At 53.3% G+C, this 111,634-nt stretch carries 123 protein-coding genes, 1 tRNA gene and 1 pseudogene (2 of these 125 only partly in view); 61 read left to right on the top strand and 64 right to left on the bottom strand.

The window, feature by feature from the left end:
- The 5 genes from ACUVOF_RS09525 to ACUVOF_RS09505 form a co-directional block, all read left to right on the top strand.
- Window positions 1-1,598, top strand: the 3' portion of a protein-coding gene (locus tag ACUVOF_RS09525) for a ribonucleoside triphosphate reductase (RefSeq protein ID WP_447044133.1). Its footprint begins 145 nt before the window's first position; only the last 1,598 of its 1,743 coding nucleotides appear in the window; the start codon falls outside the window, past its left edge; it ends in the stop codon at window positions 1,596-1,598.
- 44 nt (window positions 1,599-1,642) lie between these two features.
- Complete coding sequence (gene nrdD / locus ACUVOF_RS09520) at window positions 1,643-1,807, top strand: anaerobic ribonucleoside-triphosphate reductase (RefSeq protein ID WP_447044132.1); 165 nt, start codon at window positions 1,643-1,645, stop codon at window positions 1,805-1,807.
- Between the two features lie 64 nt (window positions 1,808-1,871).
- Complete coding sequence (locus tag ACUVOF_RS09515; protein ID WP_447044131.1) at window positions 1,872-2,621, top strand: anaerobic ribonucleoside-triphosphate reductase activating protein; 750 nt, start codon at window positions 1,872-1,874, stop codon at window positions 2,619-2,621.
- A gap of 115 nt (window positions 2,622-2,736) precedes the next feature.
- A complete protein-coding gene (locus tag ACUVOF_RS09510; protein WP_447044130.1) occupies window positions 2,737-3,183 on the top strand; it encodes an Rrf2 family transcriptional regulator in 447 nt (148 codons plus the stop codon).
- A gap of 145 nt (window positions 3,184-3,328) precedes the next feature.
- Window positions 3,329-3,811 carry a DUF4870 family protein gene (locus ACUVOF_RS09505; protein ID WP_447044129.1) on the top strand — a complete coding sequence of 161 codons (483 nt, stop codon included), beginning with the start codon at window positions 3,329-3,331 and terminating at the stop codon, window positions 3,809-3,811.
- Window positions 3,812-3,878: 67 nt separating this feature from the next.
- On the opposite strand, the gene ACUVOF_RS09500 is transcribed toward ACUVOF_RS09505, so the two are convergent.
- Complete coding sequence (locus ACUVOF_RS09500; RefSeq protein ID WP_447044128.1) at window positions 3,879-5,090, bottom strand: NnrS family protein; 1,212 nt, start codon at window positions 5,088-5,090, stop codon at window positions 3,879-3,881.
- 230 nt (window positions 5,091-5,320) lie between these two features.
- Here ACUVOF_RS09500 and ACUVOF_RS09495 point away from each other — a divergent pair, with 230 nt between their 5' ends.
- Window positions 5,321-5,782 (top strand): hypothetical protein, encoded by a 462-nt coding sequence (locus ACUVOF_RS09495; protein ID WP_447044127.1) that lies wholly within the window; start codon window positions 5,321-5,323, stop codon window positions 5,780-5,782.
- A gap of 200 nt (window positions 5,783-5,982) precedes the next feature.
- Here the strand turns inward: ACUVOF_RS09495 and ubiT are convergent, their stop codons facing one another.
- Entirely contained in the window at window positions 5,983-6,480 is a 498-nt protein-coding gene (gene ubiT, locus ACUVOF_RS09490; RefSeq protein WP_447044126.1) for a ubiquinone anaerobic biosynthesis accessory factor UbiT, read from the bottom strand.
- Between the two features lie 206 nt (window positions 6,481-6,686).
- Here ubiT and ACUVOF_RS09485 point away from each other — a divergent pair, with 206 nt between their 5' ends.
- Together ACUVOF_RS09485 and ACUVOF_RS09480 are read left to right on the top strand one after the other, a co-directional pair.
- On the top strand, window positions 6,687-7,253 hold the full coding sequence (locus ACUVOF_RS09485; RefSeq protein WP_447044125.1) for a cytochrome c oxidase subunit 3 family protein: 567 nt from the start codon (window positions 6,687-6,689) through the stop codon (window positions 7,251-7,253).
- A gap of 17 nt (window positions 7,254-7,270) precedes the next feature.
- Window positions 7,271-7,573 (top strand): cytochrome C oxidase subunit IV family protein, encoded by a 303-nt coding sequence (locus tag ACUVOF_RS09480; RefSeq protein ID WP_447044124.1) that lies wholly within the window; start codon window positions 7,271-7,273, stop codon window positions 7,571-7,573.
- 16 nt (window positions 7,574-7,589) lie between these two features.
- Here ACUVOF_RS09480 and ACUVOF_RS09475 read toward each other — a convergent pair whose 3' ends face one another.
- The 5 genes from ACUVOF_RS09475 to ACUVOF_RS09455 form a co-directional block, all read right to left on the bottom strand.
- Window positions 7,590-7,820 carry a hypothetical protein gene (locus ACUVOF_RS09475; RefSeq protein WP_447044123.1) on the bottom strand — a complete coding sequence of 77 codons (231 nt, stop codon included), beginning with the start codon at window positions 7,818-7,820 and terminating at the stop codon, window positions 7,590-7,592.
- A gap of 11 nt (window positions 7,821-7,831) precedes the next feature.
- Window positions 7,832-9,772, bottom strand: coding sequence for a VWA domain-containing protein (locus tag ACUVOF_RS09470; protein WP_447044122.1), 1,941 nt, complete (start codon window positions 9,770-9,772; stop codon window positions 7,832-7,834).
- Between the two features lie 9 nt (window positions 9,773-9,781).
- Window positions 9,782-10,594 carry an AAA family ATPase gene (locus ACUVOF_RS09465; protein ID WP_447044121.1) on the bottom strand — a complete coding sequence of 271 codons (813 nt, stop codon included), beginning with the start codon at window positions 10,592-10,594 and terminating at the stop codon, window positions 9,782-9,784.
- A gap of 89 nt (window positions 10,595-10,683) precedes the next feature.
- The gene (locus tag ACUVOF_RS09460) at window positions 10,684-12,039 is read right to left on the bottom strand and encodes a cbb3-type cytochrome c oxidase subunit I (protein WP_447044120.1); all 1,356 of its coding nucleotides are present in this window, start codon (window positions 12,037-12,039) and stop codon (window positions 10,684-10,686) included.
- A gap of 37 nt (window positions 12,040-12,076) precedes the next feature.
- A complete protein-coding gene (locus ACUVOF_RS09455; RefSeq protein WP_447044119.1) occupies window positions 12,077-12,529 on the bottom strand; it encodes a c-type cytochrome in 453 nt (150 codons plus the stop codon).
- A gap of 745 nt (window positions 12,530-13,274) precedes the next feature.
- Between ACUVOF_RS09455 and ACUVOF_RS09450 the strand changes: the two genes are divergently transcribed.
- Window positions 13,275-14,438, top strand: coding sequence for an NnrS family protein (locus ACUVOF_RS09450; protein WP_447044118.1), 1,164 nt, complete (start codon window positions 13,275-13,277; stop codon window positions 14,436-14,438).
- Window positions 14,439-14,466: 28 nt separating this feature from the next.
- Here the strand turns inward: ACUVOF_RS09450 and ACUVOF_RS09445 are convergent, their stop codons facing one another.
- Window positions 14,467-15,633: a cytochrome P450 gene (locus tag ACUVOF_RS09445; protein WP_447044117.1), complete on the bottom strand. Its 1,167-nt coding sequence runs from the start codon at window positions 15,631-15,633 to the stop codon at window positions 14,467-14,469.
- Window positions 15,634-15,930: 297 nt separating this feature from the next.
- On the opposite strand from ACUVOF_RS09445, the gene ACUVOF_RS09440 reads away from it, so the two are divergent.
- The 9 genes from ACUVOF_RS09440 to ACUVOF_RS09400 all read left to right on the top strand — a co-directional run bounded on the left by ACUVOF_RS09440 (window position 15,931) and on the right by ACUVOF_RS09400 (window position 25,247).
- Window positions 15,931-16,497 (top strand): Yip1 family protein, encoded by a 567-nt coding sequence (locus ACUVOF_RS09440; RefSeq protein ID WP_447044116.1) that lies wholly within the window; start codon window positions 15,931-15,933, stop codon window positions 16,495-16,497.
- 69 nt (window positions 16,498-16,566) lie between these two features.
- The gene (locus tag ACUVOF_RS09435) at window positions 16,567-16,917 is read left to right on the top strand and encodes a DUF488 domain-containing protein (RefSeq protein WP_447044115.1); all 351 of its coding nucleotides are present in this window, start codon (window positions 16,567-16,569) and stop codon (window positions 16,915-16,917) included.
- A gap of 311 nt (window positions 16,918-17,228) precedes the next feature.
- Window positions 17,229-17,531, top strand: coding sequence for a c-type cytochrome (locus ACUVOF_RS09430; protein WP_447044114.1), 303 nt, complete (start codon window positions 17,229-17,231; stop codon window positions 17,529-17,531).
- A 27-nt stretch (window positions 17,532-17,558) separates the two neighbouring features.
- A complete protein-coding gene (gene nosR, locus ACUVOF_RS09425; RefSeq protein WP_447044113.1) occupies window positions 17,559-19,700 on the top strand; it encodes a transcriptional regulator NosR in 2,142 nt (713 codons plus the stop codon).
- A 4-nt stretch (window positions 19,701-19,704) separates the two neighbouring features.
- Window positions 19,705-21,582 carry a TAT-dependent nitrous-oxide reductase gene (gene nosZ / locus ACUVOF_RS09420; protein WP_447044112.1) on the top strand — a complete coding sequence of 626 codons (1,878 nt, stop codon included), beginning with the start codon at window positions 19,705-19,707 and terminating at the stop codon, window positions 21,580-21,582.
- 69 nt (window positions 21,583-21,651) lie between these two features.
- Entirely contained in the window at window positions 21,652-22,950 is a 1,299-nt protein-coding gene (locus tag ACUVOF_RS09415; RefSeq protein WP_447044111.1) for a nitrous oxide reductase family maturation protein NosD, read from the top strand.
- Entirely contained in the window at window positions 22,947-23,879 is a 933-nt protein-coding gene (locus ACUVOF_RS09410; protein ID WP_447044110.1) for an ABC transporter ATP-binding protein, read from the top strand. The genes ACUVOF_RS09415 and ACUVOF_RS09410 overlap by 4 nt, the downstream gene beginning before the upstream one ends.
- Window positions 23,876-24,700, top strand: coding sequence for an ABC transporter permease (locus ACUVOF_RS09405; RefSeq protein WP_447044109.1), 825 nt, complete (start codon window positions 23,876-23,878; stop codon window positions 24,698-24,700). Before ACUVOF_RS09410 ends, ACUVOF_RS09405 begins: the two co-directional genes overlap by 4 nt.
- A gap of 22 nt (window positions 24,701-24,722) precedes the next feature.
- A complete protein-coding gene (locus tag ACUVOF_RS09400; protein WP_447044108.1) occupies window positions 24,723-25,247 on the top strand; it encodes a nitrous oxide reductase accessory protein NosL in 525 nt (174 codons plus the stop codon).
- A gap of 34 nt (window positions 25,248-25,281) precedes the next feature.
- Here ACUVOF_RS09400 and ACUVOF_RS09395 read toward each other — a convergent pair whose 3' ends face one another.
- From ACUVOF_RS09395 to ACUVOF_RS09385, 3 genes are all read right to left on the bottom strand, one after another.
- The gene (locus tag ACUVOF_RS09395; protein WP_447044107.1) at window positions 25,282-25,668 is read right to left on the bottom strand and encodes a SirB2 family protein; all 387 of its coding nucleotides are present in this window, start codon (window positions 25,666-25,668) and stop codon (window positions 25,282-25,284) included.
- Between the two features lie 13 nt (window positions 25,669-25,681).
- On the bottom strand, window positions 25,682-26,074 hold the full coding sequence (locus tag ACUVOF_RS09390; protein ID WP_447044106.1) for a ribonucleotide reductase subunit alpha: 393 nt from the start codon (window positions 26,072-26,074) through the stop codon (window positions 25,682-25,684).
- A 74-nt stretch (window positions 26,075-26,148) separates the two neighbouring features.
- Window positions 26,149-26,784 carry a hypothetical protein gene (locus ACUVOF_RS09385; protein WP_447044105.1) on the bottom strand — a complete coding sequence of 212 codons (636 nt, stop codon included), beginning with the start codon at window positions 26,782-26,784 and terminating at the stop codon, window positions 26,149-26,151.
- 176 nt (window positions 26,785-26,960) lie between these two features.
- On the opposite strand from ACUVOF_RS09385, the gene ACUVOF_RS09380 reads away from it, so the two are divergent.
- The 5 genes from ACUVOF_RS09380 to ACUVOF_RS09360 all read left to right on the top strand — a co-directional run bounded on the left by ACUVOF_RS09380 (window position 26,961) and on the right by ACUVOF_RS09360 (window position 33,435).
- The gene (locus ACUVOF_RS09380; protein WP_447044104.1) at window positions 26,961-28,853 is read left to right on the top strand and encodes a type IV pili methyl-accepting chemotaxis transducer N-terminal domain-containing protein; all 1,893 of its coding nucleotides are present in this window, start codon (window positions 26,961-26,963) and stop codon (window positions 28,851-28,853) included.
- A complete protein-coding gene (narL, locus tag ACUVOF_RS09375; protein WP_447044103.1) occupies window positions 28,853-29,521 on the top strand; it encodes a two-component system response regulator NarL in 669 nt (222 codons plus the stop codon). The genes ACUVOF_RS09380 and narL overlap by 1 nt, the downstream gene beginning before the upstream one ends.
- Window positions 29,522-29,760: 239 nt before the next feature.
- Window positions 29,761-31,353, top strand: coding sequence for an antiporter (locus ACUVOF_RS09370; RefSeq protein ID WP_447044102.1), 1,593 nt, complete (start codon window positions 29,761-29,763; stop codon window positions 31,351-31,353).
- A 73-nt stretch (window positions 31,354-31,426) separates the two neighbouring features.
- A complete protein-coding gene (locus ACUVOF_RS09365) occupies window positions 31,427-31,885 on the top strand; it encodes a universal stress protein (RefSeq protein WP_447044101.1) in 459 nt (152 codons plus the stop codon).
- A 56-nt stretch (window positions 31,886-31,941) separates the two neighbouring features.
- Window positions 31,942-33,435 carry an MFS transporter gene (locus tag ACUVOF_RS09360; protein ID WP_447044100.1) on the top strand — a complete coding sequence of 498 codons (1,494 nt, stop codon included), beginning with the start codon at window positions 31,942-31,944 and terminating at the stop codon, window positions 33,433-33,435.
- 103 nt (window positions 33,436-33,538) lie between these two features.
- Here the strand turns inward: ACUVOF_RS09360 and ACUVOF_RS09355 are convergent, their stop codons facing one another.
- Window positions 33,539-33,859 carry a carboxymuconolactone decarboxylase family protein gene (locus tag ACUVOF_RS09355; RefSeq protein ID WP_447044099.1) on the bottom strand — a complete coding sequence of 107 codons (321 nt, stop codon included), beginning with the start codon at window positions 33,857-33,859 and terminating at the stop codon, window positions 33,539-33,541.
- Between the two features lie 161 nt (window positions 33,860-34,020).
- Window positions 34,021-34,437 (bottom strand): MarR family winged helix-turn-helix transcriptional regulator, encoded by a 417-nt coding sequence (locus ACUVOF_RS09350; RefSeq protein ID WP_447044098.1) that lies wholly within the window; start codon window positions 34,435-34,437, stop codon window positions 34,021-34,023.
- Between the two features lie 128 nt (window positions 34,438-34,565).
- Between ACUVOF_RS09350 and ACUVOF_RS09345 the strand changes: the two genes are divergently transcribed.
- On the top strand, window positions 34,566-35,132 hold the full coding sequence (locus ACUVOF_RS09345; RefSeq protein ID WP_447044097.1) for a YIP1 family protein: 567 nt from the start codon (window positions 34,566-34,568) through the stop codon (window positions 35,130-35,132).
- Between the two features lie 66 nt (window positions 35,133-35,198).
- Here the strand turns inward: ACUVOF_RS09345 and ACUVOF_RS09340 are convergent, their stop codons facing one another.
- Window positions 35,199-35,630, bottom strand: coding sequence for a DUF488 domain-containing protein (locus tag ACUVOF_RS09340; protein WP_447044096.1), 432 nt, complete (start codon window positions 35,628-35,630; stop codon window positions 35,199-35,201).
- Between the two features lie 307 nt (window positions 35,631-35,937).
- Between ACUVOF_RS09340 and ACUVOF_RS09335 the strand changes: the two genes are divergently transcribed.
- A complete protein-coding gene (locus tag ACUVOF_RS09335; protein ID WP_447044095.1) occupies window positions 35,938-36,957 on the top strand; it encodes an SDR family oxidoreductase in 1,020 nt (339 codons plus the stop codon).
- 1,435 nt (window positions 36,958-38,392) lie between these two features.
- On the opposite strand, the gene ACUVOF_RS09330 is transcribed toward ACUVOF_RS09335, so the two are convergent.
- Window positions 38,393-38,986 (bottom strand): hypothetical protein, encoded by a 594-nt coding sequence (locus tag ACUVOF_RS09330; protein WP_447044094.1) that lies wholly within the window; start codon window positions 38,984-38,986, stop codon window positions 38,393-38,395.
- 275 nt (window positions 38,987-39,261) lie between these two features.
- A complete protein-coding gene (locus tag ACUVOF_RS09325) occupies window positions 39,262-40,011 on the bottom strand; it encodes an SOS response-associated peptidase (RefSeq protein WP_447044093.1) in 750 nt (249 codons plus the stop codon).
- A 75-nt stretch (window positions 40,012-40,086) separates the two neighbouring features.
- Here ACUVOF_RS09325 and ACUVOF_RS09320 point away from each other — a divergent pair, with 75 nt between their 5' ends.
- From ACUVOF_RS09320 to ACUVOF_RS09310, 3 genes are read left to right on the top strand one after another with little or no spacing between them, the layout of a single operon-like run.
- The gene (locus ACUVOF_RS09320; RefSeq protein WP_447044092.1) at window positions 40,087-40,317 is read left to right on the top strand and encodes a DUF1654 domain-containing protein; all 231 of its coding nucleotides are present in this window, start codon (window positions 40,087-40,089) and stop codon (window positions 40,315-40,317) included.
- Window positions 40,314-40,763: a LexA family protein gene (locus ACUVOF_RS09315; RefSeq protein ID WP_447044091.1), complete on the top strand. Its 450-nt coding sequence runs from the start codon at window positions 40,314-40,316 to the stop codon at window positions 40,761-40,763. Before ACUVOF_RS09320 ends, ACUVOF_RS09315 begins: the two co-directional genes overlap by 4 nt.
- Complete coding sequence (locus tag ACUVOF_RS09310; protein WP_447044090.1) at window positions 40,760-42,034, top strand: Y-family DNA polymerase; 1,275 nt, start codon at window positions 40,760-40,762, stop codon at window positions 42,032-42,034. The genes ACUVOF_RS09315 and ACUVOF_RS09310 overlap by 4 nt, the downstream gene beginning before the upstream one ends.
- Window positions 42,035-42,040: 6 nt before the next feature.
- Here ACUVOF_RS09310 and ACUVOF_RS09305 read toward each other — a convergent pair whose 3' ends face one another.
- On the bottom strand, window positions 42,041-42,781 hold the full coding sequence (locus tag ACUVOF_RS09305; protein WP_447044089.1) for a Crp/Fnr family transcriptional regulator: 741 nt from the start codon (window positions 42,779-42,781) through the stop codon (window positions 42,041-42,043).
- Between the two features lie 800 nt (window positions 42,782-43,581).
- Between ACUVOF_RS09305 and ACUVOF_RS09300 the strand changes: the two are divergent.
- A pseudogene (locus tag ACUVOF_RS09300) lies at window positions 43,582-43,647 on the top strand (DUF4113 domain-containing protein); the annotation flags it as partial.
- 200 nt (window positions 43,648-43,847) lie between these two features.
- Window positions 43,848-44,117, top strand: a complete 270-nt coding sequence (locus tag ACUVOF_RS09295; RefSeq protein WP_447044088.1) for a hypothetical protein — start codon at window positions 43,848-43,850, stop codon at window positions 44,115-44,117.
- 257 nt (window positions 44,118-44,374) lie between these two features.
- Here the strand turns inward: ACUVOF_RS09295 and ACUVOF_RS09290 are convergent, their stop codons facing one another.
- From ACUVOF_RS09290 to ACUVOF_RS09180, 23 genes are all read right to left on the bottom strand, one after another.
- Window positions 44,375-45,820: a hypothetical protein gene (locus tag ACUVOF_RS09290; RefSeq protein WP_447044087.1), complete on the bottom strand. Its 1,446-nt coding sequence runs from the start codon at window positions 45,818-45,820 to the stop codon at window positions 44,375-44,377.
- Window positions 45,813-46,529 (bottom strand): hypothetical protein, encoded by a 717-nt coding sequence (locus tag ACUVOF_RS09285; RefSeq protein WP_447044086.1) that lies wholly within the window; start codon window positions 46,527-46,529, stop codon window positions 45,813-45,815. The genes ACUVOF_RS09290 and ACUVOF_RS09285 overlap by 8 nt, the downstream gene beginning before the upstream one ends.
- Window positions 46,530-46,532: 3 nt before the next feature.
- Window positions 46,533-48,149 carry a hypothetical protein gene (locus ACUVOF_RS09280; RefSeq protein WP_447044085.1) on the bottom strand — a complete coding sequence of 539 codons (1,617 nt, stop codon included), beginning with the start codon at window positions 48,147-48,149 and terminating at the stop codon, window positions 46,533-46,535.
- Between the two features lies 1 nt (window position 48,150).
- Window positions 48,151-48,495: a hypothetical protein gene (locus ACUVOF_RS09275; protein ID WP_447044084.1), complete on the bottom strand. Its 345-nt coding sequence runs from the start codon at window positions 48,493-48,495 to the stop codon at window positions 48,151-48,153.
- A gap of 67 nt (window positions 48,496-48,562) precedes the next feature.
- Window positions 48,563-51,379 carry a phage tail tape measure protein gene (locus ACUVOF_RS09270; RefSeq protein ID WP_447044083.1) on the bottom strand — a complete coding sequence of 939 codons (2,817 nt, stop codon included), beginning with the start codon at window positions 51,377-51,379 and terminating at the stop codon, window positions 48,563-48,565.
- A gap of 67 nt (window positions 51,380-51,446) precedes the next feature.
- Window positions 51,447-52,022 (bottom strand): hypothetical protein, encoded by a 576-nt coding sequence (locus ACUVOF_RS09265; RefSeq protein ID WP_447044082.1) that lies wholly within the window; start codon window positions 52,020-52,022, stop codon window positions 51,447-51,449.
- 1 nt (window position 52,023) lies between these two features.
- Window positions 52,024-52,740, bottom strand: a complete 717-nt coding sequence (locus ACUVOF_RS09260; RefSeq protein WP_447044081.1) for a hypothetical protein — start codon at window positions 52,738-52,740, stop codon at window positions 52,024-52,026.
- A gap of 247 nt (window positions 52,741-52,987) precedes the next feature.
- A complete protein-coding gene (locus ACUVOF_RS09255) occupies window positions 52,988-53,485 on the bottom strand; it encodes a hypothetical protein (protein WP_447044080.1) in 498 nt (165 codons plus the stop codon).
- A 73-nt stretch (window positions 53,486-53,558) separates the two neighbouring features.
- Entirely contained in the window at window positions 53,559-54,551 is a 993-nt protein-coding gene (locus tag ACUVOF_RS09250; RefSeq protein WP_447044079.1) for a hypothetical protein, read from the bottom strand.
- Between the two features lie 89 nt (window positions 54,552-54,640).
- Entirely contained in the window at window positions 54,641-55,051 is a 411-nt protein-coding gene (locus ACUVOF_RS09245) for a hypothetical protein (protein WP_447044078.1), read from the bottom strand.
- Between the two features lies 1 nt (window position 55,052).
- A complete protein-coding gene (locus ACUVOF_RS09240; protein WP_447044077.1) occupies window positions 55,053-55,625 on the bottom strand; it encodes a phage tail protein in 573 nt (190 codons plus the stop codon).
- Complete coding sequence (locus ACUVOF_RS09235; protein WP_447044076.1) at window positions 55,622-55,942, bottom strand: head-tail joining protein; 321 nt, start codon at window positions 55,940-55,942, stop codon at window positions 55,622-55,624. The genes ACUVOF_RS09240 and ACUVOF_RS09235 overlap by 4 nt, the downstream gene beginning before the upstream one ends.
- Complete coding sequence (locus ACUVOF_RS09230; protein ID WP_447044075.1) at window positions 55,942-56,148, bottom strand: hypothetical protein; 207 nt, start codon at window positions 56,146-56,148, stop codon at window positions 55,942-55,944. Before ACUVOF_RS09230 ends, ACUVOF_RS09235 begins: the two co-directional genes overlap by 1 nt.
- Window positions 56,149-56,202: 54 nt before the next feature.
- Window positions 56,203-57,228, bottom strand: a complete 1,026-nt coding sequence (locus ACUVOF_RS09225; protein ID WP_447044074.1) for a major capsid protein — start codon at window positions 57,226-57,228, stop codon at window positions 56,203-56,205.
- Between the two features lie 58 nt (window positions 57,229-57,286).
- Window positions 57,287-57,640 (bottom strand): head decoration protein, encoded by a 354-nt coding sequence (locus ACUVOF_RS09220; protein WP_447044073.1) that lies wholly within the window; start codon window positions 57,638-57,640, stop codon window positions 57,287-57,289.
- 51 nt (window positions 57,641-57,691) lie between these two features.
- A complete protein-coding gene (locus ACUVOF_RS09215) occupies window positions 57,692-58,921 on the bottom strand; it encodes a S49 family peptidase (RefSeq protein ID WP_447044072.1) in 1,230 nt (409 codons plus the stop codon).
- A 13-nt stretch (window positions 58,922-58,934) separates the two neighbouring features.
- Entirely contained in the window at window positions 58,935-60,587 is a 1,653-nt protein-coding gene (locus tag ACUVOF_RS09210) for a phage portal protein (protein ID WP_447044071.1), read from the bottom strand.
- 2 nt (window positions 60,588-60,589) lie between these two features.
- On the bottom strand, window positions 60,590-60,811 hold the full coding sequence (locus ACUVOF_RS09205) for a hypothetical protein (protein WP_447044070.1): 222 nt from the start codon (window positions 60,809-60,811) through the stop codon (window positions 60,590-60,592).
- On the bottom strand, window positions 60,808-62,733 hold the full coding sequence (locus ACUVOF_RS09200) for a phage terminase large subunit family protein (RefSeq protein ID WP_447044069.1): 1,926 nt from the start codon (window positions 62,731-62,733) through the stop codon (window positions 60,808-60,810). Before ACUVOF_RS09200 ends, ACUVOF_RS09205 begins: the two co-directional genes overlap by 4 nt.
- Window positions 62,699-63,259, bottom strand: a complete 561-nt coding sequence (locus tag ACUVOF_RS09195) for a terminase small subunit (RefSeq protein ID WP_447044068.1) — start codon at window positions 63,257-63,259, stop codon at window positions 62,699-62,701. Before ACUVOF_RS09195 ends, ACUVOF_RS09200 begins: the two co-directional genes overlap by 35 nt.
- Before the next feature lie 295 nt (window positions 63,260-63,554).
- Window positions 63,555-63,971, bottom strand: coding sequence for a hypothetical protein (locus tag ACUVOF_RS09190; protein ID WP_447044067.1), 417 nt, complete (start codon window positions 63,969-63,971; stop codon window positions 63,555-63,557).
- Entirely contained in the window at window positions 63,968-64,321 is a 354-nt protein-coding gene (locus ACUVOF_RS09185) for a phage holin family protein (protein WP_447044066.1), read from the bottom strand. Before ACUVOF_RS09185 ends, ACUVOF_RS09190 begins: the two co-directional genes overlap by 4 nt.
- A gap of 28 nt (window positions 64,322-64,349) precedes the next feature.
- Window positions 64,350-64,880, bottom strand: coding sequence for a glycoside hydrolase family 24 protein (locus ACUVOF_RS09180; RefSeq protein ID WP_447044065.1), 531 nt, complete (start codon window positions 64,878-64,880; stop codon window positions 64,350-64,352).
- 505 nt (window positions 64,881-65,385) lie between these two features.
- Between ACUVOF_RS09180 and ACUVOF_RS09175 the strand changes: the two genes are divergently transcribed.
- Together ACUVOF_RS09175 and ACUVOF_RS09170 are read left to right on the top strand one after the other, a co-directional pair.
- On the top strand, window positions 65,386-67,938 hold the full coding sequence (locus ACUVOF_RS09175; RefSeq protein WP_447044064.1) for a bifunctional diguanylate cyclase/phosphodiesterase: 2,553 nt from the start codon (window positions 65,386-65,388) through the stop codon (window positions 67,936-67,938).
- 392 nt (window positions 67,939-68,330) lie between these two features.
- A complete protein-coding gene (locus ACUVOF_RS09170) occupies window positions 68,331-69,437 on the top strand; it encodes a GGDEF domain-containing protein (RefSeq protein ID WP_447044063.1) in 1,107 nt (368 codons plus the stop codon).
- Between the two features lie 84 nt (window positions 69,438-69,521).
- On the opposite strand, the gene ACUVOF_RS09165 is transcribed toward ACUVOF_RS09170, so the two are convergent.
- The 9 genes from ACUVOF_RS09165 to ACUVOF_RS09125 form a co-directional block, all read right to left on the bottom strand.
- Entirely contained in the window at window positions 69,522-71,765 is a 2,244-nt protein-coding gene (locus ACUVOF_RS09165) for a putative bifunctional diguanylate cyclase/phosphodiesterase (protein ID WP_447044062.1), read from the bottom strand.
- Between the two features lie 218 nt (window positions 71,766-71,983).
- A complete protein-coding gene (locus tag ACUVOF_RS09160; RefSeq protein ID WP_447044061.1) occupies window positions 71,984-72,583 on the bottom strand; it encodes a hypothetical protein in 600 nt (199 codons plus the stop codon).
- Window positions 72,583-73,104, bottom strand: coding sequence for a VRR-NUC domain-containing protein (locus ACUVOF_RS09155; RefSeq protein WP_447044060.1), 522 nt, complete (start codon window positions 73,102-73,104; stop codon window positions 72,583-72,585). The genes ACUVOF_RS09160 and ACUVOF_RS09155 overlap by 1 nt, the downstream gene beginning before the upstream one ends.
- The gene (locus tag ACUVOF_RS09150; protein WP_447044059.1) at window positions 73,101-73,760 is read right to left on the bottom strand and encodes a metallophosphoesterase; all 660 of its coding nucleotides are present in this window, start codon (window positions 73,758-73,760) and stop codon (window positions 73,101-73,103) included. The genes ACUVOF_RS09155 and ACUVOF_RS09150 overlap by 4 nt, the downstream gene beginning before the upstream one ends.
- 78 nt (window positions 73,761-73,838) lie before the next feature.
- A complete protein-coding gene (locus tag ACUVOF_RS09145; protein ID WP_447044058.1) occupies window positions 73,839-74,150 on the bottom strand; it encodes a hypothetical protein in 312 nt (103 codons plus the stop codon).
- The gene (locus ACUVOF_RS09140; protein ID WP_447044057.1) at window positions 74,143-74,271 is read right to left on the bottom strand and encodes a hypothetical protein; all 129 of its coding nucleotides are present in this window, start codon (window positions 74,269-74,271) and stop codon (window positions 74,143-74,145) included. The genes ACUVOF_RS09145 and ACUVOF_RS09140 overlap by 8 nt, the downstream gene beginning before the upstream one ends.
- Window positions 74,259-74,417, bottom strand: coding sequence for a hypothetical protein (locus ACUVOF_RS09135; protein WP_447044056.1), 159 nt, complete (start codon window positions 74,415-74,417; stop codon window positions 74,259-74,261). Before ACUVOF_RS09135 ends, ACUVOF_RS09140 begins: the two co-directional genes overlap by 13 nt.
- Window positions 74,418-74,419: 2 nt before the next feature.
- Window positions 74,420-75,148, bottom strand: a complete 729-nt coding sequence (locus tag ACUVOF_RS09130; RefSeq protein WP_447044055.1) for a hypothetical protein — start codon at window positions 75,146-75,148, stop codon at window positions 74,420-74,422.
- On the bottom strand, window positions 75,142-76,200 hold the full coding sequence (locus ACUVOF_RS09125) for a helix-turn-helix domain-containing protein (protein WP_447044054.1): 1,059 nt from the start codon (window positions 76,198-76,200) through the stop codon (window positions 75,142-75,144). The genes ACUVOF_RS09130 and ACUVOF_RS09125 overlap by 7 nt, the downstream gene beginning before the upstream one ends.
- 86 nt (window positions 76,201-76,286) lie before the next feature.
- On the opposite strand from ACUVOF_RS09125, the gene ACUVOF_RS09120 reads away from it, so the two are divergent.
- Window positions 76,287-76,565, top strand: coding sequence for a hypothetical protein (locus ACUVOF_RS09120; protein ID WP_447044053.1), 279 nt, complete (start codon window positions 76,287-76,289; stop codon window positions 76,563-76,565).
- A 180-nt stretch (window positions 76,566-76,745) separates the two neighbouring features.
- Window positions 76,746-77,159 (top strand): hypothetical protein, encoded by a 414-nt coding sequence (locus ACUVOF_RS09115; protein ID WP_447044052.1) that lies wholly within the window; start codon window positions 76,746-76,748, stop codon window positions 77,157-77,159.
- Between the two features lie 275 nt (window positions 77,160-77,434).
- Here ACUVOF_RS09115 and ACUVOF_RS09110 read toward each other — a convergent pair whose 3' ends face one another.
- On the bottom strand, window positions 77,435-77,665 hold the full coding sequence (locus ACUVOF_RS09110; RefSeq protein ID WP_447044051.1) for a hypothetical protein: 231 nt from the start codon (window positions 77,663-77,665) through the stop codon (window positions 77,435-77,437).
- A 95-nt stretch (window positions 77,666-77,760) separates the two neighbouring features.
- Here ACUVOF_RS09110 and ACUVOF_RS09105 point away from each other — a divergent pair, with 95 nt between their 5' ends.
- From ACUVOF_RS09105 to ACUVOF_RS09045, 13 genes are all read left to right on the top strand, one after another.
- Window positions 77,761-78,453, top strand: coding sequence for a LexA family protein (locus ACUVOF_RS09105; protein ID WP_447044050.1), 693 nt, complete (start codon window positions 77,761-77,763; stop codon window positions 78,451-78,453).
- Window positions 78,454-78,576: 123 nt separating this feature from the next.
- On the top strand, window positions 78,577-78,816 hold the full coding sequence (locus ACUVOF_RS09100) for a type II toxin-antitoxin system HicA family toxin (RefSeq protein WP_447044049.1): 240 nt from the start codon (window positions 78,577-78,579) through the stop codon (window positions 78,814-78,816).
- Entirely contained in the window at window positions 78,813-79,286 is a 474-nt protein-coding gene (locus ACUVOF_RS09095; protein WP_447044048.1) for a type II toxin-antitoxin system HicB family antitoxin, read from the top strand. The genes ACUVOF_RS09100 and ACUVOF_RS09095 overlap by 4 nt, the downstream gene beginning before the upstream one ends.
- The gene (locus tag ACUVOF_RS09090) at window positions 79,283-79,708 is read left to right on the top strand and encodes a hypothetical protein (protein WP_447044047.1); all 426 of its coding nucleotides are present in this window, start codon (window positions 79,283-79,285) and stop codon (window positions 79,706-79,708) included. Before ACUVOF_RS09095 ends, ACUVOF_RS09090 begins: the two co-directional genes overlap by 4 nt.
- Before the next feature lie 161 nt (window positions 79,709-79,869).
- On the top strand, window positions 79,870-80,283 hold the full coding sequence (locus tag ACUVOF_RS09085; RefSeq protein WP_447044046.1) for a helix-turn-helix transcriptional regulator: 414 nt from the start codon (window positions 79,870-79,872) through the stop codon (window positions 80,281-80,283).
- Window positions 80,280-80,591: a hypothetical protein gene (locus tag ACUVOF_RS09080; RefSeq protein WP_447044045.1), complete on the top strand. Its 312-nt coding sequence runs from the start codon at window positions 80,280-80,282 to the stop codon at window positions 80,589-80,591. The genes ACUVOF_RS09085 and ACUVOF_RS09080 overlap by 4 nt, the downstream gene beginning before the upstream one ends.
- Window positions 80,588-80,911, top strand: a complete 324-nt coding sequence (locus tag ACUVOF_RS09075; protein ID WP_447044044.1) for a hypothetical protein — start codon at window positions 80,588-80,590, stop codon at window positions 80,909-80,911. The genes ACUVOF_RS09080 and ACUVOF_RS09075 overlap by 4 nt, the downstream gene beginning before the upstream one ends.
- A gap of 12 nt (window positions 80,912-80,923) precedes the next feature.
- The gene (locus ACUVOF_RS09070) at window positions 80,924-81,238 is read left to right on the top strand and encodes a hypothetical protein (RefSeq protein WP_447044043.1); all 315 of its coding nucleotides are present in this window, start codon (window positions 80,924-80,926) and stop codon (window positions 81,236-81,238) included.
- Window positions 81,239-81,342: 104 nt separating this feature from the next.
- Window positions 81,343-81,621, top strand: coding sequence for a hypothetical protein (locus tag ACUVOF_RS09065; RefSeq protein WP_447044042.1), 279 nt, complete (start codon window positions 81,343-81,345; stop codon window positions 81,619-81,621).
- The gene (locus tag ACUVOF_RS09060) at window positions 81,614-81,853 is read left to right on the top strand and encodes a hypothetical protein (protein ID WP_447044041.1); all 240 of its coding nucleotides are present in this window, start codon (window positions 81,614-81,616) and stop codon (window positions 81,851-81,853) included. The genes ACUVOF_RS09065 and ACUVOF_RS09060 overlap by 8 nt, the downstream gene beginning before the upstream one ends.
- Complete coding sequence (locus ACUVOF_RS09055; RefSeq protein ID WP_447044040.1) at window positions 81,846-82,463, top strand: HNH endonuclease signature motif containing protein; 618 nt, start codon at window positions 81,846-81,848, stop codon at window positions 82,461-82,463. Before ACUVOF_RS09060 ends, ACUVOF_RS09055 begins: the two co-directional genes overlap by 8 nt.
- A complete protein-coding gene (locus tag ACUVOF_RS09050; RefSeq protein ID WP_447044039.1) occupies window positions 82,460-82,723 on the top strand; it encodes a hypothetical protein in 264 nt (87 codons plus the stop codon). The genes ACUVOF_RS09055 and ACUVOF_RS09050 overlap by 4 nt, the downstream gene beginning before the upstream one ends.
- Complete coding sequence (locus tag ACUVOF_RS09045) at window positions 82,720-83,187, top strand: hypothetical protein (RefSeq protein ID WP_447044038.1); 468 nt, start codon at window positions 82,720-82,722, stop codon at window positions 83,185-83,187. The genes ACUVOF_RS09050 and ACUVOF_RS09045 overlap by 4 nt, the downstream gene beginning before the upstream one ends.
- Window positions 83,188-83,239: 52 nt before the next feature.
- Here ACUVOF_RS09045 and ACUVOF_RS09040 read toward each other — a convergent pair whose 3' ends face one another.
- Window positions 83,240-83,455 carry a hypothetical protein gene (locus ACUVOF_RS09040; RefSeq protein WP_447044037.1) on the bottom strand — a complete coding sequence of 72 codons (216 nt, stop codon included), beginning with the start codon at window positions 83,453-83,455 and terminating at the stop codon, window positions 83,240-83,242.
- Window positions 83,456-83,533: 78 nt separating this feature from the next.
- Here ACUVOF_RS09040 and ACUVOF_RS09035 point away from each other — a divergent pair, with 78 nt between their 5' ends.
- The 3 genes from ACUVOF_RS09035 to ACUVOF_RS09025 are packed head-to-tail and all read left to right on the top strand — an operon-like array spanning window position 83,534 to window position 85,396.
- A complete protein-coding gene (locus ACUVOF_RS09035) occupies window positions 83,534-84,049 on the top strand; it encodes a hypothetical protein (RefSeq protein ID WP_447044036.1) in 516 nt (171 codons plus the stop codon).
- Between the two features lie 2 nt (window positions 84,050-84,051).
- Window positions 84,052-84,255 carry an excisionase gene (locus tag ACUVOF_RS09030; RefSeq protein ID WP_447044035.1) on the top strand — a complete coding sequence of 68 codons (204 nt, stop codon included), beginning with the start codon at window positions 84,052-84,054 and terminating at the stop codon, window positions 84,253-84,255.
- Between the two features lies 1 nt (window position 84,256).
- Window positions 84,257-85,396 (top strand): tyrosine-type recombinase/integrase, encoded by a 1,140-nt coding sequence (locus tag ACUVOF_RS09025; RefSeq protein WP_447044034.1) that lies wholly within the window; start codon window positions 84,257-84,259, stop codon window positions 85,394-85,396.
- Window positions 85,397-85,505: 109 nt separating this feature from the next.
- Here ACUVOF_RS09025 and ACUVOF_RS09020 read toward each other — a convergent pair.
- From ACUVOF_RS09020 to ACUVOF_RS09005, 4 genes are all read right to left on the bottom strand, one after another.
- Window positions 85,506-85,582: transfer RNA gene (locus ACUVOF_RS09020), tRNA-Pro, on the bottom strand.
- Between the two features lie 136 nt (window positions 85,583-85,718).
- Window positions 85,719-86,534, bottom strand: a complete 816-nt coding sequence (locus ACUVOF_RS09015; RefSeq protein WP_447044033.1) for an inositol monophosphatase family protein — start codon at window positions 86,532-86,534, stop codon at window positions 85,719-85,721.
- A 94-nt stretch (window positions 86,535-86,628) separates the two neighbouring features.
- Complete coding sequence (locus ACUVOF_RS09010; RefSeq protein ID WP_447044032.1) at window positions 86,629-87,057, bottom strand: anti-virulence regulator CigR family protein; 429 nt, start codon at window positions 87,055-87,057, stop codon at window positions 86,629-86,631.
- Between the two features lie 108 nt (window positions 87,058-87,165).
- Window positions 87,166-87,663, bottom strand: coding sequence for a pilin (locus tag ACUVOF_RS09005; RefSeq protein ID WP_447044031.1), 498 nt, complete (start codon window positions 87,661-87,663; stop codon window positions 87,166-87,168).
- 239 nt (window positions 87,664-87,902) lie between these two features.
- On the opposite strand from ACUVOF_RS09005, the gene pilB reads away from it, so the two are divergent.
- The 6 genes from pilB (at window position 87,903) to ACUVOF_RS08975 (ending at window position 93,652) form a co-directional block, all read left to right on the top strand.
- Window positions 87,903-89,657: a type IV-A pilus assembly ATPase PilB gene (pilB, locus tag ACUVOF_RS09000; RefSeq protein WP_447044030.1), complete on the top strand. Its 1,755-nt coding sequence runs from the start codon at window positions 87,903-87,905 to the stop codon at window positions 89,655-89,657.
- Between the two features lie 3 nt (window positions 89,658-89,660).
- A complete protein-coding gene (locus ACUVOF_RS08995; protein WP_447044029.1) occupies window positions 89,661-90,893 on the top strand; it encodes a type II secretion system F family protein in 1,233 nt (410 codons plus the stop codon).
- Window positions 90,894-90,927: 34 nt separating this feature from the next.
- Window positions 90,928-91,773 (top strand): prepilin peptidase, encoded by an 846-nt coding sequence (locus ACUVOF_RS08990; protein ID WP_447044028.1) that lies wholly within the window; start codon window positions 90,928-90,930, stop codon window positions 91,771-91,773.
- Window positions 91,774-91,840: 67 nt separating this feature from the next.
- Window positions 91,841-92,443, top strand: a complete 603-nt coding sequence (gene coaE, locus ACUVOF_RS08985) for a dephospho-CoA kinase (RefSeq protein WP_447044027.1) — start codon at window positions 91,841-91,843, stop codon at window positions 92,441-92,443.
- 32 nt (window positions 92,444-92,475) lie between these two features.
- The gene (yacG, locus tag ACUVOF_RS08980; protein ID WP_447044026.1) at window positions 92,476-92,709 is read left to right on the top strand and encodes a DNA gyrase inhibitor YacG; all 234 of its coding nucleotides are present in this window, start codon (window positions 92,476-92,478) and stop codon (window positions 92,707-92,709) included.
- Between the two features lie 67 nt (window positions 92,710-92,776).
- Entirely contained in the window at window positions 92,777-93,652 is an 876-nt protein-coding gene (locus ACUVOF_RS08975) for a DNA replication terminus site-binding protein (RefSeq protein WP_447044025.1), read from the top strand.
- Window positions 93,653-93,683: 31 nt separating this feature from the next.
- On the opposite strand, the gene ACUVOF_RS08970 is transcribed toward ACUVOF_RS08975, so the two are convergent.
- From ACUVOF_RS08970 to ACUVOF_RS08930, 9 genes are all read right to left on the bottom strand, one after another.
- Window positions 93,684-94,025, bottom strand: coding sequence for a hypothetical protein (locus tag ACUVOF_RS08970; RefSeq protein WP_447044024.1), 342 nt, complete (start codon window positions 94,023-94,025; stop codon window positions 93,684-93,686).
- A gap of 1,270 nt (window positions 94,026-95,295) precedes the next feature.
- Entirely contained in the window at window positions 95,296-95,670 is a 375-nt protein-coding gene (locus ACUVOF_RS08965; protein ID WP_447044023.1) for a histone-like nucleoid-structuring protein, MvaT/MvaU family, read from the bottom strand.
- 306 nt (window positions 95,671-95,976) lie between these two features.
- A complete protein-coding gene (gene rpsA / locus ACUVOF_RS08960) occupies window positions 95,977-97,656 on the bottom strand; it encodes a 30S ribosomal protein S1 (protein ID WP_113267942.1) in 1,680 nt (559 codons plus the stop codon).
- A 183-nt stretch (window positions 97,657-97,839) separates the two neighbouring features.
- Window positions 97,840-98,544 carry a (d)CMP kinase gene (gene cmk, locus ACUVOF_RS08955; protein ID WP_447044022.1) on the bottom strand — a complete coding sequence of 235 codons (705 nt, stop codon included), beginning with the start codon at window positions 98,542-98,544 and terminating at the stop codon, window positions 97,840-97,842.
- Complete coding sequence (locus ACUVOF_RS08950; protein ID WP_447044349.1) at window positions 98,537-100,816, bottom strand: bifunctional prephenate dehydrogenase/3-phosphoshikimate 1-carboxyvinyltransferase; 2,280 nt, start codon at window positions 100,814-100,816, stop codon at window positions 98,537-98,539. Before ACUVOF_RS08950 ends, cmk begins: the two co-directional genes overlap by 8 nt.
- 5 nt (window positions 100,817-100,821) lie before the next feature.
- Complete coding sequence (gene pheA / locus ACUVOF_RS08945) at window positions 100,822-101,913, bottom strand: prephenate dehydratase (RefSeq protein ID WP_447044021.1); 1,092 nt, start codon at window positions 101,911-101,913, stop codon at window positions 100,822-100,824.
- Between the two features lie 6 nt (window positions 101,914-101,919).
- Window positions 101,920-103,023, bottom strand: coding sequence for a 3-phosphoserine/phosphohydroxythreonine transaminase (gene serC / locus ACUVOF_RS08940; RefSeq protein ID WP_447044020.1), 1,104 nt, complete (start codon window positions 103,021-103,023; stop codon window positions 101,920-101,922).
- A complete protein-coding gene (gene gyrA / locus ACUVOF_RS08935) occupies window positions 103,007-105,733 on the bottom strand; it encodes a DNA gyrase subunit A (protein WP_447044019.1) in 2,727 nt (908 codons plus the stop codon). Before gyrA ends, serC begins: the two co-directional genes overlap by 17 nt.
- A gap of 152 nt (window positions 105,734-105,885) precedes the next feature.
- Entirely contained in the window at window positions 105,886-106,320 is a 435-nt protein-coding gene (locus tag ACUVOF_RS08930) for an acyl-CoA thioesterase (protein ID WP_447044018.1), read from the bottom strand.
- Between the two features lie 195 nt (window positions 106,321-106,515).
- Between ACUVOF_RS08930 and ACUVOF_RS08925 the strand changes: the two genes are divergently transcribed.
- The 5 genes from ACUVOF_RS08925 to ACUVOF_RS08905 form a co-directional block, all read left to right on the top strand.
- Window positions 106,516-107,445, top strand: coding sequence for a recombination-associated protein RdgC (locus ACUVOF_RS08925; RefSeq protein WP_447044017.1), 930 nt, complete (start codon window positions 106,516-106,518; stop codon window positions 107,443-107,445).
- Between the two features lie 81 nt (window positions 107,446-107,526).
- The gene (locus ACUVOF_RS08920) at window positions 107,527-108,708 is read left to right on the top strand and encodes a 1-acyl-sn-glycerol-3-phosphate acyltransferase (protein WP_447044016.1); all 1,182 of its coding nucleotides are present in this window, start codon (window positions 107,527-107,529) and stop codon (window positions 108,706-108,708) included.
- A gap of 141 nt (window positions 108,709-108,849) precedes the next feature.
- A complete protein-coding gene (locus ACUVOF_RS08915; RefSeq protein WP_447044015.1) occupies window positions 108,850-109,131 on the top strand; it encodes a hypothetical protein in 282 nt (93 codons plus the stop codon).
- A 126-nt stretch (window positions 109,132-109,257) separates the two neighbouring features.
- Entirely contained in the window at window positions 109,258-111,294 is a 2,037-nt protein-coding gene (gene metG / locus ACUVOF_RS08910; RefSeq protein WP_447044014.1) for a methionine--tRNA ligase, read from the top strand.
- A gap of 165 nt (window positions 111,295-111,459) precedes the next feature.
- Window positions 111,460-111,634, top strand: partial view of a sensor domain-containing diguanylate cyclase gene (locus ACUVOF_RS08905; protein WP_447044013.1) — the start only. The gene runs 1,364 nt beyond the window's last position; the window shows 175 of its 1,539 coding nt (coding positions 1-175); it begins with the start codon at window positions 111,460-111,462; its stop codon lies off the right edge, out of view.

Here is a 111,634-nt window from a genome sequence, read left to right as displayed (position 1 = left end):
CTGGCAAACTGATCGCCAACTACTGGCTAGATGAGGTTTACCCACACGCCATAGGTGAAGCCCACCGGGAAGGTGACCTGCATATTCATGATCTGGACATGCTGTGCGGCTATTGCGCCGGTTGGTCGCTGCGTACTCTGCTACTTGAGGGTTTCAATGGTGTGCCGGGTCGTGCCGAAAGCCACCCACCCCGACACCTTTCCAGCGCTTTGGGGCAGATGGTCAACTTTCTCGGCACTTTGCAGAACGAGTGGGCCGGAGCGCAAGCCTTCAGCTCTTTCGATACCTATCTGGCACCCTACGTGCGCAAGGACAGCCTATCCTACGCACAGGTCAAGCAGGCGCTCCAAGAGTTTATTTACAATCTTAACGTACCGTCGCGCTGGGGTAGTCAGACACCGTTCACCAACTTGACCTTCGATTGGGTCTGCCCCGACGACTTGCGTCAGCAGGTACCGGTTATCGGCGGCGAGGAACAGCCGTTTAGCTACGGTGAGCTGCAGGTTGAAATGGACTTAATCAACCGCGCCTACTTGGAAATCATGGAGGCTGGCGACCGCCATGGGCGGGTGTTTACGTTCCCTATCCCCACTTATAACATCACCCATGATTTCGACTGGGAAAGCGACAACGCCGAACGGCTTTTTGCCCTGACCGCCAAGTATGGCCTGCCCTACTTTCAGAACTTTCTAAATTCGGACCTGGAACCCCACATGGTGCGTTCCATGTGCTGCCGCCTGCAGCTTGATTTGAGTGAGCTGCTCAAACGCGGGAACGGCTTGTTCGGTAGCGCAGAGCAAACCGGCTCGTTAGGAGTGGTGACGATTAACTGCGCTCGGCTTGGCTACCGCTTCGCAGGTGACCGAGCCGGGCTGTTCAACGAGCTGGATCGCCTGCTGATACTCGGGCGCGATAGCCTCGAGCTCAAGCGCGAGCGTATTCAACAACTGATGGATCAGGGACTGTATCCCTTCACCCAGCGCTATCTGGGCACACTACGCAATCATTTCTCCACCTTGGGTGTGAATGGACTCAACGAAATGGTGCGTAACTTCACTGATGATCACTGCGATATCGCCGCCCCCCAAGGGCTGCAACTGGCGCTTGACCTTCTTGATCACGTCCGGGAGCGGATGCGCGAATTTCAGGAACAGACTGGCCATATGTACAACCTCGAAGCCACACCGGCGGAAGGCACGACGCACCGGTTCGCCAGGGAGGACCAAGCCCGATTTCCGACTATTCTCCAGGCTGGCACACCCAAGGCGCCCTATTACACCAATTCCAGCCAATTGCCCGTGGGCCACACCGATGATCCCTTTGAGGCGCTTAGCCACCAGGATCCCTTACAGACGCGTTATACCGGCGGCACAGTACTGCATCTCTATATGCGCGAAAGGATTACCTCGGCCGCCGCCTGCCGCAAGCTGGTAAAAACGGCACTCTCTCACTTTCGCTTACCTTACCTCACAGTCACACCCACTTTTTCGATCTGCCCGGTACATGGCTACCTAGCCGGTGAACACGAGTTCTGCCCCAAGTGCGATGAAGCACTATGGGCGCAAACGGCGAGCGCAACCGTCGTCGCCACGGCATGAGGCATTTGCCTCAATTTTATCAACTCGTTTTAAGGAACACACGAATGCAAACCACTCGATACACTAGTTTGCCTACTGAACAGCGCCAGCGCTGCGAAGTCTGGACCCGTGTCATGGGCTATCACCGGCCAGTGAGCCAGTTCAATATCGGCAAGCGTGCCGAACACCGGGAGCGCCGCCATTTTATTGAGGGCGCTGCCGCTCGGTAGCTAACCCTTTCTTTCTCTCACGACGACTGGGTGCCGGCGACAGGCACCCAGTAGGATAATCACGATGTCTCTTATAACGATCCTCGACGATGCCAGCGCTGAGACCAGCTCGGTTAGGCTGCCGGTCGCCGGTCTTGTCCCCATGACGACCCTGGACTACCCTGGCCATCTGGCGTGCGTGGTCTTTCTGCAAGGGTGCCCACTGCGGTGTGGCTATTGCCACAATTCCAACATGATCGACCCGCGACGCGGTGAGCCCCATGAGTGGCAGACAGTGCTTGAATTTTTGGCCTCTCGCCAAGGCCTGCTGGAAGCCGTGGTTTTTAGCGGTGGCGAGCCAACCTTGAACCTCGGTTTGCCAGCAGCAGTGAAGGAAGTAAAAGCACTGGGCTTTAAGGTAGGGCTGCATACCGCTGGCGTTTATCCCAACCGCCTAACGCGGCTATTGCCGCACCTTGATTGGGTGGGCCTGGACGTAAAAGGTCATGGAAAAGCGTTTGACCGCATCTGCGGCCGCCCCAACATTTGGCAGCGGCATGCCTGCAGCTTGGAGGCCCTCATTGACAGCGGCGTCAGCTTCGAGTGCCGCACCACTATCCACTGGCAGGACTTTCAACTTGGCGACGTGGAGCGCTTGGCACTGACTCTTGCCGACTGCGGAGTAAGCCACTACGCGCTACAAATAGCGCGCACCGAGCAATGTCTTGACCCCAGCTATGCTCAGCCTGTCGCCAATGCTCCCTCTTCATCTGAATTAAAAGAGCTGGTCAAACACTTGGAACCGCATTTTGAACGTCTAGAAATCCGTCAATAAAGTTTCCCTTTTCATCGATTCCAGCGATATTTCAACTATTTTTTGTTGCACGCCAATAAACATTCATACAATATACTTTTTAAAGCAGCATCACATTCGGAACAGTAGAATCTCCATGCATCTCACCCGATTTACCGACTATTCGATACGTGTGTTGATCTTTCTTGCTGCCAAGCGAGAGGAGCGTTCAACCATTAATGAGATTGCCGAAACCTTTAATGTTTCACGCAATCATTTGATGAAAGTCGTTCAGGAACTTAGCCATAAAAACTACGTTACCGCTATCCGCGGCAAGAATGGCGGCCTACTGCTAACTCGTGACCCCGCCACAATCGTGCTGGGTAAGCTCATACGCGAGATGGAACATGGCATGGAGCTAGTCGAGTGTTTTCAAAGCAACAACGCTTGCATTATTACATCTGCTTGCCAGTTGCAATCGATCCTTAGCGATGCGTTGTCGGCTTTTCTGGGGGTACTCGACGGTTATACGTTGGCGGATTTATTAGGGAGCCAACAACCCCAACTGGCGCGGCTAATGCGTATCCCCGCCGTAAGCGTTTAATGTTCGCTCATGGTCGATTAGCTCCAACTGGGACGCCTTTTATAGCGCACTGTATTAAAAGCATACTGTAATAAAAAATTAGCAACAGCTTACTGATGGCTAACAATGCATCACTAACCACATCTATTTGTCGAATGAGGTATTTATGGCTACCTTGCCTTCGTCCACGTCAGCCCCTTCTACTACTCATCCAGAGCCACCTACCGAGGTAGGCACACCCAACCCTCTCAAGAAAAGTCGCGGGCGAGGTACGGCTATCGTCGTTTATATGCTCTTCCTGGGTAGCGTATTGGCTGTTATCACAGCCCCCATCGGGGTGCTCATCGCGCATATGAAGAAAAATAACGCCGATGAGTGGGTAGCTTCCCATTTGCAGTTTCAGATCCGAACCTTCTGGCTAGGTCTACTAGGAGGGGTATTGTTTGCTGTAATTTGGCAACTACTAGGCTGGTTTGGGCTACCCGCTATGGCACCTTGGGCGCTAGGCTATGTGTATTTCACTGTCTGCCTGATCTGGATGGTGGGCCGTTGCGGGGTGGGCATCACCCATCTCACCAACAATCGCCCAGTCGCTAATCCACGCAGCCTTGCTTTCGGTGGCGCTCGGGTAACGCTTAATGATCATTAACTAACTGTTAGCTAACTAGGGCGGCCCTACTTACATTGGGCCGCTGTTTTATTGCCTTGCCTATCACTCAACCATCTTGCCCGTCGACTCGCGCCTGCATTAACGGCCATGTGTAGTGCACTAGGAATATGGCATAGGCTAAGCACCAGAAGATGATGCTCAAAGTGTAAGTCCAATGGGTGATCTGAGGAAACAATACCAAGACGGGTGAGCGTACCAATGCAGCTATCAGCATCAATCCCAGCGCCACGCCTATTCCCGGTAAGGTGCGGATGGGTCGCCCGGTATGACCTAGCGAAACCCTAGCCATCATTGCCAGCATCATAGTGCCGATCCCTCCAATAGTCAGTGCATGCACGGCTAGCTCGGCGCGCATCAATCCCATGAGTGCCAATGCCCACATAAGTAATCCCAAAGGAATACAAGCGTAACTACCGTGCAGCCCCCAAAGCAACGGTTCGCGCCAACTATGTAACCCACCCCAGCGCACCATGCGAATAATATTAGCCAACGCCGCCAAGACCATCATTCCCCCCAACAATGCAGGCGAAATCATGATTCCCAGCATTATGGCCAGCTGCAGTAGCACTACGCTGGCCGTAGCAGCCAGAGTAATGGCTTCAAGTACTGGGATAGGCGCAGGCTTGGCACGCCCCAACCGGTTCGCGGTAAACATGGCAATCACCCTGCCCCCAACCACTGTCATCATCAGGGTAATCAACAGCACGGCTAGGTAGGCAGCTTGGCGAATCAACTCGGCATCGCCGTTCATAACCCCGAGGTGCATGGCGAGATTAGCAATCGCAAACAGCGCTAATACAGGAATAAAGATCAAGTTGCGCCAACGCTTCGCGGTAATGACCAGGCGCGCCATTACAGTAGCGACCACCGGCAAAAACGCAACGTCAACCACTAGCAGTAGCCAGCTCGGTAAAGCCATGGGAAAGGCCATCAGCACCCTACCCAGCAGCCATAACACCACTAACCCCAGTAGTGGTCCGCCGTTCAAGCTTGGCAACCCGGTCCAATTGCGTACTGCGGTGAGCAGGAAGCCTGCCACCACTGCTGCAGCAAAACCAAACAACATTTCATGTTGATGCCAAAAAACCAAGCCGCCGTATGGGCGTAGCAAAATATTGCCGTGCCAAAACGCTAACCACACCAACAGAGATATAACACTGAACAACGCGGCCAGCAGAAAGAATGGACGAAAAGCCAGACGCATCAACGGTAGATGCCTAAGCTTTGCTGCAGGTTGAGAGGAGGTGATGACCGACATTGCTTAATACCCCGCTGATTTACATAAAAAGGCATTGTGCGGCAAGCCGATAACAAAAACCATGACAAGTATCAATAATGCATCTTTAAGCCTTGAGTAAGCTAGACTCTTACCAATGGCAGGCACTTTTCAAAGTTGCCACCGGCCACGAGCTGGGAATCGAGCCTAATACAGAAGAAAAAAGTGTTTGTTCACATCCCTTAATTTAATTTTAACTAGCGAGGTAACCTATGCCTATTCCATCTTTTATGACTCGTCCAGTTGCTGCAACTTGGCTACTACTTCCTTTATGCCTCGCCGTCCCACAAGCGCAGGCAAATGAAAGCTATGACCTGACATTTCAAGGCGATGGCACCTTTTTGATCCCACATCAAGGTAATAGTGTTCACGCCGCCATTGTGGATGTCCATGCCAACGAAGTGGTGGCCAAGCAGTCAGCGACTATTTCAGGGACCGAGGAGCCTGCCTTCGTTTTTCAGTTTTCGGACATACTTGAAGCAGGAAAGCTCTATGACGTTCATTATTGGATAGATTCTAATTTTGGTGAGAGTAACGGCAGCGAAGGGGTGTGTGATCCGATTAATGTTGATCACCAATGGCGTTTTGCCTTCGCCGAAATCAGCGACAATATGAATGAGGTAGTACAACTTACTCCGGAAGACCAAGCGCCCGTTTGTGCCACCTTTGAATGACCTAGGGTTTACTTGGTGTCATTTGTACGAATACTGGCTCTCATTGATGCACCTAGAAAATCATTAAGTCCTTATTGCCATAGGTGCATCGTAACGAACACTTCTACCCAACGCGTACTCGGTACATCTTAATAATGGCTGGCTTCGGCGCTTATGCCGGAGCTGGCGATTAAATGCCATGGCTGCTGGGTGTGTTCAAATTACTTTCTCCTCGTCAGGCTTTCTAGCCCGAGTAATAGTTCACCCAAACGCCCCTGGGCAAGGCCTTCTTCGCAACCATCCAATAGATTCTTTAGCGTCAATCCCAGCTCGGTGTCCCCTTCGATTATTAAGCGACGCTGAAAAAAAAGGCTATCGGGATCCTCACGGCGCGTAGCAAGGCACAGAAATTCACGCCAACCGCCTCGAATGGTCGCCTCGCCCTCTTCAGAACATAATATTAAGCGCCTAGCCTCTAGTGTCAGGCTTAGCGTCACTCCTAAATCGTCGATAACCAGAGTGATACGCCGCCCTTCTAAAGCATCGAATTCGCCCTCCTTGAGAGGTGTGGCAAAAGTACGGTTGAGCATGGGTTCGACTAAGTGTTGTTTTAAAACAAAAGGAACCCGAGGGTCTACAAGACGAATAAAGCGACTAGGCGTAGCAGAAAGAGGCAATGCAGCAGACGGCAGAGAAACAGGAAAAGGTGGCAGCGGCATGACGAACTCTCCAAGGTAAAGGTAACAGGGGCAAATTTCATCCAACATATGCTAAGCGCAGCGATGGCGCTTCGTACTGACATATATCAAGGAGACAAAATATTGATTCGATATTAACATGTATATAATATACAACTTAATAGATTGATATTTTTCAGCCCGAGATCCATGTGAAACCCGGCCAGTGCTACCAGCGTGGAGAATTAATGAATCGCGAACTGCCCAACCCTGGATGGGGGCCCCTATCAGCACTGCCCGGCAACCCATTAATGTGGGTCTTGATTCTGAGCGAAATGTTGGTTTTTACTGCTTTTTTTGCGCTCTACGCCGGTCAACGCGCCCTTGACCCCGCGCTATTCAATGCCTCACAACAGCAGCTTGATCCGGTATTGGGCGGCCTCAACACCCTGGTGCTATTGACCAGTGGACTCTTCGTGGCCTTTGCCGTTGAGGCAATAAGCGCCGAACGACGACAGCGCAGCCGACAGTGGTTAGGTGCCGCGATACTGCTAGGTACACTATTCTGTGTGATCAAGGTTTTTGAATATACGAGTAAGTTTAGTGCTGGACTAACGCCAGAAACGAATGCCTTTTTTGGTTTTTATTATGGATTGACCGCTTTTCACTTCGCCCATGTGGTGTTCGGGTTGTTGCTGCTGGGTTTGGTGAGCTGGCGGACTTCCACCGAGAACGTGGAAACGGCAGCAGCTTTCTGGCATATGGTTGATCTTATTTGGATCCTGCTTTATCCGCTGATCTATCTACTTAGATGATAGTAAAAGAGGTAACGATGACAGCACTACCCGGCACACGACGCCTACTCATTACTTGGGCCATGCTAATGGTATTGACCGGCGTTTCCATGGTTTCAGCCCGGTTAGACCAAACCGGTGATTGGCAGGCACTTCCCCTATGGTCAGTTGCTCTGGTATTAGTGGCAACCGGTTTCAAAGCCCACCGTGTACTAATGGTCTATCTTAATTTGCGCGCTGCTACGCCTGCCTGGAAAGGCATTTTCATTGCCCTGACGCTACTAACGCTAACATTGATTGCAGCAGGCTATTTGGCCGGCCGCTTTAAGCTAGTGGGTTAGCCCTGGCAGGATAGAATTAGCGCAGCGTAGAATCGGAGCCTGGCATATCATGGGGGCGAGTTGCCGCATTCGCCCAAGCCTCCAGCAATCGACCCAAGCGCATTAAGCCATAAACGACGAAGGGCACTAACAGCATCAGCCCTACCCCCCAGTCACGGTTATTGATAAGCCATACCAGCGGTACAACTATTGCCAATGCAGCCAAAGACCACAGGCCTATCGCTAGTACGATCCGCAAACGAGACATAGGAAACCTCCTTAGGTAGCAATGATCTGACGATAGATTCCCGGTAGTGCCAAGGAAAGATGCTCCGGTCGTTGCACAATGGCGTAACCACCCCGCCCGAACAGATGAGGGATATAGCGCCCCGCCTCGCGATCAATGGTCACGCCGAACACCTTAACTTCTTCCCGCCGTGCCTCAAGCACTGCTTTACGCGTATCTTCAATACCGTAACGTCCTTCATAGTAGTCGGTATCGTTTGGCTTTCCGTCGGTGAGCAGTAACAGTAATCGATGGCGATTGGGCCGCTTGGCAAGCTCCTTGGAAAGATGCCGGATAGCGGGCCCCATACGCGTATAGTGGCCTGGTTTAAGCGCTGCAATGCGCCGTGATACACGTTCGCCCATAGGCTCGTCGAAGCTCTTTAGCGTATTGACCCATACTCGGTGACGACGGCGTGAGGTAAAACTGTGAATGGCATACTCATCGCCACAGCCAGCGAGGCCATGGCCTAATACCAACAGTGCCTCTTTAGCCACATCCAACACACGTCGATCCTCCAACCAAGCCTCGGTTGAGAGCGATACATCGACCAGGATTGACACCGCCAAATCCCTCGCCTGGGTTCGGCTTGCTTGATAGAGACGGTCACTAGCCTCGCCGGTAGCGGCGAGATCGCAACGTGATCGTATCACCGCGTCCATATCCAACTCACTGCCATCCAATTGGCCCCGTATCGTCTCACGACGCGGCCTAAGCGCTTCGAATTCGCGCCGGACGCGCCGAATACGCCGACGAGTCGTTTCATCCGGCTGCCAATTCTCCCCTTCTTCACTCTGCACATCGCTAAGAACCACACAATGGTCCGGCATATACACTTGTTTGCGATGGTTCCATTCAGGGTAGGTATGACGGCCCTGCAGCTTTCCGCCGCTGACTTCATCGGGCACCAGGTCAAGGTCAAGCTTTAATTTGGATGCAGCCTTCTTAAGATTGGCGCTGAGCACAATCTCGTCGATTTGATCAGCAGCTTGTTTGGCCTCGTCATCGTCATCATCTATATCGCGATTGAGGTTGACCATCTCCGCCCAGGAAAGCATTTTTTCGGAAGCGTTCAGCATCAAGGGGTCATCACGGTCGGCCTGATCCTGCTCACGTCGATCAGCCTTTCGCTTGCCGTGTTCATCTTCGGACGAATCTTTGCCAGCAACCGGCGCTTCATCGTCTTCTTGCTCGGTTCGAGCTTCTTTATTGGTACCCAGGGTCACTGCATGCCCCCATAATGGAACTGGCAACGGCGGCCTGTATCCACGAGGCGCATGGAAATCGCTTAGGGCGACTGTTTCGTCATCAACGGCACGGTACATATCGCTAGCCCAGCCCTGATTCGGTACCGGGCCGCCAAGCAGAGCACACAATACCGTCTCCAGTGCGGCCTCCATAGGCGGCAATCGCCTGCGTTGCGGCCGGACAGCCAGCAATTCCGCACATAATTTGGCATGGCGTGACCCTATCCCCGGAAAATGCGCAAGTGCAGCCCGGGTTGCTCGGTTCGCTTCACGTAACTGAAGCAGGTCATTCTGGAGTGGATCTTCAACCTGGGAGATAAGCTGAGCCCCGGCCAGGTAAGCCACCAACCAAAGGTAGAGATCACGATTCAAGGCAGCGTCGGAGAACAACGCAATACGTGGCGGTAGCAACAAGCGCTCCTCGTCACGACGGGCTTGATCAAGCACCTCTTCATCAAAACCAAGGCGTTGGCGTAAGGATAAGCGATGTGACGAACTACGCCCTGCAATAGCGGAAACATCAATCCCCGCCTCGCCGCCGCTCGCGCGAAAGAAGACACCAAGCATGGGACGCAGCGTTTCGAGCTGCACCGCAGCGTCAGGATGGTCGGGATAGCTTGCTGCAACAGAAGCCCAGCGGTGCCAATGACGCCCGACGAACTCTTCGACTTCTAGAAAATCAAGCATAAAAAGCCCTCAACCAAAGGTAGCTTGAATGGCTTCCATCAGCCCTTCCTGTACATCTGCATCATCGCTAAGCGGCTCCACTAAAGTAGCTCGTGCAGCCACCATGATAGGCATCCCAGCGGCGATAAGTGTCGCGCAATAAACTAATAAGCGAGTGGAAACACCCTCTTCTAAATCCTGCCCCTTCATGGCGCGCAGGCTTGCGGCAAGATTGACCAGCGCGGCGCATTGATCGCCCGGTAGCCCGCTCTCGCGTGCGACGATATCGCGTTCGACCTTAGGCGGTGGAAAATCAAATGACATAGCCAGGAAACGCTGACGCGTGCTGGGTTTAAGTGACTTAAGGATATGCTGATAACCGGGGTTATAAGACACCACTAGCATGAAGTCATCCGGTGCTTCGAGCAGCTCTCCGGTACGCTCCAAGGGCAATAGACGACGATCGTCAGTGAGCGGATGGAGCACCACGGTGACATCTTTGCGTGCTTCAACCACTTCATCGAGATAACAAATGCCTCCTTCGCGCACCGCACGGGTAAGAGGGCCATCGACCCAGCGAGTCTCGCCGCCCTGCAACAGGTACCTGCCAGTAAGATCAGCAGAAGTTAAGTCGTCGTGGCATGAAACAGTGAATAGCGGACGTCCCAGTTTGGCCGCCATATGGCTAACAAAGCGTGTCTTACCACAACCCGTGGGGCCTTTGAGCAAAAGAGGCAAACGCTGGTGAAAAGCGTGCTCAAACATGGCACATTCGTTACCAACACTTTCATAGAAAGGTAATTCACGCTTTTTAACTTGATCAGCGACGGAAGAAACAGGCATGGGGACACTCCATAGCCGGAAAATAAAAAAGGGAAGTAAAGCGGGAAATAAAAGGGGAAGTTAAAACGGCCCCGAAGGGCCGTTTTTGATTAGACTTGGCCTGCCCCAGTCGTCATCTGTGTGCCGCCTGCCGGCACCTGCTCCCGAGCGGGACCGAAGAAAGCATAAATCAGCATGCCTGCCCCCACGGCTACCGCTAAGCCTGCACCCAAACGCATAATATAGAAGAGCTCAAGCTGTTGTTGCACTTCCATGTAATTCATGCCGAGCACACGCTGCAGGTGAGTCTGTACTACCCCAGCAAAAGTGAGAGTAAACGTCATAAAGCACATCGCGCTGGTGACGATCCAGAAGCCCCACATGTTCAATATCTGATTGTAAGGCTGTACGCGACGAATCTGCGGCATCGCGTAGGTAATCACCCCGAGAATCAGCATGACGTAAGCGCCATAAAAAGCCAGGTGGCCATGAGCAGCGGTGACCTGGGTGCCATGGCTGTAGTAATTCACGAACGAGAGTGTATGCATAAAGCCCCACACGCCAGCACCGAAGAAGGCAATGGTTGGGCAGCCTAGGGTCCACAGCATGGCGGCTTTATTGGGATGGTTGCGGCTGCCTTTCCAGAACATCGTAAAGGCGAAGACCACCATCGCAAAGAAGGGAGCTACCTCTAGCGTGGAGAAAACACTGCTGAGCGGTTGCCAATAGCCCGGCGCACCGATCCAGTAGTAGTGGTGCCCAGTGCCCAGCAGGCCCGAAAATAATGCCAGACCGACGATGATGTACAACCATTTTTCAATCACTTCGCGGTCAACACCGGTCATCTTGATCAACAGGTAACCCAGCAAGGAGGCCATGATCAATTCCCATACCCCCTCTACCCACAGGTGCACCACCCACCACCAATAGAGCTTATCCACCGCCAGGTTGGTTGGGTTGTAGAAGGCAAATAACCAAAATACCGCCGCCAGCCAAAGCCCCAGCATCAATACTAAGTTGATGGCGGTCCTGCGCCCTTTGTGCAATGTCATGCTGGTATTGAACAGGAACATTAGAAATGAAATGGTGATCAGCACCTTCACCCAGAACGGCTGTTCCAAAAACTCACGTCCTTCGTGGATACCGAATTGATAACCGACCAGTGCGGCGGCTCCAGCGAAAGCAAAAATCGCCAATTGAATATAAGCCAAATTAGGGCTATGGATTTCCCGCTCGGCCTCTTCCGGCATCAAATAATAGGTACAGCCCATAAAGCCGATCAACAACCAAACAATCAACAGATTAGTATGACTGACACGCATAATATTAAAGGGCATCACTTCGGTCATGAAGTTGGGCCAAGCATAGACGGTGGCGGCCAGCAGCCCGAAGACAATTTGCAGCGTAAATAGCGCCATGGCCACCATGAAGAAGGGTAAAGCGACCTTCTGGGTTTCATATTTCATTGTACGGTTCTCCTTGATTCATCCCTGGCTGGGCGTATCAGCCAGCGGGATGTGGGGGCCAATCTTGATCATCAATGCTATCGGTCCATTCGAGGAAATCGATAAGCGAGTTCATCTCTTCTTCGCTAAAGTCGTAAGACGGCATTTGACGTCGCCCCTCAATTCCCAAAGGCTGAGCACGGATCCAGGCGTTAATTCCCGCACGGGCGGCATCAGGGTTTTCGTGACCGCCATAACGTTCCCAGACGTTACCCAGCTCAGGAGCAAAGTAAGCGCCTTCCCCCATGATGCTATGGCAGTTGATGCACATATTCTTTTCCCACACTTCTTTGCCATGCTTTACGGAATCGGTAAGTCCTTCGCTATCTGTGGAGACATTGACCATGTACCAGTGGGTGTGAGCCGTTAGCGCAGTAAATACCAGAAAGAAGAACAGCGATCCCCCATAGAAAATATTGCGGGCCGCCGATTTAGTCAGTCCCTCAGCCATAAGCCATACTCCCTTGCGAGTCTTGTCCGGCCTCAGGCTTAGCAGCCGAAGGCATTCTTTTTTAAGATGTATTTCATTTACAACTTTATATTAGCAGAAAAAAACCCTCTAACATTGTCACAGATCAATTTTTTACAAGATTCAAAATATATTTTTATAAAACAAGGCTTTAATTCACGATACTTGCACAGTCTAGCTTCACGACATCAATAGCTGATACCTTCTCTGCAGCACGTTATGTTCCAATTTTTATACATTTCAGTGAGTTAAAGGTTGGATAAAAGTCCACATACCGGCAGCGGAGTGGCTTAATAGTGTACTGATCAGACAGCCGATGATGGAAATCATCAATCCATTCGAGCAAATTCTTTACCTGTCGAAAAGCCATGTCGTTGCTTCCTCATATTGGTAAATGAACTATATATTGAGTCCTGTCAAAACGAGGCCTCATGCTTTTAGCCTACTGACGTAAACGTGATTGAGAAGACAATGTGATGTTCTCAAGAACAACCGGGCGTGAGGTAACCCAAGGGCGTCGGCATGCACCTTTTACCTCCTGTTACGGCCACAATCCCACACTTTACGCACGGGAGGGTGAGATACCAGCACTGCGCCAAACGATGCCCGGCCGAGATAGAGGAGTGCAAAGCGAAATGCGTAGTAAGCTATAACCGAGATATGGTATCCGAGTAGGTACGCGCTTCTCTCAATTGGCAGCCGGTCACTTAACTAGTAGTTTATAAGAATGTTAAAAAATAAAGCGAGATCGCGTCCTGTTCAGGGACACCGGCTCCCGGCTTGGCACTGGTTTTTCCCGCTGACAGCATTGCACGCGGCCCTTATGGTGCCGCTCTCACTGCTGTCATTTTATTATCAATTTGACCTGCTGCTGCAGCTTGCGTCTCCGACAGGACATGCCCGTGAGCTGATCTTCGGCTTTGCACTTTCTTTGATCGCTGGGTATTTGCTGGGCCCGCTGTCACGCCGACGGCTTGCGGGGTTAGTCTCTTTATGGGTGTTGGGCCGCTTAGGGGTGATGGCAGCGCCATTAATGCATGTCGCCACGCTGGCCGATGTCCTCTTTGCTGTGTGGGTCGCCTATTTATTAGTACCGCGTTTTATGGCCGCCAAAAAATGGCGCAACCGCATCCTCTCGCCATTACTGGGCTTAATATGCCTGCTCGGCGTAGTAACCCTCATCTGGCGCTACCTGGGTGACATGTCGATTGTGCGCCCCCTGATACACCAAAGCGTGCTGTGGCTGGTACTGTTGATGACGTTTATGGGCGGACGCATTATAGCTCCTGCGGTCAATAGCTACCTGATGCGGCGCCATCGTCTGTCGGGAGTCGGCGTACAAACGCGTATTGAGGCAGCATTGATTTTATTATTGGGGACTGCCCCCTTCCTGATGCTGTGGCCGCAGCTGCAGCCTCTGGCAGCCATGCTGGCACTGGCTGCTGGAATGCTAATATTGCTTCGGATTTACCGCTGGAGGCCGAACCAATGTCGCGAGCGACCAGATTTACTGGCACTCATGGCAGGCTATGCCTGGCTGGGCGTGGGTCTTCTGTTAATGGCGCACACTTGGTGGATGTCAGGCCAAGATAGCGCATCGCTGCATGCCTTTACCGTTGGCGCTCTGGGTACTTTGGCCAGCACAGTGATGCTGCGCCAAGCGATTCTGCGCGCCAAGGCGCAGCCTGAGCACGAATGGTCTCTGCTCCCCCTGGTGGCGCTGTTTTCCACGGCAGCAGCCTTGCGCCTGTTGGCGCTGGAAGCCGGCGGAGCTTGGCTTGTGATGTTATGGGCCGCGGCACTGGTCTGGAGTCTTGCTTGGCTGCTGGTGGCCGGACGGCTGTGGTACTGGATTGGTCGACTGCCAGCAGCGCGCCCATCAGTGAAATGATACGACTCCAATAAAGCATTCAGCTTTTTTAAGCTGGCTGGCGGAGTACTTTTAACGGTACTTCCGAATACCCACCAGCAGGATAGAGGGCCCGTACCGCAGGACACTCGGCTATTGGAGCCAGTTCAACAGCTGCGCCTAGCAATGCCTCCATAAAGAACTCCAGCTCCATGCGTGCCAGTGGGGCGCCTGGGCAGACATGAATACCAGCACCGTAAAGCAGGTTATCCTTCGGGTTACGATCCAGCTGCACCTCTTCAGGGTTGCCAAACACCGCCTCGTCACGGTTAGCCGAACCCCACAGAAGGGTCAAACGCTCACCGGCCTCAATATGCCGGCCACCGATCTCCACCGGGCGTGTGGTGATTCGACGGTTCGACATCAGCGGCGCGTCGAGACGCAGGATCTCATCGATGGCTGCTGATAGTAATGATGGCTCGACGCGCAGGCGAGCCTGCAGCTCGGGGTGGAGCGCTAAGTAATTCATTAGGATGCCTATGCTCGCCGAGATAGTGCCGAGCTCACCTACCGTCCAATTGCGCAGGATGCTAACGATCTCCTCGTCGCTCAGCGGACGCCTTTCCACTGTCTCTTTCATGATCCGTGTGGTTACGTCGTCCGGGGCGGCATCGCCTAGCGCCCGACGGCTTTCCAATTGCTCGCGAATCACGCTGTCAAATTCCAGCGCCAGCTCGCCCAACACCTGGCGGTCGCCAGCCAAGGTGGCATCCTGTTGTCGCTTTACCCAAGCACGCAGCGGCTCGTGAAGGCGAGTCGGCCACCCCATGAAGGCACACTGGATCTCCAGGGCAAAGTCCTGCCCCATCTCAGCCATTGCCTCCACCTCACCGTCGGCAGGCAAACGGTTCACGACTGCCTCAGCGATGGCCCGGCATCGAGGTGCGAACTCACTCATGGCATCAGCGCCGAAGTAGGGCTCAATGAGTTGGCGAAACTGGGTATGCTCAGGAGGATCCATGGCATTAGGCACCGACAGGTGGCGGCTTGCCGCGTTGCTGAAAGCCTCATGATCATTGAGCACACGCATTACGTCTTCGTGCTGGAAGATCGACCACTGCAGATAGTCACTGAAGGCCACCGGACACCGCCCGCGCATTTCGTCATAAGCTGATATCTGGTCATTTAGAACGCTCTCGGCGCGCGGATCCCAGTCCTGCTGAATCGTACCGCTCATGATATCTCCTTTAAAAGTAAGAGTTGCCTGGAAGGTGACATAAGCCTCACGCGTGAAAATGGGAACAAAGGTCTATATCACCAAACCTAGGCTAAATTTACATTGACTCACATCAACCCTTCATTAATGGCTAGCACGAACACCTTCAGCCACCAGTAATGCGGGGAGCTCTTTATAACGGGGGTAAAACAAATCTTTTTCTTGACAGGAGGTCAAATAAGGCTTAATCCTAAAGTTAATATCATAACATGATATTTTAAAACCAGCCACGGCCACCATTGCATGCGAGGCTCGATAATGACTCCCTTAACCATCATCAAATTGCCCTTCACCCCCTTAGTGGGCTGGAAAGAGCTTAAACAGCGCAAACTCTCGATTGCCACGCTGGCTTGGTGCGTGGTGTTGCCCATGTCGTTAGTTCCCCCGTTGATGCTCTATTATGCGGGTACACACTACGGGGATATCTTCGCTCCGGGCTTCGCTGACCGGCAGTGGCGTTTCATCACCACCATTTTATTCCTGGCCGAGCTGCTCACCTTCTTCATTATGGGCTGGCTAATTCAGGCGGTGGTCAATAGCGATTGCGAACTCTCGATCAGCTACCACGACGCCTATTTGGTGGCGGCCCTGGCACCGTTGCCATTATGGACCGCAGCAATCGCCTTGCTTATTCCCAGCCTACTATTCAATGCCTTGGCAGTATTGGCGGCACTAGGCATCTCTTGTAGTTTGGTCTACCACGGGCTGCAGGCACTATGTGAACGCTCATCGAATGATGTCACCACGATGTCCGTTACTTACACCATCATGGCCGCTGGGGTGCTGGCATGGGGTCTGCTGATGGCTATTGTCTGGGCTTACTAAGGTCCAGGTAGAACGTGGGCTACTAACTAGCTAGGTTTAGAAGGCAACCCAGTGACTAACGAGGTAACGATGAGTATCGAATTGAAACGTGCCTACGACTCACCTCACAACCAGGATGGTTATCGTGTCCTAATCGACGGAATCTGGCCGCGTGGAGTATCCAAGGAAGAGGCCAAAATCGATGAATGGCGTAGGGAGATCGCCCCCAGCAGCGACCTTCGTAAAGCCTTCCATGACGGCTCGCTCGGGTGGGGGGACTTCCGTCAACGCTACATGAAGGAATTAACCGCGCACCGCGAGGAACTTCACGACTTGGCACTGCGTGCCCAAAAAGAAAGGGTTACCCTGGTTTACGCCTCCAAGGAGGAACGCCATAACAATGCAGAAGTGCTGCGCCAATATCTGAAAATGCTGAAATAATTAGCCTCCACCAGTCATAATCAGCACCGCGCCTCCTGCGACGTGGTGCTTTGCCCAGCATACGAATAACGATATGAACGCCTGCTACCAGCGCCCTCATCGCTTACCTATTTAGGGGTAAGCCAGCGCTCTATAGTGGTACGCGGCATCAAAATTGATCCAGATCAACATTATTTCCCCCTTATTTCTTTAAAGTGAACTTCATACATTTTCTCGTACTGAGAAATCAGTACCCAGGAACTCATATACCTCGATAAATCACGTTGCCGAATTGGTAAATTCAACTCAAAAGATGCATAAGGAATACTTCAATGAAAACCCTCGCGTCCATAATATTGCTAGGCGTTGTTGCTTCTATTTCGGTTACCGCTCATGCAGATGGCGAAGCTACTTATAACCAGGCATGCATGGCTTGCCACATGACGGGCGCCGCAGGTGCTCCCATCCGCGGCAATGCCGAACACTGGGAGGCACGCGTGGAAAAAGGAATGGACACCCTATACGACCACGCCATCAACGGTTTCCAGGCCATGCCTCCTAAAGGCGGCCAGTTAGCCTTGAGTGACGACGAAGTAAAAACAGCGGTCGATTACCTGCTCGAACCCGTGCTGTAAAACTTCTCGCCCCAAAAGGAAATCGTAATGTCCCGTGTGGCTTACCCGCTCCATCTCACCAGCGTCTGGATTGGCCTGTTACTGTTCCTGACCATGGCGCTACCCGTCCAGGCTATTGAGTTGGAGCAGGTAAAAGCTGGATTCCCCACTGCTGAGCACCTTGAAAATGCGAACTCCCAGTGGCCGGTAAGCCGGGTAATCGCCGGGAACGATGAACTGCTCGGCTATGCCTATGAAAGCCTGGATATTGCGCCAATTCCCGCCTACTCGGGAAAGCCGGTCAACATGCTGGTGGGAATTGATCTGGAAGGTCGCATTGTCCAGGCCGACGTACTCAGCCATGCAGAGCCCATCATGTTGGTGGGCATTCCGGAAACGAAGCTAGAGAGCTTCGCTGACGAGCATATGGCGGCCCACGTTAATGACAGGCTCAGGGTTGGTGACAATCTTGACGCTATCTCCGGTGCAACCGTGACAGTCATCGTGGTTAGCGACACTATCATGCGTAGTGCCAGAAAAGTGGCCGCCGAGCAACAGCTGATCGCCGACCTATCGCTGGCACCGCCAGCGAGGGTTCTGGATGACGTTTTCGCCCCCGCTGACTGGAGCGAACTCACCGGTAACGGCACGATACGCCGCCTACACCTAACCCATGGTGAGGTCGACGAAAGCTTTGTGGGCACGCCCGCCGAAAATTACTTGCGAACCCCACAACCCGCCGACAAGACCTTTATCGAATTGTTCTATACCTACCTCAACCCGCCTACCGCTGGTCGCAACCTGCTAGGCGATGCTAGCTATGACCAGTTGATGGCTGAGCTGGTGGACAACGAGCACGCTATTGCTGTTATGGGGCGAGGCGACTACTCCTTCAAAGGTTCGGGTTACGTTCGCGGCGGCATTTTCGATCGGATCGAGCTTTCCCAAGGCAGCACCCGAGTCAGCTTTCATGATAGCGACCATATTCGACTGGGGCACCTGGCCCTTGAAGAAGCGCCTGCCATGGCTGAGCGCGATATCTTTATCGTCCGCGAGGAAGCGGGCTTCGACCCCGGCCAGCCTTGGCAACTAGAGTTATTAGTGCGGCGCGCCTCAGGCCCCTTAGATACCGAATTCAGTCGTTTTACTGCCGATTACAGTGTCCCTGAGGCCTATATTGAGCGGCCCGAGCCATTGGTAGAGGAACCCATTTGGGTGCAGGTATGGCGTGACAAAGTGTTCCAGATCGCTGTATTAGCGGCTGGCTTATTAGTACTCACCGGCATCATGTTGTTCCAAGATGTGTTGGCGCGTCGCCCTCGCCTGCTAAATCCCCTGCGGCTGGGATTCAAAATCTATACCTTGATCTTTATCGGCTGGTACTCGCTGGCCCAGTTATCAGTCGTCAATATCCTAACCTTTACCAATTCACTGATCAGCGGATTCAGTTGGTCTTCATTCCTGATCGACCCGATGCTATTTATTCTCTGGTCGTTTGTGGCCGTCAGCCTGCTGTTATGGGGCCGCGGCGTATTCTGTGGCTGGTTATGCCCGTTCGGTGCCTTACAGGACTTGGTCAACCAGATCGCACGCAAACTTAAAGTAAAGCAGATAGAGGTGCCCTTCGGCCTTCATGAGCGCCTATGGGCGATCAAGTACATCATTCTGTTGGCCCTGTTCGCCATTTCCTTACATTCACTCGGTACTGCCGAACACTACGCCGAAGTGGAACCCTTCAAAACCGCGATCACACTGCGTTTTCAGCGTGACTGGGCCTTCGTTCTTTATGCCTTGGGCCTGGTGGCTATTTCCGCCTTTAACCATAAATTCTATTGCCGCTATCTATGCCCGTTAGGCGCCGGATTAGCGATTCCATCACGCCTACGCCTGTTTGACTGGTTGAAACGACATCGCGGCAGCTGTGGCACACCCTGCCAGATCTGTGCCAACGAATGCGAAGTGGGTGCCATTCACCCCGATGGGCGCATCAACGCCAACGAGTGCCATTACTGTCTCGATTGCCAAATCACCTACCACGATGATCGGCGCTGCCCGCCGATGATCAAGCGTCGCAAACGCTACGAGAAGGCGGCCGGTTTGGTCGGTGGTCGAGGTGGTGTCGAGACGCATGACCCCGGCAGTGCCGGACATAGCAAACTGCAGCGAATACCCACTCTCCAGGAGGAGTGAACCTATGAGTGATAAGAAGAAAGAAATTGAGAACCTAGGCCGTCGCCACTTCCTGCGCAACAGCGCAGTAACGGGTGTAGCCGGAGCGGGCTTAGCCAGCGGTTTTGGTGCGGGCGCCCTGCTCAACAGCCGACAAGTCCAAGCGGCAGCCGCCAACGGGGTCGAAGTCGCACCCGGTGAGCTTGATGAGTACTACGGTTTCTGGAGCGGCGGCCATCAAGGGGAAGTCCGCGTATTAGGCGTTCCTTCGATGCGAGAATTGATGCGTATTCCGGTATTCAATATCGACAGCGCTACTGGCTGGGGGATCACCAACGAATCTAAGCACATCATGGGAGACTCGGCGCGTTTTCTCAACGGCGACTGCCACCACCCGCATGTCTCGATGACCGATGGCAGTTACGACGGCAAGTATCTTTTCATTAACGACAAGGCCAATACCCGGGTCGCGCGCATTCGTCTTGATATCATGAAGACGGACAAAATCACTTCGGTGCCTAACGTTCAAGCGATTCACGGCTTGCGCTTACAAAAAGTACCCTATACCAAGTATGTCTTCGCCAATGCGGAGTTGCCGATTCCCCAGGTCAACGATGGTCGTGACATGGAGACGCCGGAGAACTACTTCACCATGTTCAATGCTATCGATGCCGAGAGCATGGAAGTCGCCTGGCAGGTAATTGTCGATGGCAATCTCGACAACACCGACGCTGACTACACAGGGCGTTTTGTCGCCTCTACCTGTTACAACTCGGAAAAGGGCATGACCCTGACCGAGACCATGCGCAATGAGCGTGACTGGGTCGTCGTGTTTGATGTCGAGGCAATCGAAGCGGCAGTAGCGGGTGGTAGCTACAAGACCCTGGGCGATTCAAGCGTGCCGGTACTCGACGGTCGCAAAGGATCACAGTTGACGCGCTACATCCCGGTTCCCAAGAACCCACACGGCCTGAATACGACCCCTGACGGCAAGTATTTTATTGCTAACGGTAAGCTATCACCGACCTGTTCCATCATTGCCATCGACAAATTACCGGAACTGTTCAATGACCGTATTGAACCGCGCGATACCATTGTCGGTGAACCAGAATTGGGCTTGGGTCCGCTTCATACGACTTACGATGGCCGGGGCAACGCCTACACCACCCTATTCATCGATAGCCAAGTCGCCAAGTGGAACATTGAAGATGCCATTCGCGCTTATAACGGCGAGGAAGTGAATTACTTACGCCAGAAACTCGATGTCCACTACCAACCGGGCCACAACCACGCCAGTCTCACCGAATCCCGGGATGCCGACGGCCAATGGCTGGTCGTGCTATCGAAATTTTCAAAGGATCGCTTCCTGCCGGTAGGCCCATTGCACCCTGAAAACGACCAGTTGATCGATATCTCCGGGGAAGAAATGAAGCTAGTGCATGACGGCCCCACCTTTGCCGAGCCTCACGACTGTATCTTAATGCGTGCCGACCAGCTCAGCCCTAGCCGGGTATGGCGGCGTGACGACCCCTTTTTTGCCGAAACGGTCGCCATGGCGGCAGCCGATGGTGTCAATCTTGAAGGCGAGAGCAAGGTAATACGCGACGGCAATAAAGTACGGGTTTACATGACGTCTATTGCGCCACAGTTCGGCCTAACCGAATTCAAGGTCAAGCAGGGTGACGAAGTCACGGTGGTAATCACCAACCTTGATCAGGTTGAAGATCTGACCCACGGCTTCGTCATGGTTAACCATGGGGTCTCCATGGAGATTAGCCCGCAGCAGACCTCAAGCGTCACCTTCACCGCTGACCGAGCCGGAGTGCACTGGTACTACTGCTCCTGGTTCTGCCATGCCATGCACATGGAAATGACCGGCCGAATGCTGGTTGAGCCGGCCTAACGTTCAAGTGGCGCTGAGAGTATAGCCACAATGCGGGCCGACACGCCCGGCCCGCTGCTGGAGAACACCATGAAACGACACCTCGGCTTCTTCGGTCGCCTACTCCCTCTGGTATGGATGGCGTGGCTACCGGTCGGGGTTTATGCCGCCGACTGGCACGCCACGCCAGGCGAGCCGTTGCAACCTTTGATCGACCAAGCCGACAACGGAGACCGTTTGTTGCTTCCGGCGGGACACTACCCAGGACAGGTAGTTCTCGACCGTACACTGCATGTCCTGGGTGAACCGCAAGCCATACTCGATGCGGGAGGCGGTGGCCACGCAGTCGTACTATCGGCACCCAACATTATTCTCGAAGGCGTTCACATTGAAGGCTGGGGGGATAATTTGACCGAGCTGAACGCGGCTATTTTCGTCGAGCCTTCGGCACATAGCAGTACCATTCGTCATAATCGGCTAACCGGGCCTGGCTTCGGCATTTGGCTCGACTCCGTCAATGATGTGAGTGTGGTAGACAACACCATTCGTGGCGATACCAACCTGCGCTCTCAAGATCGCGGCAACGGTATCCATTTATTCAATGTCAAAAGGGCTAGCATCGAAAACAACGACGTCAGCCAGACACGCGACGGCATTTACCTCGACAGCAGCTACCATAGCCTGCTACGTGGTAATACCCTGCATGACCTTCGCTACGGCGTTCACTACATGTACTCCTTTGACAATCATTTAGAAAGCAATCTAACTCGCCGAACGCGGACCGGCTATGCCTTGATGCAATCCAAACGCCTCAAGGTAATCGATAACCGCTCTGTGAATGATGAAAATTACGGCATTCTGATGAACAACATCACTGACTCCATTGTGAATAATAACCATATCGAAGGCATCACCCAGCCCCTGAATGCCGATGGGCAAGGCCGCCTTAGCGGCGGCGACGGCAAAGCGCTGTTCGTTTACAACTCGCAGTTCAACCGCATCGAGAATAACCGTTTTGCGGACAGCGATATTGGTATCCACCTTACTGCTGGCTCGGAAGACAACCTGCTGTCGGGCAACGCCTTTGTCGCCAACAAACAGCAAGTTATGTACGTTGCTAACCGCGAGCAGGATTGGTCCGGTAACTACTGGAGCGACTACCTGGGATGGGACCTGGACGACGACGGCATCGGCGACACCGCCCATGAACCGAATGATGCCATGGACCATTTGCTTTGGCGCTATCCCACTGCACGCCTGCTGATGCAAAGCCCCGCAGTACTGGCATTGCGCTGGGTACAACGCCAGTTTCCAGTATTTCGCCCTCCGGGGGTCAAGGACAGCTCGCCATTGATGAGCGAGCCCAGCCGAGAAGGAAAAGCCCTATGAACCCGGTGATAGAACTGCATCGTGCCACCAAGCGGCACGGGGCACTAGTACGCCTGGCTGAAATGGACCTTACCATCGAGAAAGGCGAAATGTTGGCTCTGCTCGGCCATAACGGTGCCGGCAAAACGACGATAATGAAACTGATTCTAGGTTTAATTTCGCCTAGTTCAGGTCGCGTTGACGTACTCGGTGGTGCGCCGGACGGGCCCCACGCCGAACGCCTTCGGTGTCAGTTAGGCTACCTGCCCGAAAACGTCACCTTCTACGAACAGCTTACCGGGCGCGAAGTGCTCACCTATTTTGTACGTCTAAAGCAAGCCGACCGGCACCAGGTAGTGGTGCTGCTTGAACGTGTCGGCCTGGTCGAGGCCGCTGATCGTCGCGTTAAAACCTACTCTAAAGGCATGCGCCAACGCCTAGGCCTGGCACAGGCTTTACTCGGATCACCGCGTTTACTGCTGCTTGATGAGCCCACTACCGGCCTTGACCCTGCCGCCACCCGCGACTTCTACCAAGCTGTGAAAGCGCTGCGAGACAGCGGCTGTACCGTGCTGCTGTCTTCCCATGTGCTGCCCGGTATCGAACCCTATATCGACCGTGCGTTGATCCTGGGCAAGGGCCATCGCCTTGCTTTGGGTAGCCTTAATCAACTCCGGGCGGACGCAAAGCTACCGCTGACGTTTCGTATTCACGGCGCCTTGCTGGAAAAACAGCCCCAGCTCTGGGCCGATATGCAGCTTGAGCCGATTCCTCTCAACGAGCGCAGTGTGGAGGTTAACGTACCTGCAGAGGATAAGATGCGGGTACTACGCCAGTTAACCGCCATGCCGGGTATTGAGGATATCGAGCTATCACCGCCCACCCTTGAACATCTCTATACGCATTTTTCCACTCGTCCCGCTTCCCTGGATTCAGGAGTCAGCGCATGAAGTCTATGTTTATCGTTGCCGCCAAAGAGTTCAAGGATGGCCTGCGTAATCGCTGGGTACTCGCGATCACCGTGATACTTGCCGTTCTGGCAATGGGCATAGCCTACGTCGGTGCTGCTGCAAGCGGTGGTCTTGGGTTTACGTCATTGGCCACCACCCTGGTCAGCCTCTCCACCCTGGCAGTTTTCCTGATTCCTCTGATCGCGCTAATGTTGGCTTACGACGCTGTTGTCGGCGAGCAAGAGGCTGGCACCTTGCTGCTGCTGCTCACCTACCCCTTAAGCCGTTCGGCGCTATTATTTGGCAAGTTTTTTGGTCATGGGATGATTCTTGCCGTCGCCACACTGCTCGGCTTCGGTATCGCTGGAATTGTGATTGCTTTTGGCGCTGAAGGCGTTCCGCTTTTCGAGCTAAGCGCTGGCCTGGCGCGATTAATTGCCAGTAGCGTGCTGTTGGGTTGGGTGTTTTTGGCTTTCGCCTACCTGATCAGCGTGACGGTCAGTGAGAAAGCCCGGGCTGCTGGGCTGGCGCTGGGGGTATGGTTTCTGTTCGTGCTGGTATTCGACCTGGTGCTGCTCGCGCTACTGGTGGGAATCAAGCAAGGGGGCGACTGGCTCCCCTATTTGATGCTACTGAACCCGACCGACAGTTTTCGCTTGATCAACCTAGCGGGCTTCGACGCCACCCAACTTGAAAACGGGATCTCCGCTATCGCCCGGCAGGGTGCATTTCATCCCACCTGGCCACCCCTCGCTATGTTGGCTTGGGTCGTGGCGCCCCTGCTATTAGCCATGCGTCGTTTCCACCATCATCCCGCCTAACTACCGTTACTTAGGAACTATTATGCCCGCTCTGCTGCCCATCATCGCTCTGGTTTCGCTACTGCTTGTCGGCTGCAACAATGCCGCCGACAGCGCTGATGCGGCGCCACCCCAGCCTATTACCGACGAAGACATTTGCCATGTCTGCGGCATGTTTATCAACGAATTTGAAGGCCCCAAGGGCCAAGCGTTTATGGAGAATCATAGCGATGCGCGCAAATTCTGCTCCACGCTGGAGATGTTCGTTTTCCTCCAGCAGCCCGAGAACCAAACTCAATTGCGTCACGCCTACGTGCACGATATAGGTGTAACGCCCTGGGCGGCCCCTGAGAACGACGCCTTCATCCTCGCGCAAGACGCCTGGTATGTCATTGAGCATGAACAGCGCGGCAGCATGGGACATACCTTAGCCCCCTTTTCGAGCCGTGAGCTTGCCGCAAAATTCATCGAACTCCACGGCGGTAGAGTAATCGCCTACGATGATATCGACCTCGCATTACTCGCTCAGTTGGGGCGTGGGGAAGCGAACGGGCATACCGGGCACTAGAGCGAGAATAAAGAAGAAAAGTGGCTGCGCCTGCTCAGGCCAGCCAGGAAAGGGGGCTGTGACGAACGGCAGCCCCAACCATATAAGCGAAGACGGCAACCGCCACTACCGCGGCGATGGCACGCGTCCGCGGCGTTGAACCGCGCTTAATCGCGATGGTGCCGATACCGATATAGGCCAGCAGCGCCAACAGTTTGGCGCCAAGCCAAGGAAGCTGCCAGGGCCAAACGGAAAGTAGCAGCATCAGGGTTACCCCTAATCCCAATAGCGCCGTATCGATGATATGGGGCAATACCTTCACCCAACGTGCGTTGAGACGGGGACTTTCCCGCACTGACCACCAAGCGCGAAGCACAAAAAGCGTGATACTCAGCGCTGCAGCGGTCATATGTAATTGTTTGATAAGAAAATAGTATTCCATAACATAGCCACCTCTAGCCAACGTTAACCGCATCGCCGTGACGATCGAAAGCGATGAACGAGGTGATATTACCCATTTGTAACGATTCCATGATGCGCTGGAGTTGGCGCTCGATTTCAGCGTCATCTTTCGTGTCGTCCATTGCCGCAGCGAACACCAGATCCCATTCAATTTCGGTACGGCGTGACTCCTCGACCAAGGCCGCCATGCTGCTCAGCTCATCTAATGGTTTGTCTACACAAATCACCGGGACCAATACGCCACCCTCTCCTTGCTCGAAGCGGCGGCGCTGTTCGTCATCGGGGAAATCGGGAAGTTCTGCGCGCACAAACACAAATAGCAGGCGCTGGGGCTTAACTTGTTTGCTAGCTTCTTGCAGTAAATCGGCAAACGTCGCAATCGTCATGGAAAGAGGCCTTATCGTTACTTTGGTTAATGAATACGTGGTTAATGAATATGTGGGTAAGGAGATGTCTGCCGTTACTCAGCAGGTGGCGTCATACCAGTGCCAGCGGCATTCTGAGTTTTGCCACTAACCACTTTCATGCGTGCGGGCGCCTCGACGAAAAGCCATAACAGTAGCATCACCATGGCCAGGGGAATTAACAGACTTAACGGCGCAGCACGCCAACCATACGCTTGGACCACCAAAGGTTCCATTCGCAAGGAAAACCCCACCCCTGCTAGCAAAGCCAGGCAAAGCCCCGCCAGGAGGCGCTTCTGGCAACCGGGCATCCAGCCTTCGGCGTGAGCGATACCGGTGGCAATGACGGCGCCACCCACACCGAGGCCGGCACCGATCAACATAAATTCCCACGGCTGGCTCGCCACTCCGAACCAGCCCAAGGCCAGCGCTAGCCCCAGCAGCCACCATTGCATGAAGCTACAAGTATTACCTCGTCGGGCCAAGCGCCATGCTGGCCAAGCCAACAGGGTTCCACTAGCCGATGGCAATATCCCATAGACGGGATGAATCGCGAGCAAGGCGTAGAGCGTCCAGCTAGCCACCGCCAGAGCGCTAGCCAACGGCACCAACAGCATAGCGACCAAATGCTGATAGCCATTTATCGGCTCAATGGATGTCTCCAACATCGGAGGCGGAATGGACGAAGACATGGCGTTTCCCAACGAGGGTATGAAGACATCGGAAGTCATGTCAGAATTGTCGGTAAACCCTGGCTGTAGGTCAAAAAACATTGGAGGTAGTCCGGCTAACCATAAAGGAATAGCTCTCGTATCAAGATGCAGACAATGACACTCTCTCTTCCCTCTTACGCGCTATCGGAATCGCCATGAAATTGCTTCAACGTTCCCTAGTGGCTCGTATTATAGCCTCGCTGCTAGCCATTAGCGGCATGGCCCTGATTAGCATTCTCCTCACAATGACCATGTCCAACGGTACACGTGGCGATGCCGCAGCCATTAACGTTGCCGGTTCGTTACGCATGAACGCCTATCAAATCATGGGCGCCTTGCAGCGCATACAATATGCCCCGCAGGCGACGAGCGAGGAGCAACTTGAAGAACTTATCACCCGTTTCGATCAGCGTTTGCATGGCGCCACCCTGGAACAAAGCATTCCCGCTGATGATCGTCACGAGCGGCGACGCCAACTTGAGAAAATTCACACCTACTGGCAATTTACGCTACGTCCGGCGTTGGAGAGTTCACCCTCTGAAGAATTGGACCTTGATACGCTCGAAGTGATGATCGTTGCGATGGTTAGCGACATCGAAACCCTGGTCACCTTTCTAGAGCAGAGCACTGAGGCCAAGGTACGCCTACTGGGCATGATGCAAGTGCTCTTCTTGGTACTGGTCGCCATCATGGTATTGATTGCGCTTTACGATGTTCGCCACAATCTGGTGGTGCCCTTACGCCAGCTCATGGTACTTGCCCGGGAGGCGGCACAGCGTAACTTCAAGCCACGTTCACAGCTTCGTGGCAGCGACGAGCTGGCCCTGTTAGGCCACACCTTCAACAATATGTCTGCTGAGTTGGCTTCTAGCTATGCTGCGCTGGAAGACAAAGTGTCGCGTAAAAAAGAGGAGCTTGAACGTAGTAATCAGGCGTTGCGAGTCATGCATGATGCCAGTCGTTCACTCTATGGTGGTGGTAACGACCTCTGCTCAAGCGCAGCGCCCATGCTACGCGAACTGGAAAAGCTGTTGGATATCGGGCCGATACGACTATCACTGAACGACCCTTTCGACCAACGGGAAATGGCGGTCCTGGAAACCCACTCGCGTACCCGGCCCGAGTATTGTCGCGATCAGGATTGCCATGCCTGTCTGATCGATCCCCGCCCCCTGGAGCTGGTCGCCACCAAGCAGTCGCAATGCTTATTGTTACCTATCAGCGTTGGCGATAAGCTGCTAGGCACCTTAGAAGTGTGGTATCCGCAAGAGCGACTCAACGATAGCACCCGTCGGCTGCTGACTATTCTAGCCGACCAGTTGGCCACAGCCGTATACTTACAGCGGCGCATCGAAGAGCAGCAGCATGTCACGTTGATCAATGAACGAACCATTATTGCGCGTGAGTTGCACGACTCCCTGGCTCAGTCATTATCTTACCTCAAGATGCAGGTGGCCCGGCTGGAACGGATGCAGCAGAAGGAGGCAACACGGGAAGCCCAAGCGGCGGTATTCGATGAGCTACGTAACGGCTTGAACAGCGCCTATCGCCAACTGCGCGAACTGCTCACCACTTTCCGGCTCAAGCTCGATGGGCCCGGGCTGCAATTCGCCTTGCGCCAAACCGTCGATGAGTTTGCCCAGCGCATGGGGGCGCCGGTAGAGCTTGATTACGATGTGCCGCCTTATCTATTGAATCCCAATGAAGAAATTCACGTGCTGCAGATCATTCGTGAAGCGTTGGCCAATACCCATAAGCACGCCCGGGCTCACTGGGCAGCCGTCACAGTACGTTTCGCTGATGCACGTCTATTGGTGCGTATTGAGGATGACGGCATCGGTTTGGAAGACGATAGCTCGCCACCGATGCACTACGGCTTGGTCATCATTCGCGACCGAGCCACAACCCTGAACGGGGAGCTGAGCATCGCTAACCGCCCCACGGGGGGGGCTTGTGTTGAGATTGTCTTTACCCCATTAACCGCTCGCTTAATCCAGCAGCAGCCTACTCAGGCGGCTGACTCTCATTTAGGTACAGGGACCTCGTAATGACATTAACCACCGCCAACGATACACCTGCCAGCCTGCTGATCATCGATGATCATCCACTGTTACGGCGCGGTGTGGCACAGCTGCTTGAGCTAGAAGACGACCTGGAATTGGTTGGCGAGACGGGCAATCCTGAAGAAGGCATTGCGTTAGCCCTCAAGCTAGAGCCCGATCTGGTACTGCTTGATTTAAATATGCCGGACGTCAATGGATTAGAAGCGCTGCGTCGTCTACGGGAAGCCGATTACAGCGGACGCGTGGTGATGTTCACTGTGTCCGACCACGAGGAGGATGTAGTCGCGGCGCTGCGCACCGGCGCCGATGGTTACCTGCTGAAGGATATGGAGCCCGAAGACATGGTTCGCCAGCTCCGTCAGGCTGCCCTGGGGCGCATGGTCATCAGCGAAAGTCTGACCGCCCTCCTGGCCGAAGCTTTGCGCAATCAGCGCAGCGCGCCCACCACCCCTGACATCCACAGCCTGACGCAACGCGAACGCGAAATCCTGCAACAACTTGCCGGAGGTCTTTCCAACAAGCTCATTGCACGCAAGCTGGATATTACTGAAGGCACGGTTAAGGTACACGTCAAGCATCTTCTCAAAAAACTCAACCTACGCTCGCGAGTCGAAGCCGCTGTCTGGGCAGTGCAAGAGGGTCTCGACCGCTAGCCAGCTCTGTGTGGTTACCTCCAAAAATTTCTTGATCACCTTTGTGCTACTTCGACATGCCTCTGTCCGTCTTTTTTGCCATTAAAATCAATCATATTTAACTTTTCAGCGACTACCTCTCTAGAGGTATGTCGCTGAATTCTGAGCTTTTTCACCCGGTTTCTCTATTCGTTTTCCAAGCGTATCTTGCCTGTTAACTACTTAGACGTAGAAAGGTTTGATGCCAAAGGAAAACCGCCATGAGTAAGAGAAACGCTGACATTGAGAAGTGGGATGTCGAAGACGCCGAGTTCTGGGAGAAAGAAGGCAAACGGGTCGCCAACCGTAACCTATGGGTATCCATTCCTAGCCTGCTGATGGGTTTTGCTGTCTGGATGATGTGGGGAATGATCACCACCCAGATGCAGAACCTGGGCTTCTCATTCACGATTAACCAACTATTCTCCCTGACCGCGCTTGCCGGTTTGGCAGGTGCAACATTGCGCATTCCCGCGTCTTTCATGATACGCATCGCGGGCGGGCGTAACACCATCTTCCTGACCACTGCGCTACTGATGGTCCCTGCCGCCGGTACCGGCATCGCCTTGATGAATCCAGGTACACCGTTCTGGGTATTCCAAGCGTTAGCACTACTTTCGGGTATCGGTGGTGGTAACTTCGCTTGCTCAATGAGCAACATTTCTACTTTTTTCCCCAGCAAGCAGCAAGGCTACGCTCTGGGCATGAACGCGGGCCTTGGCAATTTCGGCGTTACTACCATGCAGATCGTGATCCCGTTGGTGATGACTGTGGGTATTTTCGGCGCGCTTGTCGGTTCACCGATGGAGTTGCAAAGCGCCAGCGGTACCTTGATTGGCCGAATCGAAGCAGGTACCCATACCTGGATCCAAAATGCTGGCTTTATCTGGCTAGTATTTCTAATTCCGCTAGCGTTCGCCGGTTGGTTCGGCATGAATAATCTACGCACTATTACGCCTAACCCCGGCTCACCACTGGCGGCTTTTAGCAAAATATTGGGGCTCTACGGCGTCGGCCTGGTTACCTCGATCATCGGCATGCTGGCACTCGGCTGGCTGAATATGTGGGTTGCCCTGCCGCTAACCATCGTCTTGACCCTGGTCTTATTGCGCCTAATTCCTGGTGATATCAAACCCAACATCCAGAAGCAGTTCGCCATATTTTCCAATAAGCATACTTGGTCGATGACCATTCTCTACATTCTGACCTTCGGCTCCTTTATCGGCTTCTCGGCGGCGCTACCGCTATCCATCAACGTCATTTTCGGCAATATGATGGAAGCGGCCGCCGATGGCACGCTGGTTCGCGTGGCCAACCCCGAAGCGCCCAGCGCTTTAACCTGGGCCTGGATAGGCCCCTTCGTGGGCGCTCTGATCCGCCCGCTGGGGGGGTGGATTTCCGATAAAGTGGGCGGTTCCATCGTTACCCAAATCATCTCAGTAATCATGGTGGTCGCTTCCATCGCGACCGGCTACGTGATGATGCAGGCCTACAACGCTACCGACCCGAATCAGTTCTTTTGGATTTTTCTGCTGCTTTTCATTGTTCTCTTTGCCGCCAGCGGCATCGGCAATGGCTCTACTTTCCGCAGCATCGGTGTAATTTTCGACCAACAACAGAAAGGCCCGGTGCTTGGCTGGACCTCTGCCGTCGCTGCCTATGGCGCCTTCATCGCACCGCGAGTAATGGGTGAGCAAATCCAGGCTGGCACACCAGAACTTGCTATGTACGGCTTCGCTGTTTTCTACGCCATCTGCCTCGTCATTAATTGGTGGTTCTACCTGCGCAAGAGCGCCTACGTTAAGAACCCCTGAGTATTGCCTGAGTTATTTACTCCCGGAGCCAAGTTCCGGGGTTTGATCCCCTACCCCAGAGCGGGAGGACACCATGAAAATCATGATTGCCTACGACGGTTCGCGAAACGCCAAGCTGGCGCTTGCACAAATCGTGGATATGTTCCGCTGCAACCACCCCATGCTGGTATTAGTCGGTGTCGTGGAGAACCCACGCGACGCTACTGATCACAACGAAACGCTTTTTCAGCAGGAGCATGACGAAATTAAGAAGCATCTTCAGGAGGGAGTAGCGTTTGCTACGGGTGAAGGATTTCAGGCCGAGCAGCTTTTAGCTGAGGGGGATGCGCGCAAGATGCTGCTTCAGGCTACTCGGAAAATTACTCCCGATCTCTTAGTAATTGCACGCCATAGTCATCAACCGGACGGCGGCATCATTGCCAAGTCGTTGACTTACTTCGTCGATGAACTCGACTACATGACTTTCGGCAGCGTCAGCTCGTTCCTGGCCCGGCGCGCCGAGTGCCCCTTGTTGATCCTACCCAGCCCTTGAGCCACCTCTAGCCACCTTTGGGACATACCATCTTTGGGACACAGGACGATACGACCATGAAAGTTTCCACTGTATTTAAGTTTCGCAGCCCTGAAATCCGGGCCTTGCACCTGACCTGGATCGCCTTCTTTATTACCTTTTATGTATGGTTCAACATGGCGCCGCTGGCGTCGAGCATGCTCAAAAGCGTGGATTGGCTGACCTCTGACGATCTCAAGCTGTTCGCCATATGCAACGTCGCCTTGACCATTCCGGCCCGCATTATCGTTGGTATGGCATTGGATCGTTTCGGTCCACGCCGGGTGTTCTCCGTATTGATGGTGAGTATGTCGCTACCGGCGCTGGCGTTCGCTTTCGGTAACAGCATGACCCAGCTGCTAGTGGCGCGCCTGGTATTGAGCTCGATTGGTGCCAGCTTCGTGGTAGGTATCCATATGACGGCACTGTGGTTCAAGCCTAAGGACATCGGCTTCGCCGAAGGCTTCTACGCCGGCTGGGGCAACTTCGGTTCCGCCGTGGCGGCCATGTCTCTGCCGACCATTGCTTTAAGCATGTATGGCGGCTCCGATGGCTGGCGCTGGGCTATCGCTCAAAGCGCCATCGTTATGGCAGCCTACGGCATCTACTACTGGTTCGCGATTACCGATGGCCCGGATGCTCAGGCCCACCGTAAACCCCGCAAGACCGCTGCGATGGAAGTGAGCTCTTGGGGCGACATGATCAAGTTGATCATCTGGACTATCCCGCTGGTCGGCGTACTCGCGATTTTGGTCTGGCGGATCCAGTACATGGGCTATTTATCGGTTACCGGGGCGGTCATCGCCTACCTAGTTATCGTGGCGATCGTTATTTATCAGATAGTACAGATTTTAAGGGTCAACCTGCCGATCCTGCGCAAGGGGGTACCCGAAGATGATAAGTACTCGTTCAATAGTGTCGCCGCGCTAAATAGTACTTACTTTGCCAACTTCGGCGCTGAATTAGCGGTGGTATCGATGCTGCCCATGTTCTTTGAAGAGACCTGGGGATTGAACGCCGCCACAGCTGGCCTGATCGCGGCGTCGTTTGCTTTCGTCAATCTGGTAGCCCGCCCCATGGGTGGTATGGTTTCTGACCGCATGGGCAACCGACGCTTCGTGATGCTGTGCTACATGTTTGGCATTAGCGTCGGGTTCTTGTTAATGGCATTACTCAATTCGAGCTGGCCGTTGATTCTAGCCATTGCCGTTACTATTGGCACTTCGGTTTTCGTGCAAGGGGCCGAGGGAGCGACCTTCGGCATTATTCCCTCCATCAAACGCCGTATCACCGGGCAGATCTCTGGCATGGCCGGTGCCTACGGGAATGTGGGTGCCGTGGTCTACCTGACTATTTTTACGTTTGTAACCCCATCGCAGTTCTTCTACATCATCGCCACCGGCGCTTTTATTAGCTGGCTGATCTGCCTGGTATGGCTTAAGGAGCCAGAGGGCGCCTTTGACGACGAATACTATGTCTCTTCAGTGGATAGGGCCATCGAAGAGCAAGCTCTACTAAACGCAAAGCTCTAAACCACAAGTGCTAGGCGCTCAAGTTATCACTAGTCTCACGGCACTGTCCGTTGCTTAGGTACGGACAGTGCCCTTTACTAAAACAGTGCCGTTTAAAGCGACCTTAATCAGGATCCGTGATGTCTTCTATCCAGGTTAAAGCCGCAACGGCATTCGGAAATCCTGTGGTAGGAATCGCTAGCATGGCGACTTGCTTGAGCTCCTCGGCGCTCACGCCCTCTTCGAGAGCACGACGAACATGAGAGTGAACGGCCCCCTCGGAGCGGGCACCTATCGCCAACGAGAGTTTTATCAACCGCCGACTACGTTCATCAAGCGGACCTGCCTCAGCGCAGGCTTTACCCAAAGCGGCATAAGCATCCCATACCTCAGGATACTGGTTTGCGACATCTCCGGCGCCGGAAGGTAAATCGTGCTTTGTCATTGAGTGCTTCCTTGGCAATTAAATGGATAAGTTCACCGTATACAAATAAGGCAATTAACGCCACCCACCACACTTAAAGGCTAAACGCAGCAATCGCCCGACACTTTTCTAATAGAGACGTTTAATGAATTTTAATTATATTAACCTGTTTAAGCTCAGCGTTAAGTGGGGTTATTCCAAAGAGGAAACGGCGTCTCTTCCTGCAAATGACGCAACTCGGGTTGATGGGTTTCGGCTATTTGCGTTACCCGATTTACCCCCTCTTCTAATAGATGTACCTCTATTTGACGACGATCTTCGCGCCCTTGCCGCCGCTCAACCAACGATAGCTGCTCGCAGCGGTCAACCAGCGCCACTACACCGTGATGTTTCGCTTGAAGACGCTCAGCAAGCTCCCCTACCGTTGCCCAATCCCTTCCTTGGAAACCACGTAGATGTAGCAATAGCTGATACTGCAAGGGCGTTAGCCCATAGCGGCGGCAGATATCTTCACTATGGCGAAGGAAGCAACGTAATCGGTAACGGAATTGCGACAATCGCTCAAAATCGTTTTTATCAAGTGCAGCCTTTTTGCTCATTTTTCCAGTTCTCTTTGCCTCATGTTTAGCGATCACGCCCTTGACAATATAAATACCACTTCAAAAAATAGTATCACATAGTGATATAAACAGCCATTTAAGCCTGCACCATTAGGAGGAATTTAAAAATGAATGTAGTAACGTTGTTCAAATTGCCATTTAGCCATCGTGCAGGCTGGAGAGAGTTACAAGCGTCCGCCCCCTCCATTCCTTTACTAGCCTGGTTAGTGGTTTTACCCCTGTCACTCTTACCCCCGGTGATGCTCTATTTTGCGGGCACCCACTACGACGATACGTTTATGATCGGATTTGCTGAGCGAGAATGGCGGTTTATCACTACCATTATTTTTCTCGCCGAGCTGCTAAGTTTTTTTATCATGGGATGGTTGATTCATGCTGTCGTCAGTGGAACTGAAGAGCTATCCATCACTTACCAAGATGCCTATCTCATTGCTACCTTTGCACCCCTGCCTCTTTTCATCTCGTCATTGGTACTGTTAATACCCAACCTATTTTTCAACATAGCAGTGATACTGACGGCGTTGGCTATTTCTTGCAGCTTGATTTACCACGGTTTACAAGCACTCTGCACACACAAAGAATTTGATGTTATTACCATCTCAGTGACTTATACGATTATGGCAGCTAGCGCTTTAGGATGGGGCGTTTTATTGGCTGTTATTTGGGCGTATTGAAAAATGAATAATGGTCACTTCAGCATGCAGGGGCAGAAACCAAACTAGAATCAAGCATTACAACGACTAACGTTGAAAGACGGGCAATGTATGCGCGAAGCAGGGAGAGGAGCAGAATTCGCTATCACTCGCGTCTTCCTCTGCAAGCGCTGATAGCGTCAACTCCTTAATTACCGGGAGGTGTGAACGTTCGATTTGACGAGCCGCTGTTAGCAAGGTAAGTCGCCCTGTTCGTGCGTATCTCATTAAAGGCAGTAGCTTATCGGGGCATGCCCTAAGCTCACTTATGTATCGCTCAAGAAACATTGATTTACTGATTTCTTTCTGTCGATATTGACGGCATAACTCAGTGGATGGCGCGACCTCCTGGCACCAGTCATTCAGAGCAAGCGAACAACGCTTTAGTCCGCTAGGCCATAACCGATCAACCAACAGACGCGCACCATCGTGTTCATCTCCTGGCGTATATATGCGCTTAAGCTTAATTTCATATCCCATCGGCGCGTTACCCCACCCGAAGCGTTCGTGGCTTCAGTGAATAATCTTATTTGATTTTAAGATACCATCAATGGCTCCAGATACCAGTCCACTGGACGCGCACCAATCGATATGAAGATCAGTTGCTCTATCATTTCTCGTAAAAGTTATTCACTACGTTCTTTCGTACTGAAGCCAGACACTGCCCGTTGCGTCACAGCATGTTGCAATCCTTGCTGAGCGTCTATCCTGAGAGAACGATTCGAACTGACAATCTGGGTCCGACAGTTCCTATCCGAAAACCGCAGACACAAGCAAGGAGCGCGAAATGGCACTGCATTTGAAAAATTTGGAAAACCAAAGGGTGATTATCACCGGCGCCACCACGGGTATCGGCCTGGCAACTGCGCGCATGGCCGCCGAGCATGGCGCCCGTCTGGTTCTGGCGGCACGTGACGAGAATACATTGCGCGAGCTCTGTGACGAAATCAACCTCGCCGGTGGCGAGGCCGTCCACGTCGCGGTGGATGTCGGCGATAAAGCGCAAGTTCACAGGATAACGCAAACCGCCATTGATACTTTCGGCGGCTTCGATACCTGGATCAACAATGCCGGCGTATCCCTTTTCGGCAACTTGCTCGATATCGACGAAGAAGATTACCGCCGCCTGTTCGACACGACTTACTGGGGCGTCGTGTACGGTTCGCTGGAAGCGGCACGTCACCTGAGCAAGCGCCACGAAGGCTACGCCGGTGCGATCATCAACATCGGCTCGATCGCCTCGGACCAAGCCATACCCTATCAGGGCATGTATTCGGCCGCCAAGCATGCCGTCAAGGGCTTCACCGACGCCCTGCGCATGGAACTCGAACATGTCGGCGCGCCCATTTCGGTCACATTGATCAAGCCGGCCAGTATCGCAACACCCTTCCCCGAACACGCCGGCAACGTCATGGACATGGAACCGACCCTGCCGCCACCGCTCTACGACCCCCGCATCGTTGCGCGCAGTATCCTCTACTGCGCCGAACATCCCCGCCGTGACATGTACGTCGGTGGTGGCGGACGGCTCATGGCCGCGCTGGGACACTGCGCACCACGGTTGATGGACAAGATCATGTCGGCGAAGATCGTAGGACAGCAGCAGAACGATAAGCCGGAGCATCGCCGCCACTTCGCCCTGCAAGAACCGGCCACCGATATGCGCGAACGCGCCCGATACGCCAGCCACGTTTCCAAGACCAGCTTATACACCAATGCCTCGATGCACCCGGTACTGACCACGACCGTATTGGCTGGCGCATTGATCGGCGCCGTTGCCCTGGCCGGGCGGCGTTCGAAGAACTAACGCCCGATAGCGCATCGCTCCTTACGCAGGCAGCCGCCACGGTTTTATCAGTGGGCATTTAAAACAGCACAGCAAGACTAGGCGGCTGCATCTTCCGTGCACCGATCTGCTAGCGGGCAAATAAAAACCGCCAATGAACTAACTCCATAAACTTGAACACTGTAATTCCAAACCTAAGTGCGATACGTTCCCTGCTGGCGTGACTTAAAGGGGAATTTGTCGTGACGGACTACTGCCGAGAATATTCAATCCACTGCTTGGGCCCAGAAACGGCCAAGTACGCAGGGAGGTTGAAGTGGAGCGCAATGATGAAGAAAAAGTTAATAATGGGCTTGTGTCTCGTTTTATTGTCCTCTATAGCTTTCGGCCAAACAATTAGCGACTGCAGGGATCGCCAGAAGCTTACCGAAATGGCAATTGAGGTTAGAGATAGAGTTAGTGAAGGCGAATCAAAGGATAGCCTATTGATGTGGGCTGGCAATGTTGCAGCGCCAGGATTACAGGCGGCTGCGTATAAAGCCGTTGAAGCCTTTACCTTTAGACCACCCTCCAAAAGCGTTCCCCGAGTCGTAACGGTTATGGGCTTTCTGTGCAGTAAAACGTACAGACCATGATCCGTTTTTTAGTAAACGATGAAGCGACCTCATCAAAAAACTCCGGTCGGGTGCCACCTATATATCACCTAGAACTTTTCCAAACAAAAACGGCCACTGTAGCAATTAGCTAAGTGACCGTTTTATATATTCTTTTGGTCGGAGCGACAGGATTCGAACCTGCGACCTTTGCAACCCCATTTTCGCGCCCTCAACACAGTAACCCATTGATTATAAATATAAAATTCTCTATTTGAACATCAGCCAATAAGGCTAAATCGCTCTATAAATATCAACAGGTTGCGCCATAGTTTTCATTTGATATTTTTGGTTTTCTGATACCTTTCTTCGATTCAGATGCTTATATTGGTTAGTTTATTCTTCGACCTAGCTGCGACCTCTTAAGCTCCTTTCTACGTAATGCGATACATGGCATAGCAAATTGGCGGCGCAGTTCATTGGGTTGCAAACTCGGGCGGCTTCGCTAGAATCGGAATTTCTATTCACGCCGTGAGGCGCTAACCAGGAAAACTTCAGTGAACACTTCTACTTTTACCCCCCTTACTGAAATGCGGCCTAGCTTAGGCTTATATGTTGTTATTGTTACTCTTCGAGACGTAGCAGGCAAAGCCACACCTCAGTCAAGAATGCACCGTGCCTTCGTTAACCACGATGGCAGTTTCACCATATCACCACGAAACGGTGCCACCTTACCATTCAGTTACGGCGAAAAGGTTTACCGCTGGAAAGACTGCGACTGGCCTGACTTGTGCTAAAACAGACGGCCCGGCCTAAGAAAGGCCGGTGTTCCGTTTTCTCACTTAAATCCAAAAAAATTACGCTCAGCCAAGTCCTATGGCTTTAAATGCCAACCATGACCCTCTTGCAAAAAGGTAATACCCACCAAACACAAAGAGCACTGCAGCAACATGCCCGCTGCGTCCTACCCTATGGGCGATACTTCCGAATTCACCTGCATAACCGGCCTGCGAAAAGTAAGTTGCTCCCGCTGCCATTGCTGAAGAAAGAACGCCAAAGATATAGCAGAGAAGCGCAGCGGCAAGAGCATCTAATGTGGGCTGTGCATTTGTGCCTCCCCATATTTTTCCGATAAAGGCTAGCAAGGCCACAGAAGCGCCGCCATTGATGAGCAGTGCACTTTTCAAAGCCGATTGCCCTACTGTTACGACAGAGCGTAGCATTTCCAAGTTCGTCTCATGGCGTTGCTGGCTTGAGGAGACCCAAGCTGAGAGATGAGCACGATACTCTTCTAAAGCCGCTTCGCCAGCAGCGACATCATCTGGCGTCTTGCCAACTAAACCATGCAGTTCGTTTGCAAAGGCTTCAAGATTTTCTATCGGAACATGCTCTACGCCATTCGCTTTCGTGGCTGCTATTGAGCTCTTGAATATTTCAATGACTTCAGAAGACTTCATCAGAACCTTAATATCGTTGGAGTGATTCGTTATTCTCCGCAATTTTCCTTTTAATCGCCAAGCTAGCACGCTGCCTAGAGATCGCTTGCAACCTAAACCAGGATTCCAACCTGAGGCATACTGATTAGTGGCACCAGCTTCTGCGTGTAGCGCCCAGCCTTGCTATGGCAGCATGGCCGTTCATGAAATCGCAGCGGCGTACTATAGTGATACATTCACAGCTAAGATCAGTGAATGCTACCCATAATCGGGCTGATTCTGCGACCAGTTGATAGCTACGCCGGATTAATCAACTCCTCGCCCTGCCCCTCAGCCGGCTTATTCACCGCCGTACTCACAGCCCAATGCTCAATTAGATCGGCATCGATGTGATGAACTAGGCTGCGAATGGCTTCCCGATCTGTCACATCAGGTGCCAGCCAGTGCTCCAAACTGTCGTCATCCAGTATCAACGGCATACGATCGTGTACTTCCTCAGCGCTACCTCGTGCTGGCTCAGTGACGATCGCACACCCTAAGCTGCCGTCTTCACGCTCAGCGAATATCCCAGCAAAGTACAGCGGCTCCCGGTCAGCCCTGCATATGTAGTGCGGCTGCTTGGGCTTTGAGTCTTTTATCCACTCATACCACCCGTCCGCGGGGATTAAGCAACGGTGCCGAGCAAAAGCCGATTTGAAGTAGCCATTCGTAGCAACGGTTTCTACCCGGGCATTAATTGGCTGATTGCCGTTGCCTTTTGCCCATTTAGGGCGATACCCCCACCACATTTCATCAATGATCGGCGCCTCGTTTTCTGACGCTTGGTGCACGGCTGCGATCCAAGTTCCAGGCGCAACGTTGTAGCGTTGCCTTACCTTTTGCTCAGGCACAGCCGCGCCGACCTTGTTGGCCAGCCGATCTAACGGGGTGAATAACGCGAATCGTCCACACATGAACGCAGCATAGCCGATAATTTTAGGATCGCGTAACCCAAAGCAAAACAGCACATTACGACCAGCGTACAACCAACGGACAAATAAAAGCACTTGCGATCAACGATGCTCATCACTTATCGTCCTCCTCGTTACTGTATATATCACCAGTCATTCAAGGAGGCGCTAATGTCAAAATCTTACGAGCAGTTAGTCAAACGAGTACAGCGTATTATCGGCAGCCCTGGAGCTCAGTCAAAACAGTGTGCAGAGATCCACCGTCAGCCCGACGATACCGACGATGACTGGGCGCAAATGCTGTCGGATCTAGGCACTGTCGAGAATGTGACGTTGATACCGCTTGATGACGCTGCCGAGCATATCCGTCTGCGCTGGAATCCTGACGAGAGCATGGCATGAGTATGCACCTTTCTATTCTGGGCCGCGTCGATACCACTGCCCCACCGCTTAAGCTGCCATTAGCCGCGGGCGAAGTGCGCACCGGTTTCCCTTCGCCGGCGGATGATTATCTGGAAGCTGAGTTAGATCTTGTCGCTCACCTAATTCAGCACCCCAGCGCTACGTATTTTCTAAGAGCCAAAGGCACATCAATGACCGGCGCAGGCATCTATGACGGTGACTTACTCATTGTCGATCGCTCGCTTAAGCCAAAGCCGGGGCACATCATTATCATGAGCGTCGATGGCGAGCTCACGTGCAAGCGTTACGACGTGATTGGCAACCGTCACTACCTGTTCGCCGCGAATCCTGAATTTCGGCCAATCCCGCTTGAAGGCCGTGAATGCCAAGTTTGGGGCGTGGTCACGCATAACATTCATTCTTTAGCGCCTGGGTTCACCGTATGATTGCTCTCGTTGATTGCAATAATTTTTATGTGTCATGCGAGCGTGTGTTCAACCCGAAGTTGGAAGGCCGCCCTGTTGGCGTGATGTCGAATAATGATGGCTGTGTCGTCGCCAGGTCAGCAGAAATAAAGCAATTGGGCGTGCCGATGGGAATGCCCGCGCATCAGATAGATCCGCACATCCGCCGCCAGTGCATTCTGCTGAGCTCAAACTATGCGCTGTACGGAGATATGAGCCGCCGCGTGACCGACGTACTCTCACAGCACACCCCGCACGTGGACGTTTATTCAATCGACGAATCATTTCTAGGCTTTGAGGGTTTCGAACCTGACACGCTCGAGGAGCGATGCCAAGAAATGCGGCACCAAGTGCGCCGCGATACCGGCATACCCGTTAGCGTTGGACTTAGCACCTCTAAAACGCTGGCTAAAATAGCTAATCATAGGGCTAAAAAAGAAAGCCATTTTAACGGCGTGGCCATCATGCATCCGCGCAGCGATGATACAAAAGCCTTCCTGCAGCAGTTGCCGGTCACCGAGATTTGGGGTATTGCCGGCCGCAGTGCTGCCCGCCTGAACACACTGGGCATTGAGACAGCCTGGCAGCTGAGGGAAGCCGCGCCCAAGCATCTAAGAAAACATTTTAGCGTCGTGATGGAGCGGATCGTTTATGAGCTCCGGGGTGAAGACTGCATCTCGCTTGATGATATGGCGCAGCCTAAACAACAGATAATGGTATCCCGCAGCTTTGGTCGCCTCACAAACAACAAAGCGGATCTGCATGAGGCGGTCCGAGTGCATGCCTCCCGCGCTGGTGAAAAACTACGCAAGCAAAAGAGCTTAGCCCAAGCGATCATGGTATTTGTACGAACGAACAAATTCAGGCAGGACCTGCCCAGCCACAACAAATCTTTGGTGGTACCGTTACCCCACCCGACTGACGACAGCCGTGAGCTGGTTCGTGCTGCGATCGCTGGGCTTGATCGGATATTCAAAGAAGGAATCTGGTTCCAAAAATGCGGCCTGATGCTCATGGATCTCTGCGACCACGATAATGAGCAGCTGGGGCTCTTGGCTGAGCCGGTGAGCGATGAGCAGCGGGAACGCAATGAAAGACTAATGGCGACGCTGGATAAGCTGAACCGTGAACATGGGAAGAACACGGTCAGGCTGGGGATGCCGAGGAAGATCAACGCATGGGAATTACGTTGTGAACACCGCACGCCTCGGTACACGACGCGCTGGGACGAATTAGCATGCGTCAATACATAGTCATCACTATGCCGCTTCATTCAGAAAATGTAGGTAAAGGGGCTCGAACTCACCCGCTACCTTTAGCGCTTCCCAATCGGAAATAGCCACATCGTTTCTATCAGCGACTAACAAGCCGTCCCCGCGAAGTGCCTGGAGCACTCTGTTCATGTGAACGGGCGTCATGCCGGTTGCATCCGCCAGCTCAGCCTGGCTGGCAGGCATCGCAAACTTGTTTCCTTTGACCAAATCTACCGCTTTCAAGCGCACCATCAGCTCACAGATAAGATGGGCGATGCGGGCGTAGCCCTCGCGCTGGCCATTATTGACCAGCCACTCTCGATAAATGGAGGCCTGCACGAGCGTTTCACGCCAAAAGGCAGCGGTGAGCCGTGGGTAGCTTTCGCATAAGCGCCGCAAATCATCATGCTCAATATAGCCAAGTTTGCAGGAGCTGAGTGAAGCAATATTAATATCCAGAACTTGCAGATGGAGGCTTTGCAAATCCGGCATATCACCTGGTATGTGAAGGGCTAGTATTTGGCGTTTACCTTGAATCGTGTCCTTATAGACATATGCAAACCCCTCTAGAACTATGCAGCAATGTGAAGGCCGATCACCAATGTTAACGATGCTTTGATGAGCTTTATGTTCTTTTATCTTGATGGGCAGATCTTTAATGGCCTGCTTCTCTTCCTCTGATAGCGAAAAAATGCTTTCCAGCTTGCGGATCAATAGGCCGCTGGGGGTGTAAAGTTCAGACGACATAGCGGACTCCATGGGTAAAGAAAAGCAGCTGGCGGCTAACTTTAACTGATTAACCCGTTAATTTAAGGAGACCAATAATGAACCCCATAAAAGTTAATTCATAGGGCTAACTAGCAGACATGAAGGAGGAAGGGAGGGAAGCCGCTTGGCTTAAGAGGGTACCGTCCATGGCCAGCCTGAATCCTACTTTACCATTAGCCTTCCTTGGCGTGACGCGTTCGTCATGCTAATAGCGGCGTCCCTGGCGTCACACCTTCACCGTAACAGCTACTGCCAACGGCATTTGTAAGACATCACTGATAATTTTGTAAGTGGTTTCTTACATAAAATAAAAACGCCCCATTCAAGGGGCGTCTTATGACGACTGGCTTGTGGCCGCTCATCCTGAGCGAATTTCTGTTTTACGTGCAGTTCACTGCAGCCAATAACACCATTTTAATTGGGGAGTACTAGGAAAACAATTCTTTTGTTAATTTAATAGTACTAATAATAACATAGACTATAAATGGATAACTCAGTTAATAGCGCTGTATAAAGTTAAGTATCTGCATTGTTCTAAGGCACAAAAAAACGCCCCCTATGGGGGCGTCTTAAGACTCTTTTGCCTTCCTGGCTTGTGGCCGCCCTTCCTGAGCGTGACATCCGTTTCTACAGCAGCTCTCCTGCCACCGACACGTTTACCCTAGTTCATCAGATACATCGGGTCAACTTTAGTCGCCTAACCTACAGGCACAAAAAACCGCCTGCAGCCGTGTGCAGTCCGGCTCGGGATGCCGAGGAAGATGAACGCATGGGAATAGCGTTGCGAGCACCGGACGCCGCGCTACACAACAAAGTGGAATGAACTGCCAATTGCTAAATCATAGAGAGCCTTCCCTGGCAGGTCTAGCTCCCTCCTTTTAGTTTAGCAGCTTCTAGCGGGAAGCCTGGTTCATTCAACTAAATGCTTGGCAGAAGTAAATCAGCACGCAGGTGCGAAAAAGCACGATGCGGCCAGAGCTCCCACGCGCTATGCTCTTGGATAGCAAGCCAGATTAATAAGACCAACGAAGGTCGGGGGGAGGTTATGTCACGAACGATAGCCGTAAAGAATGCCGACGGGGGCGATGATTATGTAGTTGCCGAAATCAGACCAGTGCACCACCTACACCACCGGCCTTTATCTGGAAAGGATGCCAGCACTGTTAGCTTTTATCTTTCCACCGGCCAGGTGCTTAATCACGTGGCAGAAGAGCGCTTCGAAAACCCCATGACAGAAGAATCCTACTATGCCGTAAATGATGAGGACATTGAATGGCTGCTCAGCTTGCAGTCAAATGATGCTGATAATAATTAACCGTAGATGCCGTCCCTGGCACTCATGATTCCTTTCGCTACTCCAATCTTCCTTGAGTGACGTGTTCGTCATGCTAATAGCGGCGTCCCTGGCGTCACACCTTCACACTAGCAGCGTGTTCGCAGTGGTTATGTAAGAGATCGCTGACTTTTTTGTAAGAGATTTCTTACATCACAGACTTATGCATTTCATTAGAATCACCCACAGCTAATCTTTCAATTGACGACACATAGTCCACGAATGGAGGATATCGAAAATTACTCAATGTCATCGGGCCACTCCCCATTACACCCCTTCTCAAGTACCAAGCTGCCTCTGCTTTCCGTGTACGTGATCGATCTACCTTTTTGCGCGATACCGTCCCATCCGCCCTCATCCTCATAACCAACCTCCAGAACGGGTAGAGGATCGCTCATGACAGGGATACCGTTTGCGTCTATTGGCCCCTGCCCCCAATCAAGCCAAGCGGTGCCTCTTTGGACAGTGCCGCTCGTATCGATGATGTCGGAGGATGCGTACCATCGACCACCCGCAAACTCGGAACGGGCAGGAGGCGAAAGCGATCCCATTAGCTCGCCCTCAGTCTTCCTGCTGTCTTCCGAGTAAAATAGCTCCGTCACCACCTCTCTACGGAGCACATCTGCTTCGTCTGGCAAGCCGTCCAGCCGATAACTGCCATCGGGCGCTTTGATAACGCCGCCGCTGTATACGACCTCGCTACCGCTTTCATCGGTAACTCGCCACTCAGTGGCAGCGCCGCCGGAAATTGCTAAATCACCATAGAGTGATTGAACCTGCCAGAGCGCGCTTTCGTCGCGGTATATCGCCAGCACTTCAGGGGTACAGCAAACCTTGGGGTGCTGCTCAAAACCCACTACTACCGGCCCCTCTACATTGCCCGCAAAGGCCACAAGGACCTTATCTCCTTCTTCAAAGGCACCGCCGTTGCAGTCCATATATAAAATCGGCACATTGCTGTAATTCGCCTGCGCATTAACGCCCAGCCCCTGCTGGCTGCTGGTGGCGGCATCCAACGTGATCGAGCAGGTATCACCGTCCAGACGGGTAATGGTGGCCGTGCGGAAGGTAGGTCGCCACTTCTGCCAGCCGGGCAGCATGGCTAAGTTGTAGAAGGTGGCCGCTGGCGTGCTGGCCAACGTGGGTTGCATGGCTCCATCAGCCGCGACGCTCCAGGCATTACCTTCAAAACCCGGTTTGATGATGATATTGCCCATTTCACCGGGCACTTCCGCCGTAGCGACTTCACCACTCAAGTCTTCTGTGTAGTCCGCGCACCAGGCCTGCATCTGGCGCAGTGGAGGCAAGGCGTTAATGCGAGCAACCAGAGCTTCATCAATGGCGATACGCAGCTCTGTGGTGCGTTGCTCTGCTTGCAGCGCATCGCGCTGGCTCGCCGCTTCAAGAAGGACGCGGGAGAATACATCAAGGTTGACGCTGGACTGCCCTTGTTCTGCTATTTCCTGCTGGTATTGGTTAATGGCAGCATTCTGCTCGGCGGCGGCTTGATTAACAATTGCCTGGGCAGACGCGATGCGTTGTTCCAGGACCGAGGTGTTAGCCCGTAGCGCCTGAATCCGCGCTTCGGCTTCCTGTTTAGCAAACTCCGCACGCTCACGGGCTTCGATAATTTCTATCGTGTAACGCCCTTCGCCATGCGCTTCTAGTATCCGTGCCTTACCCATTGCCTACCTCGATCACTTCCATGGCCGCGCTGGAGGCATTAACAAAGTACTGGATCTGCTCCACGTGAAAGCTCTCACCGTTGGCGTCAACAGCGTAGTTGTCAGGCCGTAGCAACAGATCGACGTTACAGCGCACCCGGCGCGCGCCTTGATTGATCGAGCGGGTTTGTACGCCCTGCAATACGCGTTCACGGGGTTCGGCTTGCGGGAAGTCGCCATAGCCGCTGAGCGTCAACGTAAACCGCGTCGGGCCTTCGTCGCTCCTGATTTGCTCCAGCGGTGCCAGGGCGATCGTTTCCAGACCGTCATACTCATCCACGCTGGGGTAGTAGTAACCCAGCTGTACCTGCATCAGCGTACCGTACTCCAATGCAGGTAATACGCTGTCACCGGCGGGCACTATGGCTTGCAGAAAGGATTTTCCGGTGCGCCGCATGGTCGCCTGAAACGATGACATTGGCACATGCGAGTCATCAATCAACAGCAGATACACCTCTACCCGCTCAAGTGGGTCAAACAACGCACCTTGAGGGCCATCGCCACAACCAACAACCAGGGTGCCGCCGCTGGCATTGAGGGCCCAACTGCCTAATGGCGCGCTATTCAGCGCGCTCCCAGGTAAGCGCTTGACGATAGGAACGCAATCAACGGCAGTCACCGGCAGGGGCGCGGCCAGTGCCCTGCTGTTGAGCGGGTCGGTGTTCAGCATGGGTTAAATCTCCATGACGTAGCCGCGCACTACCACTTTGGCTGACAGTGCTCCAGTACCTGCAGTGGCTACAGACACCCGTAGCGCCGTAACGCCGTCGCTTATTAGCGGCTCAAACGTCTCACGCCCGCCTATGCTAGCTTTACTAACAATCGTGGCTGCCAGGTAATCAGCGGGGGCTGTATCATCAGGGCCAATCTGAATTTCCGGCGCTCCTCCAGCGCTGTCAGCATCGATGATAACCAGGTCGAAGGCGTCGATAAAAAGCATGCTGCTACTCGGCAGCTCTAAAGTTGCGGTGGCGTTATCATCGATTAGGCTCATAACTTCGGTCGCGATAACGACCTGCATAGCGGATTGCCGAGTCGCTGTTGGCGGTGGGCCTGCATTGACCCCTTCTGGTTCGTAGGCCAAGGGCAAGTAGCTAAGCGCATTCACTTGCAAGCCACCAGTGATGGTAGTTGTGGCGCTACGGCCGAGAGCAATGCTGTACGGGGGTTGGGCCTTAGCGCCCGCACCTACTGCTACCGTTTCTGGGGCCGAGCAAGAAGACCCAGCCCCAAGTGATATAGCCTGTGGGGGGGCCGCGCTGGTCTCAAATCCAATAGCAATTGACTCTTCACTTTGGGCTCCGGCGTTCTTACCAAGAGCAATGGAATGAGGGGCTGTTGCGGTAGACTCGTCGCCTATCGCAATTGCGTAGGTTCCATAGCACTTCCCCCCTAGTGCAAACGATTTTTCTCCGCCTGTATAAGAGCCGTCTCCCATGGCTATTGAAAATAATCCATAAGCCTGACCACCTAAAAAGGTAATGGTGTTATGGCTGCTAGAGTACGAGCCTACGCCGAATGAGAAGGAGTTATCCCCGTAGGCTTGGCCACCGCCAGCAGCAAAAGCATTCTCTCCATATGACTGGCTCTGGGAGCCGATTGCGACGGCACCTTCCTCATGAGCAGAGCCGCCTGCTATCGCTGTCGCTCGCACAGCACTCGCTACAGCTCCATTACCAACGGCTAAACTCAGTCCTCTATTGGCTTGAGCGCCAGGGCCAATAGCCACAGCACCCACGCCATTGGCCTGGGCAGCACTAACCAGCACCAGGTCACCGCCTGATTCAAGCGCAGCGTACATCCTACCGCCTATTGCGACGGCAGCATCGCTTGTTGCGTAGGATTCGCTTCCTAATGCCAGCGCCCCAGGTGCCACCGCCTGGGAGGGGCCAACGGTCTGATCTTCATGCTCGTAGGCACTGCCGAGTGCAATCGCACCTGCAGTGCCTGTTGGCATAGTACCCGCAATCCCTTGGAGCATTTGTTGGAGAGGCGCGGCTGTTAACCTCGCTTCTACCCTATCCCCTGCTGAAAACCCTTGCCGCTCAGTCCCCTCTTTTTCACGCTCAATCGTCACCACACTCTCGGCCACTGCCGTGGCATACACTACTTCCCGTTTGGTTTCATTCCCCTGCGTATCGACAACGAACAGCGTCAGCGCTACGGCGTCCGCGTCTTCCAGCGCCGTGGCGATTGCCTCCGCGCCTGTTGAAAGCTCAATCTCAGTCGCGTCATCGGTTACCGGTGTTGCCAGCTGTGCAGCGAAGTTATTCAGGAATCCAAAGCGCATGTCACGCCTCCTCGGCAATTAGAATAGTGAGTTCCTGACGGCGCTCGGCATACTCACTCGGTACGCCGATATAACAACCATCGGGAATGGATAGCGTGACCCGGGCATGGAGGCGCACCATCCGGCGGGCCTGATCAACAAGCTCCCGCGGCAAGCCGCTAAACGATAGCGTGACGGTTCGATCGCCAGCGCTATGGCCACGATTGGTGATCGCCACGCCACCATCCAGGGTGCTGACCCGGCTAACACGGCGGCTAACATCGCCTAGCGTGGTGCCCGCACGATGCGGCAACAGCATGGCCCCGCGCGGGTCATAACCACGCGAGGCTAATCCAATTAGGTACATAGGGGTTCTCGCCAGAGGGGCTTAACGATAGAAGGGAGTAACGTGAAGGTCCGAGCGCTAGAAGGTCTTACAGGCCAAGCAGGAATTCAGCGCCTTCGGCATTGGCGCGCATCTGAATTTTTTCTAGCACCTGCCACATGATCATCTCTAGCGCGGGCTCCAGGCCGTCCGAGCTAATCTTGATCAGCCCATCGCCGTTTTGAAGCGCCTGCGTGCGGGCACGCATCTGCTCAACTTGAGCCTCAATTAACCGGCCCTGCTGGTCCGCAGCTTGTTCCTGAATTTGCAGCTGTTGCTCGATCGCATCTTGAGCAAGCCACTGCTCGTGAAAGTTCAGCCCGTCACCGCCCAGCGTCTCAAACATACTGGCGGCGGCTTCGCCGGTGCTGGAAATAGTGGTACTGGTAGCATTGAGGATCGCTTCCACTTTCTTGGCGTCGGATTCCATTTGGGCGATTTTGAAATCAACCGCGAACTCCATGCTCTTGATGCGCTCATTGCTAGCCAGCTCTTCCAGTGCGATCGTTTGATTCAGCACCGCCTGACGGGCTTTGAGTATGGCGTCTTCGCTGCTCAACACCTCGCCAGCCAACGCCTCCTGGCCTTGTGCCGCTTGCTCGCTGCTCTCTTTTAGTTCCAACAGCGCGCCTGTCAGGCTGCGATACTGCTGCTCATCAATATCGCCTTGATTGAAGGCGTCTTGCACCCTGACCAGTGCGTCGCGGATCTCTTCGCTGGTGGCGACAATCGACGCTTCGCCGCTGCTAAGCGCGGCAGCCGCTTCTGAGAGGGTGCCGGGTAGATCAGCAATCTGATCAACCAAGGGGCTATCGATCGCCGAAAGCCCCTCCCTTAACTGCTGACTCGCGTCGGCTACGGCAATCGCAGTTTCAATCGCGGCATCAGACAGCCGCTTAATATTGTCGCTACTTTCACCGCCCATACGCTGTGCCGCGTTGGCAACAGCTAAAGCCGCGGCCTCTGCCTCGGTACCGACAATCGCAAAATCTGCGGCCGCTTCTTCTCCCCACCCAAAGTGTTGGCGTAGCGACTCATACCCGGCCAGCAGGTTTTCCACATTGAACAGGGAGAATTCATCACCCTGTATGTTTTCAATATCCGCTAAATCCTGCTCAATTTTCGATGCCAGCGTGATGGGCTGTTCATTAAACGCATTAACTTTCTCCATCAGATCATCAATGGCGGAATACGCAAGCCAGACCGCTCCCGCTGGGCCAGCTATCTTGCCTAATGACGTGACAAAGCCACCTACTGCCCTGGTGGCCACCGGCACAGCGCCACTGGATCCACCCAGCGCTTTCAGCAGTGTTACCAACCCGCCAAGCCCCGCGAGGATGCCGGACGCCGCAACGGATACACCGCCAATCGCACCACCCAATGCCACCATCTCAGGGTCAAGCTGAGCCACCCACTGAACTAACTCAGCCAAGGTTTCCATAAAGGGAACAAGCTGCTCGATCGCGCCAGCGGTGAACTCACCCAGCAAATGAACACCACTGCCTAACGTCTCAATAACACTTACCAGGCCCTCGGCGGTACTTAAATCAGCATTATCAAACAATTCCGCCACCGCATCGCGCACAGCCTCAAAACCGCCCACAAAGCCAGATAGGTCGGCGGCCTCCAGGGCAGCGGGCAGGTTCTCAGCGGCATCAAGTAGCGATTGCTCAAGGGAGCGCATCACCCCTTCGATTAAGTCGACAAACTGCTGCAGCTGGCCATCGCTGACGCTGGCACCAATGCTGTTGAAGATTGCGGCAATGGCCTGTTGGATGCCGCCAAACTCATCCAGTAGCGGGTCACCTATCGCAATCAGCAGGCTTTCAAACGCATTGCTGATCCGCTGATTGTTGTTCTCAACGGTGTCTGCCATCTTCGCGTAGGCGTCTTCCGTGGCCCCCGCACTATTGGCCATGGCATCCAGGTTGTCAGCAAAGCGCTCCGCGCCGGTACCGGTTAACCCCAGCGCACCGTTGAGTGCTTCGCTACCGGAAAACAGCTTCGCCATACTTTCGACATTGCCGCCGGTGGCCTCTTCCACTTCGCGCAGCACGCCTTCTAGCCCTTTGCTCTCCAGGGCCGTGGCGTTGAACTCGATGCCCAGTTCTTGCGCATATTTCAGCGCGCCCTGAGTCGGACTGATGATGGAAGAAATGGCCGCGCGGATCTGGGTAATGGCTTGGCTGGTAGGCGCGCCCGATGCGGTTATGGTGGCAATAGCGGCAGAGAGCACATCGAACTCAACGCCACCTGCGGCAGCGGTGCCGGTTACTTGAGCAAGCGAGGCGCTTAACTCAGGCAGTGTGGTCTGGCCGCTGCGCACGGTTTGGAACAGCAAGTCGCTATAACGCTCAGCGTCGTCCATGCCATCGCCATAGGCGTTTAGCGTGGAAACCAGCACAGTCAGAGAGCTATCAAGATCGCCCTTACCGGCCACTGCCAATTGCTCAGCCTGGCGCACGGCATCCAGTGATTGTGTGTACTCCACGCCAGCGGAAATCGCGCCATAAACTGAAGCATTGATTTGCTCATATGACTGGGTGCTGTCGCGGCCATAGGCCAGGATATCGCCGCGCAGACGGTCCAGGCTTTCGCCGGTATCATCCACCAGCGTGGTGGCCTCTTTGAACTGGGCATCGAAGTCACCCGCCATTTTGACGGCCAACGCGGTGGCAGCAACTCCACCAGCCAGTAGAGCAGCCTCAAACTTGAGCAGCCCCATAGTGGCATTGGCGATAGGATCAACAACGCCTTGTGCCGAACCGACAATGCTATCCAGGCGTTTTGTGGCGCTATCTACACCGGCGCCCATCTGGTCAACGCCTTCAAAGATGATGGCAACGGATCGTTCCAGGTCAGCCATCGGACACCTCACTCAAATTGCAGGCATAAAAAAACCCGCCGAAGCGGGTTTATTCAATAACTAATGATTACTTATCCTGTCGGTGCCTTTGTATTGGCACAATTTCAGCTGTTTTTTCTGTAGATAACATATCAAAACCTATTTGCTCAGGCTCAGGGGTAATATCAAATAGTGATTTAACCTTTAAACCGATACTTTCAGCTTTTTTCAGCATTTTTTTATCATGAGTCCAAAGCTCGTCTGCTTGGTGAGCGACGCAGATAGCGATAATTTGACGGTCAAAGCTAATTTTTTTCTTGTCATCTTCTGAAGAAACTACCTGTTTCAATTCAGAATTATTAACTAAGCGAGCACATTCAATAGCGCTAATAGGGTCAAATGAAATGAGTTCTAAACAAGCAGTATTATTAATTACCTGAAGATATTCGTGGTGTAAATGTTCGTCTATACGCACAAGAATTTCTGAAAATGCAGGAGCTGGAATAATAATTCTGTCACTACGCTCTTTCATCAAATCCAAAAGCCCCTCTGCACGTCGCTCGGGCCTATCAACCAGCTGGTTGGTACGCGGACAGAAGAGATCGTTTCGACCACCTTGTTTAAGGATTTGCATAAGGACATTGGCGTCTACGACTATCCGCACACTAACTCCTGTTATCCAGTATGTCAGTATGGATACCTTTATTTTTCGGAAGCTTTAAGCCACCTAGGCGTTTCAGGTTCTCGAAAGCTTTCTTGGCGTCCACATTCTCAATAACTTGATAACTCACGATATAGATTTTACGCAAAGACCAGCCGCCATCAGGCTGCTCAACCCACTCTCCGTCACCCTGAGCATGGATATGCTTGAAGAGGTCACCCCCTAACTGACGAGCCAAGTCCTGCCCTGTTTCTCCAATAATGGTTTTACCATCAAGGTCTTCTAAACGTACAGGGATACTGTCATCTTTCCCACCCACAGAATACAAGCGCCCTTTAACTGAGCAAGCCATATTCTGCGTCAGAAGCTGATTTTCTTCTCTGTTGCGCTGTGAAGGTAAGGCAATTATTTTGTTACTGCCAGCATATACATCAGCCTTATAACCATCTTTATCAATCTGGTTTAAAAGAGATTCATATGCATCCATATATACCTTTGGGGCTTTACCTTCATACGCTTGCTTAAGATGCTGCAATGCCATCGGATAATCTTTCTCATCGAGGGCGATTTTTAGACACGCACACCCCTTCTCAACAGCCTGCAGGTGTTTAACCTCCTTACCACCGTAAAGCTTGTCAAGATACTGCAGGTACTTTGAAAGGCTGCCAATCGGCAGCGTCTCAGGATCTGTACCATGTAATTTTAGGGTTAGGTGTTTCATGAGCTACGAAATAAAGCGCCTGCAATTGGGTTGGGCCAGTTATGAACGCAAAATAGCGCATCAACACAACAGACTCAAAAATAATATGCTGTACACAACATCATTTTTTGTGAAAATTAGCAATACATTCATGCATTGAAGCTCGGCTTTCGTTGTTCGAAATAAAGCCCCCAGAGGTCGCTTTCCAGCTCAGTAAGCATCGCCAGGGGGAACAGGTCTGGCCTCACGCGAAACAGGAATTCGCCCTTCAGGTCGCAGAGCTGGAGGGCGATTTGGATATCGGGCTGCCTGAAGAGCGCTTGGGCTTTCCCGGCTCGCTGCCAAGGCCGGTCAGCTGAGTGATTTTGGTGGTCAGCTCCCAAAACTCGATGGGAAAGGCTTCCGCCAGCTTCACCGCCAGTTGATGGCTGCACTCGGGCGCCACACTGCCGATGACCAGCATTTCAATACGCCGCGCCAAATCATCCGGCACGCTGTCGCCGGCGCCGATCAGTTCACGTACTGCATCGGTTACTTTGGCGTCTTTTTGTGACAGTAAGCCTTCCGCGATAGCATTGCGATTACGGTTGCGGGCCTGTGCTTCATTAACGCTGGCCAACTCTGCACCGCTCAAGCCGCGCACGCGCCACGTTGGGGTTTCATCTTCCTTAACGCCTTTGAACCAATCACGTAGGTCGGACACCGGCACATCCTCTTCACGGCGCTTAAAGCTGGCACCGGTGAAGCGGCTCACATCAAATTCCATGGCATCACCTTAAAAAAGTGCTGTTTTGAAAAACTATGAAAGCCTGCCTTGGCAGGCTTTATGGCAAACACGTTTAGCCTTCAAAATCGACGGTGGCTTGCTCAGCCGATACCGTGCAGCTGATATTCACATGGTCACCCGCCGGATACGTGCGCCCGATACCGAGAATGCCCTGGGTAAGTGAGAACGGTGCCCGGTGGCGGTTCTGATACCAGCGAAACCACAGCCGATTGTTTTTAAGTCGAACCAGCGGATCAGTGGCATCCCCCTCGCCGTAGTAGGTGAAGCTCGCCTGCCCAAGGGTTTGTGAAACACTGCCCAGCGTGCCGTTATAGATCTGCGTCGAGTTGGTAGAATGGGAGGTCTCCGCGGGCACCCAGTTACTCGCCCGGGGAATTTCGGCAAAGATCGGCGTATAGCCCCGCACACTGACCCGCTTGGGCAAACTCCCTGTATGAATCCTGGGCAGTTCCGCTGCGAAGTGGACTTCCCCGCTGGCGGGATCGGTTTGCCAAACAGGGCTGTCGTAGCGCTCCTGATGGTTGCCGACGACCTGGTAAATGTCAGTATCGTTCACGGGGGCAGCGCTGCTGCTGGCAAGACGCACCTGGCCAATCTCGATAGAATCCACGGGAATGAACGCTGGCCCGCCCGGTTCGCCGCGTTGTTCGCTGAAGGTAGCGCCCTCGGCGCCAGCCACGGCCACGAGCGCGCCGCTGTTATCCACCGTAATACTGGTAATCACGTGGGTTTCAGTGGAGGCGCGCTCAATGGCCACATCCGCACTGGCCACATGCACCAGGCCATCGCTGGCAGCACCTTCTGCAGTCGGCATGTAAGCGGTCAGTGCGGCCACCGTCACGCTGTCATTGCCGTTACCGGCGCGGATCTGCCCACCGGTCGCCAGCCCCCAGGGGCGAACCTCCGCTTCAAAGCCAGCGCGGCCACTCCAAGGGGCGAACGTCGCTTCAAAGAGGGTGGCATCGCCCATGTCGGATAGATGCTCCCAATCGTTAAAGGATTGGCCGGACTCATATTCCAGTTTAGGGTTATCGGTGATCGCCACGGGGCGCCCTCCTATGTTGCTTGGACAAAAGCCCGGCATACGGGCATAAAAAAACCCGCACGCGGCGGGCTATATCAGAAATTCAGAGCCTACTGGCTATAAGGATCCCCAACGGCATGCGACCAACGCACTGCCAGAATCAGATCCACACCAATAATGTCGCTGCCCTCTTCGGGGTAATAGATCGTACCGCCGGTATAGGCGATGTCTTCGCATAGACCATCCAACGTGCGATCACTGCCGGTGGTGGTAGCGATAAGCTCGGCCAGGATGGTATTGCCCTGGGTGCTCCATTGCCGGTGGTCGCGGTCAGCCTGGTGCACGGTTTCAACGGTGATTTCCGTTGTCACGCTCACACCACCGTACCGGTTGCGCTCCACTAAGCCGTCGCTACCATCCCAAAGACTTCGCGCAGGCAAGGTATCGATGATGCTGTTTGCTCGCTCGGCACTTAGCCGCTCTGCGAGTGCTGCGATGATCTGCTCTCTGATAGGGGTCATATCATTGTCGATTGAGTAGTCGTTCCGCTTCATAACCCATGCGCTGCATTAAGCGATTGCCGCTGGGCGCCTGCAGGTCGTCTTTTACATCACTAAACACCTGGCTGGTAGAGGGGCCGTAAAGCACTTTGATGCCTTCACTGCGCCCCAGGCCAGGGCCGTATTGGGTACGAATAGCGATAGCCTGCACGCCATTGGCGAACCGGATAAAAAAAGCGCCCGGCATGCGTTTCTTACCGCCGCTTGGTTTCACCTGCACACCTGCCCCACCCGCTTTATAGGCGCGGTGTGGGTAGCGCGTCAGCAGCGTTCCCCGCGTGGGTGTGCGGATCGCGCCGTTCAAACTATTAACGGTGGCCCGCTTAACGGTCAGCTTGTCGCGCACGTAGCCCGCCTTGAGCTTCACCTGCTTACGGATCTCTTTGCTGGCCTCGGTGCGCGTTACGCCTAATGTGTGGTTAATGGCACGGCTCATAGCGCGCGGTGCGCCATTCTTAATGTGCATCAAGTCACTTTCGATACGGCGGATCGCCTGCTTATCCACCGTAATCTTGATAGGGGTGGTCTGGCTCATGTTCTCTCCGGGGTCACAATCCAGGTGACCAGGTAACCATCATCGCGGGCCTTTTGGCCTAAACGCCAACCCTTACCGTTCAGCGTCACTACATCGCCGCGGGCACCCGCACCAAGTTCACTGGTGTAGCCGGTTAGCTCGGTACGGGCTTCCATGATGACACCCTGCATGCCTGCCACTGTGCGCTCCACGTCTCGATCGAGCATGACGGTAACCGGCACAGGGTCGGCATTAAGCGCGGCGAAGGACGCCGGATCACCGGCTTCAACCAGTATTTCCCGCGTGCCTTCCCGCACTTCGTCGTCAAAGACGCTCATCACGCACCGCCTGTGCCCTGGCTGGTTGAAGGGTCGATGTCAGTTTCAGCTGCTTTCTGTGAACCTGGGGCTTCCCCAATCACGCCCGCCTTCACCAAGCGATCTTCTTCGGGTTTATTTTTAGGCTTGTAGGGCTGGCCAAGCTTGGCCAGCACCTCATTACCCTTTTCAATCTGTCCGCGGATTACCACGTATTGTTTTGCCATGGTGGCCTCCTGTTTGTTGATGGGGCACAAAAAACCCCGCATTGAGCGGGGCGGTTATGCGACCTTGGCGTAAACAAAGGCATCCGGTTCATGGAAGCCTGGCAGGGGTGCTGCCTGCATCATGAGCCAACGCACGCTGGGATCTTTCTCGATCCAGCTTTTCGGGTAGCGGGCAACGTCGAACATGCCGCCTTCGATGGCTTCCATATCCTGAATGGCCGCGTACAGCATGCCGCAACGGCTGGAGGTGGGCCCCATGACCAAACCACCTGCGGGGATCATTGGTTGCTCATTACCCGCCGGATCGAGGTACCACTCTTCGTAGGAGAAGAGATCAACACCAGGATCGTTAAGGTAGCCCAGGTAGGTCACCCCATCCGGCAGCTCTTCCGGACGAATCATGCCCAGATCTATGCGGCGGGTGTTGAGCTTCTTGATGATGGATTCACTATCCAGGAAAGCGTCAGCTGCCTCGGCGCTCATCACGGCGGCATTCGCAGTCCGGCCGCTGTCTTTTGCGATGCGTCGCTTGTACTTACGCAGGTCAGCAATCGGGTCGGCGGCGGCTTCCGTCCACAGCACGGCTTCAGTGACCTGGTGGCTGGCGGCCATCTGATAATCAATGATGTCATCAACACCATCACCCACAACTTCCACTTGGCCGCTGGTCAAGGCTTGCGCCACCATCCACTCCTCGCGGCGGTTGATTTGGTCATCCAGATCTTCCATGTCCCGCGCCAGCTGATCCCCCGCACGTTGAAGCGGCGTGCGGCCAGAATAGATTTGCTCACCTGGCTGGCGATGGCCAAGTAGCTGGCCTGCGTTAGTTTCCAGTTTAGGCTTGATATAAGGCGGCTGATAGCTGCGCATAACGCTACCGGTGCGATCAACCACTTTGCCAGGGCGGTTAGGAAGAACAAACGGCGCCATTTTGCGCTGGCCCTTGAGGATATCGATGTCAACGTGCTGCGTCACAGAGTTGACCGGGTTCGCACCAAAGAAGGTAGTGCCGAGGAAACGCCGGGCGCGCTTCATCTGCTCAACCGCCTCCAGCATTGTACGGGGTTCAAACAAGTCCATGGGGTCTCTCCTGGGGTTATATCAACGATGAAGGGCCTAGCTGCCCCTAGCAGCGTGTTTATCGAACGAAGAGGGAAACGTGGCGCAGCGCTTTGCGAACTGAGGCGACAGTATGGCCAGTGCCAAGGGTGAGCTTGTCACCGCGCACGTCACCACACATCAGCGCTTCGGCTTCTACATCGCCCTCCGTCGCGTCGACGTCTTCCCACAGAATGACGCTCGGTGTTGCACTGCCGTCTTCGGCGGCTGACGCTGACAAGATGTACTTCCCGTCGGCAGTCACTTCCCCCATCACGGCGCCAGCTGGCTGTACTTGGCCAGCGGCAACGGTGATTGTCATGAAGCGGCGCGGGAAATCGCCTGCCAGCAACGCAGCGGCTTGCGGGTGGGATTTGGTGGTCATTCCAGCCATGATGAATTCCTCTTTAACGATCAGTGGTATTGGCTTGCGGTCGTCGGGAGATCACTTCCAGCGAGCGGTGATGGCATTGACCCCTTCGGCACGTTCGGCCGCTTCGGTGTCATCTTTTGGCGGGTTGGCTGAGGGCGCGCCCTGCCCGTCCGCCTGCATAGACTGCAAACTGATCCCGCGATCCTGAGCGGCTTTGAATAACGCCAACCCCGTGGCTTCGACACTGGTACCTTCATCAATGGCGGTGGCCACTTCTTTCTCGAAGCCTGGCGATGCCAGATCAAGAATGCCTTTGCAGCGGGTTCGCTCAGCGTTAGCCGCTTCGGCTCGAATTTTGTCGGTATCGACGCTCTCAGCGGCCGCAATCTGGATGGTGCTGGGATCAGTGCCCGCTTCGATGGCTGTCTGAAGCTCAGCGGTCGTTTTAACGGTCGTCATCATGACGCTCCTTTTCGTGTTGGGTGTTGAGACGGAGCCCGCCAGTTCGGCAATCAGGCCCTCTAGTGAACCGAGGCGGTCGGCCATGCCGGCCGCCACGGCAAGTGCACCAGTGGCGATACCGCCCTGGCGGAAACGGTCGTTTACCTCTTCACGAGGAATGACGCGATTGCGTGCCACCTTGTCGAGGAATACATCAGCGAGTTCATCGGTGCGCGTTTGTAGCTGGGCACGGCCTGCCTCGGTTTCCAGGTCTGGGCGCTTGTTCGGCGCGTTGCTGGAAACGATCTCATAGCTTTTTTCGCCGGGCCGGTCTTCGCGCTTACGCAGGCTAAGCACCACGCCCACGCTGCCTAGCTGTGCGGTGTCATCAACGATCACTTCGTCTGCGGCACTGGCAATCCAGTACGAGGCACTGGCCGCCTGCCCGCCTACGTAGGCTTTGATAGGCTTGGTACCGCGCGCCTGATAGATCATCTCCGCCAGTTCATTAATGCCGGTGGCTTCACCGCCGGGGCTGTCAATGTCCAGCAACAGCACATTGACGGAAGGGTTATCGAGCGCCGCCTGAATGTCCGTGGCCAGGCTTCCAGTGGCGGTGGCACCGCTAATCTCGGTCATCAAATTGGCATGCCGAAAAATAGGGCCGCTAACGGGGATAATGGCAACGCCATCGCGCACGGTCACACTGCGCGTATTGTCCAGCGGGCGACCTAACCTGGCTTCCAGCGCTTGAACATCGCCTTCCCGCGCTGCAACGGCCATGACGGTATCGAGTGCTTCAGCGGTCATCAGCCACGTGTGGCTAGCCGCCAGTTCGAAGGCGGTGCGAGGCAGTGTCATGGGGTTCTCCTGATTATTCGTCAGCGCCAGCGTTGGCGGGCTCTTGCTCGTCTGAGTGCACTTTCCCGCCCACATAGACAGGTACGCGATCTTGTCGCTTACGCTGGATTTCGCGGGCACGGTCACGGTGAACGTCTTCCCAGTCCTCGCCGTGCAGCGCCATGGTTTCGATATGCTCATTACTGGTGCCGTTGGCGATCCGCTCGGTTGCTGCCCGGGCATCGACCTGCTCGTTCAGCGAGCCAAGCGGTTCACCGATCCATAAGCCGCGGGTATAGGCGCGGCGGCGTACCGGGTCGTTATAACCAGGTAGCTGAATACGGCCACGCGCCACGAGCTCATCGATGACCAGCTCATAGGTGGGCTGGCAAAACTGCACCGTAAGATGGTGGCGGCGCTGTTTGATGAACTTCCAAAGCTGGTTAAAGGCGGCGCGGGCGGCGGTATAACTGGTCGAGAAGTGCATCAGCAGCACTTCGGAGGGCATTTCCAATGCAGCCCCCATCTCTTTAACAATGGCCACAAAGAACGGATCGAATTGCGCATTAGGGCGATTGGGGTTAATCGTGACCGGTTCGGCGCCCTCCTCAAGATCCCAGACAGCGCCTTCACCCAACGTCAGGCTATCGCCATCACTGGGTTGGTCGTTGGAACTGCTAACGACGGGCCGATCTGGCTTGTTGGGATCGTCGCTATCCTCGCTCCACATGGGCCCACCGGCCGCCATGTCAGCATCGTCATTGGGCGTATGCTTAATCGCCACGGTGAACATGGCGCTGATCACGGCAGCGGTCAGCTCTGCTTGGCTGAAGCGCTCTAATTTTTGCAACGCTTCAAGGATGGGCGCCAGGTAGGGAACGCCGCGGGTTTGGCCTGGCCGCCCTTTCTCATTGACCAGGTGCAGAATGCGCCGGCGCCCCGTTTGAGTGCCAAAGATGGGGTACCATTTCCACTGCTGCGAGGTGGTATAGTCGCTTGGGTACCCACTGCAAACGCGAATATGAGTCGGCTTGCCCAGCCTGTCGGTGCGTACACCATCGACTTCATTTGGGGTGTGAAGATCGGTTAAGGGATTGCCGACCCGCTCCGCTTCAATCAACTGCAGCTTGGTGCCGAAAAGGCAGCCGGGGCGCTGATCATCAGGTGTCATAGCAAATACGTCACCGCTGACTAACGCACTAATAAAGGCCAGCCGCTGGAGCATGTAAAAATCGAGCCCGGCCTCGATGTCGCACTCGGCAGGATCCTCTGCCCATAACCGAAACCCACGCGCCAGTTCATCATTGAGCGCATCGGCTTCATCGTCGCTTAGCCCCAGGGATTCACCATCAACGTTGGGGCGCACCGTTAGCCCCATACCCACCACGTTAGTGGCGGCACGGTTAACAGCGGCACGCGCCATCATGTGGTTTCGGTAGGCGTCCCGGGTACGGCTAATCAGTACTTCACGCTCGCCTGTGGGTGTGTCCTGCCGTGGGCTGCCCAGCCCAGGTAACCAGCTGAGCATGGAACGAATCATGCGGCTTGCGCCACGGTGCCGGGTTTCGCTCCCGCTATTAGTTCGTGTGCGGCCTTGGGTAGACTCCAGGCGTTCAAGCTCCTGGCGAACCAGCTGGTCGCGCTTTTGCGCAGCAGAACTGCCCTTTAAGCGGTTAAATAGGCCCATGATTAAAATCCAATGTAGCGGACACGGTGACGACCGCCTTTAGCGTTGGCCGCTCTCTCTTTGGCGGCCATCCGTTCAAAGCGCTCTTCCATTTTGTAAAGCGTTGGCAGATCTGCCCGGGTGTATTGCCGATCGCCAAAGCGCCATGACTGTGAGCCACTGAGGATTTTGTCGATGGCTTCGCGCACCTTATTAAGGCGCGCGGCATAGGTTTCGGTGGTCATAAGCTGCTCTTTCTAGCCACGCGGGATCGCCTACGCTTGGGACGCGGCGCCAGCGTGGCGGTGTCATTAAGGTCGAGGCCAAAGCGCTGCTGGCTAATTCGCAAAGCAGCGAGGGCATACACGAAACAGTCCAACGCTTCGTTACGGCGTCCGCCGGCATCCCAGCGGTAAACGCGCCGGCCTTTTTCGATCTTGGCCACTTTGATTTCAGCAGTGAGCTGCTTGATCTCATCCTCATCGCAGATGAGATCGTTCGAGGGCAAGTGAACGCAGCCGGGTACCGCCACGCCAGGTTGCGGCTGTAGCTTGAGGCGGTTGTAGATGGTTTCCTTGGCGTTGTCGGTACCCACTTCAGTGAGGAAAACGCCTTTAGCGGTCTTCTTGCGCGGCATGTTGGCAATCGGCTTGCCGTACTTATTGGCGCCCTTGATTGGGATCACCCAGTAAGCGCCCTGCTGCTTACTCATGGCGTAGACTTCATCGGTGTAGTGCCCGCCTGAATCCCAGCACCAGCGCATCACCGGTAACCAGTTCCCGTCTGTTCGTTGGTACCCCTGGTGCAGCTTTTGCGCCACTTTGCGCTTTAGCTCTGGCCCGGCTGGATCGCCGTAGAGAATCCAGCGGTCTACCAGCCAGCACTCTTCATCCTTACCCCACGCCCAAACGCGGCCTTCATAGCGGTCATCCTGGGTGTCGATACCGCCCGTCAGCGCCACCACTGCATCGGGAACTTGGGGGTAAACCTCACGCCGCCCGTAGATCGTTTCCCACTCGAGCTTTTCGCCCAGCTCGTCTTCCCAGGTTTCGCCCAGCGTGGTGTTGACGAATGTTTTGAGCTTTGAGGGCGACCCCTTTGCCTTGAGGAAGTCACGAACGATCCGCTCCCAGGTGGTAAAGGGGCTAAGCACCGTCCATAGATAAAACGTTACGCTTTCAGGCGTGGGGATTGGTTCGTGGTCAGCGCCAAACCAATCGATACCGTCGCGTGTCCATATGCCTGTATCAGCGCACACCCAAACGCCATCTTTGATGCTGTGCTCACGGCTTTCATCCTGTAGCTCGTGCTGCTTGATCACGCAGCCGTTGTGCTCACAGAGATAAAAGGCGGTCTCTGGCTTTCCTTCATCCCACTTGATACCAAAGCCAGCATCGGGGCCGCCCCACTTGAGGATCTGCTCTTCACCACAGTGCGGGCATGGCACATGGAAGTTCAGTTTGTGCGGCGACTCTTCGGCGGCTGCCTTAATCTGACACTGACCACGCACCTTGGGCGTAGAGCCGCGAATTGACTTCGGAAACGTAGAGCCTTCGAGGCGCTTATCGCCCAGCGTGGTGGGCGAACCTTCTTTTTCGATGTCTTCATCAAAGGCGGCGAGCTCGTCATAGATGACCACATCAACCGACTTCTCGCGGTAGTTGCGGGCTGCTTTGCCGCCATGAACAAACACTTGCTTGCCGTTGGCAAACCGCTTGGCGCTGAGCGTGTTATCTCTATGCTTCATGCCGTGCCACGGCGCCAGCTCCAGCACCACCGGCACATCACGCACCATGGTCTCCATGTGCGTTTTCATGAACGATTCAGCGTCGGTATCCGTGGGGCTGAACGTCAGGATGTTGCGCTTCTTGTGCTCCAGCAGATAACCGGCGGCGGCCAGCAGCATCTTGGTGTAACCAAGGCGGGCCGACTTCACCACATTCACCGTGCGGATCTCGTCGTTACCCATCGCGTTTAAGATGGCGACTTGAAAGTGGAGCGTTGTCCAGCGTCCTTCGTGGTAGCTCGATTCACTGGATAGGTAGAAATTCTCGTCAGCCCACTCCACGGCTGTCAGTGGCGCTGGCCGAAACAGCGCCAACAAACCTTGATGGACTGATCGCCGCCACTCCCTAAGCTGCTGAATCGATACTGTCGAAGTAGTCATCCAGCAGCTCCGGCAAAAGACTATCGAGCCCGCTGGCTTGATTACGGGCGCGCGCTAGCTCCCGCATCAGAGTGTCTAGGTGACGTGTCTCTAAATCAGGATGCTTACGCTTCATCGTTAATGGCAGTGTGTCGAGAATGGCGGCGATCTCTGCCGCAATTTTGGATAAGGTGAAGATGGCAAACTCGCTGGGTACCACCTTGCGGGCTGCAAGTTCGTTCTTCTGCTGCTGGCCAATACGGCGCTCTTTGGTCAGCAGGTACTCTTCCTGTTCGCGCTTATGCTCGAGCAGTGGGTCAAAGCCCATATCGTCATCGCCAGGTTGCGATGATTGTTGTTTCGCCTCTAGCTCAGCCAGCTTCAAATCCAGCACCGAACGGCAGTCGAAATAGACGCTCCTACCGATCTTCGCTACCGGCTTAACGCCCCATTTATCAAAGGCTTGCACACTGATACCTAGGCTTGCCGCCATCTGGCTTTTGTTCAGCCAATACGGCTCTGGAGATTGCTGTCTTTTGCTCGACATCGAAACAACAACCTCGCCTTAGAAAATTCTCATAAATAGCGCGAAATCGAGGCTCTGCGCCCCCGTACAGCAGAGGCGCCCGCTCAGGAGGACCCGTGCCTTTTTTGTACAGATATGCAGAGAATTAACCGCATAGCTGGCGCGCCAACACCATCACTTACCACCTAAATCACTCTCGAAAATCTCCACTACTGCCGCCCGGTCAGCATTAAACCGGCGGCGTAGCGCCTCATATTCAGCAAGCAATAAAAGTAGCCCTTTATTGCTCTGAAGGATCCGCGTGGGCGCTGGCAGCTCATTCGTTAGATACTCCGGCACCTCCAGGCTGCTGCACTGCATTGGCAGCGCCTGATCGCTGAAGCTCGCGCACCCAGTCAACAACCCCATCAGGCAGATCGCTATCAAGCCAGTCACCTGCTTTCGCATCTTGTTCTCCCAATGGTTCGAGGGCCCCGGTGCTGGCGCCTATATCGTCATCAATGGTGCTTAACGTGCGCTCACGCTCGGCCATTGCATTGCTAAGTGTCTCGATGCGCTGGCGCTGCAACTGTTGGTGCTCGATCAATATCTCAGCACGTTCTCGCTGGTGCTTAGCCTCTGCTTGGTATGCGTCACGCTCGCCGGTAACGTGCTGCCAGTAGAAATAAACAGCAGCTAAGCTGATTACGCCTATCACCACGACGATCAGATTGCGCTTAAGCTGGCCGATCATTTGCGCCACCGCCCGATGAATACCTCATAGATATCGTCAGCCTTACTGCGAATCCAATCGGTACCCAGAAACGCCAGGAACACGCACGGCGGAAAGGCGATGATGGGTGGCCATCCTTGAGACTCAGCTATCCATAAGAAGACAGGGAAAAGTGGCGTTGCCAAGAGCGTGCACATCGCCGCGCCAAGCAACGACTTTTTCAAGCTGCTGCCCTCGTGAACGCCTCGAATAAAGCCCATCATGAACGTTAGGATGGCCACTAAAGTGATAGGCAAGAAATCCAGCAGCCCTTGCCAGAAGTTGGGGTCTCTGCCATTCATAGGGCGTTTCTCTTTTCGTCTTGGATTCATGGCGCACCTCTCAGGCGGGCCTCGTCAGTTAGTCGATGGAAATGCCGCCAGCCGCTTTATAAAAACTCAGCAGCTCATCAGTCGCCAGTTCCCGCTGGCCATACCCTGCACCTGGAAGGCTCGCCCATATCTTGCGGCAAGCGTGGATGGCGTCTCGGATACGGCCGTCATGGATCAATGCAAGCGCTTTACATTGGCGGACCAGGTGGATAGCACCGAGATCCTGGCTAGCAGGCGTAAAGTCGGCTAAGCCGAAACGCTTGGCTAAATCATCCCAAGTGCGCGTCAAGAACTGGTAGCGACCCGCTGCGCTTGAGTGGATTGCATAAGCAGGCAACCAAACCAGCTGCCGTGGGTGATCGTCGTAACTGTCAAAGGTGCGGCCACCTACCATCACGTCATAGCCGTCTTCACGCCCGAATCGTGGCGTACCTTCGGCGTGGGCCAGCATATCGAGAAATGCGACAACGCTGCCGGGGTGTGTATCAACAGGAGCGGGAGGCTCGAAGCGCAGTAGCTCTGCCTCCTCATACCAGCGATTAGGCGAATGCGCGGACATATCGAGACCTCAGAATAGAAAAGCCCCGCACGAGCTAGGCAAGGCGCGCCAGGTGGCAACGCAAGGGAACGACAGAAACGCAAAAGCCCCGCCGGATGACCGGCAGGGCTTTAAGATGTGGCGGCTATGGAGCGCAGCTAGCGCAGCCTATAAATAAGACTGCATTAAACCCGACACTTTGGCAACTATAATTATTACTTTTTTAAAGACGCAATACTCATCCAGTATGGCCAAGCCTGAATATGCGACGATTTGGGCGCTGAAGAAAATTAAAGTTGCAGCAGGAAGCTAAAGGAATTAACAAACCTGCCGATTTAAGAGAGTAAGCCAGCTTTACCCCATAACTTCCGTTGATGACCGGAAGAACCTCCCGCCAAAAACGGGAGCCCAAGGTGTCCGCTCATTGAAAACCGTTGGTCAGGCCTGTCTCGTAATTGAACATGCTCGATGCAAGCGCAGCAAACTGAAATTTAGCCCCTCTTCTTTCTAGCCTAGCGAACCACAGATGATACGCAACATTGCCCCAACCCTTTCTAATGACGCGGCGCCTTACACTGCCATGGCACGCCTAGCATCGCGCAATTTCATCTATGTCATCTGCGCCTTATTTCTTACGGCGGGACTGTCGCTTGTTTATCTAAGCCTTTCAATCGACAAACGTCAAATAGCACACAGCGAAGCCGACGCAGCCAGGGCGTTGGAGAGCAGGCAGGATAAAATCGGTACAGCGTTAGCTGACTACGCTTTCTGGATTGATGCCTATAACTACACTAACGGCTCCGTCAATACGGCATGGGCCTTCGATCGCGACAACATCGGCTCCTCTCTCTTTTCAACCTACGGCCTTGACGGCGTGTTTATCGTCGGGCCAGCGGCGGCGACCCGCTACGGCATCATCGATGGCGAGCTTAGCGACATTACCGCAACCGAGTGGATAGCTGGCGACCTACCCGCCCTGCTTGCCAAGGCGCGAAGCGAATCCATTGAAGATGAGATCGCGTATGGGTATTTTTCAGTAAGAGATACCCCCGCCGTCGTGTCCGCCGCGGTCATTCGGCCAGACAGTTCCTATGATCAATTCGACCAGCTGTCGTATTTGATTTACGTCGACGTGCTGACCGATGCCAAGCTGATGGCGATAGAAGAAACTTTTGATCTCCGCAGCCTTAACGCGAACCTCGGAACCTTACCCGATACCCAAAGGCCTCAGCTCAGGTTGCAAGAAGATGTCGGTGAGGCGCTGACTTTGCAATGGGAAAGCGAGGCACTGGGTCGTTTAATGTTGAGCAAGTTACTGCCGATGCTGCTCTTGCTCGGCGGGCTGGTAGCTATGCTTGTTAATAGCCTTCGCAATCGCATCATCCTTGCGAGCGAGATGATCGAGGCGGCACAGCATGACTTACGGATCAGCGAGCAGCGCTTCAAGAATATATCGGAAGCATCATCTGACTGGATCTGGGAGACAGATCCAGATCAGATCCTGACCTACCTATCCGAGCGCTTTATTCAACTAACGGGGTTACCTAGCCACGACTGGATCGGACGACCATTGCCGGAACTCTTGAATTACGATAAAACCACGCTCGTGTTCGTGGCCGAGCAAGGCAATGCTACTGGACGCCAGCCAATTCTTTGTGACATGCGTGACAACAACAATAACCTTCACTACTGCCAGCTGTTTGCCAGGGAAGTGCGGGTGGGTGAAGAACTGCAGGGTTATCAGGGGACAGTCAGTGATATTACCCAGGAAATTGTAGACAAGGCGCACATTGAGCACATCAGCTACCATGATACCTTGACCGGGCTGGCGAACCGCCACCGCCTCAACCAATACCTCATTGACCGGCTGAACCAAGGGCTGAGCGGCGATCATCCGCTGTTTTTACTAGCGCTGGACCTCGACCGCTTCAAACCTATCAACGACACCTTCGGTCACGCCGCTGGTGACCTGGTGCTCCGGGAGGTTGCTAATGCCATCAGCCGCTGCACCCGCGAGACGGATTTAGTTGCAAGGCTGGGCGGGGATGAGTTTATTGTAGTAGCAACCAACTGCCGCTCCTATGAGCATGCAGAACGCCTGTGCCAACGCCTGATTGAGCAAATCAACCAACCGATTCGAATTGACGGGAATGACGTCAACGTCGGGACGAGCATCGGCATCGTCGCTGCCCCTTATCACGGATTAACTGCTGAGGACCTTTTGCGCTACGCGGACATAGCGCTTTACGAGGCCAAAGCCAGCGGACGCAACCTGTTTCGATTCTACGAGCCAGCGATGAATGAGCGCATCATGGAGCGCCGCCAGTTGGAGATGGACATGCGCCAAGCTCTGCGCCGGCAAGAGTTCCGCCTCGATTTTCAGCCACGTTTTGATGTGTCGTTACAGACGATTGTCGGTGCCGAAGCGCTAGTGCGTTGGCAGCATCCGACCCGTAACCTGCTTAGCCCCGCTTACTTCATCCCACTGGCCGAGGAAACAGGTCTGATCTTCGAACTCAGCGACTGGGTGCTGCGTGAGGCCTGCCTTAACGCCCTAAGCTGGAACGACAATTTGATGGTATCGGTGAACCTGTCACCCGTGGAGTTTCAGCGCAACGATTTGGTGGATCGCATTGCCGCCGTACTTGAGCGTACCGGCATCGCGCCACAGCGCTTGGAGCTAGAAATCACCGAAAGCGTCATGCTCGACGACGCTGCCTCAGCGCTGATAACGATGAACGAGCTCAAAGCGCTAGGAGTACGCTTGTCGATGGACGATTTCGGCACAGGCTATTCGTCGCTCAGCTATTTACGCAGCTATCCGTTCGATGGAATCAAGATTGATCGCAGCTTTATCATGGGCCTGGATCATTCACGGAGTAGCGAGGCCATAGTGGACGCTATCATCAGCATGGGCCACGCGCTCGCTTTGACCGTTACTGCCGAAGGCATCGAGACTGCGGATCAACTCGGTAAACTGGACGAGCTTGCTTGCGATCAAGCCCAGGGATTCTATCTTGGCCGTCCCGTATCACCCACGCTGTTCAGGCAAGTCGTCCAGGAAGCAGAGTTACGCTGACTACTATGCTCGGATAAATTTGCGATTACTTAAAATGACAACTCTAGGCCGAAACAGGAATGCTTATGCATAGTCGCTATTGACCCCACCACCTGATCAGTTTCTCCAAGGGATCCTAGCATTGTTCTCAGCGATCGGGAGCTCCAAAGTGCTGAAGGTATAATGACTTTAATTTAAGAGAAACGTGAAATTTGGCGATTTACCCAAAAGCCCTTCTCCAGTCAAGGTTGTGTCGAGGAGCTTCATTGACCGAATCCGTAAAAATCGCCGTTTCACACAGGGAGCATGAGGCTTTGTCATCACTAAAAAAGCAATACCACATACATTGGCTGACGGGTCAGCTATGTGAACATAGCAGTGAAACAATGTATCGAAGGTCCATCGAGGCGAGGGTGCGATTTGAATCCTTGCTTTCATTGGTTCTGGCAGCCTTGATCTTTGGCATGTTTGCCATTACGGACTTCTACCTCCTAGGCTTAACTAGAGAGTATTATCTATTAATCACCATGCGCATCGTGGTGGTTAGTCTCTGTCTTCTCTTAGCGTGCATTATCGCCCGCTGGGGCAGCTATTCTCACAAGGCCTGGTTGCATGCTATGCCGCTCTGGATATTTGCGACGGGCATTATTTTGATTGTTCCTTTACGCCCCGAAAGCCTCTCTACGCAAGTAACGGCGGTGGTAGTAGCTACCATGGCTTTCTATCTCCTAATTCCAAATTTGCTAACAGTGGTAACGTTCGCCAGCTTCTATTTAAGCACCGGCTTTCTGGTATCTGCGGTACTGTTTGCAGAGATTGCACCGGTGGAGACGCTTCGCCTAGCGTTGTTGTTGGTCATGACCAATGTAGTAGGTTTCTGTGCCTTGCTGCGCTTAGAGAGCTTGCAGCGCCAGCAATTCTCTCTTCTACACGAAGAGCGTGATCGAAACCGCCAACTACTCAAGGAGATAGCTCATCGAAAATCGCTGGAAGAACAATTGCGTATGGTCGCTGAACGGGATGCTCTGACTGGATTAAATAGTCGGAGCCATTTCATGAAGCGTGCCAAGGCACTGTTGCAGAGTTCGCGATTGGAAGATATGCCGTTCTGCCTATTAATGATCGATGTAGATCATTTCAAGAGCATTAACGATACCTGGGGCCACAGTCATGGAGACTGGGTTCTGACCGAAATCTCGGAGGTTTGTGCACTCTCTCTTCGTCCTAATGATGTGATAGGCCGTTTCGGTGGTGAGGAGTTCGTGGTTGCTCTGCCTGACACTGGCCTTGACGACGCTCTAATCGTGGCAGAGCGCTTAAGAACGAAGGTCGCCGAGTTGCCGTTAAAGGAAGAAATGGGCGAGTTGTCCCTAAGCGTGACCATCGGTATCGCTATAGCACACCGTGAAGAAGTCGACTTAAAGGCACTGATCATACGAGCGGATCAGGCGCTGTACGATGGCAAGCGCGATGGCAGGAACCGGGTAGTGATGTGTCGCAAAGGGATGGATGACGGATGAACTGGAGAAAAAGTTGGCTTCTATCAAGAGCCGCTCCTGGCCGATAAAAGCCCAACGTCACGCCTTCTTGGCCGCGTGACGAGACTATCCGATGAGCCCATTCTCGACCCGTTCCAGGTAAGGCTTCCCGATCATTCGATACACTTCCTCCGCTGCGATGGGATGCGAGATCACATACCCTTGAGCAGTATCGCAACCCAGCTCGGTCAGGGCTTCTAGAGTGGCGTGATCCTCGATGCCTTCTGCGGTCACCTTAAGCCCCAAGGTGTGGGCTAGTTCGATGGTAGAAGCGACAATGGCATAGTCACGCCTGTTTTCGCGCATATTGCAAATAAAACTGCGGTCTAGCTTTACCTCTTCGATAGCGAACCGGCTCAGATAGGAAAGGGAAGCATACCCGGTGCCAAAATCGTCGACGGCGCAGTAGACGCCAGCTTCCCTCAGCGTGGCAATGACCCTGTGGGTGTGCTCATGGTCCTGGATGACTCCGGTCTCGGTAATCTCCAGCCGCAGGCCCTGTAAACTGATAGTTGTCCTTTTGTCGAGAAGAAAATCCACCAGGCCGGCATTATCGGATAGGTCCTGGGCGGCAATATTGACGCTGATGCCAAAGCCGGGATCCTGAGTGCGGCAGCGAGCTAGTTCCTTAATGGCTTCATCGATAACCCAGCGGGTAAGACGGGTGATCATGCCAGCTTTTTCCAGGAGTGGGATAAAGTGACCCGGTGATATGAAGCCCAATCGTGGGTGCTCCCACCGGATCAGCGCCTCTGTCTCGCGAATGCAGCCACTGGCCAGATCCAGCTTGGGTTGATAAACCAAACGCATGTCGCGGGTACCATGCTGACGAAAATCATGCAGCAGGATCAGATCTCGAGGGTCGGGCTGTAACTGAGGCGTGTAAATACACCAAGTGTTACCCTTGGCGTGTGCCGAGGCATAGGCCGTGACAGCGCGTCGCAGCAGCTCTTCGGCGTGGAGGTGGGCAAAGTCCTTGTCCTTGTCACCGTCGGCACGTCCGATGCTGATGCCCATTACTATACCCGGATCGACATTGAGACCTTCGATATAGAAGGAAGCAGTCAGCCGAGCCAAAACTTCTTCCGGGGATAGCCCCTGCGGAGTGATCAAAGCAAAGGTGCCTATGCCTAAATGGGATATCAAAGGGAAGTCGAAGTGCTCCAGATGGTGCCCAAAATCCTTGATCAGTTTCTCATGGCCGGTTCGCCCGAAGGTGCTAGTGACCGAATCCAGGCTCAGCAGCCGCAGGAAGATCAGGGTGGGAGACCAGCCGGGCGATTCAATTAGTCTGCGTTCCAGGACGTTGATAAAGGCCTGTCGGCTGGGTAGGCCAGTCGCCGCATCATACTCCGCTTGGTCACGTAGCTGCTTCTCCAGGCGAAGACGGGACTGTAACTCCTCGGTTAGCTGACGAGTCCTCCAAGCAACTTGGCGCTTCAGGGCCCAAACGCCGGTTAGTCCGACCAGGGCCAACAGCAGTATCGGCAAGATGACCCAGGCCAAGGTATTTAAATGATCGGTTATGGTCGGTTTACGCCACTCCAGCTCTGGAAGCCACGTCTGATAAATGGAGAAATAGGTACCGTCGGCCTGCATGGCCGCGAGTTGAAAATTCAGCCACTCCAGCAGATCGCTATTGCCCTTACGTACGGCAAAGACATAGGAGCGGGGCCAGAAAGGTGAACTGGTATTTCGCACATCGAAATCGGCGGCATGGCGCTTGGCAATGAGCGTAGCTTCTATACAGGCATCGGCTTCCCTGGAATGTACCGCTATGATGCAGTCCCGCTCGCTTTTCACGGGATGCAGGTGGATCTCGGGATACTCTTTTGCCAGCTGCTCCTGAGCATAACTAGCTGTCGTGACGGCGACGGTCTGTCCTCTCAGTGCGTCCAGGTTGCTGAAGCGTTCACCCTCGGTATGTGAGAATATGCTATGGAACTGGTGGTAAAACGGATTTGTGAAATCATATTGCTGGCGGCGGGGTTCAGAAGCGAAGAGAGCAACCACATCGGCCTCGCCGCTCTCAACAGCATGCAATGCCAGCTCCCATTCCATAAGCCGATGCTCCGCCTCTATCTTGCCCCGCTGCGCCATGCTGTTCTGCAAATCGATGACAAATCCTCTAGCCTGTTCGTTGGCGTCGAGCCACTGGAAGGGTGCATAGGTGGAAGAACCTGTAAAAATCAGGTCGTCGTTCCAGTCGGGATGCAGATTACCCAGCGCAATCTTGGGGAGGAACCCAGCAAGGAACAGGCCAGCCGCTAGCACAAGGAGATAAAGTGGACCACCACGGTTAAGAAGCATTGGCGCTCCAAATTGTTAGATTCTACTTATTAATTATTAACTATAGTTTATTAGTTATTAATTACTAGTTTATTGGTTTATTGTTACATTTTAAACGTCATAAATGGTTGAGCAAACCTTACCCCTGGTTCAGATCTGTCATCAATGTGAGAAGTAAAAGTGCTGGCGGAGCGATCAGGTTCACTGGATATTGGTTGCTACTTTATTAATACCAACCTTCAAACATGCTGCCCTGGCTCACTATTCAAACAAATATCCCGTGCCGCTTTTACCTCCCCTTGCGCCAGTAAATTCCATATAAGCAAACGCGCACGCCGCGCCGCGTGCTGCAGAGCATTAACACTTTCAAAATGCCGTACGCCTTCATTCAGCCCAAGAGCCCTGAGCAGAATCTCTTGCCGCTCAACCATCTGCCTGGCAGTCAACATCCAAATGCTATTGCCCATTTTATCAGGGCGGATGCGGGCGGCCTGCATCAGCATGGCCGCGGCCTGGCGTTTGGGCAGTTGATCGAGTAGCAAGCCGCAGGCTTTATGCCACTGGCTCTGAGGGTGGTACCGCAGCGCGGCCAGCATGGCCTGGTCACTGCGCCCACCACCTCCAGGTACCTCACCTGCTAGAGCCGTCACACTGAATGGCTGGTAACCAGGGTTGTCGTGACGGTAATCAAGCTGCAGCTCCAGCATGGTGTCGATTATTCGGGCCACTGCAGCGTCACGCGCTCGTTCATCACTCTTCGCCGCCTCCACGACACGCCAGGGGTTTGTTACCCGCTTCCAATCATCAAACTGCATCTGGCTCCCCTTCTGCTGTGTCATCACCCCTTCCTCCACTCAGTACCGCTTTCCAGCGCCAGCCGTTCCCCAGCTATTTGCGTGCGGGGCCAACTGGCGTATTCCCTGAGTACCGATTTGGCTTCCTCAAGCCCTAGCGCCAGCACGGCGCAATAGCCCTCAAACTCGCTGCTTTCCAGCCACTTGAATTGACTATCGGCTAACGGCGCATCCTTGGGTGGGGTGGCCTTGAACTCGAGGTACAAGCCAAACCAACCGCCGCGGGCCTGACGAATGGGGAGATCGCTAACGCCTGCCTTTACGCCCTGGCGTTTGAGGTCGCTCGCGGTTTTCTTATTGCGGTGGCCACCGTTGGGCACATGGAAGGTGGCATCAAACAATTCACCTACCGGATGACCGCGCATCTTCTCGCCATACAACCAACGGATCAGAACGGCTTGCTCCTGCCCTTCCCAATCAACGGGCTTTGCCCGGGGCGCGCCGCTTTTGGTCAGCGCTCGAGGTCGGCGTAGCTTTTTGGCAGTGGTTTGCTGGCGCCAGCTCATACCAAAACCTCCCGGGCATTGATCAACGTCAACTGGCCCGTATTAAAGGCACCGGTGTCGATATAGAACACATTGCCCAGCCAGGTAGGTTCCTCAACAATGGTGTGCCCGACCACTACGGCATCAATGCCAACCACTGGCGTCGTGTCCCTACTCTTTATACGAGTCCGGCCCCATACCATTTCCACTTTGCCTACATCATCCGCCACCTCAACCTGCGACCAGTCCGCAGGCGGCTCGGCATGAACGATGCCAACCTGCTGCCCCAAAACATCTATCTGGCGGGCGTAAGGTAGATATTTCAGCGCCTCACGAAGAATTTGCCGGACTTCGATCATGTTCTCAGTGATCGCCCAGGTGCCACCGTTGATCATCCAAAGGTCTTCGGCGCTTCCCCCATGCTCAAGCGCATCAATGGCCAACATTTCGTGATTGCCACGCACGCCAAAAAACCAAGGCTCAAAGGCTAGCGATAGGCACTCGAAAGAATCCATCCCCCGGTCGATCAAGTCACCTACACAAAACAACCGATCCTTTGACTTATCGAAGTCAACGCGCGCCATGGACTCAAGTAGCAGGTCGTACTGCCCATGAATGTCACCAACGATAAAATCTCTTCCATCCATGTTCTGGCCGTGCTTTTGAATCAAGCTCATAGCCCTAGCTCCTGATCGAGTTCCCAATCCATAAAACGATGATAAATCACCTCCCAAACCCTTCCGCCTCTGAACGCTTCACGCCATCCCCCCGGCGATCTGGTCAAGCATTCGTTGCTGGCGCTCCCAGCGTTGGTAGTCGGCCACGATCCGTTCCAGCATGACCCTCGCCCTGTCGTTATGATCCAGCTCGGCGCGGCTTTGGATGCCACAGGAGTGACGGATGAAATCAGCGCAATCCTCCGGGCTGTGGGTGCCATCGGGCAGCTGCCGGTATTCGAGCGCCTTTGCCTGACGGCGGCGGCAATCGAGGTACAAACCGAATCGCACGTTTTGGCACAATAACGCGGCACGGCGCGCCTGCTGTCCACCTTTCAATGCTTCACCCATCGTCATGATCCCCTTGATCATTAAGCTTTTCGACACTGCTGCAGAAGGACCCAGCCGCACAGGCCACCGTGATAAACACACCTGCCAGCACCCCCAACAGAAACCAACTCACGCCATCCATTGCTTACCTCCACCGCGTTGGGATGTGCGCATGCATTGCCTGCACGCCGGTAGCTGTTCACCGGTACCCGGGTCACGGAAGTCGGCTGCGCTTTTGCGGTATTGGCAGGCCGGGCACTTAGGTCGGTCATAAACACGGCTCAACATGGTTAACGCCCTCCCATCGCAGCCAGCGGCGCGCCCGCTTGTTCCAACAGCTCACGGCGGCGGGCCTCTTCGCGCTCTACTTCTTCACGGCGCTGGCGTGCCTTGGCATCGCCAGGTTTATTGATGAGCTCACGCAGTTGGCCAACCATGCGCTTACGCTGGCGCCGCCCTTCCTCGGTCAGCGGTTTCTCAGCGGGTGGCAGCAAGTGCGCCACTTTGGGGGCGGGCAGTTTGCCGACATCAACCGCCTCCTGAAGCACCAGCTCACGGCGCTGTGGATCATGCCCCAGTGACACCTCCCACACTGGCTGGCGCCCTTCCGCTTTGGCGGTTTCGGCTTCACGTTCGTAGGCAGCCAGAAACGCCATGCGCGCCCCTACTTGGTCACCGCCGTTCAGTACCGGCTTGGCCACACCAAACGCGCGGGCGATTTCCGGTGTCCACACTACGGTTTCACTCTCATCGGTACTACGCAGCGCCAGCGCCCACGCCTCATTGGGCAACAGGTGCTTATTCGCGCTGGGCAACCGCTCGACGATCGCAGCCAGGGTCAGCTTGCTGTGAAGCTCGGCACGGCAACGAGCCAAAGCGCGGCGGATCTCGGCAAACGGGTAGCCGCCAAGATCATCGGTAATCAGCACCGCAGCGGCTGGGCGGATCACTTGGCCCAACACCTCGGCTGTGGCGTACACCAGTTCGAGCACCTGGTCAGACTCTTGGGCGGTTAGCATGACGAAGACTCCTGCTGTTGGCGGCGGGCGGCCATGATGCGCTTGGCCTCCTCGGCGTTACTCAGGTTGGATTGCGTGCTGTCCAGCTGGCGCGCCCTGGCTTGGGTCACCTGCTGGCCTGTCACGAGTTGCGTGGCGATCGCTTCGCAGTCCTGCAGCAGCAACCCCACGGGGTGCATGCGAGCGGTGTAATACTGGTTGTTCAGCTTCACGTAGTGGGCGGCCACCCCAGGGGCACGCTCTGCCCCCACGCGGTCGACCAGCTGGCTTAGGTTCGCGCCCACCTTCTGGTTCCATACCGGCCAGGTGCCGTAACGGGCACGGTACGCACAGGCGTAGTTGGCCCAGGGTTTGAAGGTCTTGGCGGTGGGGTCACGAGTGCCGGGCATATCGCTGGGGATACGCGCCAGCAAATCATCGGCGGATTCCTGAGCGCCAGCGGGTTCAGCTTGGGGTTTTGCTTCCGGTTCGTCAGCGGCCAGGTAATCACCCCCGGCAGCGGCTGGGCTAGCCCCAGGCGCATCCCTCTTACTGAACCCCTCAGAATGAACCCCTAACCCTGAACCCCTCTCTTCACGATTTTCCGAATACCCCTCTTCGGGATCTCGAATAGGGTTCTCCCCGTTTCCCGAATACCCCTCTTCGGGATCTCGAATAGGGTTCTCCCCGTTTTCCGAATACCCCCCTTCGGGATCTCGAATAGGGCTCTCACGATTTTCCGAATACCCCCCTTCGGTTTTTCGAGTACCCCTGTTCGGCTTTTCGAGTGGGTGTTTCATGAAGATCCGACGCTCGACAATCTGCTTGCCTTCGCGCACCTGATCCACTCGAATCCAGCCCTTCTTTTTCAGCGAGCTGATTACTTCGGAGACTCGGTTGGGCGAGAGGCCAAAGAACTCGGCCAATTTCTTGTTGGACTTGAAACAGCCCTTTTGCGGATGCTGCAGGCTGTCGATCTCGATCAGCATCACTTTCTCTTGCAGTGAGAGCTCGCGATTCAGCCATATCTCGGCGGGGATCCAGACACCGCGGAAGGCGCGTACTTCGGTCATGGAGTAATTCCCCGCACTCTGTAAGCCACGCCGCAAACCTCTATAGTGGTCGTTGCGAGACTATTCATTAACAGAAGGAAAGCGATGTGGCTGAAAACGACACACAGAAAATGCTGAAAACCGTGCTGGTGATGCAGGCAGAAATCCTCGGGAGAATGGAGGCCCTTGAACAAGCGCTGGAAAGCACGGGGAATGGCGTAGAGGATCACTTGCGGAGAATTTCGGGCATGACGCCCACCCCTACTTACGAAGACACGCGCCTGGAAGCCTTGCACCAAATTCGTGAAGCGATAGAGTCTGGAGACAATCGAGGCCTGGATCAGGCGATTGATGAAGTGGTTGGCCTGGTCAATCATCCCCGTTGACCTCATCAGGCTGGCGGCTTTCACCCAGCGCCAGCCTCTAGTCGGCCATACGCCACTTGCCTCCTTGATATCGGAGTTCAGACGGTCACTTTCTCTTAGCAGCCTCCGCAAATAGAAAGCCACGCCGCCAACCGCTAAAGTGTTAGTTGCGACACCAACCACTAATAGAAGGAAACCGGCGTGGCTAAACCAGAAAAAAATTATGTGACTATTTGGGCAGACATTAATGAACGTGTGGCAGGAAAATATGAAACCGGCGCAAGCTACTTGGGTGGAATTACTAATGCTTTTAAGCGTCAGGAAGCTGGCCGTGCCGCATTCAAGGAATTCTTGCTGGAGTGCTTCTTCTACACCCTGATTGATAAAAAAAGCACAGAATGGCATCAACTCAGCAGAGAAGCTGCCATTCAGCATGAACTCATCAACCGTCACCATTGGTTGCCATCGGACATAAGCAAGCTGAGTAGCGAGGAGCTGTGTATCGTTTTTCATGATGACCTCCAGACTCTCACGCTTCCCGATCACGCCTACATGGCGTGTAGAGAGGATTTGAATTCCTTGAGACTTGCTCAGCTGCTTGATCCTCATGCGTAAAAGCACATAACAGTCCCAGGCGCTGTCGAAGCTGCTTTATCTCTTCCTCTAGCGCCTGAATGTTTTCGCGCCGCCATCTCAGTTGGTCTTCAAGTCTCTGAATAGCGAACTCATACTTCCCGAGCTCAGTTATCGCCTCGCCTAAACGGACAACCGATGCATCCTGGCTCATTATTTCTTCCTGTAGACCGCTCATACCCACCTCCAAAACACTGTATATCCAAACAAGCACATTGCTGGCGCTGTACTGACATGCTTTGTTGCATAGGCTGTATTCACTGAGACGCCACCTGCATATCAGCAAATAAATCCGGGCGTAGACTTCGCCGGGTCAAAGCACCAGCAGTCGCCTCTTCCAAACGCTTAGCCATATCTGCACTGGGCTGGCGCTCATAAACAAGCACTTGACGAAGGTATTCAGCTGTCGTGCCAGCAGAATCAGCAATTCTTTCTCGCTGATATATAGATAAAGATTTCCAGAACTCACGATGCGAGCTTTGGCCCATTGTCGCGCCCTCTTAAGTACCAATTTGGTACATAATAGCCCACCAAGAATGTACCGTAAAGGCACTGTACCTATAGAGTACAAATAACGTTCAATATGGATATGAAAGAAATTGCTCAAATCCGCTTAGAGAATGCACGCCACTTAGCCAAGCAAGCTGGCGGCACGACTCCGTTTGCCGTAAAGGTAGATCGCGAGCCAACACAAATGTCTCGAGTAATGGGCACCAACCCGACAAAGAATATTGGTAGCAGGTTGGCGCGCCACATAGAGTCTTGCTTTGGGAAACCCGCAGGATGGCTTGATTACGATCATAACAACGGATCGAGTGAGAATAATGGCGAAACCTACGCCAACACATCACCAACAGCGCAGCCCATTCGCTACAGCCGTTACCCAGTGATCTCAGAAGTGCAGGCCGGGAAGTTCAGCGAATGCGTATTACCCTACCCGGTTGGCATGGAAGACCGGCACGAATCTACCGACTACGCGGCTAAAGGGCCTGCGTTCTGGCTGGAGGTGACCGGCGATTCAATGACAGCGCCAGCAGGCGTAAGGCCAAGCATTCCTGAAGGTACGCTTGTATTGGTCGACACGGGTATCGAACCGACACTTGGTAAGCTGGTGGTTGCTCAGCTTGATGAAAGCAATGAAGCCACGTTCAAAAAGCTGGTCACGGACGGTGGGCAGAAGTACCTGAAACCGCTGAACCCCGCCTATCCGCTAATTCCAATAAATGGGAATTGCCGCATCATAGGCGTGGCTGTTGAGGCAAAAACAAAGCTCTGATTTAGATTTTTTTGCGTTTCATAGGAGGCTTTCGCTTGAGATATTTACTCAATAAGCCTATACAGATAACTGCAACTACTTTACAGTTGCACTCCCGGCAAGGCCGTTATCACTGGAGTCCTTATGGCTGATAAACGGCTGGAGCGCTTGCTGGCGCGGCCAAAAGATTACACCTGGGATGAACTAACGTCTTTGCTCAAACAATACGGCTATAAACTGAAAAATGGCAAAGGCTCACGACGCCGATTCATTGACGATGAAAAGCAGAAAATACTTCTGCACGAGCCACACCCCGGGAACATACTGAAAGAATATATGATTGATGATGTAATCGATCGTTTAAAGGAGCATGGGAAGATATGAATTCTCAAGTGCTTGAATATAAAGGATACCAAGGGGCTGTTGAAACATCGATCGCCGATGGTGTCCTACATGGCAAGATTCTTCACATTAACGACCTAGTTACCTACGAAGGCGAAACCATCGCCGAGCTTAAAGCCGCCTTTGAAGAGTCAGTAGATGAATACCTTGAGATGTGTGAAGAGGAAGGCATCGAACCTGACAAGCCGTATAAAGGCTCTCTCAATGTCCGCATTGGGTCTGACGTTCACCGCAAGCTGGCCCTGGCAGCCGCCCGCGAAAACATAACCATCAACGAGACGATCAAGAAGATCTTGGAAATGTGGCTGCGTGACTGCCCAGACGGTTTCCAGGTTGTCCACCACCATACTCACAACCATATTCACGAAGCGCCGGATGACGACATTTACCATGGCCAAGTGGCGCTGACTTACAGCAACAAACCCAAGCCTAAGCTGAGAGTGGTTTCATGAGCATCGTAAACTTTAGCTTGGATCGGTATCGTTTTGAGCATATCGAAGCAAATAGCCTTGATGTTGATATAGGGCCCGAAGAAAATCAGGTCGTGGAAATGCGTTTTGAAGTAGGCGTGCATGACGATGACAAAGAGAGCAAAGAATTTGCGGTAACCTTTCAGATGGATCTGGCCGCACGCATTCAAGATGAGCGTAAGGAATTGGTAAAAACCAAAGCGCGCGGCATATTTACGTTCTCTGAAGGCGTTGAGCCTCATGAAATTAAAGAGCCTTTAGAACGGCTATATGCAACCACCTTGCTTTATGGCGCGTTACGTCCAGCGCTGGACGCCATTATTGCGAATATCGGCTTCCAAGGGCTAACCATGCCACTAAACCTGCCCATCAGCGAAGAAGGCCGTTTGCCAGAAGCTGACTAATTATCTTTAAAAAATAGCGGAACCGCCCAATTGGGCGGTTTTTTTATGCCTGAGATAAGTGCATCAAGCCCATGTACCTTAAAAGAACATAAAATCCCTTGACTATGTACCTTTATGGTACTTAAATGTACCTAACGGAACACGCAAGGGCAGACAGCAAAATGCAAATTACACAAGGCAACTGGCAAGCTCGAATCAACCCAGAGCGCGGCAGCCTGGGTCTAACCCGCACCGAAGCGATCGATATGATGTTGTTGGCAGCGGGCAACACCTACAAAGAAATAGCACGCGCAACCGGTCGCTCTCCGGAAACCGTGCGCGGCAGCCTCAAGAAGGCATACCACAAGCTAGGCGTTTACAAAGCCGCTGGCGCGGTAGCTGAAGCTATAAGCCGCAAGTGGATTGCCAAGATACACGGCTTCGCAATGTTGGCCGTGCTTTTAGCCTCGTTGATCATCAGCAGCATTAACCCCGATACAGAAGCCATGCGTAACCGCCCACCGGCTCGAACGCGCCAGCAGGTCAACGCCAGCCGAACGGTGTCACGCCGTAATGTGGGGAGCGTGTACTCATGAAGATCTCTACGTTTATCGATGCACGCACCAGCAAGATGTTCGAAAGCAACGGCCTACCCAGGGAGTTCCTGGCGTTAATTGCTGACTGCCAAATGCTGGCGGTGGCTATCAATTTGCAAGGCCATTACGCCGTCCTGCTCGAAACCACCCAGCATGGAATCTTTTGCCATACCTGGTTGGCCGCTCATAGCGCACAGCACGTAAGTCATCGCCGTTTTGACTTCTTTTACGGCAAAGACCCGGCACTTATCGAAATCTGCGATCACCTCAGAAGCTTGCTGAATGGCAGCCAGGGCGGTGTTTCATGAGCAGCCAAGCCACCAAAGCTGTTTGGGCGGCCTTCATGATCCTAGCGGTCACCGTTCTGGGCCAGCTCTCCCAACGCGAAGAGGAAGATCAATCCGACTGGCTGGTGAGCTACTGCACGGATGCAGCGATATGGGCCGCCGAGGAGGCCCGCGGTGTACCGCTGGAAAAGCGTACTGGCCAGCCGGATTACAAAGGCATTGCCAAGGAGCATTGCCCAGGCATGCGCCCCGCTGCTCCCGCGCTGGATATCGACGCCACCTCACCGGCTCAGCTAGCCATGCCCGACACGGTGCCGTTTCACCAACTGGTTCAGTTTTGAGGGGACTGGCGTATGTACATGCTCAACCGGCTTGGCCAGCGAATCATCGTCGGCAATCGCCGCCGCCATTGCCGGTGCCGTTCGTGCGGTGCCCGCCAGGTTAAGGCCAAGCACCCCGCTGAGTATTTACGCCGCATTCGCTGCAAAAGCTGTGGGGAGTTCGACACGCTACGCATCGACAAGTGGGCGGATCGGCGCGGCTGGCGGTACCAGACATGCTACTGCGATGGGTACCACTTCCCCCACCGGATCCGCTCGGAGTTTTGCTATCACAACCCCAACTACCCCGACGAAGACGCCCAGCGCGCCAGGCTCGTCGGTTCGTAAAGGCTCCCTATGGATTTTAACGAAAAGTTTGACCGGATATTCAAAACGCCAGCGCCAGCAGAGAGCAACGCCGGCGAAAAAAATGAGGACAGCGAGGTGCCGTCATGAGCGCGATATATACGAAAGATCCCGCCACCGGCGAGCGGGTAACGCTCAGCGAGTTAGCAAAACGCCACGGCGTACACGTCTCAACCATTTCCCGCCGTTATAGCGAGGGCAAACGCGGGCAGGCGCTCGTCGATCAAGTGGATATGCAAGCGCATCTCGCCGAGCTGAACGCGAAAGCTCACGAAGCCGCAGAGCGTAGAAAAGCAATCATCCTAGCCAACATGAACGCCTTATCACGCCCGTTTAAGCAACTAGGAGGTGATGACCATGCCTAACGAAACCATCGATCCAGGAATATTATTAGAGCTATGCCGCCAACGTCACCATAACGGCGGTGTCACTCTCGGCTGGCCGTGCATGCTTCACATCATTGAGCAGCTACGCCGAAGCAATGCGCTTATAGCGAAACTTGAAAAGATTGATGTAGCTCGAGGCGTACATCCACACCAGCAATGGGCAGATGCCAAAGCAGCGCTCGAGGAGTACATGGAGGCCAGCCATGACTGACTACCTCGCTAACAATGGCAAGCCCTGGTCACCGGAAGATATAACAGCGCTGGAAAAAGTCTATCCGGACACCGACAACGCAACGCTTGGGCGGATCTTCCGACGCAGTACGCTCAGTATCAAAAACCAAGCCACCAATCGGGGTTTGCACAAGTCAGACGCCTACATGGCGACTAAACCTGGTTGCTTTAAATCAGGGCTGACCCCTTGGAACAAAGGCACTCACTTCAGCCCCTCTGGCAGCGAGCGCACGCGCTTCAAGAAAGGCCAAAAGCCAGCAACGTGGTTACCAATCGGCAGCGAACGCGTCACGAAGGATGGCTATCTGGAACGCAAGATGACCGACACCGGATACCCGCCTAGTGACTGGGTCGCAGTCACCCACATTGAGTGGGAAAAGCACAACGGGCGACCGGTACCAAAAGGCCACGCTGTGATATTCCGCGATGGTGATAAGCGCAACTTCGCGTCAGCCAACCTAGAGCTAATTAGCCGCGCTGATCTAATGCGCCGCAACAGTTACCTCAACCTACCCGAGCCGTTGCCGCAAATCGTCCAGCTACGCGGCGCTCTAAACCGCAAAATCAACCGCAGGAGCCAGCAGGCATGAAAAACAAAATCGATGATCTACGCAATCACCTGTTTGCCCAGCTAGAGCGCTTAGGTGATGAGAGCGTCACGGGCGATGCGTTGAAAGAAGAAATCCAGCGAGCCAAAGCTGTTAGCGATGTATCCGCACAATTAGTGGATAGCGCGCGCGCTGAAAACGAAAGGCTTAAGCTGCTCAAGCGTGCGCCAGGTAGTGAGTTCATGCCCGCTGGCCAGTTGATTGATGAAGAAGGCCTTCCAGCCTTAGGGGGTGGAAAGTGAGCCGTTATGCAGAGAATACCAACGTTTCCAGTGAGCGCAGCCGTGCCGAGATTGAGCAAACCGTATCACGATACGGCGCCAGTGGATTTATGTACGGATGGGATAATGGTACCGCAGTGATGGCGTTTCAAATGCACGGTCGCCGGATCCGGTTCGATCTCTCTATGCCTGACCGCAACAGAAGCGATTTCACGCAAACCGAAACAGGCCGCGAGCGGGCGCCGGCACAAGCCGCTAAGGCGTGGGAACAAGCATGCCGCCAGCGGTGGCGCGCACTCGCCTTGGTCATTAAAGCCAAGCTGGAAGCGGTCGAGTCTGGCATTACCGAGTTCGAGGAGGAATTTCTCGCGCATATCGTATTGCCCAACGGAAACACGGTTGGCCACTGGATGCTGCCCCAAGTGGAAAGCGCTTATTCAAGGGGTGAAATGCCCCCATTGCTGCCAGCGCCGGGGGCTAGATGAACAAGAAAACATCAATGACTTGCAACCCAGATGGAAAAGGTCTGGCTAAGAATTACCGTTTATGGCCAGTAATTCCTTTGGTCATCTTCCGCAGCCCTTTTTCAAGGAGGTGCTGCCCTTTTTCATCATCAACCGCTTGCGCTGATGGAGAGCCTTGCTCGTATATCTCAGCCCCGCAAGTGCCACATTTTGGCACTTCATCAGAGGCCTCTATTGTATCGGGATTGTATTCCTTACCGCATTTATCGCACTTATCGACATGCTTCATGGCAGATCTCCTTTTGCCGTACCCACTGTTATTGAGCGCCAAGCTGAGAGATAGGTTCAATAAGCAAAGGGTGAAATGATGTCGAGTATTACCCATACCCACCGCGAACGTGGCGGGAAATTTCAGAAGATTGCACAACACCAGGGGGCAGGCGCTGACCTGGAAGGTAAGTGGCTGGTGCTCTATCGCGACCTTGATAAGGGCATCGATAGCATTACCAACCTGCAGGAATGGGAAAGCCAATGGCGAGCGCTTGCTCCCGACGACTGCCCTATCTGCCTGGGTGCAGGGCACGATCACATCAAAGGCAATCGCGATAAACCCTGTGGTGGTTGTTTTGGCCTGGGGAAAGTACGGGATGACGGCGAAACACCAACCGACTGTTGGGAAGTGGCAACGGTGGCCACCGGCATCATCCAGCGCCAGCAAGATGAGCTGCTGAATCTGCGACGCATCGCCCAAAACCCCGAGGTGCAGGCTCTCATCAATCAGCAGCGCCAGCAGGTAATAGAAGACAGTACCGCGCGCCAGGAACACCAATGGCGAGACGGTAATGGTTGGGGCCCCGGCGGCCAACGTTTTACGGGAGACTGAGAATGAAAACCGGAAAATTAATGGAGCTCGAACAGTGGAGTCGTGCGCGCTTTGAGGGTAATCCGCCCTCGCCTACTACCATACGCCGCTGGTGTCGGGAAGGACACGTGCCGGCTAAAAAAATCGGCGGCACCTGGTTTATCGACCTTGATGCAGAGCGCCGCCAAACCGGCAACGAGTTAGCAGATAGCGTACTGGAGGCGTGATATGCCGCCACGGCCACGGAAAAGGAAGAATAAAGGCCTGGAGCCTAACCTTTATGAGAGCAAAGGATATTTCATCTATCGACGACCAGATACAGGTACTCGCCATGGGATGGGAAAAGATCGCGCTAAAGCGCAAGATGCGGCGCGTGTACTGAATGCACGTCTGATGTCTGGCGGTGACTTAGTAGCTGGAGTAATGGGTGAAACCGGCATAACACTGAGCTTGGCGATTCATGCATGGCTTAAAGAGTGGGTAAAACCTAGCCCGCTGTCCAAGTGGACGAAAGATGCCAAGGAAGGCCGGGGCAACCGCATCATTAAAGACGCTGGCAACACCATGCTTGAGCACGTCACGACCCGGTGGTGTGCTGAGTACCTAAGCGAGAATCACCACGACTCCGCTTATGTGCAGTATCGCTCTGTGTTATCGCAGATATTCCAGTTCGCCCAGACCAAAGGATGGATTGATCACGACCCAGTAGCACCCACGCGAAAGAACAACTACTACAAAAAGCAGCGTGCACGTTTAAGCGTTGAGCAGTTTCAAGGGATCCATGCTCTCGCTGAGGACTGGATGCAGGTCGCTATGGAGCTATCATTGCTGTGTTTGTTTGGCAGGGCTGAGGCGGTGGCTGCTAAATACGAAGATATTAAGAACGGACGACTGCACTATATCCGTGAGAAAACAAAAGAACGCAGTAAGTCCGCTTATGTAGCGATTGAATTAACACCCGCTTTAGAGGATTTAATAAAGCGCTCTCGCCATATTGAGCCAGTATCACCTTTTATTATTCACCGTAAACCAATGCGGATGCCCAGCCGTAAAACGAAAAAGCACTGGTCTCAGGTAAGCCCTGACTATTTATCGCGGGAGTTTGCAAAGCTGCGTGATCAAATACCGGGCATCAAAGCAATGCCCGAAGAGGAGCGTCCAACGTTTCACGAAATACGCTCACTGGGGTCAAGGCTGTTAGAACTTAAAGGCGCTACCGTGGAAGATATTCAAGCGCTCATGGGGCACGCAGACGAGAGCATGACACAGGTATATTTAGACGGTCACGACACGCGCTGGCAAGCGGCCAAGGGCAACCCGTTTACGATGGAAGCACTGCTCTCAGGGATGGAAAAAGTCACGTCATAAGCCCTTAAAAAGGCTTGTAGTTTTACGAAAATATGTCGAAAGTTTTTCGACACAAATAAAAACCGCCGCTAGGTTTGACCCATAAGCGACGGTTTTTAATAATCTTTTTTGGTCGGAGCGACAGGATTCGAACCTGCGACCTTTGCAACCCCATTGCAACGCGCTACCAAGCTGCGCCACGCTCCGCTGTCTTTCTTGGCCGCTACATCTTTGCCTCAAGACGGTGCGTATACTAGCGGTTTCTTGCTTAAATGAAAAGCCCCTATAGCGCTTTCTTATCAAGTATTTGTCGTCCTTCCTTTTAAAGGGAAAATGCTTGTTGCTAGTGTTGATCAGCGTCGAGCAACAGATAAGCCATGGCGTCATAGACGCCAGGGGCTGCGACTAACAAATGCTCTGGGTAGAGATCTTCCGGCACCGATTGGGGGGCTTCATACAAGTGCCCTACGCGCGCACCGGCTTCTCGGGCAATGACCCAACCCGCGACAAAATCCCAGGGAGAGACGCTTTCGTAGTACGCATCCAAACGGCCACAGGCAACATCGCACAGGTCAAGCGCCGCAGCGCCGTTACGACGAATATCCTGACACTCAATAAGCACAGCCTCTAAACGTTTTAAAAGATGCTTCCGCCCTTCTTTTCGATAGGGAAAACCGGTGCCTACCAGGGTGTGCGCCAACGAATCCGCGTTACTGGGCTGGATAGGCTGACCATTGCAAAAAGCGCCAGCGCCTTCAGCAGCGCTGAAGGTTTCGCCTAAAAATGGCGCATGGACAACCCCCACTTTTGCCACGCCTGCTTCCATCCAGCCAATGGAGACCGCGACATGGCGTAAACCTTGGGCGAAATTAACCGTTCCATCAATAGGGTCTACTACCCATAGCCTTGGAGCTTCCACTTGCAAGGCACTTTCAGGAGCCAGTTCCTCGCTTAGCCGCGCCTCACCTGGGAAGTGCTCTTCCAACCGTTTCTGTATAAGCTCATCAACAGCCACATCCACATCGGTGACGAGTTCATTATCCTTTTTCAAACGCTGTGAAAAGTCTTTTTGCTCACGCGCCTGAATAATCATCTGCCCCGCTTCTTCGGCGATGGAAATAGTCCGTTCAAGACGTGCGGCTAATGTGTGGTCGCTCATTGAATCTCCCTTTAGAACGCGATGATGCCAAGAGTTTCTACCATAAGCCGCTGAGAGGTAATTTTCGAGTCATGTCGACTTCAAGTCACGGCCATTAGCGCAATACGTCTACCAACACATCCACCACAATGCGCGTAGCAGCTTCGATTAACACCACATTGGCACCGACACGCTCCCACTCGTAGCCTGGGTAGCGGGGCAATTGAGATGCGAACTGGCCGTCAAAACGCTTAGCGATGCCCGGCGGCAAAGGCTTCCCTCGTTCTAAATTGCGCTGAATACCCGGCGGCAATGCTTCAGCTCGCGGTGCGTCATGCTGGCGCAATAGTTGGCGAAGTTCACGCTCGTTGATGCGTGGTAAATCGACCCGCCCATCGCGGTAGTGGCCAGTTTGGTTAGACTCATGCTGCTGGCCTTTGTCACGGGCGCCATGGGCCTTGGCATGGCCAGGCTGAGCAAAGGCCGCATTATTAAGTAGCAGTGCGCCAAGTGCACTCAGGGTAATCAGTTTGATAGGGTTCACTGTAAGCTCTTCGATTAAGTTCTGTGTTTACAGTGTACTGGGTGAATAAGCAGGAAGTATGGAAATTAAAAAAGGGCCCGCAGACCCTTTTTGTACATTAATACTTAATTAGTCGTCACTATCTCCGCGACATTGGGATGGCAAAAATTTAGCAGGGATCTGACTTGCGGTACCGCCCCCAGTTCGACACTCCCAATTAACGACCCCATCGTTTTCACCAGAGGGTTCAAAAACTAGTGTTTTACCCTTCAACTCAGTAACTACTGAATCAGATTTCATTGTTATAACTGTTACGCCAGCTTCTCCTGGAGAAACATCAACACTTGCAACATATTTTCCTGACATTTGTGCTGGCTCAGATAGCCCAGCCTGTTCGTTAGTAGTAGGAAATTCACCACGGGTTATGTAGTACTCAGAAATGGCCGTTTTTGCAGGAGACATTAGGCTCAAGGCCTCGCTTACCTGAGCACGACCTACATAATTCTGATACTGGGGCACAGCTAGAGAAGCCAATACACCAATAATCGCCACGACGATCATCAGCTCAATCAGCGTAAAACCACCTTGCTTCGTGTTACGAGTGATAAGTTGGGCAGAGTCCTGCATGAAGGCATCTCCTGGGAAAAGGCAAGCCTTTGTAAGGGAGCGAACCCCTTAAAAAGAATTAGAATTAATAGACGCTACATTAGCTTGCACGATCTATTTTTACAACACGCGTTCTTAATCCTATCGGCCCAGCTTCGCACTACTTTAGCTGCTTTTAATAACCAGTCATTTAGTGCCTGTAAACGCTAATGTGTGGTACAAGTAGTTCGCCTATGCTGATGTAAAACAGGTTTTTTTTGATGAGCCAGCCCCCTTTTGAGTCAACCTTAAGCCACGCAGCTTCTCGCGGTGGCCTGCGCGGCATTGCGCAGCGCTTGGTCAAGCACGGGTTATTGACTGATGCCCAGGCCGCAACAGCGGACACAACGGCGTCGGATTTGGAAATATCGTTACTTCAGCATGTGATTGAAAGCGGCTTGGTCGACCCTATTCAAGCCACCGTGGCGGCTGGCTGGGAGTACGGGCTTCCGGTCGTTGATTTAGAAGCGTTACGCCTGAACACTCTACCGCCCGCCTCTGACTACCCCATTAAAGTGTTGCAGAACCTTAACGTATTGCCATTAGCACGCCACGGCCATCGCCTCACGGTAGCAGTGCCCTACCCCGCGACACTGACTCAACTGGATGAGCTACAGTTTGCCACAGGGCTAAGTGTTGAAGGCGTCCTCGCGCCCGTGGGCCAAATTACGATTGCACTGAATAACTACCTTGCTCAAAACGAACGCGGCATGTTGGATGAGCTAGACGATATTGACGATGCCGTCAGCTCGCTCAATATCGTTAACAACAATGATAACGAAGTACCGCTAGAAGAGTCCTCTCAAAACAGTGAGGACGCGCCTATCGTTAAATTTGTGAATAAAATCCTGCTAGATGCCATCCGTCGTGGCGCGTCCGATATTCATTTTGAGCCTTACGAAACACTCTACCGGGTGCGTTTTCGTGTTGATGGCATGCTAATTGAAGTCGCACGTCCCCCCTTTGCTATGCGCAGTCGAATCGCGGCGCGTCTAAAAATCATGGCGCGCCTCGATATTTCTGAGCGTCGTTTACCTCAGGACGGGGCGATCAAACTTAAACTTTCACGCATACGCTCACTCGATTTTCGTGTTAACTCCCTTCCCACGGTGTATGGCGAAAAAATAGTGCTACGGATCTTAGACCCTACCGCTGCGCAGTTAGGGATCGAACAGTTGGGTTTTACCGATGAGCAACGTGGTCACTATGAGCAAGCATTGAAACAGCCCCAGGGCATGATTCTGGTAACCGGCCCGACCGGTAGCGGTAAAACCGTTTCGCTGTATACCGGCATTAACATCCTGAATAAAGTTGAACGAAATATTTGTACAGCCGAAGACCCGGTTGAAATCAAAGTAGCCGGCATCAACCAGGTAAACGTATTGCCCAAAATAGGGCTAGATTTTGCCAGCGCTTTACGTGCGTTTCTTCGCCAAGACCCTGACGTCGTGATGGTGGGCGAGATTCGCGACCTTGAAACGGCAGAAATTGCAGTTAAGGCCGCGCAAACGGGTCACTTGGTGCTCTCTACTGTGCACACCAACTCAGCGGCCGAAACGCTCACTCGCTTGGCTAACATGGGCGTTTCCTCATTCAACATTGCTAGCGCCGTTAGTTTGATTATTGCCCAACGTCTCGCTCGTAAACTTTGTATGCATTGTAAAGAGCCTATTGATATTCCTCACGAAGCATTGCGCAAAGAGGGTTTCAGCATTGAGGAAATTCACCAAGCCACTATTTACAAGCCAGTTGGCTGTAAACACTGTACCCATGGCTACAAAGGCCGTATTGGCATTTATGAAGTCGTACCTATTACGGAAGCAATGCGTCAATTGATCATGCGTGATGCCAATGCGTTAGATATCGACTATCAGACGCGTAAAGAGGGTTATCCCAGTCTTCACCGCAGCGGCTTGTTAAAAGTCATGCAAGGTATTACTAGCCTGGAAGAGATTAACCGAGTGAGTAAGGAGTAAGGCATGGCGAAAACAGCACGTAGACGCCAATCGCCTCCCATCAAGTTAGCCCGCTGGAAATGGAGTGGTAAAGGCCCGCAGGATAGGCCGCTAAGCGGTGAGATGATTGGTCGGAGCAAAACTGAAGTAGCCGCTGAGCTTACGAAACAAAATATCGCTATCCGCCGTATAAACAAAAAAGGCAACCTGGGCGGTAATGGTCGTATTAATCCCAACGACGTTATGGTTTTTGCGCGCCAAATGGCCACCATGATTCGAGCGGGTATTCCCTTGTTACAGGCGTTGCAGGTAGTTGCCGAGAGCCTTAAAAAACCAGCGATGGTCGCTCTCGTCCAGCATATGATGAGCGATGTGTCATCTGGCGCTAGCTTTTCCGATGCATTGCGCCGCCACCCTAAACATTTTGATCGTCTGTTCGTTAACTTAGTCGACGCTGGCGAACAATCAGGTGCGCTGGATCAGATGCTGGATCGTATTGCGACTTACAAAGAGAAGGTAGAGTCACTTAAAGCGCGGGTTAAGAAAGCGCTTTGGTATCCATGTGCCGTTATGACGATTGGCATCGCCGTTACCATGCTGCTGTTAATTAAAGTGGTGCCTGAATTTGAAAATATGTTTCAAAGTTTTGGTGCTGAGCTTCCTGCATTAACCCAAATGACCGTGAATTTGTCCGAATTTGCCCAGCGTTATTGGCTAATGGCGCTCGGTACCGTGATTGCCGCCGTACTAATACTCAAAATAAGCATGCAGCGTTCACCCAACATCGCCTATCGTATGCACGCCTTATTGCTGCGCTTCCCAGTGATTGGCGATATTATGCACAAATCTGCTATTGCTCGCTTCTCACGTACATTAGCAACTACCTTTGCCTCTGGCGTTCCGCTAGTCGAAGGCTTAGACACTGCCGCCGGCGCCACGGGTAATAAAGTGTACGAACGTGCGGTGGTACAAACACGCCAGGATGTTGCGACTGGGCAGCAATTACACTTCGCTATGCGGATGACCAACCGCTTCCCTCCATTGGCGATCCAGATGGTCAGCATTGGTGAAGAAGCGGGCTCGTTGGATGCTATGCTGAACCGTGTCGCTGATTACTATGAAGAAGAAGTGGATAATAAAGTCGATGCGCTCACGTCGCTGATGGAACCCATCATCATTGTGGTACTGGGCGTATTAGTCGGCGGTGTTGTCGTCTCCATGTATTTACCTATCTTTGATTTGGGCGCTGCCCTCTAAGTTTTTCTAACGCATTAAATTCCCAAGGAGCTACATGCATCACCCTCCGCTCATCGCGTGGCTAATCATTTTTTTAATCGGGTTGTGCCTAGGCAGTTTTCTCAACGTGGTAATTACACGCTTGCCTGTGATGCTAATGCGTCGCTGGCGCCACGAGGCACGCGCAGCGCTTGAACTAGGTGACGAACACGCTCCACGCTTTAACTTGGCAACCCCTGGCTCCATGTGCCCGCGCTGTGAAGCGCCTATCGCTTGGCACGACAACCTACCGCTTATTGGCTGGATAAAGCGCCGCGGTCACTGCGCTGCCTGCCAAAAACCCATTAGCATTCAATATCCATTAGTAGAGATGGCGGCTGGACTACTTGCCTTGGCTGTTCTGGCGCTCCATGGACTTACTCCTGAGTCATTGTTCATTTACGGTGCTTGCTTGACGCTGTTAGCGCTCGCCGTTATCGATTTTCGTACCCAGCTATTGCCTGATGCTCTTACCCTTCCGCTGTTGTGGGCAGGCTTACTTTTTCAGCTTTTCTTCCAGCCATTCATGCTGTCTGATGCGGTTATTGGCGTCATGGTGGGTTATCTTTCGTTATGGAGTTTTTATTGGTTATTCAAACTGGTCACTGGCAAAGAGGGCATGGGCTTTGGGGACTTTAAGCTGCTGGCAGCGCTAGGAGCTTGGCTAGGGTGGAGCTTTTTACCGTTGGTGTTGATACTTTCCGCTGGGCTTGGAGCAATCGTTGGACTGGTGACCCAAGCCTGCTCACCCTGCTTACGCGGCGTACCGTTTCCCTTTGGCCCTTTTCTCGCGTTTGCTGGTTGGATAGCGTTATTAGTCGGTGATGAGCTAATGGCGTTGTACCTCAGCCTACTTATTTAAATTTCACCATTAACAACCTAGCTATCATTAACCTAACGACAGATAACTTAGCTATGTGGGGCAGTAGATGATTATCGGATTAACCGGCGGCATAGGCTCGGGTAAATCGACGGTGGCTCGCGCATTTGAAACACTCGGTGCCCCCTGGGTTGATGCCGACGATGTCGCCAGAGAGATTGTCTTACCTGGGGAACCCGCGCTAATAGCCATCAAAAAGCGCTTCGGTGACCAGATCATCCATCTGAATGGTACGCTTAATCGCGCAGCCTTACGCGACATTGTATTTAAGCATCCCGAACACCGGCAGTGGCTAGAATCACTAACACATCCCAAAATAAGAGAGCGGCTATTGCAGCATTTGGAGCGCCTTAAAACTCAAGGGACGCCCTATGTATTGCTTGTGTCACCATTATTATTTGAGTCGGGGCAAGATGCACTGGTTAGCCGCAGCCTCGTGGTGGATGTGCCGCAAGCGCTACAATTATCGAGAACCCTACAGCGTGATGGAGTAAGTGAAAGCCAAGTGCATGCTATTCTCGCCGCCCAACTTTCTCGCGAACAACGGCTAGCAAAGGCAGATGACGTGATAGATAACAGCGGTGACCATGCCAGCATGATGGAACAAGTGGTTCGGCTTGATGAACGTTATCGCCGGCTGCTTAACGACTAAAATATCGCGCTTGACAACCTAATGGAGTTTTTATGACTCGCCCTGCAAACGATTCCCCACTTGAAGTTAATTGCCCGCAGTGTGCTAAGCGAGTGTCTTGGTTGCCCGAAAGCACTTACCGCCCTTTCTGCAGTAAGCGCTGCCAACTGTTAGATTTAGGCGCGTGGGCCGATGAGTCGCACCGTATCTCGGGCGAATCCGCGATGGATGAAGCCGATATAGAAACGCTTCTGGCGCAAGCTGACAAGGATGCGCCTCTCTCTTAGTGCGCACCTCTCTTAGTAAGCCATATAGCTGACTTCCCCAACCCCGTAACCGATCAGGGCGGAGACAATGTCTGACCAACCATCGCCTTCGGCCTATCGTCTGCTGCTTCAGTTGGAGCAGCAATTTGACTATTTACTTGAAACAATTGAGGCCGCCGTCTCACTATACGAACAGCAGCAACCGCCTACGTGGGTTTTTCATCAAACGACACCCACTGCCCATTGGCTGCGTGAAGCACTGTTCGATATGTGGCATGAGCAAGAGCAAGATGGGCGCGAAACGCGCAATTACATCGCGATAGTGGCTGCCAACGAGGAACTGCTGACGGCGATAGACGCTATCAACCAAGCTAAAGCCAACTTTAGCGAACTATTGCAGGATATTAAAAAGAGCTTCCCAGGGTCACTCAGTGATGCAAAAAGCCGTCTGCCCAAGCGCCACCCATATATCGATGAGGTGCTACGTCGTAATGGGCTAGCGCGCCTGCACCTTAAACAGAGCTGGCGGCAATTACCTATCGCGCAGGCGCCAGTCTCACGTGTTCGCTTCGCCTGGTATAGCAGTGGACGTTCAATTAAGCGGTTAACCGTGCAAGAAGCCGAACGTAAGCTGATGCAACTTGATACTGATGCGCCGCATATCCGGATTCAACTGCGTAAATTAGCCAGTATTCCTAGCGGTGAAATCCTGGCCCAAGTGCAAACCCAGGCTCCGCTTATGCGGGCAAATCTTTTTTTTACCGAGCCACTCGCCGATGGACATACGAGACGGGCGCTGAATGCTGCCATGCCAATTTTCGTGCCCGCCAATGGTCAACGGCTGCCTCATATTAACCTGCCTGCTTTACAGCCACCGACCACTCGTACAAGAGCGCGACGGCGCGATGAAAAGCTAGAACAGGAAGTGTTTCTGCCGAGCCTGCGTGTTTACCGTTACCGCTAAGCACGTATAGCCACCAGTAAATTCGAAGGTGCTAATTACCAGGCACTATATCCTGCTGCCATAGACCATAACCAAGTAACGTTTCAACCAATTCGGCCAGGTCGTAATGACCCACGCCATATTCACTCAACAAAGCTTCAAAGCGCTGTTTGAAAATACGCTCCTGCTCTTGTTGTTGTTCCTTATGTTGGGTTTCTACATCTTCTTGTTCCAATGCCGCAAGCGAGCGTACCGGCGGACCTGTCGGTATATCAAAATCACTATTCGGATCATCTAACTGACGTAAAGCCTGCGCAAAGGCGTCATCCAACTCACGAAACTTCCGCAGCTTCTCACGCTCATCTACTGGCTTTTGAACCTTTTGATATTTCATCGATGTTTCATTTACACCTTTCTTTAAATGGTCGAAATGACTGCTAACGTAGTGTTTTTACCCACAAAAAACTGCGCACCAACGCGTATAAAATCGGAAGATTTACTTTACCACTCAGTTGCCTGCATAAAGCCCGAACGCTTCTCTCTATTCAGGCAAGCTATTCAGACAAGCTATTCAGACAAGTCACCAACAATAAAGCGCTTAGCAGAGTCACGACAGGTAGGATAATAAAGACCTGTACGAATCACTCACGAAGGCCAAATAATGTTTAAAGCGATGACTCAAGCTAAGCTCTGGCTGCAGAAAACAAGTAGTAAGCCGCTAGGCATCGAAAGCCTTGCTATCCACGAAGACTTTGCTGCCCATGAAACCCCTGCTACCCACATAGGATATTGACTTCTCAACTTCGACGCTAGTTTGCCAAAGCTTTCCTATCTCACCAAGTGCCTATCATAAAGGGCTTCGTGAAGGGCTGAGTGAAGAAAGCGATTAGAACACGCGGCGAAGGCGACTAGCGCACCCCCTCAATATAGCGCAAATTGCGATACCTTGCGGAAAGCCCCTAACAACTCTTCTTTTTTTAAGGCGCTTCGGCGTTACTATCATTTGAAGCCCCGCCATTTTCGGCGAACGATGAGATCGCCTTCTATCACTTGATGGCTCTATGTGATTTTAACAACATTCCGACATGCGTATCGAAAAACCCAGCATCCGACAAACAGTCCTAATGGACTTCTAGAAAGCGACAGAGCGCGTCAAAGCGTTAGGGTATGCCAGGATACCACAACAAGCAATAACCGTGTTATAGGCGCTACTACGCCTATTTAAGACCATCATTGCCCTGCCTGACGTATTCTCAGAAAGACGAATGCGCTTGTTAACTATTCCTGGGGTTCTTGTCGTACCGCCAATGTCCTTTTACCCGAACATACAGACAAATACAAAAAGCGTTACTTTGCCAGTTCCTCATCGACATGGCTACATGCCAACCTATGACGATGCAAGCATGCGATCGGCGATTTAGCTGATCTTTATGGAGCTCTGGCGCCTGCGAGCTAAATCACTATGCAATTTAAATCACTATGCAGACAGGGTAGCTGTCATGTTAGCGATCATGTCAATCGTCATTATGGCGAACAAACCGCTTAGAACTTCGCACCCCACACCAGCAAGCATTTATCAGTGGTAATGTCTTTGATAATCAGCTGGGCATAGGACGGACAATAAAAAACGGCATTTCTGAATAGAAATGCCGGTCATTAATTACTTAGTCTTCCATGCGCACCAGCCATGACTCAACGGCCTCATCGCCATGCTCGTCTTTCCAACTGCGTAGACCTTTATGGTTGCCGCCGCGGGTTTCGATTACTTCCCCTGTTTTAGGGTTTTTGTAAATCTTAAGACGACGCTTACGGCGAGCATTACCACTTGCTGTCGTTTTAGCACTGCGCTGGTCAGCTGCAGGATCTAATAAAGCAATGACGTCGCTAGGACGCTTGCCGAACTCAGTCATAAGCGCTTCAAGCTTGGCCTTAAATTCTAACTCGCTTTTTAGACGCTGATCGCCTTCTAAACGCTGAAGGTCTTCTTGAAGCTGCTTTAGCTGCTGCTCTTTTTGAATATATTCGTTAAGTAATGACATCGGGGTTCCTTTAGTAACGTATCCAACTGAACGGGGTCCAACTGGTTTAGGTGCATACTTGGCACCCACTAGTTCAGAATGCTGTGACATTATTCCTGTAAAAAGGCTAACTGACAATAGTCTAGTTGATATTTACTCAATTACTAATCGTTTTAAAAACACAATTGTTATTTAAAGTGTTTCGGACCGAATAAAATATGCACTCTCTGGGGACTATCTATTCGGCTATTACAGGTACTCTACTATACAAACAAAAGCGCCGCCCATAAGGGCGGCGCTTTTTACAAACCAATAACTAATAAGAAATTAGTCTTGGCCCATCTGCTGCTTGATCAGATCACCGATAGTGGTCGGACCACCCGCTGTTTCCGGCTCTTGCTCACGCATCTTCTTCAGGTTCTGACGCGTATCATCTTGATCTTTCGCTTTTACCGACAGGTTAATCTGACGGCTCTTACGATCAACACTGACAATACGAGCTTCTACACTGTCGCCTTCATTCAGAACATTACGCGCGTCTTCTACGCGGTCAGCACTGATTTCGGAAGCTTTCAGAACAGCAACAACGTCAGTCGCCAACTCAACTTGCGCTTCTTTAGCATCAACTTCAATGACGCGACCCGTTACGATGCTGCCCTTATCGTTAACTGACAGATACTCAGCAACGGGGTCAGAATCCATCTGCTTGATACCCAGCGAGATACGCTCACGCTCTGGATCAATAGACAGGATAACGGCTTCAGCTTCGTCACCTTTCTTAAAGTTGCGTACGGCTTCTTCGCCAGTATCAGACCAAGAAATGTCAGACAGGTGAACCAGACCGTCAATACCGCCTTCTAGGCCGATAAAGATACCGAAGTCAGTAATAGACTTGATGGTGCCTGAAACGCGATCGCCCTTGTTATAATCCGTGTTGAAGGTTTCCCATGGGTTAGCAGTGCACTGCTTGATACCCAGTGAAATACGACGACGTTCCTCGTCGATATCCAACACCATGACGTCAACATCATCGCCCACTTGAACGACTTTAGACGGATGGATGTTTTTGTTGGTCCAGTCCATTTCAGACACGTGAACCAGACCTTCAACACCCTCTTCCAACTCGGCAAAGCAACCGTAGTCAGTCAGATTAGTGACGACAGCGTGTACTTTCATGCCTTCCGGATAACGCTCTTTAATGTTGACCCACGGATCTTCGCCCAATTGCTTCAGACCCAGTGAAACGCGATTACGCTCACGGTCAAACTTCAGAACCTTGACGTTGATCTCGTCGCCAACAGCAACGATTTCAGACGGATGCTTAATACGCTTCCACGCCATGTCTGTGATGTGCAGCAGGCCGTCAACACCACCCAGGTCTACGAAAGCGCCGTAGTCTGTCAGGTTCTTAACAATACCCTTGATTTGCTGACCTTCTTGCAGAGTGGCCAACAGCGCTTCGCGCTCTGCACTGTTTTCTGCTTCCAGAACCGCACGACGTGATACCACAACGTTGTTGCGCTTCGGATCGAGCTTGATGACTTTAAAGTCCAGCTCTTTGTTTTCCAGGTGCGCAGTATCGCGAACGGGACGAACGTCAACCAAGGAGCCTGGCAGGAAGGCGCGGATAGAGTCAACTTCAACCGTGAAGCCACCTTTAACCTTACCGTTAATAACGCCCTTGATGATTTCGTCTTTCTCGAAGGCTGCTTCCAAAATCTTCCAAGCTTCTGCGCGCTTGGCTTTTTCACGGGACAGACGCGTCTCACCGAAGCCATCTTCAACGGCTTCAAGTGCCACGTGCACATCGTCACCGATAGCGATGTTCAGATTACCGTGCTCATCGCGGAATTGTGACGCAGGGATCTGACCTTCAGATTTCAGACCAGCGTTGACAGTAACCCAGTCACCGTCAATGTCGACAACCTGGGCCGCGACGATAGCGCCTGGCTCCATGTTGATGTCGTTAAGAGACTGTTCAAACAGCTCAGCAAAGCTTTCGCTCATGGTGTTCCTACGTAATTACGTTGTTGAGGCATAAATGCCTTCTCCGCACCACCAGCAAGTGCGGGCCTAATGTCACTCAGCCTTTGGGGGTGTTAACGCTGGTTAGACCTGACCGGGCTCACCGATGTGAGTTTAGTGCCCTGCCACGTCGTGACACCAATCCAAAAGCGCCGCAAGGGAGAATCACACGCCGCTTACCAGCCCTCTTTGGGCGAGCAGTTCGGTCAATCGATCTACCACTTCCGGTATGCTCAGGCGCGTGGTATCAAGCGTAATGGCATCATCTGCCGGCTTGAGAGGAGCCACACTGCGCTGCGTGTCGCGTGCATCGCGTGCCTGAATCTCCTTTAAAAGACTCGAAAGACTAGCATTCACCCCGGCTTCCTGCAACTGCAGATGACGTCGACGCGCTCTTTCATCGGCACTTGCCGTCAAAAAAATCTTGAGGGACGCGTCAGGGAAAACCACTGTTCCCATATCACGACCATCGGCTACCAATCCCGGCGTTTGGCAAAAATCACGCTGACGTTGCAGTAATGCCTGACGCACCGCAGGCAGCGCCGCCACCTGGGAAGCACGCTCACCAGCTTGCTCGGTGCGGATCGCTTGACCAACGTCCTCGCCTTCCAGCAACGTGCGGGGCAGACCCTCTTCAACCGGGAATGCCACATCCAGCTTTTCTGCTAAGCGCGCCAGCCCTAATTCGTCATCTAGGGCCACGTTATGCTTAACAGCGGCTTGCGCCGTCAGCCTATATAGCGCGCCGCTATCCAGCAAATGCCAGCCTAGACGCTCTGCTATTAAACCGCTGATAGTGCCTTTACCTGCACCGCCAGGGCCATCGATGGTGAGAATAGGCACAGTCAGCGCGGCCTCACGATCATTCATGCGCACCCTCCACACTCATGGCCATACCTATTCGAGTCGCTAGCGTAACGAAATCAGGGAAAGAAGTGGCCACATTAGCACAGTCTTCAATAACAATTTCCTCGCTAGCACGAAGCGATGCAATCGCAAACGCCATGGCAATGCGGTGATCGCCCAGGCTATCGATACGCCCGCCACCATAACTTGGCACTTTTTCATCGCCGTTGCCGACAATATCGATGCCATCTTCCACTACGGTGTGCTGCACACCTAAAACGGCTAAGCCATCTGCCATCGCCTGAATGCGATCAGACTCTTTAACGCGTAGCTCTTCAGCACTTCTGAGACGGGTCACGCCTTCAGCATTAGCGGCGGCAATAAACAGTGCGGGGAATTCATCAATCGCTAGCGGCACTTGATCGACGGGAATATCAATACCCTTCAGCGGCGCGTAACGAATACGAATATCAGCCACTGGCTCGCCACCTACTTCGTGCTCATTCTCTAATGCTAAATCAGCCCCCATCAGGGTAAGAATATTGATCACGCCAATCCGGGTAGGGTTAATACCCACGTGCTCAAGGGTAATATCAGCGCCTGGGGTAATCGCGGCGGCAACTAAAAAGAACGTCGCCGAAGAGATATCCGATGGCACATCAATGGGGCCTGCGGTAAGTTTTCCACCACCCACTAGCCAGCAGGTATCACCTTCACGAGTTACCGCGTAGCCGAAACCATTGAGCATACGCTCGGTGTGGTCACGTGTAGGCGCGGGTTCACGTACCCGAGTTTCGCCTTCAGCGTACAGCCCGGCTAGTAGCAAGCAGGATTTAACCTGGGCACTGGCCATAGGCATATCGTAATGAATGCCTTTAAGGTTAGCGCCGCCGTGAATTTTGAGCGGTGGGCGCCCGCCCTCAGCCGTATCAATAGTGGCGCCCATCAAGCGCAGCGGGTCAGCCACACGCCCCATAGGTCGCTTGGTCAACGACTCGTCGCCGGTTAATTCACTATCAAATGCCTGACCAGCCAGCAATCCAGAGAAAAGCCGCATGGCGGTACCCGAGTTACCCACATAAAGTGGACCGGCGGGGGCTTTCAAGCCATGCATACCGACACCATGGATCGTCACTCGGCCCTGGTGCGGCCCTTCAATAGCCACGCCCATTTCACGAAATGCCTGCAGGGTCGCCAGGCTATCTTCGCCTTCAAGAAAACCTTTTACTTCGGTGACACCTTCCGCCAGTGCACCCAACATAATGGAGCGATGCGACATGGATTTATCGCCAGGAACGCGCAAACGCCCCTGGGCTTGACCGCCCGGCTGCACACGGTAGGTGACCTCACCTTGTGGTTGCATATGATATTCCGCCTGATAACTGGTTTTGTTCAATAAAGAGTCGAAATAGTGCCGAGCATGGCTCGCCCGATCAAAGGTGGCAATCAGCGCATCACTGTCATCTGTCTCTACCGCATAGCGCAAGCGCTTAAGCCCTGCTTCAAAATCATCCAGCGATGCCAGCACCGCTTGTTTATTGGCGATAAAAATATCCCGCCACATGACAGGATCGCTGCCTGCAATGCGGGTAAAGTCACGAAAACCGCCTGCCGCGTAACGAAAAATATCTAACCGCTCATCCTGACGCGCCAGCGTATCCACTAATGAAAAGGCTAGCAGATGCGGTAAATGGCTGGTACGCGCCAATACTTGATCATGTCGCTCTACGTCCATTTCCAACACATCGGCGCCACAGGCTTGCCATAAAAGACGGACACGCTCTAATGCGTTGCGGTCCACGTTGGGCTCAGGCGTCAGGATGACCTTGTGATCTACATAAAGGCGAGGATTTGCCGCCGCCACGCCGCTTTTTTCAGAACCAGCAATGGGGTGCCCCAGCACCATATTAGTGGGTACTTGGCCAAATATTTTCTCAGCGTAGGCACGGATGGTCGCTTTAGTACTACCGACATCGGTCAATACGACGTTCCGGGCGGCATAAGGCAGTGTCTCAGCTAGCGTAGCCATGACGCTTTCCATAGCGAGCACCGGCACCGCCAGCACCACCATGGATGCGTCACGCAACTGTTCGTACAGGTGCGTACCCCCAGTATCGATTAAGCCCATCTCGATACCGAGAGCGATCTCATTACTATCAGGGTCGCAGGCAGCAATTTGCCCCTGAAACCCTGACTCGCGCAGTGCTGCGGCTAGCGAACCACCAATTAATCCCAGACCAATAATTAGAAGACGTGATTCATGACAGATAGGGGTTTTTAGGTTTTCGTCGGCCATTAATGTCACAGCACGCCTATCGGATAGGAACCCAGCACACGTAAATCCGCCGCTCTCAGCTGTACTTCTTCAAGTACAGCGGCGACTCGTGGATCATCGCGATGGCCCTTAAAATCAATAAAAAAGACATAGTTCCATACACCGGTACGCGAAGGGCGCGTCTCCAGGCGCGTTAAATCAACCTGGTGGCGATGAAACGGCTCAAGCAACGCATGCAGCGTACCCGGTTGATTACGCATGGCGACCACAATCGAGGTCTTATCCTCGCCTGCCATGGGCACATCCTGATTACCAATAATCAAAAACCGCGTGGAGTTATCTGGCCGATCTTCAATTTTATCGGCGATATAGTCCAAACCATAAAGCTTAGCCGCCATATCGCCAGCAATCGCTGCGCTATGCCACTCGGTTTTAACTAGCTTAGCCGCTTCGGCATTGGAAGAAACCGGCACTCGTTCGGCATGGGGATAATGCGCATCCAGCCATTTGCGGCACTGGCCGAATGACTGAGGATGAGAATAAATTCGCGAAACCTTATCGCGACGGGTCGTTTCACTGACCAATAAATGATGGTGTATACGCAGCACTACTTCGCCACATATTTTGATCGAGGAGTCCATAAAGGTATCAAGGGTGTGATTGACGACACCTTCGGTGGAGTTTTCCACTGGCACAACGCCGTAGTGCACGGCGCCTGCCTCCACTTCACGAAACACTTCATCGATAGCGGCCATGGGCATACTAATAGCACTTTCGCCAAAATGCTTAAGTGCCGCCTGTTGAGTAAAGGTGCCCTCAGGGCCCAGATAAGCAACTTTGACAGGCTGTTCAAGTGCCAAACACGCCGACATGATTTCACGAAACAAGCGCGCCATTTCTTCTGAATCGAGCGGCCCCTTGTTCAACGCCATAATTCGACGCAGAACTTGTGCTTCTCGCTCAGGACGGTAAAACACCGCATCCTTATCTTCAATCAGCTTAACGTGGGCCACCTGCTGGGCACAGCTGGCGCGCTCACTAATCAGGTTAAGGATATCACTATCGAGTTGATCGATACGCTGGCGCAGCTCATCCAGTTTGATCGACGTGTCGGACATGGTGGTTTAGCCCCTTGTTTGTTCAAAATCGGCCATAAATGCGATCAACGCATCGACTGCCGACTCAGGTACCGCGTTATATAGGCTGGCCCGCATACCGCCCACGCTGCGGTGGCCTTTTAAATTAAGTAGCCCCGCCGCATCGGCTTGCTGTAAAAACAACTTATCCAGCGCCGCATCGGCTAACACAAAGGGCACGTTCATCCGCGAGCGATTGTGCTTAGCGATGGGGTTGCTATAAAAATCGCTGCCATCAATCGCCGCGTAAAGCTTATCGGCCTTACGCTGGTTAATGGCATCCATGGCAGCCACACCACCGACATCTTCTTTTAGCCACTGAAACACCAAGCCGGCCAAATACCAGGCGTAAGTGGGCGGCGTATTCACCATCGAACCGGCGTCAGCCAGCATTTGGTAATCAAACAGTGAAGGAATGCCCGGCTGCGCTTTACTTAATAGGTCATCACGCACAACCACCAACGTCAGGCCGGCGGGGCCTATATTTTTTTGTGCACCGGCATAAATCACACCAAACTCATTGACATCGATCGGTCCGGAAAGGATGTTCGACGACATGTCGCAAACAAGTGGCACGTTAGCGCCATCAGCGCGCTGCACATGGGGCGTATAATCAAACTCCAATCCGCCAATCGTCTCGTTAGAGGTGTAGTGCAAATAGGCAGCATCATCACTTATTTCAATGCTATCCAATGCAGGCACTTCCCTATGGCCGTTAGGCTCACTACTGGCTGCCACATGGCAACCAAAACCAAGACGCTTGGCTTCACTAAGCGCTTTTTTGCCCCAAATACCGGTCTGGATAAAGTTACCGCTACCACCCTGCCCCAACAGGTTCATGGGCAGCATGGCGAACTGCATACTGGCGCCACCCTGCAAGAACAGGACTTTATAATTATCCGGCACACCTAGGAGCTGACGGAAGTCGGCTTCAGCGCGTTCGGCAATGGCGACAAATTCATCGCTGCGGTGGCTCATTTCCATCACGGAAAGGCCACGGCCCTGGTAGTCCAGCAACTCTTCTTGGGCGCGTTTCAGCACGGCGGCTGGCAGGGCCGCTGGCCCTGCGCAGAAATTATAGTGACGTGTCATCGGACCCTGTTTCCTGTGCGTCATCGGATGATTCACTGGCCTGGGTGCCGTCAGCGCTGACTTCCTCAAGAACGCTTATTTCATCGCTCTCTTCCGGCTCATCAACACGCACCGTCTTGACCAGCTTCTCCTCTTTACCAAGGCGAATCAGCATTACACCCTGGGTATTACGCGACGTCGTTGAGACCTCTTCCACACGCGTACGTACAAGCGTGCCGCGGTCAGTGATCAGCATCATTTCATCGCTGTCATAAACCTGCATCGCTGCCACTAGGGAACCATTACGCTCACTGGTCTGCATGGCAATAACACCCTGGCCACCACGGCCACGCAGCGGAAATTCTTCCAGACGGGTGCGCTTACCGTAACCGTTCTCACTGGCGGTCATAATGTAGATTTGACCCTCAGCGGTTTCGGCGCCTCTTTCCTCCTGGCTGCCATCCTGCGTTTCGTTGTCAATATCCGCTTCGGCGTCAATATGCTGGCTCTTCGGAATAATCAGGCTGATGACTTCCGCATCACCTGCCAAGCGCATACCGCGCACGCCGCGAGCAGTCCGGCCCATAGCGCGGGCGTTGCCCTCTTCAAAGCGAATCGCCTTGCCGTTAGACGACAGCAGCATGGCATGGTCGTTACCCGTGGTAATTGCTGCACCGACCAAGCGGTCACCCTCTTCCAAATCAATCGCAATCAGGCCAACACTGCGTGGGCGCGAGAACTGCTCAAGACTGGTCCGCTTGACGGTGCCCTTGGCCGTCGCAAAGAAAATATAGTGCTCGGGGTCGTAGTCGCGTACCGGCAAGATGGCGTTAACGGCCTCACCCTCTTCAAGCGGCAACATATTAACCAGGGGCTTACCCCGCGAACCGCGGCTGGCGTTGGGCATTTCATACACTTTCAGCCAGTACACCTTGCCGCGATTAGAGAACAGCAACACGGTATCGTGAGTAGACGCCACCAGCAGGTGCTCAATAACATCTTCGTCTTTCATTGCGGTGGCAGACTTACCACGGCCGCCACGACGCTGAGCCTGATAGTCGGACAGCGGCTGAGTTTTGGCATAGCCTGAGCGCGACACGGTAACGACCATGTCTTCTTCGGCGATCAAATCTTCAATGGAGAGATCTAAATGGCTGGCCTGAATTTCAGTACGGCGATCATCACCAAACTGATCACGTACGGCATGCAGCTCTTCACGAATCACTTCCATCAAGCGGTCCGCAGAGGCCAAAATCTCGGTGAGTTCGGCAATTTTTTCAAGAATATTTAAGTATTCGTCGAGCAGCTTCTCGGTCTCAAGCCCCGTCAAGCGGTGCAGGCGTAGCTCAAGAATAGCCTGGGCCTGGGCAGGCGAAAGCCGATAAGAGGTGGCCGCAGTGTTTAGACCAAAGCCCTCTTCCAGCTCTTCTGGCTTGCAAGAAGTCGCCCCGGCACGCTCCAACATGGCGGTTACTTGGCCAGGTTGCCAGGTTTTAGCAAGCAGCTTTTCACGCGCTTCGGCCGCATTGGGCGAGGCTTTAATCAGCTCAATCACTTCATCGATATTTGAGATAGCGACAGCCAGACCTTCCAACAAATGCCCACGCTCACGGGCCTTTTTCAGCTCATACAGTGTACGCCGGGTCACCACTTCGCGCCGGTGACGAATAAAGGCTTCCAGCATCTCTTTCAGATTGAGCGTACGCGGCTGGCCATTTTCCAGCGCCACCATGTTAATGCCGAACACGTTCTGCAGCTGTGTTTGAGCAAACAGGTTATTGACCACGACTTCGCCGGACTCACCTCGCTTAATTTCAATGACTACGCGCAGGCCATCTTTATCTGACTCATCGCGCAGCTCGGCGATGCCTTCGATCTTCTTCTCTTTCACCAGCTCGGCGATCTTCTCGATCAACCGCGCTTTGTTCACCTGGTAAGGCAGCTCGGTAATGATGATGTGATCACGACCGGTTTTATCGTGGTGCTCGATGGTATGACAAGCACGCACATAAATGCGCCCACGGCCTGTTCTGTAGGCGGACAAAATGCCCGCACGGCCATTGATGATCGCGCCGGTAGGAAAGTCAGGACCGGGGATGTATTCCATTAAATCATCCACCGACAGCGTATAGTCATCGATTAACGCCAAACAGCCGTCAATCACTTCACGCATATTATGCGGCGGTATATTGGTCGCCATGCCGACGGCGATACCCGATGAGCCGTTGATCAGCAGGTTGGGTACTTTAGTAGGCAATACGGCGGGAATACGCTCGGTGCCGTCGTAGTTATCCACCCAATCGACGGTATCTTTTTCCAGGTCCGCGAGCAGCTCATGGGCAAGGCGCGACATACGCACCTCGGTGTAACGCATGGCGGCTGCGTTATCCCCATCAATTGAACCGAAATTACCCTGACCGTCGACCAGCACATGGCGCATCGAAAAGTGCTGCGCCATCCGTACGATGGTGTCGTATACCGCGCTATCGCCGTGCGGATGGTATTTACCGATGACATCGCCGACGACACGCGCCGACTTTTTGTACGGTTTATTCCAATCATTACCCAGTTCATGCATGGCAAACAGCACACGCCGGTGAACCGGTTTAAGGCCATCCCGCACATCAGGAAGCGCGCGACCGATAATGACGCTCATCGCATAGTCGAGATACGACTGTTTGAGCTCGTCTTCAATATTGACGGGCAAGATTTCTCTGGCGATGTCACCCATGAAAGTTAGATCCTTTGCACTGCATTGGCACTGCGAGAGTTGAAAGCGCTTAAAAACACCGCCCTATTAAAACAATAGAACGGCGCGCAAATACCCTGCCATCATACCACCGCAAAAGCAGCAAGGGCAGCCAGGGAGCTCACCAAAGCCATTTAGGGGGTAAATGCCTCTTTCGCCAACGTTAATGTAGCTAATGCCTCACGCACATCTCCCTCAATGGCAGCGGCCTTATTAGCCTGCATATCCAACAGAACGAAAGTTAAATCCGCCTGAGCTATCACGGTGCCATCCTTGCGCACAATACGGTGATGACAGAGCCCGCTGCGCTCAGCGACCTCAACAATCCCCGTCATTATCTCTAAATCATCCCCGTGACGTGCAGCGGCCAAATAATCAATATTCAAATTGACGACGACGAACGCCCGCCCAGCTTGATGAAGCTCTTTGATCATATCAGGGTGATGATCAAAAAAATCCCAACGCCCCTCTTCCATAAACTCCAGGTAACGAGCGTTATTAACATGGCCATAGCCATCCAGGTGATAGCCTCGGACGCGCAATTGCACTCTAGAGAGTGATGCAGTCATAACAGCTCCTTTGCTTGGATTGATTGGATTGGATCGGATTGGAGAGAAAATAAAGGTTAGAAAAAAGCAGTGATTGCCAAAACCATAATCAAACATAAGTTTTAAACACGTGCAACAAAACCGATTGGCGCCAGCCGCTGGTAGGAATGCCTCGCTTTCGCCATAATGTGCCACCTTTTGAACAGGATTGGCCCCATGTGGTTTAAGCACTTGCATTTATACCGGCTACACGACGCGCCCGAGATAACCAGCGATGCGCTCGCTAGCGCCTTACAAGAGCATGCCGCCAAACCACTTGGCAACGCCGATGCGCGCCGCCTAGGTTGGACGGCGCCAGCAGGACGTTTAGGCGGTGGTCAGCTCGTTCACGAAATTCAAGCACATCGCCTGCTTTCCGCGCTGCGCCAAGAGCGTCTATTACCTGCTTCCGTGGTAAAAGAAGAAGTTGACGAGCTAGTCGCTGATATTGAAGCCAGCGAAAGCCGCAAAGTGACCCGCAAAGAGAAGACCGCGTTAAAAGAGCAGGTCACCGAAAACTTACTGCCGCGTGCCTTTGTCCGCAGTCAGAAAATCGACCTATGGTGGGATACCCGCAGCCAGTTGATTGGCATTAACGCCAGCTCGCGCACCCGCGCTGAAGATATCTTGGATCTATTAAGAGAAACATTGGGCAGTTTAAAAGTCACGCCGCTCAGCTCGCAAACACTACCTATTCGCGCAATGACCACCTGGCTTGGCGACACTGCAAGCCGCCCAGCTGACTTGCAGCTTGGCGACCAAGTCGAACTTAAAGCCAAAGGTGACGACGGCGTATTGCGCGCACGCCAAGTCGATTTAGACAGCGATGAGATCCAGCAATTGCTTGAGAGCGGCCGCCAAGCCAGCAAACTCGCGATTAGCCTGGAAGGACGCTTAAGCTTTATCCTGCATGATGATCTTGCGTTGAAATCATTACGCTTTGGCGACGCCCTTATCGAAGAAGCCGACCATGCTGATGACGACGATGACGCCCTTGCTCGTTTGGAAACGGACTTTATTCTAATGGCACAGGCGCTATCCGATGACATTCCTCGCTTGATAGAGTGGCTCGGCGGTGAAACGCAGCGGGAACCCGCGGCGCAGTAAGGGCTCTATAGCCTTTTCACCTCTATGGTATTAATCGGCACCTATTCCTAATCACCAACGATTTATCATCCAACGGTTCGCATGACTCATCATAACAACGCTCCCATTGCCTCTATCGAGACAGACCCGTGGGCCGATATTCGGCCTTTCATGGATCACGAAGTAGCCGATGTTCTTGCTAGGCTCTCACGGGATAATGAGCTGCTGGATGCGCTCACCCGCTTTCGACTGCCGCGCTTAGCACGCTGGGCGCCGTCGTTGGCACGTGGTTTTGCCAGTCGCGCGGTACGCCGTGAAGTTAAAGATGTTTCGTCGGTTTACGAATTTCAAATGCGCATTGCCCACTATATGGAACGCATGATTCGTACCACCACCGATGCGTTTGAAGTGACTGGCCTTGATAAGCTTGATCCTAACGGTGCTTACCTCTTTATTGGTAATCATCGTGATATCTCGCTGGACCCAGCGTTCGTAAACTACGCGCTGTATCAGGCAAACCGGGGCACGGTGCGTATCGCTATTGGCGATAATTTGCTCAAAAAACCTTATGTCACCGATCTGATGCGGCTTAATAAAAGCTTTATTGTGCCGCGCAGTGCGCGTGGCAAACGTGCAATGCTGGCGGCATATCAGCAACTTTCCGCCTATATTCGCCACACCATTACTGAAGATCAACACTCGATATGGATGGCGCAGCGCGAAGGACGGGCCAAGAACGGCATTGATCACACCGAGCCAGCCATCATCAAAATGCTAATCATGGCGAGACGTGCTTCAGAGCGCGATATGGTATTCGGTGATGCGATTGCCGAGCTGAAGCTCGTGCCCGTATCGATTAGCTATGAGTACGATCCCTGCGATGTACAAAAGGCCCAAGAGCTGCACGACATCGATACCCAGGGTAGTTACGCCAAAGAGGAGTTTGAAGACATTCGCTCCATTGTCGCAGGCATTACCGGCTCCAAAGGACGCGTACGATTACACTTCGGCACCCCTGTTGGGTCTGACATGGCAACGCCTGATGAAGTAGCGGCTGAAATAGATCGCCAGGTAATTGGTGGCTATCGTCTATTTCCAAGCCACTATTTAGCGCTGGAAGCACTGGGTGAAGCGCCTGAACTGGTAGCACGCAAAGCCATTACGCGCCAAGACAGAGAACGCTTTAATGCGCGGCTTGCTGAGGTACCTGAGCCACTGCGCCCTTACTGGCTCGCCCAGTACGCGAACCCTGTTAAGCATAAAGCAGGTAGACTGACGCTTTAAACTGACGTTTTGGGCTGGTGCCTTTAAGTTGTCGTTTTTATACCAGGCAACTCATGCCCGTTGGCAGAAAAAATGCTATGGTCAAAGCAGTGATTGGTCCCGCTTGGCGCTGCCGTCAACCGCGATCCTAAGGAGACTTCCATGTCCGGTTCAGAAATTCAGAAAACACGTGTCATCAATGAGCTACGTGGTTTTATTCGCAAGTTATTACAAGACCCTAAAATTCTTGAGCAATCGCTGGCGATTGCCCGTCAACACTTGACCGAAGGCAGTAATGCTGCGGCGATGGCACGCATTGCTAACGAAATATCCGACACAACTAGCGTGCACATCCCGGAAGACCCAGCGGAGCACTCTGAAGCTGATAAACTCTTTTTAGAGCTACTGCGCGAAGTGGTTCAAGAAGAGCAAGCCTTGTATTAAAGGGTTTAGAAAGCATTGTATTAAACGTTACCTTAGGCAACGTTACCGGCGAAGCGATAGCGGCTTCGCCGTCTTGTTTGTTATCGCCTGACCGGCACCATTATCCACTCGGAATTAACCTTCACCATGCCTACTACCGCCACGCGCAACATTTTGGTGACAAGCGCGCTCCCTTATGCTAACGGAGCCATTCACCTCGGTCACTTACTTGAGTATATCCAGACTGATATCTGGGTACGTTTCCAGAAAAGCCGTGGCCAGCAGTGCTACTACGTATGTGCCGATGATGCCCATGGCACCGCTATCATGTTGCGTGCTGAGCAGGAAAACATTACTGCGGAAGCACTGATTGAACGGGTTTCTCAGGATCATCAAACTGACTTTGCTCGTTTTGGCGTTGGTTTCGACAATTACCACTCAACCCACTCCGCTGAAAACCGTTATTTCAGTGAAATGATCTATAAGCGCTTACGGGATAAAGGCCATATTGCCACGCGCGATATAGAGCAAATGTTTGACCCGCAAAAAGGCTTGTTCTTAGCTGATCGCTTTATTAAAGGCACCTGCCCAAAATGCGGGGCAGACGACCAGTACGGCGATAACTGTGAGAAGTGTGGCGCGACTTACACCCCCGCCGATTTAATTAATCCTGTTTCGGCGATTTCTGGCGCCACGCCCGAAGTGCGCACCTCGACCCATTACTTTTTTAAGCTGCCCGACTTTGCCGACTTCTTGCAGCGCTGGATTGACGACGGCCACGTTCAGCCGCAAATCCGTAACAAGCTGATGGAGTGGTTTGAGTCCGGCTTTAATGAATGGGACATTTCCCGCGACGCGCCTTACTTTGGCTTTGAAATACCTGACGCGCCGGGCAAATACTTTTATGTATGGTTAGATGCGCCGATTGGCTATTTGGCCAGTTTTAAAAACCTATGCGATCGCCAAGGTATCGACTTCGACAGCTTCTGGGAAAAGGGATCCGACGCCGAGGTATATCACTTTATCGGCAAAGATATCGTCTACTTCCACGCGCTGTTCTGGCCCGCTATGCTGCATGGCGCCGACCTTCGTACGCCAACGGCCGTCAACTGCCATGGCTTCCTAACGGTAGACGGCGCCAAGATGTCGAAATCCCGCGGAACGTTCATTAAAGCCGCCACCTACGCCGATCATCTTAACCCGGAATACTTGCGCTATTATTTTGCCGCCAAGCTCACCTCCAAAGTTGATGATTTAGATTTAAACTTGGAAGACTTTGCTGCACGGGTAAACTCCGATCTGGTTGGCAAAGTGATCAATATTGCCAGCCGGTGCGCCGGTTTTGTGAAAAAACTTGGCGGCGGCACACTCTCGACACATTGCGCTGAGCCACAAATGGTCGCCCGCTTTATTGCCGCGGGTGACGATATTGCCGACGACTTTGAATCGCGCGAATTCAGTCGGGCAATGCGCAAAATTATGGAACTGGCGGATGAGGCCAACACCTACATAGCAGATAAAGAACCCTGGGCACTGGCAAAGCAGGATGGGCGCGATGCAGAAGTCTTGGAGATATGTTCGGTAGGTATTAATTTATTCCGCCAGTTAATGGTGTATCTTGCTCCCGTGGTTCCCGCCATGGCTGAAGATGCCCGTGAGTTTTTGAATGTCGAATCACTCGACTGGCACACTCGACAAAGTGTCCTGACAGATCATTCAATCAACAAATTCAAACCGCTCATGACGCGCGTTGAGCGCGATAAAATCGATGCGATGATTGAAGCATCCAAGGAAGATCTTGTGGAAGAGCAGAAATTGAAAGAGGCGCCAAAAGGCCCGTTGGCGGATGATCCCATCGCCGCTGAAATCGATTTTGCAACATTTGCGAAGGTCGACCTAAGGATTGCACGCATCACTCAGGCCCAGTACGTAGAAGGCGCCGACAAGCTGTTACAGTTGACTCTCGATCTGGGCGGCGAAACGCGCAATGTCTTCTCCGGCATTCGCTCCGCTTACGCCCCCGAAGCATTAGAAGGACGATTGACCGTGATGGTCGCTAACCTGGCACCGCGCAAAATGCGTTTTGGGATGTCTGAAGGCATGGTATTAGCCTCTGCCAATGAAGAAGGCATTTATCTGCTTTCCCCAGACACTGGTGCCGAACCGGGCCAGCGGGTAACGTAATAAAGAGAGTAGGTTATTAGGGGCAGAGGCTAATCGCCTTTGCCCTTTTTGTTTTTAAGTACCGCTTTATTCGCACATCATCACCGCTTTGCTCAGGCACTTTTTATGGTTCGAATCTTCTCGCGATCTTTACGCTTTCGTTTTTTAGCTGCCTTAGGGGGCGTCTTGCTCCTTGCCCTCATTTCCTTAGGGGTATTGAGTCAATGGGTGATATTCCCAGCGCTTCACAAGGAAGAGCGTGCGGTAGTGATGCAAGAGCTTGAGCAAATTGAGCGCAGCCTTCAGATCAGTCAGAAAGAACTATTAGCCCAAGTGCGAGATTGGGCTATTTGGGACGATA

It is taken from the genome of Vreelandella sp. H-I2, assembly GCF_052959335.1.
Note: the sequence above shows the minus strand (reverse complement) of the source record. Positions and strands in the feature narration are given on the sequence as shown.

Excerpts from the sequence above, each read along its gene's own strand:
- nrdD (WP_447044132.1), top strand. The coding sequence starts at position 1,643 with ATGCAAACCACTCGATACACTAGTTTGCCTACTGAACAGCGCCAGCGC.
- ACUVOF_RS09515 (WP_447044131.1), top strand. The coding sequence starts at position 1,872 with ATGTCTCTTATAACGATCCTCGACGATGCCAGCGCTGAGACCAGCTCG.
- ACUVOF_RS09510 (WP_447044130.1), top strand. The coding sequence starts at position 2,737 with ATGCATCTCACCCGATTTACCGACTATTCGATACGTGTGTTGATCTTT.
- ACUVOF_RS09505 (WP_447044129.1), top strand. The coding sequence starts at position 3,329 with ATGGCTACCTTGCCTTCGTCCACGTCAGCCCCTTCTACTACTCATCCA.
- ACUVOF_RS09500 (WP_447044128.1), bottom strand. The coding sequence starts at position 5,090 with ATGTCGGTCATCACCTCCTCTCAACCTGCAGCAAAGCTTAGGCATCTA.
- ACUVOF_RS09495 (WP_447044127.1), top strand. The coding sequence starts at position 5,321 with ATGCCTATTCCATCTTTTATGACTCGTCCAGTTGCTGCAACTTGGCTA.
- ubiT (WP_447044126.1), bottom strand. The coding sequence starts at position 6,480 with ATGCCGCTGCCACCTTTTCCTGTTTCTCTGCCGTCTGCTGCATTGCCT.
- ACUVOF_RS09485 (WP_447044125.1), top strand. The coding sequence starts at position 6,687 with ATGAATCGCGAACTGCCCAACCCTGGATGGGGGCCCCTATCAGCACTG.
- ACUVOF_RS09480 (WP_447044124.1), top strand. The coding sequence starts at position 7,271 with ATGACAGCACTACCCGGCACACGACGCCTACTCATTACTTGGGCCATG.
- ACUVOF_RS09475 (WP_447044123.1), bottom strand. The coding sequence starts at position 7,820 with ATGTCTCGTTTGCGGATCGTACTAGCGATAGGCCTGTGGTCTTTGGCT.
- ACUVOF_RS09470 (WP_447044122.1), bottom strand. The coding sequence starts at position 9,772 with ATGCTTGATTTTCTAGAAGTCGAAGAGTTCGTCGGGCGTCATTGGCAC.
- ACUVOF_RS09465 (WP_447044121.1), bottom strand. The coding sequence starts at position 10,594 with ATGCCTGTTTCTTCCGTCGCTGATCAAGTTAAAAAGCGTGAATTACCT.
- ACUVOF_RS09460 (WP_447044120.1), bottom strand. The coding sequence starts at position 12,039 with ATGAAATATGAAACCCAGAAGGTCGCTTTACCCTTCTTCATGGTGGCC.
- ACUVOF_RS09455 (WP_447044119.1), bottom strand. The coding sequence starts at position 12,529 with ATGGCTGAGGGACTGACTAAATCGGCGGCCCGCAATATTTTCTATGGG.
- ACUVOF_RS09450 (WP_447044118.1), top strand. The coding sequence starts at position 13,275 with ATGTTAAAAAATAAAGCGAGATCGCGTCCTGTTCAGGGACACCGGCTC.
- ACUVOF_RS09445 (WP_447044117.1), bottom strand. The coding sequence starts at position 15,633 with ATGAGCGGTACGATTCAGCAGGACTGGGATCCGCGCGCCGAGAGCGTT.
- ACUVOF_RS09440 (WP_447044116.1), top strand. The coding sequence starts at position 15,931 with ATGACTCCCTTAACCATCATCAAATTGCCCTTCACCCCCTTAGTGGGC.
- ACUVOF_RS09435 (WP_447044115.1), top strand. The coding sequence starts at position 16,567 with ATGAGTATCGAATTGAAACGTGCCTACGACTCACCTCACAACCAGGAT.
- ACUVOF_RS09430 (WP_447044114.1), top strand. The coding sequence starts at position 17,229 with ATGAAAACCCTCGCGTCCATAATATTGCTAGGCGTTGTTGCTTCTATT.
- nosR (WP_447044113.1), top strand. The coding sequence starts at position 17,559 with ATGTCCCGTGTGGCTTACCCGCTCCATCTCACCAGCGTCTGGATTGGC.
- nosZ (WP_447044112.1), top strand. The coding sequence starts at position 19,705 with ATGAGTGATAAGAAGAAAGAAATTGAGAACCTAGGCCGTCGCCACTTC.
- ACUVOF_RS09415 (WP_447044111.1), top strand. The coding sequence starts at position 21,652 with ATGAAACGACACCTCGGCTTCTTCGGTCGCCTACTCCCTCTGGTATGG.
- ACUVOF_RS09410 (WP_447044110.1), top strand. The coding sequence starts at position 22,947 with ATGAACCCGGTGATAGAACTGCATCGTGCCACCAAGCGGCACGGGGCA.
- ACUVOF_RS09405 (WP_447044109.1), top strand. The coding sequence starts at position 23,876 with ATGAAGTCTATGTTTATCGTTGCCGCCAAAGAGTTCAAGGATGGCCTG.
- ACUVOF_RS09400 (WP_447044108.1), top strand. The coding sequence starts at position 24,723 with ATGCCCGCTCTGCTGCCCATCATCGCTCTGGTTTCGCTACTGCTTGTC.
- ACUVOF_RS09395 (WP_447044107.1), bottom strand. The coding sequence starts at position 25,668 with ATGGAATACTATTTTCTTATCAAACAATTACATATGACCGCTGCAGCG.
- ACUVOF_RS09390 (WP_447044106.1), bottom strand. The coding sequence starts at position 26,074 with ATGACGATTGCGACGTTTGCCGATTTACTGCAAGAAGCTAGCAAACAA.
- ACUVOF_RS09385 (WP_447044105.1), bottom strand. The coding sequence starts at position 26,784 with ATGTCTTCGTCCATTCCGCCTCCGATGTTGGAGACATCCATTGAGCCG.
- ACUVOF_RS09380 (WP_447044104.1), top strand. The coding sequence starts at position 26,961 with ATGAAATTGCTTCAACGTTCCCTAGTGGCTCGTATTATAGCCTCGCTG.
- narL (WP_447044103.1), top strand. The coding sequence starts at position 28,853 with ATGACATTAACCACCGCCAACGATACACCTGCCAGCCTGCTGATCATC.
- ACUVOF_RS09370 (WP_447044102.1), top strand. The coding sequence starts at position 29,761 with ATGAGTAAGAGAAACGCTGACATTGAGAAGTGGGATGTCGAAGACGCC.
- ACUVOF_RS09365 (WP_447044101.1), top strand. The coding sequence starts at position 31,427 with ATGAAAATCATGATTGCCTACGACGGTTCGCGAAACGCCAAGCTGGCG.
- ACUVOF_RS09360 (WP_447044100.1), top strand. The coding sequence starts at position 31,942 with ATGAAAGTTTCCACTGTATTTAAGTTTCGCAGCCCTGAAATCCGGGCC.
- ACUVOF_RS09355 (WP_447044099.1), bottom strand. The coding sequence starts at position 33,859 with ATGACAAAGCACGATTTACCTTCCGGCGCCGGAGATGTCGCAAACCAG.
- ACUVOF_RS09350 (WP_447044098.1), bottom strand. The coding sequence starts at position 34,437 with ATGAGCAAAAAGGCTGCACTTGATAAAAACGATTTTGAGCGATTGTCG.
- ACUVOF_RS09345 (WP_447044097.1), top strand. The coding sequence starts at position 34,566 with ATGAATGTAGTAACGTTGTTCAAATTGCCATTTAGCCATCGTGCAGGC.
- ACUVOF_RS09340 (WP_447044096.1), bottom strand. The coding sequence starts at position 35,630 with ATGGGATATGAAATTAAGCTTAAGCGCATATATACGCCAGGAGATGAA.
- ACUVOF_RS09335 (WP_447044095.1), top strand. The coding sequence starts at position 35,938 with ATGGCACTGCATTTGAAAAATTTGGAAAACCAAAGGGTGATTATCACC.
- ACUVOF_RS09330 (WP_447044094.1), bottom strand. The coding sequence starts at position 38,986 with ATGAAGTCTTCTGAAGTCATTGAAATATTCAAGAGCTCAATAGCAGCC.
- ACUVOF_RS09320 (WP_447044092.1), top strand. The coding sequence starts at position 40,087 with ATGTCAAAATCTTACGAGCAGTTAGTCAAACGAGTACAGCGTATTATC.
- ACUVOF_RS09315 (WP_447044091.1), top strand. The coding sequence starts at position 40,314 with ATGAGTATGCACCTTTCTATTCTGGGCCGCGTCGATACCACTGCCCCA.
- ACUVOF_RS09310 (WP_447044090.1), top strand. The coding sequence starts at position 40,760 with ATGATTGCTCTCGTTGATTGCAATAATTTTTATGTGTCATGCGAGCGT.
- ACUVOF_RS09305 (WP_447044089.1), bottom strand. The coding sequence starts at position 42,781 with ATGTCGTCTGAACTTTACACCCCCAGCGGCCTATTGATCCGCAAGCTG.
- ACUVOF_RS09295 (WP_447044088.1), top strand. The coding sequence starts at position 43,848 with ATGTCACGAACGATAGCCGTAAAGAATGCCGACGGGGGCGATGATTAT.
- ACUVOF_RS09290 (WP_447044087.1), bottom strand. The coding sequence starts at position 45,820 with ATGGGTAAGGCACGGATACTAGAAGCGCATGGCGAAGGGCGTTACACG.
- ACUVOF_RS09285 (WP_447044086.1), bottom strand. The coding sequence starts at position 46,529 with ATGCTGAACACCGACCCGCTCAACAGCAGGGCACTGGCCGCGCCCCTG.
- ACUVOF_RS09280 (WP_447044085.1), bottom strand. The coding sequence starts at position 48,149 with ATGCGCTTTGGATTCCTGAATAACTTCGCTGCACAGCTGGCAACACCG.
- ACUVOF_RS09275 (WP_447044084.1), bottom strand. The coding sequence starts at position 48,495 with ATGTACCTAATTGGATTAGCCTCGCGTGGTTATGACCCGCGCGGGGCC.
- ACUVOF_RS09270 (WP_447044083.1), bottom strand. The coding sequence starts at position 51,379 with ATGGCTGACCTGGAACGATCCGTTGCCATCATCTTTGAAGGCGTTGAC.
- ACUVOF_RS09260 (WP_447044081.1), bottom strand. The coding sequence starts at position 52,740 with ATGAAACACCTAACCCTAAAATTACATGGTACAGATCCTGAGACGCTG.
- ACUVOF_RS09255 (WP_447044080.1), bottom strand. The coding sequence starts at position 53,485 with ATGGAATTTGATGTGAGCCGCTTCACCGGTGCCAGCTTTAAGCGCCGT.
- ACUVOF_RS09245 (WP_447044078.1), bottom strand. The coding sequence starts at position 55,051 with ATGACCCCTATCAGAGAGCAGATCATCGCAGCACTCGCAGAGCGGCTA.
- ACUVOF_RS09240 (WP_447044077.1), bottom strand. The coding sequence starts at position 55,625 with ATGAGCCAGACCACCCCTATCAAGATTACGGTGGATAAGCAGGCGATC.
- ACUVOF_RS09235 (WP_447044076.1), bottom strand. The coding sequence starts at position 55,942 with ATGAGCGTCTTTGACGACGAAGTGCGGGAAGGCACGCGGGAAATACTG.
- ACUVOF_RS09230 (WP_447044075.1), bottom strand. The coding sequence starts at position 56,148 with ATGGCAAAACAATACGTGGTAATCCGCGGACAGATTGAAAAGGGTAAT.
- ACUVOF_RS09225 (WP_447044074.1), bottom strand. The coding sequence starts at position 57,228 with ATGGACTTGTTTGAACCCCGTACAATGCTGGAGGCGGTTGAGCAGATG.
- ACUVOF_RS09220 (WP_447044073.1), bottom strand. The coding sequence starts at position 57,640 with ATGGCTGGAATGACCACCAAATCCCACCCGCAAGCCGCTGCGTTGCTG.
- ACUVOF_RS09215 (WP_447044072.1), bottom strand. The coding sequence starts at position 58,921 with ATGACACTGCCTCGCACCGCCTTCGAACTGGCGGCTAGCCACACGTGG.
- ACUVOF_RS09210 (WP_447044071.1), bottom strand. The coding sequence starts at position 60,587 with ATGGGCCTATTTAACCGCTTAAAGGGCAGTTCTGCTGCGCAAAAGCGC.
- ACUVOF_RS09205 (WP_447044070.1), bottom strand. The coding sequence starts at position 60,811 with ATGACCACCGAAACCTATGCCGCGCGCCTTAATAAGGTGCGCGAAGCC.
- ACUVOF_RS09200 (WP_447044069.1), bottom strand. The coding sequence starts at position 62,733 with ATGACTACTTCGACAGTATCGATTCAGCAGCTTAGGGAGTGGCGGCGA.
- ACUVOF_RS09195 (WP_447044068.1), bottom strand. The coding sequence starts at position 63,259 with ATGTCGAGCAAAAGACAGCAATCTCCAGAGCCGTATTGGCTGAACAAA.
- ACUVOF_RS09190 (WP_447044067.1), bottom strand. The coding sequence starts at position 63,971 with ATGATCGGCCAGCTTAAGCGCAATCTGATCGTCGTGGTGATAGGCGTA.
- ACUVOF_RS09185 (WP_447044066.1), bottom strand. The coding sequence starts at position 64,321 with ATGAATCCAAGACGAAAAGAGAAACGCCCTATGAATGGCAGAGACCCC.
- ACUVOF_RS09180 (WP_447044065.1), bottom strand. The coding sequence starts at position 64,880 with ATGTCCGCGCATTCGCCTAATCGCTGGTATGAGGAGGCAGAGCTACTG.
- ACUVOF_RS09175 (WP_447044064.1), top strand. The coding sequence starts at position 65,386 with ATGATACGCAACATTGCCCCAACCCTTTCTAATGACGCGGCGCCTTAC.
- ACUVOF_RS09165 (WP_447044062.1), bottom strand. The coding sequence starts at position 71,765 with ATGCTTCTTAACCGTGGTGGTCCACTTTATCTCCTTGTGCTAGCGGCT.
- ACUVOF_RS09160 (WP_447044061.1), bottom strand. The coding sequence starts at position 72,583 with ATGACACAGCAGAAGGGGAGCCAGATGCAGTTTGATGATTGGAAGCGG.
- ACUVOF_RS09155 (WP_447044060.1), bottom strand. The coding sequence starts at position 73,104 with ATGAGCTGGCGCCAGCAAACCACTGCCAAAAAGCTACGCCGACCTCGA.
- ACUVOF_RS09150 (WP_447044059.1), bottom strand. The coding sequence starts at position 73,760 with ATGAGCTTGATTCAAAAGCACGGCCAGAACATGGATGGAAGAGATTTT.
- ACUVOF_RS09145 (WP_447044058.1), bottom strand. The coding sequence starts at position 74,150 with ATGGGTGAAGCATTGAAAGGTGGACAGCAGGCGCGCCGTGCCGCGTTA.
- ACUVOF_RS09140 (WP_447044057.1), bottom strand. The coding sequence starts at position 74,271 with ATGGATGGCGTGAGTTGGTTTCTGTTGGGGGTGCTGGCAGGTGTGTTT.
- ACUVOF_RS09135 (WP_447044056.1), bottom strand. The coding sequence starts at position 74,417 with ATGTTGAGCCGTGTTTATGACCGACCTAAGTGCCCGGCCTGCCAATAC.
- ACUVOF_RS09130 (WP_447044055.1), bottom strand. The coding sequence starts at position 75,148 with ATGCTAACCGCCCAAGAGTCTGACCAGGTGCTCGAACTGGTGTACGCC.
- ACUVOF_RS09125 (WP_447044054.1), bottom strand. The coding sequence starts at position 76,200 with ATGACCGAAGTACGCGCCTTCCGCGGTGTCTGGATCCCCGCCGAGATA.
- ACUVOF_RS09110 (WP_447044051.1), bottom strand. The coding sequence starts at position 77,665 with ATGGGCCAAAGCTCGCATCGTGAGTTCTGGAAATCTTTATCTATATAT.
- ACUVOF_RS09105 (WP_447044050.1), top strand. The coding sequence starts at position 77,761 with ATGGATATGAAAGAAATTGCTCAAATCCGCTTAGAGAATGCACGCCAC.
- ACUVOF_RS09100 (WP_447044049.1), top strand. The coding sequence starts at position 78,577 with ATGGCTGATAAACGGCTGGAGCGCTTGCTGGCGCGGCCAAAAGATTAC.
- ACUVOF_RS09095 (WP_447044048.1), top strand. The coding sequence starts at position 78,813 with ATGAATTCTCAAGTGCTTGAATATAAAGGATACCAAGGGGCTGTTGAA.
- ACUVOF_RS09090 (WP_447044047.1), top strand. The coding sequence starts at position 79,283 with ATGAGCATCGTAAACTTTAGCTTGGATCGGTATCGTTTTGAGCATATC.
- ACUVOF_RS09085 (WP_447044046.1), top strand. The coding sequence starts at position 79,870 with ATGCAAATTACACAAGGCAACTGGCAAGCTCGAATCAACCCAGAGCGC.
- ACUVOF_RS09080 (WP_447044045.1), top strand. The coding sequence starts at position 80,280 with ATGAAGATCTCTACGTTTATCGATGCACGCACCAGCAAGATGTTCGAA.
- ACUVOF_RS09075 (WP_447044044.1), top strand. The coding sequence starts at position 80,588 with ATGAGCAGCCAAGCCACCAAAGCTGTTTGGGCGGCCTTCATGATCCTA.
- ACUVOF_RS09070 (WP_447044043.1), top strand. The coding sequence starts at position 80,924 with ATGTACATGCTCAACCGGCTTGGCCAGCGAATCATCGTCGGCAATCGC.
- ACUVOF_RS09065 (WP_447044042.1), top strand. The coding sequence starts at position 81,343 with ATGAGCGCGATATATACGAAAGATCCCGCCACCGGCGAGCGGGTAACG.
- ACUVOF_RS09060 (WP_447044041.1), top strand. The coding sequence starts at position 81,614 with ATGCCTAACGAAACCATCGATCCAGGAATATTATTAGAGCTATGCCGC.
- ACUVOF_RS09055 (WP_447044040.1), top strand. The coding sequence starts at position 81,846 with ATGACTGACTACCTCGCTAACAATGGCAAGCCCTGGTCACCGGAAGAT.
- ACUVOF_RS09050 (WP_447044039.1), top strand. The coding sequence starts at position 82,460 with ATGAAAAACAAAATCGATGATCTACGCAATCACCTGTTTGCCCAGCTA.
- ACUVOF_RS09040 (WP_447044037.1), bottom strand. The coding sequence starts at position 83,455 with ATGAAGCATGTCGATAAGTGCGATAAATGCGGTAAGGAATACAATCCC.
- ACUVOF_RS09035 (WP_447044036.1), top strand. The coding sequence starts at position 83,534 with ATGTCGAGTATTACCCATACCCACCGCGAACGTGGCGGGAAATTTCAG.
- ACUVOF_RS09030 (WP_447044035.1), top strand. The coding sequence starts at position 84,052 with ATGAAAACCGGAAAATTAATGGAGCTCGAACAGTGGAGTCGTGCGCGC.
- ACUVOF_RS09025 (WP_447044034.1), top strand. The coding sequence starts at position 84,257 with ATGCCGCCACGGCCACGGAAAAGGAAGAATAAAGGCCTGGAGCCTAAC.
- ACUVOF_RS09015 (WP_447044033.1), bottom strand. The coding sequence starts at position 86,534 with ATGAGCGACCACACATTAGCCGCACGTCTTGAACGGACTATTTCCATC.
- ACUVOF_RS09005 (WP_447044031.1), bottom strand. The coding sequence starts at position 87,663 with ATGCAGGACTCTGCCCAACTTATCACTCGTAACACGAAGCAAGGTGGT.
- pilB (WP_447044030.1), top strand. The coding sequence starts at position 87,903 with ATGAGCCAGCCCCCTTTTGAGTCAACCTTAAGCCACGCAGCTTCTCGC.
- ACUVOF_RS08995 (WP_447044029.1), top strand. The coding sequence starts at position 89,661 with ATGGCGAAAACAGCACGTAGACGCCAATCGCCTCCCATCAAGTTAGCC.
- ACUVOF_RS08990 (WP_447044028.1), top strand. The coding sequence starts at position 90,928 with ATGCATCACCCTCCGCTCATCGCGTGGCTAATCATTTTTTTAATCGGG.
- coaE (WP_447044027.1), top strand. The coding sequence starts at position 91,841 with ATGATTATCGGATTAACCGGCGGCATAGGCTCGGGTAAATCGACGGTG.
- yacG (WP_447044026.1), top strand. The coding sequence starts at position 92,476 with ATGACTCGCCCTGCAAACGATTCCCCACTTGAAGTTAATTGCCCGCAG.
- ACUVOF_RS08975 (WP_447044025.1), top strand. The coding sequence starts at position 92,777 with ATGTCTGACCAACCATCGCCTTCGGCCTATCGTCTGCTGCTTCAGTTG.
- ACUVOF_RS08970 (WP_447044024.1), bottom strand. The coding sequence starts at position 94,025 with ATGAAATATCAAAAGGTTCAAAAGCCAGTAGATGAGCGTGAGAAGCTG.
- ACUVOF_RS08965 (WP_447044023.1), bottom strand. The coding sequence starts at position 95,670 with ATGTCATTACTTAACGAATATATTCAAAAAGAGCAGCAGCTAAAGCAG.
- rpsA (WP_113267942.1), bottom strand. The coding sequence starts at position 97,656 with ATGAGCGAAAGCTTTGCTGAGCTGTTTGAACAGTCTCTTAACGACATC.
- cmk (WP_447044022.1), bottom strand. The coding sequence starts at position 98,544 with ATGAATGATCGTGAGGCCGCGCTGACTGTGCCTATTCTCACCATCGAT.
- ACUVOF_RS08950 (WP_447044349.1), bottom strand. The coding sequence starts at position 100,816 with ATGGCCGACGAAAACCTAAAAACCCCTATCTGTCATGAATCACGTCTT.
- pheA (WP_447044021.1), bottom strand. The coding sequence starts at position 101,913 with ATGTCCGACACGTCGATCAAACTGGATGAGCTGCGCCAGCGTATCGAT.
- serC (WP_447044020.1), bottom strand. The coding sequence starts at position 103,023 with ATGACACGTCACTATAATTTCTGCGCAGGGCCAGCGGCCCTGCCAGCC.
- gyrA (WP_447044019.1), bottom strand. The coding sequence starts at position 105,733 with ATGGGTGACATCGCCAGAGAAATCTTGCCCGTCAATATTGAAGACGAG.
- ACUVOF_RS08930 (WP_447044018.1), bottom strand. The coding sequence starts at position 106,320 with ATGACTGCATCACTCTCTAGAGTGCAATTGCGCGTCCGAGGCTATCAC.
- ACUVOF_RS08925 (WP_447044017.1), top strand. The coding sequence starts at position 106,516 with ATGTGGTTTAAGCACTTGCATTTATACCGGCTACACGACGCGCCCGAG.
- ACUVOF_RS08920 (WP_447044016.1), top strand. The coding sequence starts at position 107,527 with ATGACTCATCATAACAACGCTCCCATTGCCTCTATCGAGACAGACCCG.
- ACUVOF_RS08915 (WP_447044015.1), top strand. The coding sequence starts at position 108,850 with ATGTCCGGTTCAGAAATTCAGAAAACACGTGTCATCAATGAGCTACGT.
- metG (WP_447044014.1), top strand. The coding sequence starts at position 109,258 with ATGCCTACTACCGCCACGCGCAACATTTTGGTGACAAGCGCGCTCCCT.